The sequence below is a fragment of the Streptomyces sp. NPDC048419 genome, assembly GCF_043200415.1.
In the GTDB taxonomy this organism is placed as follows: Bacteria; Actinomycetota; Actinomycetes; order Streptomycetales; family Streptomycetaceae; genus Streptomyces.
The window spans coordinates 1-113885 of the sequence record NZ_JBICXT010000017.1 but is presented as its reverse complement, the minus strand read 5'-3'; the positions used below and the strand labels follow the sequence as shown (position 1 = coordinate 113885).

Here is a 113885-nt window from a genome sequence, read left to right as displayed (position 1 = left end):
CGGACGGGCCGTCCCGGCCCACTACCGCTTCCGCTACGTCCAGTTGGGCACCCCGGACATGCAGCGCCGCCTGGCCCGCCTCGCCGCCGGCGAGGACGTCGACTTCTTCTGCCTCAACGACGTGGACACGCCTCCGGCGGCCCGAGCGGCGGCCCGGTCCGCCATCCACGGCTTCCTGGAGCGCAAGTTCCCCTTCCCGAGCCGGTTCGAGGGCGTGTCCCGACCGCTCTCCCACACGGTCGCACCCCGCATGACGACGCTTCCGCGACAGGTGACTCTCGAGGAAGTGCGACGCCATGACGGCGGCTTCCAACGCGAAGGCCAGAGCCAATAACGTGGCGGCCTGAGGTGCTCACGGGGGATGATGGTGTACATGGCAATATCGATCGTGGCAGTAGTGGCCATACTGGCTCTGGCGATCACGGCACTGGTACGACGAGAACGCCGCCGGATGCCGCTCCATCCCGACGGACAGCGGATCGAGGCGGCAGCCACCCGAGGCCTTCGCAACGCTCGCCGGCAAGCACATGCGTATCACCATTTCGCCGATACCAACGGGGTCAGCGCGCTCAGGGACCGGGACTCGCGCTCGCAGTGATCGGCGATTCGAGCATGCCCTTTGGTGACCGACGGTAAAAACACAGCTCCCGGGCGGAACAGGCTGGGGCAGGCGTCCGTAAAATTCCTAAGCCGCACTTGTTCGGCATGAAGGGTGCGGTCCACGGCGTTCGCCGTGTCCGCGAGACCGCTGCCCGGCCCGTTGCAGCTCCTCGCCCGACGGTCGGCCGTGGCGCAGAGAAAGGTCAACCCCATGTCCCAGCCTCCCGCCTCCAGCGAACTGACCTCGCAGTATGCCGCCCAGGTGACCGGTGACCTCGAGCGCAACGTCAAGGAGCAAGATCGCGTCGGTGCGGAAATCGCCGATCTGCAAGGGCAGTTGGCCGCGCTGCAACACGACCACAGCGTGCTCCTGAACATGCAGCAGGCCCTCGGTATCACCCCCGCGTCCGCCGAGGCGGCCGCTGCCACCGCCTCCCCGGGCACCAAGACCCGGGCCAAGAAGGCCGGCACCTCTGCCCGCCGCTCCACAGCACGCAAGTCTGCCGCCAAGAAGACCCGCCCCACGGCCGACACATCGACCCGGCCCACGCTGGTCGACCTGGTGCGCGCCCACCTCGCCGAGGAGCGCGAGCCGCGTTCCACCGCCGAGATCGCCGCCGCCCTCGACAAGGCCCATCCCGACCGCACCATCAAGAACACCGTCGTGCGCACCACCGTCGAAGGCCTCGTGGCCAAGGGCCTCGTGCAGCGGACCAAGCAGGGGAGCTCCGTGTACTACACCGCTCCTGACGCGGACCGGTCCGCCGACGCCCAGCCTCAGCCCGGCGCCACCGAATAGCGACCGCACAGCGGCATCCTTGCTCGGCTCCGCCCAGGGCCGTCAGCCGGACAGGCCCGCCCTCATCACCTGCGCGGTCGCCGCCGCGTCGTAGTCCTCCGCCACGCCCGGCACCAGGATGATGTCCCCGGCGATGTGCCGTGAACGCAGCGGCGCGATCTCCTGGTAGGCGGCCGAGTCCCACCAGGCCCGCGCCTCCCCCATCGACGGAAAACCGATCACCACCACGTGCCCGGGCCACGAGCCCTCCTTCACGTCGTGCTGCGCCCCGTGCACCAGGAAGCGGCCGCCGTACGGGGCGAACGTCGCCGTGATGCGCTCGATGTACTCGGCGATCTCCGGATGCGGCGCGGCTTCCCGCAGGTGAGCTATCGCGTAGGCAGACATGACGTCCCTTCCGGCGGTTCCGACTGGTTACGCCGACGATCATCACACCGTACGGGCTCAGGGTCGATGACCCCAGAAGTAATGAACCCCGCGAGCGTGCGTCGCAGGTGTTCTCAACAGACACGGCCACCCGGGAGGATCGGGGCAGTGGCAGCACCGGAGTAGCCCCAGGGATAGGAGGAGTCGGTCCATGCCCGCTCGCCCGCACGGCCCACGGATCGCCATCATCGGGGGCGGCATCGGCGGTCTCGCCGCCGCCGCCTTCCTGCGCCGCGCGGGGCTGAACGCCACCGTCCACGAGCAGGCACCCGCGCTCAGCGAGGTCGGCGCCGGGCTGGTCGTGGCGCCCAATGCCGTACGGCTGCTGCGGCGCCTCGGCGTCATGAAAGCGTTCCTGCGCCGGGCCGTGGCTCTGGAGTGGGGGTGGGAGTTCCGTCGCTGGGCGGACGGCGGCGTGCTGTCGGTGGAGGCACTGACCGATGTGTGCGAGCAGCTCTACGGCGAACGCACCTACGTCATCCACCGGTCCGATCTGCTGGACGCGGTGCGCTCGGCGGTGCCCGGCGCGTGGATTCGGCTGGGCGAGCGGTGCACCTCGGTCGAGGCGGGCCCGGACGACGTGTCGCTGTCCTTCGCGGACGGCAGCCGGACCGAGGCCGACGTCGTCATCGGCGCCGACGGCGTGCACTCCGTGGTCCGGAGCGGGCTGGCCGCCCGTCCGTCCCCGGGGTACTCCGGTGTCTGTGCCTTCCGTACCCTCGTGCCCGCCCACGCCGCACCGGAATTCGCCCTGCGGCCCGCGCAGACGATCTGGCTCGGACCCGGCCGGCACTTCGTGCACTACCCGATCGCCGGCGGCAGCGCGGTCAACGTCGTCGCCTTCGCACCCGCCGGGGACTACACCGAGGAGTCCTGGAGTGCGACGGCCCCGACCGAGGAGTTCCGCGCCGAGTTCGCCGACTGGGACCCGCGGGTGACCGATCTGATCGTGGCGGGCGGAGTGCCGGGACGCTGGGCCCTGCTGGACCGTTCGCCGCTACGGCACTGGAGCCGGGGCAGAGTCACGCTGCTCGGTGACGCCGCGCACCCCATGTTCCCCTTCTTCGCGCAGGGCGCGGCCCAGTCCATCGAGGACGCCGCCGTACTGGCACGCTGCCTCGCCGCGTCCCCGGACGACCCCGAACAGGCCCTGAAACGCTACGAGTCGGCGCGCATCCCGCGCACCACGCGTCTGCAGGAGATCAGTCACGCCCGCAGGGACGCCAACCATCTGCCGGACGGGCCCGAGCAGGAGACACGCGACACGGCGCTCGCCGCGTCCGACCCCCTCGTCACGGCCGGCTGGATCTACGGCCACGACGCCGAAGCCGCGCTCACCACGTGAGCGCCGATCAAGAGACCGGCCGGACCCGCAGGGGCAGCGAAGTCCACGACCGCAGTGTGTTGTTGGGGTGGCAGCGCGGAGTGGTTGTCGACCAGGACGGGCACTCCGAACCGTTTGCGGAGCAGGAGCGGCAGGTCACGGCGGGGTCCGCAGGGTCACCGTCTCGACCGGCCGCCCGCGCCGGCGCTCCCCCGGAGCGGGCGCCGAGGCCACGACCGCGCCGTTGTCGACGCGCGCGCCGACGATGTCGTAGAGCATCGTACGGGACAGCCCGCTGCGCCGGCCCAACTCGGCCCGGCTGAGCGGGCCGTGCTTGCGCAGCAGTCCGAGGACGAGTTCCTCGTGCCCGCGGCGCAGTCGCGCCGGCGGGCCGTCGTGGTGCAGTGCCATGGGGCGCGCAACAGTCGCTGTCCGGATCAGGGGGCTCAGGCGTCCCGGACCGTCCGGAATCCCAGGTTTCCCGTGCTGCTGTCCGGGGTGTTCGAGGTGCGGGCCGCCACGCGGTAGCGGTTGCAGGAGGAGCAGTGGCAGAGGTACGAACCACCGCGCATCACCCGTGACGTGCCTCTGCCGGGGCCCTTCGGGTCCGTGCCCGGACTGCTGCCGTGGTCGGTGCCCCACCAGTCGGCGCACCACTCCCGGGCGTTGCCCGACATGTTGTGCAGGCCGAAGCCGTTGGGCTTGTACGCGTCCACGGGCGCCGTGCCGCGACAGCCGTCCTCCGCTGTGTTCCTGGTGGGGAAGTGCCCCTGCCAGATGCTGCAGCGGTGTTCCCCGCCGGGCGTCAGCTCGTCCCCCCACGGATGCCGCCGCTGGTCGAGCCCCGCTCCGTGCGGCGTACTCCCACTCGGCCTCGGTGGGCAGCCGGGTGCCGGCCCAACGGCAGTACTCCAGCGCGTCGTTCCACGACACCTGGACCACGGGGTGATCGCCGCGGTGGTCCACGCCGCTGCAATCCCGCGAACACGAAGGACCAGGCGAACCGTTCGGCCTCGGTGACGTACCCGGTCCGTTCGACGAAGCGGGCGAAGGTCACCATGCCGTCGGTCGCGCCCGTACGCCCGTCGACGTCGACCGCCTGCCCGCCCGAGTCGGCCCCCGGGCCCCGTGCCGGCGCGCAACAGCCCTTGGGCGCCGCCCGGACTCCGCCGTACGACCCTCCCGCCTCGCACCTGATCCTTCGCAGCCGAGGCTACGACACAGCCAGGCCGAGGCCGACGCGCCGGGTGACCGGTGCGGCCAAGGCGGGCACGGCGGGCGGTCAGGTCCGTGCGCCTCGCGCGCATCGGTCAACGGCTGGGCAGCCGCGGGCAAAGGCAGCGGCAAGGAACAGCCGGATCTTCCGTCTCCCGGCTCCCAAAGGCCAACTGGCAACACGGAGTTCACCTGCATGCCGCCGGGCAGCGCCAGGGTGCCGTCGTTCAGAGCTCGACAGCTCGTCAGGGAGGGCACCATGACCGCACAGTCAGGGACATCGGACGGGTCACAGAAGTCGTCCGAGGGGGTCAGCCGTCGTCACGCGCTGGGCCTCTTCGGCACCGCGGGCGCCGGCGCGGCCGTCACCCCGCTGCTGGGAGCCGGTACGGCGCAGGCCGCCCCGGCGGGGGCCCCGGCGTTCCACCTCACGGCGGACTCGACGGGAGCGCCCCCGGTCCAGGGACTGCACCTGACCTTCGGAGCGGACCCCAGCACCCAGATGACGGTGTCGTGGATCACCGACCGGCCGGTGAGGAGACCTGTCGTGCGCTACGGCACGCTGGAGCACGGCTTCGGCTCCCGCGCCGACGCCCGGACCGTCACGTACGAGGACGGCACCTCCGGCCGGACCGTGTACGTCCACCACGCCTCGCTCAACCGGCTGGCCCCGGGGACCGACTATCTCTATTTCGCCACGCACGAGGGGACGACGCCCGACAGCGGCACGTTCCGCACGGCCCCGCGCGGGCGCAGGCCGTTCACCTTCACCAGCTTCGGCGACCAGTCCGCTCCGCAGGTCACCTGGGCGGCCAACGGCACGGCGGCGCTGGACGCGAACTCCACGCCCGCGACGAAGGACATCGTCACCGGCATCGAGCAGGTCGCCCCGCTGTTCCACCTGCTCAACGGCGACCTGTGCTACGCCAACCTCGACGTCGACCGGGTGCGTACCTGGAACAACTTCTTCACCAACAACACCCGTTCCGCGCGCTTCCGCCCCTGGATGCCGGCGGCCGGCAACCACGAGATCGAGAAGGCCAACGGCCCCATCGGACTCGGCGCCTACCAGACCTACTTCGACCTCCCCTCGACCGAGACGGACGCCGAACTCGCGGGCCTGTGGTACGCCTTCACGGCCGGCTCCGTGCGGGTGATCGTCCTGCAGAACGACGACAACTGCCTCCAGGACGGCGGCGACCTCTACATCAGCGGCTATTCCGGCGGGCGCCAACTCGCCTTCCTGGAGAAGGAACTGAAGGCGGCGCGGGCCTCCCGCGACATCGACTGGGTGGTCGTCGCCATGCATCAGGTCATGATCAGCTCCTCCGACGCCAACGGAGCCGACCTGGGGCTGCGGCAGAAGTACGGCCCGCTGTTCGACAAGTACGGCGTGGACCTGGTGGTCTGCGGCCACGAGCACAACTACGAGCGCTCACTGGCCGTTCGCGGCGTACTCGGCGGGAGCGAGACCCTGACCCCGCGGCCGGTCTCGCAGGGCACCGACGACATCGACACCGGACTGGGCACCGTCCACATGGTCCTCGGCGGTGGTGGTGTCTCCGGGACCACCAACCAGAACTTCTTCAAGGACGGCACCGCCAAGGTGATCACCGCCGTGTCGGCGACCCCCGGCTCCAACGGCAAGCGCACCTCCACCTACACGAAGGAGGAGGCGGTCTGGACGGGTGTCCGCGACACCGAACACCCCTACGGCTTCGCCTCGTTCACCGTCGACCCCGGCCGCCACCCGGGCGACACCACCCGTCTGCACGTGACCTACTACAACGTGAACAAGCCGAACGGCGAGCTGTCGGTGTTCGAGAACTTCACCCTCCACCGCAGGCGCTCGGACGGTCCCGGCAGATGATCGCTCACTCCCGGCGTGCGGCGACGTCTCCGTTGACCGTGGTGAGGGTCATCGCGGGTCCGTGGGAGGCGTCCCGCGTGGGCACGGCCACCGTGGTGCGGCCGTTGACGGTCGTCGCGGTGACCGCGTAGGCGGGGGCGCGGTCCGCCACGGTCACGTCGACCGAGCCGTTGGTGGTCGTCGCGGTGACGTGCGGCGGCGCGTCGGCACACGCGACGACCACGTCCCCGTTCGTGGTGGTCGCGGCCAGCCGGCCTGCCTTGAGGGCCGTCGTGCGCACCGAGCCGTTGCGGGTGGACAGGCGTACTGCGCCGTCGCCGCGACCCGAATCGGTCGCCGACACATCGCCGTTGACGGTCGTGATGTCCAGCGCGGCGGCGATGCCCGCCACGTCGACGCCGGCGTTACGGGCCCGGGCCGTCACATCCATGCCGTCTGGCACCCTGACGGAGGGCATGCGCGGGCATCCGCCGTCCTTCCCCGACCTGTCCGCGCACGTGAGGTCGAGGACCCAGGTGTGGCCGTGGTGGGACCAGTCGGCCTTGACGCCGTCATCCATGGTGACGCGGTGGCCGTCGGTGGGGCGCAGCCGCAGCCCGTTGTCGGTCGTGACGACGAGGCGGCTTCCCGAGGACACGACGGCCGGCCCGCCCGCCGACGCGGACGCCTCGGCTCCCTGTCCGTGGTGATTCCCGCACGCCACGGCTGCGGGGAGCACCGCCAGCACGACGGTCAACGTGAGCATGTGCCTTGCCGGCATCGCCTTCATGCCCGTACGGGTGCCCGGCTCGGCCATCGTCATGACTCCGCTGCGTCATGACTGCCCTGCCTCACGGCTCCTTCGTCTCGCCTTCCAGCGAGACCCGGGTCGCCGCGCCGTAGACGCCCGACGCGTCTTTGAGGATGACGCGGGCGAGCTGGTAGGCGCGGACCGCGTTCTCGACCTGGCGGTCGAAGTCGCCGTCGACGTCCCCGTCGTAGAAGCCGATCTGCCGGAGCCGGAGCTGGAGTTCGGCGACTTCGGGTCCCTTGTCGCCGTAGCGCAGGACGGGAGTCTCACCGCCCGACTCGGTCGCTGCGGACGCGCCCGGCGCCGGGGCGGTGGTGGCGGCCGGGGGCGCGGTCGCGCTCGGGTCGCCGGGGGCGGCCGGGGTGCCGTGCCCGCCGGACGAGGTGGCGCTCGGTGAGGAGGCCGTCGAGCTCACGGACGCGGACGCGGAGGGCGCCGTCGGGGACGGGTCCGCCGACGAAGGGGCATCCTCGGAGGACCGCTGGGCGGGCAGGCCCGCCCGGACACCGCTGGACGCGGAGTCGTCCCGCGCGGGGCTGTCGTACCAGAAGACGCCCCCTACGACTCCCCCGGTCACCAGGACGGCAACGGCGGCTCCACCACCCGCGACCAGCAGTGATCGCGGGCGTCGCCTGCGGGTCGGGGTGTCGAGGGACGGGGAGTGCACGGGGACTTCGAGGGCCGGGCGGCTGTCGGACATCTGCGCCTCGTCCAACGGCTCTGTGCTGTCCGGCTGTTGCGGCTCCTCGGCCGACGTCTCCGCAGGCCCGGAGTCGACGTCGATGGCCACGAACGGCCGTATGCGCACCGGGTCGAAGTCCTCCGCCGCCGCCACCTCGGTCGTACGTGTCTCGCGGCGGGCCTCGGCGGCGCGGCGGGTGCACGAACAGGTCGGGGTTCCGTCCGCTGCCCGGAGTTCGCCGCATTCCGGGCAGCGCGGGCCTGCTAAATCGCTCACACGTTTCCCTCTCCGTACGAGCTCCAGATCTTAGACAGGTTTCGCGCACGAAACCTTCATGATCTGACGGAGAGCGGAATCTGCGCGTCCTGGCAGCACAGCGGGCTGACGGGCCGTTACGGACAGCCGAAGACCGGAGTCCGCAGGCTGCCTTGACTTGCGGCGGCGAGGACGGTCGCCGCCGCGGCGGTGCCGAGTACGGCGCCGGCGATGACGTCGCCGGGATAGTGCACGCCCGTGTGGACGCGTGAGTAGCCGACGGCGCAGGCGAGCAGGCCCAGCGGCACCGTGGCGACCGGGAACGCGGGGCCGACAGCCGCGGCGAAGGCGACGGCCGAGGCCGTGTGGCCCGAGGGGAACGAGGCGGACTCGGGCATGGGCACGTGGCGTCCGGGGAACGGCGAGTCCTCGGCGCGGTGCGGCCGGGGCCGGCGGACGAGGCGTTTGCCGAGCAGGTTGGCGGTGGCCGAGGCGACGCCGATCGCCGCGACGCCGAGGGCGGCGGCACGGCGGGACCGTCCGGGGCGCACGGCCAGCGCCCCGGCGATCAGGAAGGAGATCTTGGAGTGGTCGGCCGCGGCGGACAGCCTGCGCAGCGCGACGTCCAGCGCGGGTGTGCTGGTGACCGTCACGGCCTCGTAGAGCGCCTGGTCGAGGGCGGCGAGGTCACGCATCAGATCTTGCGGTGCCTGGTGTTCCGGCGGGCGGCGGTCAGCCATCGCTCTGCTCCTGGTTCTTCTCGTGCGGACGGGGTGCTCTGCCGAAGGCGAGACGGACGATGCGCCGCCAGTCGACCGACGGGGCGACGTACGGGGCGCCGGGACGGTGCTTGGGCACCCGGACCCGGAGCGCGCCGGGCCGCACGGTGCACACGACCGGCGTGGGCAGCGTGAGTGCCTCGCCGTCCAGGGCCACCGGGATGACCTCCTCGTCGGCCTCGACGACCACGCGGCGGGACGTGAGGGTCGTGATGCCGCTCGCCCTTTCCCCGAGCAGCGCCAGTTCGGCGGCCTGGGCCGGGCCCACGACCCGGACCGAGATCACACCGAGCGTGCCCGTGTCGAGCCGCGGTCTGCGTCCGCCGGTGAGGGGATCGGCCCGCGCGTAAGGGTTGTTGCTGACCAGCACGGCCTGCGGGGAGTCCAGCACCTCGTCGTCGGCGCGGGCCGTCAGGGTGGCGCCGGCCTCGCCCGTCAGCAGGTCGGGCAGCTGGTCGAGGGCCGTGACCGCTTTGGCGTCGCGGTAGTCGGGGCTCTGCACGATGTGCGCGTACGTGCCGAACGAAGCGGTGTTGACGAAGGGCCGGCCCGCCACGTCTCCCAGGTCGACGCGGAGTTCCACGCCGTCCGAGAGGGCGTCCAGGCTCTTCGACGGGTCGTCGCGGTCCAGGCCGAGGTCCATGGCGAAGTGGTTGCGGGTGCCGGCGGACACGACCATGAAGGGCAGCCGGTGCTCGGCCGCCACGGCCGCCACCAGGGCCTGGGTGCCGTCGCCGCCGGCCACGCCGAGCAGGTCGGCGCCCTCGGCGACGGCCTGCCGGGCCAGCGCCACCGGGTCCGGGTTCTTGTCGAGGTCGAGCAGGATCACCCGGGCGCCCAGGGCCTCGGCCCGCTCCACCAACCCGAAGCGGCCGACCTTCCCGCCGCCCGACTTGGGGTTCATGATCACCACGGCGCGGCGGGGTGCCCGGACGCTGCGGTGGTGCATCCCGCGCGGCTTGCGCAGATGGCGCAGCGCGCTCCGCGCGCAGGCCAGCGCGACCGCCCAGCACGCGAGGGCCGCTGCCGCCACCACCCACAGGCCCGAGATCGCGTACAGCACCAGGACGGCCACCGGCGCGGCGATCGCCAGCAGGGCGCCGAGGAGACGGGCGACTCCGCGGTGCGCCAGCGCCCACCAGAGGCCGGCACCGGCCACGGCGAGTCCGGCGAGGCCGAGCAGCAGGATCAGCCACTGGCCGGCTCCGGCCACCACCGAGGCCACGGCTCCGGCGACGCACAGGAGCGCGAGCCGGGCCAGGGCGCGGGCCGACCGCACCGCCGTGCCGGTGGCGTCGGGCTGCGCCTCACTCGTCGTACGGGTTGGGTTCAATGTCGTCGGTCCCCGGTCGCGGCTGGATCGGACAGTTGGTCGCGCGCTCCGCCTGTCCGGAGCGCCGGCCGTGCTGCTCGGCGCTCCGGGCAGGATGTCGCGACCGGCGGGAGTCTCACGCCGCGAATCCGATGTTGGTGACGTACTCGTACTCGCCCCACTGGCTGCCGAGGTCCACCGTGACGTCGTTGACCCAGGCGTCGTCGAGCGCCGCGTCGTCGTCCTCGGCCCAGGCGCGCACGATGCGGTCCCAGTGGCGGACGTTGAGGGTGCGGTACTCGACCACGCGCTGGCGGGGCCGGGGCACCTGGCTCTGGTTGACCGGGTGGAACTCGACGCGGGTGCCGCGGCCTTCGCGGTTGAGGCGGGCGAGCAGATACCGGGCGACGTTGTGGCGGCGCACGGTGCGGTACGCGGTCTCGACACTCTGCAGGTTCTTCCTCGACGGCGTGCGGCGGCCCTCCAGCCATGCCCTGAGGGTGCGGTCGGTGACGGTGAGGCCGGCCTCGCGGGCCGCCTCCCTCGCGTGCTTGGTCCGTGTGAGGTAGTGCAGCCGCGCGAGCAGCCCGCGATGCGTCGTCACCGGGGTGGCGACGAATCCCGCGAGCGCGTCGAGCCGCCGGCCCACGGCCTCATGCCCCTTGATGCCGCGAGCCCCGTACTGCCCGAACTCGAGATTCCTCTCCGGCACCTTCGTCTCCTCGCCCGACGGTGATGGACGGACCTGCACAAGTGTCCAGTTCAACGCAGGCAGATGCTACAGGTGGCGGGCAGGCATCGTGGGCCGGAGCGACGCCGGAAGGCGGTCTCGAAATCCATTCGTCGGCGTCGAGGGCGTAGGAGATGCTGCTCGCGTGATCGAGCGTGACGCCGCGGTGCGCATCGTCGAGGAAGAACTGGACCGCGAGCACCAGAAGTGGGCGGCTGCAGGTGTGGACCGGACGCGCGCCAGGGTCGTACGTGTCGAGGAGCACGAGCTGGTGTGGATCGTCCACTGGCAGTCCGAGGAGTTCGCGCGCACCGGGGACCTCGGCGCCATGCTGGTCGGCACCGGCCCGTATCTGGTCGATCGCGTCGACGGTGGACTGCACGAAATCGGAGGCCTCTCAGCGCGCAGTGGTGAATGGCAGGACGACTATTGCGTTCGTGTCCGTGGGCTCACCGTCCGGACCACGGCGGACGATCTCCACGATGAGATTTGCGAAGTCGCCGCCGTGCACGGCCACTTGGCTGCCGTACGTACACTGCGCCGGCGGCTGCCCGTGTTGGCCCCGACGCATGCGCTCGAGTACGTGAGGGCATTGGTGGAGGGTGAGGCGCCGGCTCACCTCGCGGCGATCGCCGTTGAGCGACTCGTCGAGCCCGTCGACCCCGTGTTCGCCGTTCGGACCATCCGTCAGGGGAAGCCCAGCCGGCCGAACTGAGGCACCAGTACGACTCGATCACGCGCCCGGGAGCAGCAAGAGGTGCACATCTGAGGTCGGTCAAGTGCGTGGTTGCGGTGTCGTCCTGGGTGGGGCCTGTACCGGAGCGGTGACCGGTTCCCGGGGGAGCCGTGTCGCCGCGATCAGGCCGACGAATCCCATCAGGGCCAGGGTGCTCATGGCGGCGGCGTAGGCGCCCTTGGTCAGGCCGGAGACGAGGATGGTGCCGGCGATGGCCGTGCCGAAGGAGGAGCCGAGGTTCGACACGCTGCGGGACAGCCCCGAGATCTCCCCTTGCTGCTCCTCCGGGAAGCTCGACTGCACGACGTTGACCGAGGGGGTCAGCATGACGCCGAGGCCGAGGCCGATCAGGAGCAGTCCGGGGACGAAGGCCCAGGCGGACTTGAACGCGTAGGCCATGACGATCAGGACGACGATCCCGGCGACGCCGGCCACGAAGCCGGACGTGATGAGCAGGCGCTGGGAGCGTCGTTTGGCCATGCGCTCGGCGGCCAGGGACGTGATCAGCAGCCCGAGCGTGGCCGCGGTGAAGATGACCCCGGTCTGGATGGCGTCGTATCCGCGGACGACCTGGAGATAGGTCGCCGCCGTGAAGGACGAGCCCATCAGCATCAGCCACTGGATGTTCTGCGTGACGAGACCGAGGTTGGACGTGCGGTTGCGGAACATGTCGCGCCGCAGCAGCGGATCCCCGCCGGCCGCTTCCTTCGCGCGAATCGAGTGGAAGAACCACGCGAGCACGAGTGCGCCGAGGGCCAGCAGTCCGAGCATGAGCCAGATGTTGTTGTCCGCGGCCAGGATGCCCATGACGACCAGGACGAGACCGACGGCGGACAGAACCGCCCCGAAGACGTCGAAGGAGGCGCCCGGATCGCGCGGCAGCGGATCGCTCATGCGCCGGCTGAGAAAGACGATCACCGCGATGACCAGGGCCTGGAACACGAACGCCGCGCGCCAGCTGATGGCCGAGGTGATCAGGCCGCCGATCAGCGGTCCCGCCGCTGCGCCGACACCGCCGAGCGCCATGATGACGCCGAACGCACGGGCGCGCGACGTCACTTCGGTGTACAGGAGTGTCGCGAGGATGTACACGGGCGGGATGAGCAGGGCCGTGCCGACGCCTTCCAGGATGGAGTTGCCGAGTATCAGCACTCCAAGTCCCGGAGCGGCAGCGCTCAGCAGGGCGCCCACGGCGTAGACGACGAGGCCGGCCAGGAAGCAGCGCTTGCGGCCGTAGCGTTCGGTCAGTTTGCCGCCGGGGATCATCAGTGCCGCCATCACCAGCAGGAACACGGTGATCGCCACCTGCACGCCCTGGACGGTGGTGTCCAGGTCCTTGCTGATGTCGTTGATCATCACGTTCATGTTGGAGCCGGCGAAGCTGCAGATGAACTGGGCGAGGGCCAAGGCGGCCAGCACACGCCTCTTGGCCGCCGTCTGCATCGGCTCGGTTGTCTCAGCCACTGATGTCGCCCCCTGGAGCGCCCTCCGACTCGACAAGTCCTGGCAGGGATCGGTCATCGCCTGCCCTCACCAAGGGTTCGGCAGCGCCCTTGGCACTGCCTCACCCACCGGGGGTGAAGCCTTCACCGCCGGGCGTTGCGAGGTTGGGCACACGTGGACGGCGCGGTGTCGTGGCGCGAAGGTGCCCCGGAGCGCGCAGCGGGAAGGAGAGCTGCTCATGCGACGCTATGCCCCGATCGAGGATCACGGGTTGGTGGGAGACCTGCAGACCGCGGCACTGGTCTCGTCCGAGGGCACGGTCGACTGGCTGTGTACGCCCAGGTTCGACTCGCCCAGTGTGTTCGCCTCGATCCTCGATCACGAGCACGGCGGGTACTTCAGCGTCACGGCCGACAGCCGTCGGCCTCCGGTCCAGCTGTATCTCCAGGACACAGCCGTGCTGGTGACCCGCTTCCTCGCCGACGAGGGGGTCGGCGAAGTGATCGACTTCATGCCGGTGGAGCGTCCCGAGCGCGCTTCGGACACGCACCGCCTGGTCCGGATCTTCCGGGTGGCACGGGGACGGGTGCGCTTCTCGCTCGAGTGCCGCCCCCGCTTCGACTACGGCCGTTGCGCGCACCGCCTCGAGACGCGCGAGGACACCGTCCGCTTCGAGGGCAACGGGTTCCAGGCCGCGCTGCAGAGCGTCGGACCGGTGCGGTGGACCAGGGACGGCGACGACATGCTCGGTGAAGTCACCATCGGGCAGGATGAGTTGGCCGCCGTCGTGCTGACGGTGGGGAGCACGCAGGACCTGCAGCTCGCTCCGGTCGGGCAGCCGGAGATCAGGGCACTGTTCGAGCGGACCCGGGACTTCTGGCACGGCTGGATGCGCCGCAGCACCTACCACGGCCGCTGGCAGGACATGGTGAACCGGTCCGCCATCACCCTGAAGCTGCTCACCTACGCGCCCACCGGAGCACCCGTCGCGGCGGCCACCATGGGGCTGCCCGAGCAGATCGGCGGCGGACGCAACTGGGACTACCGCTACACCTGGGTCCGCGACGGTTCGCTGTCGGTCAGCGCCCTGCTGGGCCTCGGCTACGTGGACGAGGCCGTCGCCTTCCGCCACTGGCTGGGCGACCGGCTGCGGGCGGGCCGCACCGTCAACGGCGAACCCCTGCAGATCATGTACCGGGTGGACGGCGATCCGGAGCTGACGGAGGAGGTTCTGGACCACTTCGAGGGTTACCGCCGGTCGGCGCCGGTACGGGTGGGCAACGGCGCGGCCGGACAGCTCCAGCTCGACATCTACGGAGAGGCGTCGCTCGCGCTGGCCCAGTCCGTGGACGGCGTCGACGACGTGCCGCCGTACGACGGCTGGCAGGCCCTGGCGGGCGTGCTGGACTGGCTGGTGAAGGAGTGGGACCGGCCCGACGAGGGGATCTGGGAGACCCGCGGCGGCCAGAAGGACTTCACCTACAGCCGGCTGATGTGCTGGGCCGCCTTCGACCGGGGTGTCCGGATGGCCCAGCGCTACGCCCGGCCCGGCGACGTCGCGCAGTGGAACACCGCCCGGGACGACATTCTCCAGCAGGTGATGGAGCGGGGCTGGAACAGCAAGCGCCAGGCCTTCGTCCAGCAGTACGAGGACACCACCCTGGACGCCTCCCTGCTGCTCATGCCCGGGGTCGGGTTCATCTCCGCGACTGATCCGCGCTGGCTGTCCACCCTGGACGCGATGGAGCAGGAGCTCGTCTCGGACAGCCTCGTCCACCGCTACGACCCGGCGGCCTCCCCCGACGGCCTGCGCGGCAGCGAGGGCACGTTCTCCCTGTGCAGCTTCCTGTACGTCGACGCGCTCGCGCGCTCGGGGAAGCTCGGACCGGCCCGGTACGCCTTCGACAAAATGTTGACGTACGCGAACCATGCCGGTCTCTTCGCCGAGGAGATCGGCCCGACCGGAGAGCAGCTCGGCAACTTCCCGCAGGCCTTCACGCACCTCGCGCTGATCACCGCCGCCCTCTCCCTCGACCACCACATGGACCGGGCGGGCCGGGTCGGCGCCTAGGGCAGGTGGGCCCATCGGCCCCTTGACAAGGGCCGTTCGGCCTGTCGATGGGACCTTCGGACCACGCATGCCAGGCGCGTTCGCGAGAAGAATGCGACTCTGAGCGAAGGGGAGCGCCGCCCATGGCCTGACCCACAGTGGTGGTGAGCACCGTGACTGATCACGAGGGGCATCCGGTATCGGCCGAGCACCGTGTCGATCCGCTCGGGGATCCGTATCTGCGAACGCGTTTCGCACTGCCGACGAGACCCGCGACGTTCCTGTCCCGGCCGCGCCTGACGAAGCACCTGGGCAAGGCTCTGCGGACCCCGCTGACGATGGTCAACGGCGCGGCCGGCGCCGGGAAGACCCTGCTGGTCGCCGAATGGGCCGCGGAACTGACGCAGCCGCTGGCCTGGCTCACCGTCGAGACGGACGAGGAGCGGCCCGGGATGTTCTGGGCGTACTTCCTCCACGCCCTGAGCGCGTCCGGCAACCCGCTGTCCGAGCAGGTCGGTTGGCCGGCCGACGCGAACCATGTGAACCGCAGGGTGCTCTCGGCGATCGCGGAGGAGCTGGACGGTCGCAGTCCGGCCGTGACCGTCGTGCTCGACGAGTTCGACCGCGTCACCGTGCCGGAGGTCGCCGAACAGCTGGACTTCGTCCTGCAGCACGCCGGGCGGGGGCTGCATCTGGTGCTCGTCACCCGTACCGAGCCGATGCTGTCGCTGCACCGGTACCGGGCCTCCGGCCTCCTCACCGAGATCCGCGGCGCCGAGCTGGCCTTCACGCCCGAGGAGGCCGCCGCGCTGCTGGAGCGGCACGGGCTGCGGCTGCCCGTGGACACCGCGCGCGCCCTCGTGGACCGCACCCGTGGCTGGGCCGCCGGTCTGCGGCTGTGCGCCCTGGCCGCCCAGGAGAGCCCGGACCCGGAGACGTACCTCAAGGAGTTCGAGGCGGGCCGGAGCACAGTCGCCGACTTCCTGCTGGCCGAGGTGCTCAAGCGGCAGACCCCGCAGACCCAGGACCTGCTGCTGCGCGTCAGCGTGCTGGACCGCTTCTGCCCCGACCTGGTGAACGCGCTGACCGGCCGGACGGACGCCGCACGCATCCTGGGCGAGCTGTACCGGGAGAACGCGTTCGTCGAGCAGCTCGGACACTCCTGGTACCGCCTGCACCCGCTGTTCGGGGAGATACTCCGGGCCCATCTGCGGTGGCGCTGCCCCAGCCTGGAACCCGAGTTGCACCGGCGGGCCGCGCGGTGGCTGCGGCAGGCGGGCTCGCTCCCGGAGACGCTCAGCCATGGCGCCGCGGCGGGCGACTGGGACTTCGCCGCCGGTGCCCTCGTCGACGACCTGGCGATCGGGCAGTTCTTCACCGGCCTGCGCTCCGACGACCTGACCGAGCTGTTCTCCCGGATGGGACCCGAGACCACCAGCGCCGCGACCGACCTCGTAAGGGCGGCGTGCGACCTCTCCCAGAGCGACCTCGATCGCGGGATGGCCCATCTGCAGCAGGCCGAGTCGCGGCTGGCCACGGACGTGGTCCATCCGGCGGCCGCGCAGCTGAGCTGTGCGCTGCTGGAGGCGCTGGCCGCCCGTCTGACCGGCTCCCCCGCGCGCGCCGAACGGGCCGCCGAGACGGCCGGCGAGGCGCAGCCGGAGGTGAGCGCACACCTCCTGGACAAACACCCGGAACTCCCCGCCCTGTTGCTGACCCATCTGGGCTCCACGCAGGTGTGGGCAGGACGGTTCGAGGACGCGCGCGCCACCCTGACCAAGGTGACCGGCTCACCCGGCAGGGCCGCCACCGTGCTCGCCCGCGAGGAGTCGATGGGCCACCTCGCGCTGATCGACTACCTCAACGGCTGGACGGGCCAGGCGGAGCACAAGGCCCTGGAGGCGGTGTCCGAGACGGAACGGTTCAGCCTCTCCGGGCCGTCCGGTTCCGGGATCGGGCGGACCGTGCTGGCCGCCGTGGCGGTCGACCGCAACGAACTGGCGCGGGCGCAGGCTCTCCTCGACGAGGCGGCCGAGCTCCCGACCACCCTTCAGGACCCGGTGATGGCCGCCGTACGGGCCATCGTGACGGCCCGGCTCGAGCTGGCCCGGGGCAATCCACGGGCCGCGGTCGAGGCGGCCGACCCGGACCTCAGCGCCGCGGAGGCCTCCCCGTGGGCGGACAGCCACGAGACGCTCGTGACATCGGCCGCCCACCTGGCCGAGGGCCGGTCCGAGACCGCCGCCGAGGTACTGGGCGGCCTGAGCGACGACCAGCCCGCCTGCGCCGTGGAGGCCGCCCGGATCCAGCTCACCGCCGGCCACGCGGATGTGGCGATCGACCTCCTCGACGGCGTGCCCGCCGCGGAGCCCGGACCGGCGGTGACCGTCCGGGCTACGCTGGTCCGGGCCCAGGCCGCGTTCGCCGCCGGGGACACCCCGTCCGCCCGCAGACTGGTCGCGCAGGCCCTCCTCGACGCGCGGCACGACCTGCTGCGGCGCCCCTTCCTGGACGCCGGGCGCTGGATCCGGCCGCTGCTGATCACGTCGCCGCTGAACCAGCTCGCGTCAGGATGGCTCGCGCCCGCCTCGTCGGAGTTCGGTGCGCCGGACTGGCTCGCGACACCTCCGTGGCCGATCGTCGTGGAGGAGCTGAGCGCCCGCGAGCGCGACGTCCTTGAGCGCCTGGCGCAGATGATGTCGACGCAGGAGATCGCCGCGGACCTGTTCGTGTCGGTGAACACGGTGAAGACGCACCTGAAGAGCCTGTACCGGAAGCTCGGGGTGAACCGTCGCAGTGACGCCGTGCACCGTGCGCGGGACATGCGGCTGCTCTGATCGCGGCGGCTTCGCCCGCGACGGGTGAGCCGCCGGTCCGCCGCCTCCGGTGCGATGGGAGTGGCTGACCGCGAGGAGCCCGATGTCCAGAACCGACCCGACCACCGCCCGTACCCGTGCGGCCGAGCGACGGGCCCACGCGGACTACACCGGGGGCGTCTACGGTTCCATGCTGGCCGCCTCGGTGGTGATCGGCGCCGGCGCCCTGGGGTCGTTCCCGCGGCTGCAACTGGTGCTGCTGTTGCTGCTCACCGGATTGGTGTTCTGGATCGGGCACGTGCACGCCCAGCTCTTCGGGGCGCGGCTGGCGCAGCAGCCCCTGGACCGCCACACGGTGCTCCGCGTGTGCCGCGACGAGTGGCCCATCGTCAAGGCCGCTGTGCCGCCGGCCGTCGCGGTGGCGATCAGCCCGCTGCTGGCTCTCGACGTGCAGGGAACCGTCTGGCTGGCGCTCTCCGTCGCGGTGGCGGGGCAGGTGGGGTGGTCCGTCGCCGCGGCCCGGCGTGCCGGCGCCTCCTGGCGCCTCATGACGGCCACCGCCCTGATCAACCTGCTCCTGGGGCTGCTGATCCTCTCCTTCAAGATCATCCTGACGCACTGACTCGGGTCACACGTGCGGGGTGAGGCCAGGTGGGCCGCCCGGGCGGACGATCGCAGAGCGGGGAGCAGACCACTTCCCCGAGCCCCCGGCCCCCGTGGGAGCAGAGCTCATGCGCTACGAGATCCGAGTCGACGGACATATGTCGGAGACGCTGGCCAAGGCCTTCCCGGAGCTCGACCACGTGCTGATGTCCGGCCAGACGGTGCTGTTCGGGCCCGTCGTCGACGAGGCCCACCTGTACGGACTGCTGACGCGCTTCCAGTCGCTGGGCCTGCACGTCCTGGAGATGAGGCAGCTTCCGGAGACGTGAGGCGAGCGTGCTCACATGTCCTGGGCGCTGACCCGGCCTGAACTGGATGCCGTGGCGAGCGCGTCGTAGTCGCGCTCGTTCTGGTCGGCGTAGGACTGCGCGAACTCGGTGAGGGCGCGGTCGAAGCGGTCGCTGCCGCCCAGGTAGGCGGCGATGGCGATCGGGTCGCCGGAGCGGGCGTGGGCCCGGGCCAGGGAGGCGCCGCACAGCTGGGCGAAGAGGTTCAGCAGGTCCGGTCCCATGGTCTCCGGGCGGGCGATGCCCTTCCAGTCGCGCAACTGCCGTACGTAGAAGTCGCGTTCCTTGCCGTCGATGCCCAGCACATGGGTCCAGCCCAGGAAGATGTCGCTGGTGGTCTGGATCAGGCGCTGTCCGGTGACGACACGGCGACCTTGATTGTCGTATCGGTCACCGCCCGTCTGCGCTGACAGCACCGACTCCTGGGCCTCCTTGGCCTGGAGCAGCAGCGGGTCCTCGTCGTCCCTGCCGCGCAGGAGCACGATCCAGCAGCGGGTGCCGACGCTGCCGACGCCCACCACCTTCCGGGCCATGTCGACCACGTGATAGTGGCGCAGCAGATGCCGGCGTTCGGACGACAGGGTGGGCGCGTACCCCTCCAGGACGGTCTGCAGCGACTTCTCCTCCTCCGCGGAACCGGACATCAGATCGCCGAGCGGGGTGATCAGCGGCGGGTCAGGGGTGATCCGCCGGCCCTCGGACGTGACGCGGGTGAGCTTCTCGAACGCCTGCATGCCGGTGCGGGTGCGGGCCTGTGCCGTGGCGCGGGCGGTGCGGCGCCTGGCCTCTTTGTCCATCAACGAGGACATCAGTTCCCGCAGCGAGTCGACGTCGTCCTGGGCGTACCAGATGTCCAGGGTGCGCATGCCGGCGAACTCGCGCATCCGCTCCCGGTAGGCCCGCACGCAGGTCAGTACGGCGGAGTTCTGCTGCTTGACGGAGAAGCCGTTGGCCCGGCCGGCGATCGCGAAGCTGGTCGTCAGGCGCTTGACGTCCCACTCGAACGGCCCGGGCAGGGTCTCGTCGAAGTCGTTGATGTCGAAGACGAGATGCCGTTCCGGAGAGGCGAGGAGCCGGAAGTTCAGCAGGTGGGCGTCTCCGCAAAGTTGCACCCACAACCCGGAGTTGGGGGTGGGCCCGAGGTCCGCGGCCATGATCGACGCGGCGCCGCGGTAGAAGCGGAACGGCGACTCGAGCATGCGGCCGTAGCGGATGGGCACGAGTTCGGGCACCCGGGTCGCCGACTGACGCTCAATCACCCCGATCGGGTCGAACCGGTCCTGGCCGGCCTCGAACCACCCGTGGCACGAACGCGACGCACGGGACCGGGCGTTACGGCCGATCGCCACGCGCTCGGCGGGCGACAGGGCCGCGGTGAAGGAGCTCGGTACGGTCATGGCACAACCTCCTGGTCCGGTGCGGCAGTAGCCTGGAGATCGCTCATCCCGCCTTGCTCCTCGCAACGTCTCCGGGTACAGCCCACCGGCACGGCGCAGCAGGCGGATCACCCGGGACGGGTGACCCCGCGGCCGGTGCCACGCGGGACGCTGGCCTCGTGAGGCCCCCGTCCACGGCCCCGCCGGCGGTCCGGATCCGAACCGCTCGTCCAGCGAGGAGGAGCCATGACCATTCCCCGTGGCCCGGCACCGCGCACCGGGCCGGAGCACAGCCCCGACGGGGTGGCTGCCGGCCGGGCACGCGGCCAGGCCGACGGTGCCGCGAAGGCGCTGGAACAGCTCGGCCGCTCCTGGACCTGGGTTCTGGCCTCCGCGATCATGACGCTGGTGCCGGGTGTCCTGGTGCTGGTCTGGCCGGACGAGACGCTGCATGTACTGGCCGTCCTGATCGGCCTCTACCTGCTGGTGAACGCAGCCTTCCGGTTCGTCGCGGTGTTCGCGGGCGTCGGGCTCGTCGAGCGCATCGTCTCCCTCGCGATGTCCGTCCTGTACGTCCTGGCCGGCGTCCTGTGCCTGCGCAACCCTCTCCAGACCATCGCCGCGGTCTCGCTGATCGTCGGCGTGGTCTGGCTGGTGACCGGGATTCTGACCCTCTACACGGCGATCGCCGCCGAGGACATGCCACACCGTGGCTTCGTGCTGGGGGCCGCCGTGATCGGCATCGTCGCCGGGATCGTCGTCCTGGCCATGCCGACCGAGTCGGCCCGCGCGCTGACCCGGCTGCTCGGACTGTGGCTCGTGCTGCTCGGCATGGCCGAACTGGTGCTCGCCTTGGCCTGGCGGGCCGCGCTGCGCAGGTCGGGTCTCAAGGGCGACACGGGCCCCTCCGTGCCCGACGGCGCGACGTCCCTCGGCGGTTGACCGAGACCGCTACCGGGTGCGGACCGACGAGGGAGACCGGATGAATCCCGCTTCGACCTCTGTCCCGCCGGATTCCGGCGCGAACCCCGAGGCCTCACACGTGATGTCCGCCGCGGAACACGAGGAGTACGTGCGGCTGAGGAGCGCGGCGAAGGTGCGCCACCGGCGGGCCCGCCGCGCGGGCTCCATCGTCCTGGTGGTGCTGACTTTGGTGCTCGCACCGCTCGCGCTCGTCGCGGCCTGGGTGCACGACGAGGTCGCCGACACCGGCCGGTACGTGCAGACCGTCAGGCCGCTGGCCTCGGATCCGGCCGTGCAGAAGGTCCTCATCAACCGACTCACCGACCGGGTCGTGGCCGGCATCGACGTCGCGGCGGTGACGACCGCGATCACCGACACGCTGAAGAAGAACGGCGCTCCGCCGCGCGTGGTGCAGGGGTCCGAGGCCCTCACCGGGCCGCTGCGCTCCACGGTGCACACCGTCGTGCAGCGCAATGTGAGCCGCGTGATCACCAGCGATGCGTTCCAGGAAGCCTGGGTGGGTGCCAACCGGCGGGCGCACGCCGCCGTGGTGAACATGCTCACCGGATCGCGTTCGGGCTCGCTGCAGGCCAACGGCGACACGATTCAGCTCGACGTCGGAACCGTCGTCGACCAGGTGCGCCGGCGCCTCGTCGACGCGGGCTTCCAGAAGGCCTCGGCCATCCCGAACGTCGACCGCACCATCACGCTGTTCAAGACCCAGCAGTTGCACAAGGCGCAGAACGGGATGCGGCTGCTGGACATCGTCGGCACCTGGCTGCCCATCCTGACCCTCGCCTTCGCGGCCCTCACCGTGTGGACCGCTCCGAACCACCGGCTGATGGTGATCGTCGTCGGCATCGGTGTCGCCGTGATGGCGGTACTGCTGCTGGTCGCCCTGGCCGTCGCACGACGGGTCTACCTCGACTCCGTCCCCTCGGCCACGCTGCCCAGCGACGCCGCCGCGGTCATCTTCGACACCTTCATCCGCTTCCTGCGCGCGAGCACCCGCACGCTGCTCGTCGTCTCCCTGCTCGCGGCACTCACCGCCTACCTCTACGGCCCCGGCCGGGCGGCCCGCGGTGTGCGCGGCCTGGCCGGGCGGGGGGCGACGGCCGCCGGACAGGGGCTGCGCCGCATCGGGATGAACACCGGCCTCACCGGACGCTGGCTGTCCGCCCACCAGTCGTGGACCGTCGGCCTGACCATCGGGGCGGGCGCCCTGGTCCTCGTCCTCTGGAACCGGCCGACCGTCGGCGCCGTGGTCCTCGTACTCGTCCTGGTCCTGGTCGCGCTGGCGATCGCCGCCGTGCTCGCGGCCGCGGGTCCCGCCTCCGACGCCGCCGACGAACCGGGGCACGCGGTCACGTGAGCCATGGCCAGGGACGCCGCACCGGCCACCCGCAGGGAGCGCGCGGTCCAGGCGGCGGCGAGCCTGAGGGCCGGCCCGCTGGGCCGGATGCTGCCCCGGCTGGCCGCGCTCAACCTCGTGGAGGGTGCCATGAGGCTGGCCGCGCAGGCGTTCCTGGCGGCGCTCCCCCTGCTGATGACCGTGGCCGCGTTCGCGCCGCCCGGCATGCAGCATCTGCTGGTCGACTCGATCGGTTCGGTCCTGGGCGTGCACGGCGAGACGCTCGACGAAGTGAGACGCACCTACTCCGCCGGCAGCTCGACACGGCATTCCGTCGGTGCCCTGGGCGCGCTGCTGACCCTCGCGTCCGCCACCGCGTTCAGCCGCGCCCTGCAGGCCGTGTGTGAACGCTGCTGGCACCTGCCCCGGGCGCCGATGCGGGCGGCGATCTGGCGCTGACTCATCTGGCTCGTGGTGTGGCTGGCCTTCATGCTCGTCCAGGCTCCCCTGCGGCGGGGCTTCGGCATCGGCCCGGCCACCGGCCTGGCGCTGTCCCTGGCGGGAGCCGTTCTGCTGTGGTGGTGGTCCCAGCATCTGCTGCTGAGCGGCAGGATCGGCTGGTTGAGCCTGCTGCCAGGAGCGGTCCTGGCGGGGGTCGGCACGATCACCCTGAGCTGGGCCGGCCATCTGCTGCTGTCCCACGCCATGCAGCGCAGCCTCGACGAGTTCGGGCCGCTCGGCCCCGTCTTCACGCTCCTGTCCTGGCTGATCAGCATCTTCGTCGTCGCCATCTCGGGCATGGCCCTCGGCGAGGCCGTCGCCACCAGCGCCCGGTACCGGCAGGCCGAGGCCCTTCTCGGCGGCGCGGAGGCCGAGGAGTGACGCTGTCCGGCTACCGCTCACCCGTGCCGGGTGAGGCCGCCCGGGGCTTGCCGTGGGCACGCTGAGAAACGCAGTAGCAGGTCGCCGGGCGCAAGCCCGGGACGGAGGGAGAGACATGAGCACGCCCACGTACCTCGCGTACGACTATCCGATGCTGAGCATCTTCTGGTCCATGCTGGTGTTCTTCCTGTGGATCATGTGGTTCATCCTGCTCTTCCGGATCATCGTCGACATCTTCCGTGACGACACCATGAGCGGCTGGGGCAAGGCAGGCTGGCTGGTCTTCGTCATCGTGCTGCCCTTCCTGGGCGTCTTCGTCTACGTGATCGCACGCGGCAAGAACATGGGCCGCCGGGAGGTTGCGGAGCACCAGGCTCAGCAGCACGCCTTCGACTCCTACGTCCGCGAGACGGCCAAGGGTGCCGGCGCGCCCAGCAGCGCCGACGAGCTCGCCAAGCTGTCCGAGATCCGCGCCCGCGGCGACATCACCGACGAGGAGTTCGCGAGGGCGAAGGACCTGGTTCTGAGCGGTCACGGCAGCGGAACCCGTCCCGGCGCGACCACCACGTCCGGGCGCTGAGCACGCCGGTCCGAACGAAACGAGGTACTGAGGATGACCGCCACACACCCCACACAGCCCACGCACCGGGAATCGGCGAAGCAGGAGTGGGCCTCCGGCCTGGTGACCTTCGGCGCCGTCATGCTGACGATCGCCGGGCTGCTCGCCATCTTCCGCGGCATCATGGCGATCGCCGAGGACGATGTCTTCGTCACCACGCGCAACTACGTCTTCCAGTTCGACCTGACCAGCTGGGGCTGGATCCACCTCGTCCTGGGCGTCATCGCCGTGGGCGTCAGCTTCGGGCTGTTCACGGCGGCCACATGGGCGCGCGTCTCCGGCGTGGCGATCGCGGGGCTGATCGTCATCGCCAACTTCCTTTCGCTGCCGTACTCCCCGGTCTGGTCCGTCGTGATGATCGCCTTCTCGGGCTTCATCATCTGGGCCCTGTGCGTGGTCAAGCGGGACGAGTACTAGTCCTTCCGACGTCCGCGCGCTCAATGGAACGGGGGACGGGGCCCGTCGGGTCCCGTGAGGGGAGGCAGGGGGATGGGAGACCGCCGCGGCGGGGGTACGAGCGGAACGCCGGCGGCGGCCGGGGTGCAGGACCCGCACGGCGTGAGCGTCGCGCGGGTCCGCCTCGTGCCGCTCCTCGCCGCCGGTCTGCGCAGTGTGTCGTTGGCCTTCGTCGGCATGGCCGGCCCCGCACTCGTGGCGGCCGGCCTGTGGTGGGCGTCGTCCCACCTCGCCGCGTTACGCCTCCTCGGCTCGATCCTCGCGGCCAGCGCGCCCCTGACCGTCCTCGGCCTCTACGACGCCTCCGGCCTGCTGGGACCGGCCGTCCTCTGGATGGCCCTGTGGGCGCTGGCCGTAGTGGCGGGGTACACGGCACTGTCCCCCCGCCCGGCGCCGACCGGTCGTCACCCGGTCCGGCACAGCACCGCCGTCAGCGCCTCCCGGAGCAGGCGGGTCGCCTCGGACACGTCCGCGGCGCCGCCGGGCCGTCGCCGGCTCGCGCTGATGATCGCGGCACAGCCGGCCCGCCGCACAGCGTCCGCCGACGCGGCACCGAACCGGCGGGACCGCAACCGGGCCTCGGGGACCGGCAGTTCGCGGCCGTCCGGGAACTTCTCGCCGCCCGGCTCTCCGAACCGCTGTCACTGGAGGACCTCGCCTCGGCCACGGGCTTGAGCGTCAGCCAGTTCGCCCGGCAGTTCAAGGCCCGTACGGGGTCTCCCCCGCACCGGTACCTCGTACGGCTGCGCGTGGATCAGGCGGCCCGCCTGCTGCGCGCGGGGACCATGCCCATCGCCCAGGTGGCGGCCGCCTGCGGCTTCTCGCACCAGGAGCATCTGAGCCGGGTGCTGCGCTCCCACCCCGGTACGCCGCCTGCGGCGCTGCGCCGCGAGGGCTGACCGGGCCGCGGCACGAGCGGGGCGGGCCGAAGCTCGCCGATTCCTTTTGCGGCCCCGGCGGTCTGTATTGACGAAGGCTTCGCGGCCGAGCGCGGACGAGTACGGCCACGCACCGGCGGAAACCGCGGAGCGAGACGACGCACGATGTCGAGGAGACCGTCATGACCAGCGACAACACATGGGGCGACGCCGACCGCGCGGTACGCGCGGTGCTGGACTCGATCTACGCGGCCTGGGCCGACAACGACGCGGACGCCTTCGTGGCGCCCTACGCCGAGACCGCGAGCGCGGTGCTGCCCGGCGCCTACCTGCCCGGCAGGAAGGCGATCAAGGACACGATGGCGACCCTTTTCGCGGGTGAGCTGAAGGGCTCGTCCGCCCGGCACGAGGTGCAGGACATCAGGTTCGTCAGCGCCGACGCGGCCGTGGTGATCAGCAAGGGGGTGGTGCTCCTTGCCGATCAGAGCGCACCCGACCCCGCGAACCGTGCCCTGGAGACCTGGGTGCTGGCCCGGCAGGACGGTGACTGGCGGGTGCAGGCGTTCCACAACTGCCCCGAGCGCGCCGCCGCCGCGGACGAGGAGGCGTGATCATGCCGAGCAGGCAGGCGGAGGCGGTCCGCAGGCACTGGACGGCGGCGCGCCGCGCCATGGTGGAACCGGGCGCCGGGCCGCTGGACGACGAGTCCTGGGGCGATCTGACGGCCGAACCACGCGAGGTCGACTACGCCGAGACCGACGCGGGCGGTGTGCCCGCGATGTGGGCCTCGCCGAAGCGCAGCGCGGACGACCGGGTGCTGCTGTGCATGCACGGGGGTGGATACCTCAGCGGTTCGATCTACACCCACCGCAAGATGTTCGGCCATCTGGCCAAGGCGACCGGGACCAGGGCCCTCGTCTTCGGCTACCGTCTCGCCCCCGCTCACACCCACCCCGCCCAGGTGGACGACGCGACCGCCGTGTACCGGTGGCTGCTGGACCAGGGGATACGCGCCGACCGGATCGCGTTCGCGGGCGACTCCGCCGGTGGCGGCCTGGCGATCACGACCCAACTACGGGCGCGGCAGCGGGGTTTGCCCCTGCCGGCCGCCGCGCTCCTGATCTCCCCGTGGGTGGACCTGGAGGCGAACGGCGAGTCGTACGCCACCAACCGGGACCGGGACCCTTTCTTCCTCCAGGAGTCGGTGCGCCAGTTCGCGGGCATCTTCCTGGGCCCGGGCGGTGACCCGCGCGATCCGCTGGCCGGTCCGATCCACGCGGACCTGTCCGGACTCGGCCCGCTCTACATCCAGGTGGGCGGGGACGAGACGCTGCTCGACGACGCGCGGCGTCTGGACGAGTACGCGCGCAAGGCCGGCGTCGACGTACAACTGGACGTGTTTCCCGGCATGTTGCACACGTTCCAGATGGCCGCGGGCCGGGCGCCGGAGGCGGACGAGGCCGTCCGGCGGATGGCCTCGTGGGTGCGGCCCAAGCTGGGTCTCGAGCCCTTGACCACTTCCGGCACCGACTGAACGGGGCGACCATGACGGGCAGGACGGGCGTGGGGGCCGACGCGGACGAATTCACCCGCCGCACCGAGCCGTTGCGGCGAGAGTTGCTGGCGCACTGTTACCGCATGCTCGGATCGGCGGACGAGGCCGAGGACCTCGTCCAGGAAACCTATCTGCGGGCATGGCGGGGCTACGGCGGCTTCGAGGGCCGGTCGTCGCTGCGGGTCTGGCTGTATCGCATCGCCACCAACGCCTGCCTGACCGCGCTCGACCATCGCGGCCGTCGTGCCCTGCCGTCTGGCCTGGGCGCTCCCACCGCCGACGTCGAGACCCAGCCCGAACCCGCGGGCCCCGACATCGCCTGGGTGCAGCCCATGCCGGACGCGCTGGTCGCCGCGCAGTCGGCGGACCCCGCCACGATCGTCACGAGCCGCGAGAGCCTGCGGCTCGCGCTCATCGCGGGGCTGCAGTATCTGCCCCCGCGGCAGCGGGCCGTGCTCCTGCTGCGTGAGGTGCTCGCCTTCCCGGCCGCCGATGTCGCCGCCATGCTCGGCACCACCATCCCGGCGGTCAAGAGCACGCTGCAGCGGGCCCGCGCCCGCCTCAACGAGGTGGCACCGCAGCGCGAGCGCCTCGTCGAGCCCTCCGACCCCCGGGCCCTGAGCCTGCTCGAGAAGTACGTCGCCGGCTTCCAGAACGCCGACACCGAAGCTCTGGAACAGGCGCTCCGCGCCGACGCGGCGATCGAGATGATCGGCACCCGCACGTGGTTCTCCGGCAAGCGGACCTGCCTGGGCTATCTCACGCGCGTCATCGGCTCTCCCGGAGACTGGCGGATGATCCCGGCCTCCGCGAACGGGCAACCGGCCGCGGCCGCCTACTACCGTGCTCCCGACGGGAGTTACCGAGCATTCGGACTCGGAGTCCTCACCGTGACCGGCACCGGCATCAGCCACATCCACGTCTTCGGGGGCGGACCCGGCCTGCTCGCCGAGTTCGGCCTCCCAGGCGCGTTCACATAGATGAACATGACTCACGTGGGTGTACGTAGCCCACCCCGATGTGCGACGCTCATCCAACTCCGCTCTCCCCACGTCCAGTTGGAGGCACAGCCATGACCCTTTCCCGGCGTACGGTGCTGTCCACGGCAGCCGGTGCCGCGGCCGCCTGTGTGACCGCGGCGCCGGCCGCCGGCGCGGTCGAGGGCGGGACGCCGGCGGCGACGCTGCGCACGCTCGGCGCGGCGGTCGACTACGCCGTCGAGAAGGTCCGTTCCGTGGCGCCGGGGGTGACCGGTTTCCCCGTCGGGACGAAGTTCGAGAAGTGGACGTACTCCCAGAACGGCGACTGGGTCGGCGGGTTCTGGCCGGGGACGCTGTGGATGGCGTACCTGCGCAGCAAGGACGAGGCCTTCCGCACCTGGGCTCTGGCATCCGCACAGAAGCTGGCTCCCCGTCAAAACGACACCAGCACACACGACTTGGGATTCCTGTTCTATCCGTCGTGGGTCACCGCCTGGCGGTTGACGGGCGACGAGGCGTGGCGGACGGGTGCGGTGCGGGCCGCCGACTCCCTCATCCAGCGCTACAACCCGCGCGGGCACTTCATCCGGGCCTGGGGCGCACTGACCGATCAGACGAACGCGGGCCGGGTCATCATGGACACCATCATGAACCTCGATCTGCTGGCGTTCGCGAGCCGGCAGACCGGTGACGCCACGTACCTGGACATCGCGGTCGAGCACGCGAGGACCGCGCAGCAGGTCTTTCCGCGCGCGGACGGGTCCACCCCGCACGTCTACGACTTCGATCCGGGCAGCGGCGCCCCCATCGGCCCCGACACCGTGCAGGGTTACAGCCCCACCTCCTGCTGGTCCCGTGGACAGGCCTGGGGCGTCTACGGGTTCACCACCATGTATCGCAGGACGGGGAACAAGGAGTTCCTGGTCACCGCCGGCAGACTCGCGGACTTCGCGGTGGGTGCGCTCAGCCCGGACCACGTTCCCGTGTGGGACTACCGCGCGCCGCAGCAGCCGTACGACGTCAAGGACGCGTCCGCCGGTGCCGTCATGGCATGCGGGCTGCTCGATCTCGCCGCCGCCACCGGCCGGCAGGCCTATCGTGACGTGGCGCTGCGCATGCTCACGGCGCTGTCGACGACCTGCCTGACGAAGAACTCGGCCCGCGCGGACGCGGTGGTGGCCCGGTGCACCCGCAACCGGCCGGCCGAGGACGGCATCGAGGTCTCCCTCCCGTACGCCGACTACTACCTGATGGAAGGCATTTTGCGGGTGCTCCAGCCGCAGGACGTCGACCGGGCGGTCGATCTGTCGACCGTCTGACCTCCGCCGCGGGGCCAAGGCGCCCCTGCCGGCGGTGTCGCCGGCCAGGGGCTCCTTGACGCCTCGCGCGGCTGCGTCAGCCGTCGTTCTCCGGCGACGGGAGGTAGGCGCCCGGTACGTCGGCGGGCGCGTAGACCTTGCTGTCACCGGGGTACGGCTTGGTCCAGTTGTGCGTCTCGTACCAGGTGAGGCGGTTCATCTGCGCCGGGTTGGCGTAGTCGGGCACGGCGTGGGGGCCGGTGAGCCGCTGGTGCGACTCCCACGTCTTCCACTGCGCCGCGAGATTCTGCTTGTCCGCCGGCACCTTCGCCGCCGTCGGCGCGGGGGACGCCTTGGCGTCCTGCGGTGCCGGGGTGTCCGCGCCACAGGGAGGCAGGGTGCTCAGACCGTCGGTCAGCGAGGTCCGGTTGGCCTGCGCCTTGAACGGCGTGCTGTCCGGCTTCCGGCTGAACGCCCCGTACATCGGGGTCGCCGCGCTGTCCTTCTGGTTCATCGGGTGGATCCCGAGGATCTGCTCGACGGTGCGGATCATCGTGATCTGCGAGTAGTAGTGGTTGTCGACCTTGCCGTGCTGGGACCAGGGGCTGATGATCTGGACCGGGGCACGGTGGCCGTCGACGTGGTCGAGGCCGGCCTGGGAGTCGTCCTCGACCACGAAGATCGCCGAGTCCTTCCAGTACTTGCTGTGCGAGATCTCGTCGACCATCTTGCCGACCGCGAGGTCGTTGTCCGCGACCTCGGCGGCGGGGCTCGGCGGGCCACCGGTGTGGTCGTTGGAGAACCAGAACATGTTCAGGTTCGCCGGACCGTTCTTCTCGAAGTCCTGCTTCCAGATCTGGTACTTGTAGACGTCCGGCACGTCGAGGTCGAACAGCGGGAAGCCGGGCACCGACACCTTGTTGAGCGACGGGATCGCCGAACCCGTCTGGATCGGGTACGCCGTCTTCGCCCCGGTCGAGTCCATGGTCTTGGCGTCGCAGTACAGGTTCTGCCAGGTGGCGCCGGCCGGCTTGCTCTCGACCGACTGGAACTCGCCGTAGTCCTTGACGGACTTGCCGACGGCCTGTGCGCCGGACCAGATGAAGCCGCTCTTCTGGTGGCCGAGGACGTCGTTCTCGGTGTCGTAGCTGCGCGTGTACTCGCCGGCCGACGACTCCGTGTACTCCGGATTGTCGGACTGCATCAGCCAGTTGTGGCCCTCGGCGGAGTTCGTGCCGATGTCGTAGAAGTTGTCGTAGAGCCCGAACTGCTGGGCCAGCGCGTGCTGGTTGGGCGTCACGTTCTCGCCGAACTGGGTGAACGTCGGGTCGCCGTCGCCCTGCGGCATGTCACCGAAGACCTGGTCGTAGGTCCGGTTCTCCTTGACGAGCAGGAAGACGTGCTTGATCGTCGAGGGGTCGCCGAGCCGCACCGGGACCGGCACGGGCTTGGCGTGGCTCTTGCCCTTGGACGTCGTGACCGAGCCGGGCGTCCAGCCGTTCTGCTTGAAGACCTTGGCCGTCTGGGACCTGACGGTGCGGTCGTCCGGCAGCGTGAACTGCGTCAGGCTCGACGTGGTGTCGTGGGTGCCGTGGCCGCCGGTGGTGGAGGGACGGCGGGCGTCGATGCCACGAGTGTTGGAGACGACCACGTTCTTGCCCACGGTGGTGATCTCCGAGGGGAAGTAGTCCGTGGGGAGCAGGCCCACGTAACTGGCGGGCGCCTGCGCGGACTTGTAGCGGTAGACGGCGACCGCGTTCGCGCGGCCGAGCGTCACCAGCAGACGGCCGTCGTCGGTGAGGGTCACGGCGTTGGGCCCGTAGCCGACCGACGCCTCGGGCCAGGGCTGGGTGGAGATGGTCTGGACGACCTTGTCCTTGCGGCTGTCGATGACCGACACGTTGTTGTCGGCGGTGTTGGTGACGAACACCGCGCCGTTCTTCGCGTACACGGCGGTCGGGTGCAGACCGACGTCGATGCTCCCGACGGCGGCGGAAGGGTCGGCCGTGTCGATGACACTGACCGTGCCGGTGGTGCTGGCGCCGGTGTCCGGGTTCGCCACGACCTGGGTGCCGTAGGAGTTGATCGTGGTGTCGCCGGCCTTCGCCGGGCGCCCGCCCTCGTTGCTGACGTACAACTTGCCGCCGACCAGGGCGAGTCCACGGGGCGCGTTGCCGACGGCCCAGCTCTGCTTGATGGTTCCGGTCGCCGCGTCGATGGCGACCACCTTGTTCTGGCCGTTGACCGCGGAGTACACCGTGGAGCCGTCGGCGGAGAAGACGGCGGCACCCACGAGCGCGTGCTTGGAGCCGTCGACCGGGATCGACACGGTGGTCGGGCTCGCGAGGGTGCCGTCCGCGTTGACGGTGAACTTGGTGTAGCCGTCGCTCTGGCCGAGCCACAGCTGCTTGCCGTCGGGCGAGTACGACGGTCCCTCCTGGCCGACCGAGCCGCTCTTGATGCGCAGGTCGTCCGCCGCGTTGGTGCCGACCTTCTGCTTCACCTGCCCGGTCTTCAGATCCATGACGACCAGCGACGCGTCACCGTCGGTCACGGCGGCCGCGAGGTGGGTGCCGTCCGGGCTGACCGAGGACGACATGATCTTGCCGTCGTTGATGACGGTGCGGTTGCCGTACGGCGCGATGTACTGGTCGGCGGAGACGACCTGGCCGTCCGCGGTGACCTGGCCGACCTGCTGGGTGCCGAACTGGTGCGTGGAGGCGACCGCGGTGCCGGTGACGGCGAGGGCGACAGCGATGCCCGACGTCACCAGCAGGGTCCGGCGCCCGACACGTCTGCCGAAAAGGCTGACGTGCTCCTTCTCCTTCATCCGACGCTGCCGTGTTACCTGCATGGATTCATCCCTTCAGGGTGGTGTCGAGCAGTTCGACGTTGCCGTCGAACTGCCAGAGCGGGTTCGGCGCGTCACCGGTGGGGGTTCGCACGAGGAAGTAGCCGTTCACTTCCTTCGGTCCGTCGCCGTCGGCGACGAACCGTCCGTCCGCGGTGAAGTCGAGTTGGTAGATGGCCGATCCGGTGGCCTCGACGCCGGGCAGATGCCAACTGACCACGCAGCGCCAGTCGTTGCCCGGCCCCTCGGCGGCGAGCTGGCCCGCGCCCTTGTTGCACGCCGCCGACGTCCGCAGCTGCGCCTCGGTGACGGCGGGGCGGTTGAGCTGCTCGGTCTGCAGGCGGTAGAGGTGGGCGAAGGCCGTGGCGAGCGCCTTCTGCACCTTGGACTGCTGGATTCCCGACCCCGTGGACGGGGTCACCACGGCGACGACCGCGACCGTGAGGGCGAGCAGTCCGGCCAGCGGCAGGAGTCCGGCGGTGACCGCGCGGCGCCCCGAGCCGTCGTAGGTCAGGTTGGTGAAGTCGCGCCGCAGGAACAGCAGATAGGCCAGCGCGGTCGCCAGTACGGCCCACAGCAGGCTGACGACGATGCCGATCAGAAGCGGGACGAGCTGCATGGGGCTGGTGAACAGGCCGTTCCAGGCGATGAAGGCGTAGCCCGGCAGGGCCAGGCGCACCGCGACGGGCAGCGGCAGCATCTGGGCGAGCTGCATCACGAGCGCCACGAGCGCGGGCAGCAGCAGTCCCATCGGGGAGCGTCCCAGTGCGATCGATCCGAGCAGGCCGATCGCGGCGAGTGCCAGCGTCGGGGCGAGCACGCAGGCCCAGGCGAGGAAGACCTTCGCGGCGACGTCGGACGGTGCCAGCAGATGGCCGTCGAGGCCGACCAGCGGCTGGTTGCCGACCGCCAGGAGCCCGCCCACCACGCTGGAGCAGGCCAGCCCGGCCACGAGCAGCAGGATGACGGTGAGGCTGGCGAGCGACTTCGCCACGAAGATGCGGCGGGGCGAGCGCACCGCCACGAGCAGGTGGCGCCAGGTGCCGAGGCGGTCCTCGGAGGCGAACACGTCGCCGGCGACCACGGAGGTCAGCAGCGGAAGCGCCCAGGTGCCGGCGAATCCGAGCATCACCAGCGGCGCGGCCCAACCGGTGGCGAGCATCCAGCGCCCGAAGAGGGTGTCGGTGGGCAGCGTGCTCTGCTGGCCCACCCCGACGACGAAGACCGCCGGCACGATCCAGCAGGCGAGGACCAGCAGCCGGATCCGCCACTGCGAGACGAGCTTGACCAGCTCGAATCGGTAACCGCGCGACACCGTGACGGGGCCGGCGGCCGCGATCGGGGCGTTGACGGTGGTCGCGGTCATCTGGAGGCCTCCTGCTGCTCGGTGAGGGCGAGGAACGCGGCCTCGAGCGGTGACACGACGGGGGTGAGTTCACGCAACGCGACGCCCGCGTGGACGAGTTGGACGACCAGCTCGTCGAGGGCGGGCACGAGGGCGCGCACCACGAGCGCATCGGCGTCCTGGCGGACCTGGGCCTCGTCGACGACGCGGACCCCGCTCGTGCCGGCGGCCACCTGGCGGGTGGTCTTCGGGTCGGAGGTGACCAACCGGTAGTCGAGCTCACGGTTCTCGGTCGCCAGCTTGCCGGGCGGGCCGGAGAACACGACGCGTCCGGTGGCGAGGATGGTGACGTCCGAGCAGAGCGCCTCGAGGTCGTCCATACGGTGGCTCGAGAGCACCACGCCGGTTCCGTCCGCGGCGAGCCGGTTCAGGACACCGTGCACGTGTTTCTTGCCGGCCGGGTCCAGACCGTTGGACGGCTCGTCGAGGACGAGCAGTCGGGGCTTGGTCAGCAACGCGGCGGCCAGGCCGAGCCGTTGGCGCATCCCGAGGGAGAAGCCACGCGTCTTGTCGTCGGCGACATCGGTGAGCCCGACCTGGTCGAGCGCCTCGTCGACGCCCGACGTCCGCGCGTCGTGGCCGCGCAGTGCGGCGAGCGCGGAGAGGTTCTGCCGGGCGGTGAGCGAGGGGTAGAGCCCGGGCCCGTCCACGAAGCCGGCGACACCGTCGGGAGCGGCGAGCGCCCGCCCGACCGGCGTACCCAGGATCTCCAGCCGGCCGCCGTCGGCGACGGCGAGGCCCAGCAGCAGGCCGAGCAATGTCGTCTTGCCGGCGCCGTTCGGCCCGACAAGTCCATGTATCTGACCGGGCGTCACATCCAGATCGATGCCGTCGAGTGCGACGACCTCACCGAAGCTCTTGGTGATCCCTCGAGCCCTCACCGCGTGGAGTGTGTCCATAGCCCCTTCTTTCGAAATCCGCAGGGACCATAAGGACGGCACACACCCCGGACACAGACGCCCGGCTTAACGCTCAAGGAACGGATCGTCAAAGGGTGGACAAGTCGCGCACGAAACACACGCACGGCGGGTTCGGAAGGCTCATCACAACTGACTTACAGGACAACGCCATTGAGGCACGACAATTGGTGCTCTACGGTGCTTCCCGGCCCGGAACATGACGAAGCCCGGGCACGCGGCCCGGGCCGATGCCGAATCGGCTCAAGGTGCCGACTCGGCTCAACATGCCGACTGCGGACTCGGCTCAAGTGGCGGGCCTTCACACCGCGGCGTTCACGGTCCGCACGGACGGCGCGGTGAAGCAGCCGGAAGCCTCCACGACGACCTCGGCCGACCTGGACAAGTTCGCGCACACCCACTGACCGCGCAGCGCGGACGCACAACGCGGACGCACAGCGCCAATGCGGCTCGCGCCCCGGCTACACCTCGATCTGCGAGCCCATGATGACGGTGCGCTCGCGGGGCAGGCCGAAGTGCTCGGCGGCGTCGGCGGTGATGTAGGAGGTGGCGATGAACAGCCGTTTGCGCCAAGGGGCCATCGTCGGCTCATCGCCACGCTGGAGCTCGATCTTCGACAGGAAGTAGGACGCCTGGTCGAGCTGCAACTGCCCTTCCGTCACGGCGGGATCGAGCATCGCCAGGGTGCCGGGCACGTCCGGCGTCTCCATGTAGCCGATCCGGGCGGTGACGTGGATGATCCCGTCGTCGGCGTAGCCGAGGCTGTCGACGACGACCCGGTCGTCGGCCGTGACGCGGGGCACGGGTTCGGTCTCGATGGACATGATCACGATGTGTTCGTGCCGTACGTGGTTGTGTTCCACGTTGGCCCGCATGGCCAGTGGCGCGGTCTGCTTGCCCCGGTTGAGGAAGACGGCCGTGCCGGGTACGCGGAGCTCCGACAGCTCCCCGGTGCGGAGTTGGTCGACGAACTCGCGCAGGGACCCTTCGTTGCGGATGCGGGACGCGGTGACGATCTCGCGGCCGCGCTGCCAGGTCACCATGATGGTGAACATGGTGAGGCCGATCAGCAGCGGCAGCCACGCGCCGTGGACGAACTTGGTCAGGTTGGCGGCCACGAACAGCAGGTCCGCGAAGAGCAGCACCCCCGCTCCGCTCGCCACCAGCCACAGGGGCTTGCCCCACTTCGCGCGGGCGACGTAGAAGAACAGCAGGGTGGTGATGGTGATGGTGCCGGTGACCGCCATGCCGAAGGCGAACGCGAGCGCCGTGGAGCTGCGGAAGGCGAAGACCAGCGTGAGGACCGAGACCATCAGCAGCCAGTTGATCCAGGGGACGTAGATCTGCCCGATGGTGGTCTCGGAGGTGTGCGCGATGCGCAGCCGCGGCAGGTAGCCGAGCTGGGCGGCCTGGGACGTGACGGAGTACGCGCCGGTGATCACCGCCTGGGCGGCGATCACCGTGGCCGCCGTGGCCAGCAGGATCATCGGCCAGCGCCCCCAGTGCGGCACGAGCAGGAAGAACGGACTGCTGATGTTGCGCGGGTCGTTGAGGATCAGCGCGCCCTGGCCGAGGTAGCTCAGGATGCAGGCGGGAAAGACGAGGAACAGCCAGGCGCGGGTGATGGCGGGCCGCCCGAAGTGGCCCATGTCCGCGTAGAGCGCCTCGGCGCCGGTGACCGCGAGCACGACCGCGGCCAGGGCGAAGAAGCCGGTGCCGAAGTGCCCGAACAGGAAGCCCAGGGCATAGCTCGGCCACAACGCCTTGAGGATGTCAGGGTGGTCGGTGATACCGCCGATGCCGCACGCGCCGATGGCCGTGAACCAGACGATCATGATCGGTCCGAACACCCGCCCCACCGCCGCGGTTCCATGGCGCTGCACCAGGAAGAGGATCACGATGATCACGGCGGTGATGGGCACGACAGCGCCGCCGAGGGACGGCTCGACGACCTTGACGCCCTCGACGGCCGACAGCACCGAGATCGCCGGGGTGATCATGCTGTCGCCGAAGAACAGCGACGCGCCGAAGATGCCCAGCGCGGCCAGCACGACGGCGGTTCGCCGGCTCCGCTGTGAACTCAGCTGCCGCACCAGCGTGATGAGGGCCATGATGCCGCCCTCACCCTCGTTGTCGGCGCGCATCGCCAGCAGCACATAGGTGATGGTGACGATGATCATCACCGACCAGAAGACGAGCGAGACCACGCCGTAGACGTTCTGCGTGCTGACCGGCACGGGGTGCGGGTCGCCCGGGTCGAACACCGTCTGCAGGGTGTAGATCGGGCTGGTCCCGATGTCGCCGAAGACCACGCCCAGGGCGCCGATCACCACCGCGAGACGCACCGTCTGCCGCACACCCGAAGGACGCGCCTTCGGCTCCGGCGTCACCGGCTCCCGTCCGGATGGGGTCTCGCGCTGACCGTCAGCCATGGACATCCTCCTCCTTGCGAACCGCTCCGCCGCAGGCCCGCCGCATCGGGGCGGACACTACCGGGGCGTAGGCGCGATGGACGGTAGGGGGCACCGCTCCGTCGGCAATGGCGCCGGGACGCGTAATTGAACGTGTTCAAATTTGGCGTTAGGCTGAGCCCACTGAAGCTGAGGGGGCTCGATGAAGGTAGTGCTGGCCGGTGGGACCGGACAGGTGGGGACGGTTCTGGACCGCGCGCTGACGGCGGCCGGTCATGAGGTGGCGGTGCTGACCAGGTCCCCGCGGCGGGAGCGTGAGGTCGGCTGGGACGGAGTGACGCTCGGCCCGTGGGCGGGGGCTGTCGACGGCTGCGACGCCGTGATCAACCTCGCCGGAAGCAGCGTCTCCTGCCGCTACACCCCCGAGAACCTGCGGGCCATGATGGATTCCCGGGTGGACTCGGCGCGGATCGTGGGCGAGGCGATCGCCGCCGCCGCACGGCCACCGCGGGTCTGGCTGCAGATGAGCACCGCCACGATCTACGCCCATCGCCACGACACGGCACACGACGAGGCGACCGGCGTCATCGGCGGTTCGGAGGCGGGCGTGCCGGGCTACTGGGCGTACAGCGTGGAGATCGCGAAGAACTGGGAGCAGGCCCAGGCCGACGCGTACACACCGGCAACCCGCAAGGTGGCCCTGCGCTCGGCGATGGTCATGAGCCCGGACCGGGGCGGCGTCTTCGACGTGCTGCTGCGACTTACCCGGCTGGGACTCGGCGGACCGGTCGCCGGCGGAGCGCAGTACGTCTCCTGGATCCACGACGCGGACTTCGTACGCGCGGTTGAGTTCCTGATCGCCAGGGAGGACCTTCAGGGCCCGGTGAACCTCGCCTCGCCCCGGCCTCTCCCCCACCGGCAGTTCATGCGGGCCCTGCGTGCGGCCTCGGGCGTCCCGGTCGGACTGCCGGCGACGCGATGGATGGCGGAGCTCGGGGCGTTCGCGATGCGCTCGGACACGGAACTGCTGCTCAAGAGCCGGCGGGTGGTGCCGGGCCGGCTGAGCGGGGCCGGATTCACCTTCGCCCATTCCCGGTGGGACCAGGCCGCCGCCGACCTCGTCCGACGGTCCAGGGAAGCCGCCGGTGTCCGGCGACCCTTCCAACTCCCGTCCCGCACAACCGACATCACCGCCCGAGTACGATGATCGCGTACTCGGCCTGCCCCTGTTTCACCGGCGCGATGGAGTTGCGATGACGACCGGCCCGGAGCCGTCCCTTCGGATCGACACCAGCAAGGCGCATCCCGCGCGGGTCTACGACTACCTGCTCGGCGGCAAGGACAACTACCCGGTCGACGAGGCCGTGGGCGAGCAGTTGCCGCCCGAGGCGCGGGACGCGGCGCGGCAGAACCGGGAGTTCATGAACCGTGCGGTGGCCTGGCTCGCCGCCCAGGGCGTCGACCAGTTCCTGGACATCGGTACGGGCATTCCCACGGAGCCCAATCTCCACCAGATCGTCCAGGGCGTCGTGCCGACGGCGAAGGTCGTCTACGCCGACAACGACCCGATCGTGCTGCGCCACGCCGAGGCGCTGCTGGTCAGCAACTCCGAGGGAGCCACCGACTACATCGAGGCCGATGTACGCCGGCCGGACGACATCGTCGAACACGCCCGGCACATCCTGGACTTCGGCCGTCCGGTCGCCCTGTCGCTGATCGCGCTGATGCACTTCATCCCCGATGCGCAGGACGCCCACGGCATAGTCCGCGGCCTGGTCGCCACGCTGCCCAAGGGCAGTTACCTGGTGCTGTCGCACGCCTCGTCCGACCTGTTCCCGGAGCTCTCCGCCCAGGTCACCGCCGAGTACGCGAAGGGCGGCATCGAACTGGGCTTCCGCGCTCGCCCGGAAGTCGAGCGCTTCTTCGACGGCCTGGAGCTCGTCCCGCCCGGCCTGGTGACGGCGACGGAGTGGGGCGTACCCGGTCAGATGCCCGAGCCCGAGGACAGCGGAATCTACGCGGGAGTGGCCCGCGTCGTCTGAGCGCTTGCCCGCGCCCTCAGTCGGTCAGGGTGCAGGCGAGAGCCTCGGTGGCGTGCACCAGTTCGGTGTCCTGCTCGGCCAGCAGCCGCGTAAGGGCACCGCGCTGGGCGCGCACCGCGCGGCGGGCCGCGGATTCCCACTCGACGTGGGCGCCATGGCGCCGACGGACCTTCGGGTAGGCAGCGGCCGTGATCTCCCACTGCCGGGCGTCGGCGATGTCCCGCAGCAGTCGGAGGATCTGCACCCGGCAGGTGGTCTTGGGGCGTTGGGCCAGGTCCCACAGGAAGGGGACCGTGACGGCCGTCGCCTGGCCGACCACGAAGCCGTACCGGCAGATGCGGTGCCGCAGCCGGTCCAGGGCGTTCTGAGCGGCGGCCGTGTCGCCGGAGGCGATGGCGGCGAGCAGGAACGGGATGGCCGCGGCCGAGCCCGAGGAGTCCTCGATGTCGTGCCAGGCGACCCGTCCGACATCCTGGAACGCGATGGCCTGCGTCTTGTCCGTCGCCTCTTCCGTCACCCTGTCCGTCACCGGACGATCCCCGCTTCGGACTTCGGTCGTGACTTCATCGTCAGATGCGCGCCTCGGTGGGCAGCAAGGCCCAGACGGTCTTGCCGACGGGATTGCACCGGGTCCAGCCCCAGTGCTGGGACAGCGCCTCGACGATGATCAGGCCGCGGCCACCCTCATCGAGGGATACGCCCGTGTGCCCCGGGCTGGGGAGCGTCTCCCCGCGGTCGGTGACGGCGCACATCAGGTGAGCCGGCCGGCGCTTGAGCCTCAGCAGCACCTCTGAACCGGCTGCCTCACCTGTGCCGCCTGCCGGCCCGTGGACCACCGCGTTGGCGACCAGCTCGGACACGACCGTCAGGGCGTCGTCACAGAGCTGATCCAACTCCCAGTCGGCCAGGACACGTTCGGTGAACTCCCGTGCCTCGCCGCAGGCCGTACGGCCGCCGGCCAAGCGCAGGCCGACGGCTTTGGCTCGGGCGCTCAGGGAGGCCCCGGCCGGCGCGGTGCGACCTGTGAGCGGACTCGGGCCGGACCAGGGTGCTGGTTGCACGGGCAGCGACACGGCATCTCCTGCGGTGGCGTCAGGACGGGGCGCTGACACGGACGTTGGTGCCTTGGTTATTATCCACGTCTACAGCCAGTCCGTGCAATTTCACGAGAAATTGCGCGTGCAGTTCGAGCCAGTCATGCGCAAGGAGACTGCAGTGCCATCAGTTTCGAACGGGGTACGAGCGAGTTCACTGGGCGTCCGCTGGATCAAGAGCCGACGCAGCAACGCCGAGGGCAACTGCGTGGAGGTCGCCGCCCTGGCCGAGGGTGGAGTGGCGATGCGCAACTCCCGTGACCCGCACGGCCCCGCGCTGATCTACACGTCCGCCGAGGTCGCCGCCTTCCTGGCGGCCGCGAAGGAGGGCGAGTTCGACGACCTGCTGTGACACCCTGCCCGAAACCCGCCGCACCGCCTGTACGCACACCCGCCGGGCCGCCCGGACGGAGCACCGCACTCCACTTCGGCCCACGCATGCGCCGGGACGCCAAGAGGTGGAATAATGCGGCCTGTTGCCCCCTGCCCACCGGGAGTCAGGATGCCCTCCGAGTCGCCGCGCGTCTCCCGTCTGGAACCGTATCTGCAGCGCACCGAGCCCGCGCCGACTTTGCTGAAGATGCTGGTCGGGGTGCAGCTGGCGGGTATCCGCGAAGACGCGGGTCTCGCGCAGGAACAGGCCGCGCGCGCCGTCGGGTTCAGCCCGGCGAAGCTCTCCCGCATCGAGGCGGGAAAGGGCCGTCGGCCTCCCACCGAGAACGACATCACGGCACTGCTGGAGTTCTACAAGACGGAGGACTACGAGACCTCCGTCCTGCTGCAACTGCTGCGGCGGGCCGGGGAACCCGGATGGTGGCAGCGCTTCGACAAGCGGCTGATCCCGGAGTGGTTCGACCGGCTGGTCGGGCTCCAGGAAGCGGCCGACTCCATCCGTACGTTCGAGATCCAGTACGTTCCCGGGCTGTTGCAGACTCCCGCCTACACACGCGCCGTGGTGCAGCGCGGCCTGCCCTCGGCGCCGGAACGCGAGGTCGGTCGCCGCGTCGAACTGCGATCCAGGCGGGGACAGTTGCTGCAGCGCGCGGACGCACCGCAGCTCTGGGCGATCGTCGACGAGTCGGTGCTGCTGCGTGTGCTGGGCAGCCGGGAGATCATGCGTGAGCAGCTGGAGCATCTGATCGCGATGGCCCAACTGCCGCATGTGACCGTGCAGGTCGTCCCGCTGGACGTGACCGACGCCTCCGCGCCGGCCATTCCCGTCACGTATCTGCGCTTCGGCGGACTGGACCTGCCCGACATCGTCTACCTGGAGCACATCAGGAGCGCGACGTTCCTGGAGGACCGCGACGACACGGAGCAGTACCGGGTGGCCCTGGACCAGCTGGCTGACGACGCCCTCAGCCCGCGCGACTCCCTGACCCGTCTCCGCGAGACGGCCCGGCAGAGGTACGGAGCCGATTGACCGGCCGGTCCGCTACCGGAGCAGGCCGACTCCGCCGAACTCGATCCACTCCTGGGTGAGCTGACGCGGTGCCACGTCGCTGTCGGGACGCCAGGTCGACACCTCCACCAGGCCCGGATCCAAAATCTCCAGCCCGTCGAAGAGCCGCGCCACGTCCTTCTCCTGGCGCACCCGGCCCCAGTGCCCCTGCGTCGCCTTGTCCATGAAGTCGGTCACGAAGGCCCGCACCTCGGGGTCCTCGCTGACCAGCTGGCACATCAGCAGGCAACTGCCGGGCACGAGCCGCTCGATCACGCGCTCGACGACCGCGGGCGGGCCGTCGGTCTCGCTGTCCGGGATGCAGTGGAACACGGAGTTGAACAGCACGGCCACCGGCTGCGAGAAGTCGATCAGCCGCTGGGTGTCGGGGTGGGAGAAGATCGTTTCGGTCTCGCGCAGGTCGGCCTGGATGACCGCGGTCCGCTCGTTCTGGTCCAGCAGGGCCCGGCCGTGCACCAGCACCATCGGGTCGTTGTCGACGTACACCACACGCGAGTCCGGATCGATCTGCTGGGCCACCTGATGCACGTTGTTCTGCGTGGGCAGACCTGACCCGTGGTCGAGGAACTGCCGTACGCCGTATTCCTGCGTGAGCGTCCCGACCACCCGCTGGAGGAAGCGGCGGTTGTTCAGTGCCAGCGCCCGGGTGCTGGGCACGACCTTGTCCAGTTCCTCGCAGGCGGCCCGGTCGACCGCGTAGTTGTCCTTGCCGCCGAGGTAGTGGTCGTACATGCGCGCGGCCGTGGGGACCGTGGCATCGATCTTGGTGGACAGCCGCTTCCCGGACTCCATCGTCTCCCCCAGCTCCAAGCCACGCCGGGCCAACCGGACCGGCAGACAACACATCCTAGGGAAAAGCCACTTGGACCTGCCACTCCTTCCGCACGACCGGTCGGCCAAGGCTCGGAACGGTTTCTTTCTTCACCTCTTGACGGAACTGGTGCAGACCTTTAGGTTCTGCCACACCCTCCGAGTTCACGCACAAGCACTGCGTTCACACATATGAACACTGAACTCCGAGCCAGGGAACGAGCCCCGGCACGTGCTCACCCCCCACTCCAGAAAGCAGGGCACGTCATGATCCGTTCGAAAGTCCTGACCGGCGTCAGTGTCACGGCCGTCGTCGGCGTCCTCGCGGTGATGAGCACCGGCAACGCCACCGCCGCCGACCCGAGCAAGGCGCCCGGCGGCAACTTCGACCTGTCCGTATGGCAGCTCCAGGAGCCCGTCGGATCGCCCGGCTCTCCCACCACCATTCCCTCCTCCCGCCTTCAGGGCGCGAGCGGATACCAGGACTCGTACTTCTACACGGACCAGCGCGACGGGGCGATGACCTTCTGGGCGCCGGAGAAGGGCGTCACGACGCCCAACTCCAACTACGCCCGCTCCGAGCTGCGGGAGATGAACCGCAGTGGCAGTGCCGCCGACTGGTCGCTCGGCGGGAGCCACAAGCTGAACGCCACGCTGCGGGTCGTGTCGGTGACGAAGAACGTGTGCGTCGGGCAGATACACCTCGGCAGCGGCGGTTCCTCCACCAAGCCCCTGCTGGAGCTCTACTACCACTCCAACGGCGACATCGTCCTCGGCACCGAGAACTCCCCTTCCGGCGGCCAGACTTCGCACACCGTGGGCCACGTCTCCATCGGCAAGACGTGGACGTACACGATCGCCGTCTCCGGCGGCGACACCATCGACCTGACGGTCAACGGCAGCACCACGCACTACCCGATCCCGTCGTCCTTCTTCTCCTACAAGCAGTACTTCAAGGCCGGTTCGTACAACCAGTCGTCCTCCGGCAGCACCACCAACGGTGCACGGGTGGCGTTCTACGGGCTGACCGTCTCCCACGGCGGCTGAACGAGGGCGGCCCGGCCCGGTGTTCTGCTGTCGGCCGAGAAGGTCGCGGCATCCCGGGCGGGACGGCAGGATCGTCGGATGCGGCCGATCTTCGTTCTCGTGCACAGCCCGTCCGTGGGCCCCTCGACCTGGCTTCCCGTGGCCGATCACCTGACGGCCGCGGGGCACCGGGTCCGGGTGCCGTCCCTGCTGCACGTCGGCGCCGGCGCCCCGCCCTTCTGGCCCCGCGTCGCCGACGCCGTACGCGACGATCTCAGGTCCGTCCCGGCGGACAGCCCCGTCGTCTTGGTGGCACACAGCAACGCGGGGTTGTTCATACCTGTGATCCGCGCGGGCCTCGACCACCCGGTCGCCGGCTCGGTCTTCGTGGACGCCGCACTGCCGGCCCGGTCCGGTTCCACGCCCGTCGCCGCACCCGAACTCCTAGAATTTCTGCGCCCGATGGCCGTGCACGGCAGCCTCCCGCGCTGGACCGACTGGTGGGACGAGGCGGACGTCGCCCCCATGTTCCCGGACCCGGCGGTGCGCCGGGCCGTCGTGGAGGAGCAGCCCACCCTGCCGCTGTCCTACTACGAGCAGCACGTCCCGGTCCCCGGCGGATGGGACGACCACCCTTGTTCCTACCTGCTGTTCGGACCTCCGTACGACGACCTCGCCGCCGAGGCGCGCGAGCGCGGCTGGCAGGTCGCGCACCTGCCCGGCGAGCACCTCCACCAGATCGTGGACCCGGCCGGCACCGCCCGGAAGCTCACCGCATTGGTCGAACTCGGCGGCGGCTCCAAAACGTCCTGACCAACGCCTACTTGGCGGGGGCGAATACGCGCTGTGCCGCGATGGCCGCCCCGCCTCGCGCCCACTCCTCGAACGGCAGCGGGCGGACGACGAGATCGCAGTCCACGGCGGCGCCGAAGGCGTGGTCGGTGAAGCTCTGCCGGATGTGGTCGGCGAACAGGTCGTAGGAGGCCACGCCCTCACCGGAGATGATGATCCGCTCCGGGCCGATGAGGTTGGCGACGCAGGCCAGCGCCAGGCCCACGGCGCCTCCGGCGCGGGCGAAGACCGCCCGGACGCCGGGGTCTCCGGCGTGCGCGAGGCGGACTGCCTCGTCCATGCTCAGCTGCGGGTTGCCGCTGGCCTGGCGGGCCTGCTCCGTGATCGCGTGGGTGGAGGCGACCGCCTCGACGCAGCCGGTGTTGCCGCAGGTGCAGATGCGGTCGGCACCGCTCACCGGCAGATGCCCGACCTCGCCCGCCACGCCGTGCGCCCCGGAGACCACACGGCCGCCGACGGACAGGCCCGCGCCGATGCCGGCGCCCACGGTGACCAGGGCGAAGGTCGACAGTCCCGCGCCCGCGCCGAACCACTGCTCGGCCACGGTCAGGGCCCGTACGTCGTTCTCGATGACGGTCGGGGTGCCGGCGGCCGTCTCGACCAGCTGGGCGAGCGGCACGCGACGCCAGTCGAGGAAGGGCGAGTACTGGACCGTGCCCAGCTGGCTGTCCACATCACCGGAAATGGTGACGCCGATGCCGTGCAGCGCACGGTCGCCCTCCACGCCCGCCGCGACCCGCAGGTCGTCCACCAGCCGTGCGATCGCCAGCACCACGGTGCCCACGTCGCGTGAGTCGAGCCGGACCCGACGGGAGGCGAGGGGCTGGGCGGTCAAGTCGGCCAGTACGCCGATGAGTTCCTCGCCGGTGACCTTCACGCCGGCGAACAGGGCGCGCTCCGCGCGCACGGCGATCAGGGTCGCCGGACGGCCGCTCGCCCGCTCCGTGGCGGGCCGGCCGAGCTCGGTGATCCAGCCGTCGGCCATCAGCGGGGTCGCCACCTTGGTCACGGCTCCCGGCGTCAGCCCGGTCCGCCGCCCGATCTCGGCGCGACTCAGCGGGCCGTGCTGGAGCAGGGTCTGGAAGACCAGGGCGGCCGCTGGCGGCTGATCGGCGAGGGTCATGCGGCGACCTTACCTTTCCTTTGGAAACTAAGACAAGGCCGGATACACCCTACCTTCCCCTCTAGAAACCGCAGGTCACTTGGAACTCGACCTCCGCAAGAACGCCTTCGACGGCACAGACATCGGATATTTCTGCCCTGCCGACTATGTTGACGCTGGAAGGAAACCCGGCCTACATTCGCCGCACTCCTCGCCGGGGCGGACGGGACGGTCCCGCGCCGCCGAGGAGCGTGGCCCCCACCCACTCCCCCCTTGGTCACAGCGATCCCCTCGGTGATGTTCCGGGACGACCACCGCCGAGAGGCTCTCCCCGCTCTGCCGCTTCCCCGATCCCACAGGCGGACCACCGCCTGCAGTCGCGCCCTGACGGAGTACATCCATGTCTCGTCCAGCTCGACCCGCACGCCTGAGAACCCTGACGGCTGTCACCGCGCTCGCCGTCGCACTCGCCGTGCCCGCCGCCGCGCGGGCCGCCGCTCCCGCCGACGCCCCTGCGGCCAAGGCGTCGTCCGGCACCACCGCCGCGCCCGTCGTGGCGGCCAAGCCGTACATGGGCTACAGCACCTGGAGCCTCGAATCCACCAACTTCCCCGGCTACGGCGGGGAGAACTGGGTCACCGAGTCCAACATCCTCAAGCAGGCCGACATCCTGGCCTCGAAGCTGAAGTCCCACGGCTACGACTACGTGAACGTGGACGCCGGCTGGAACGTCGACAACGGCAAGAACGTCGGCGACGCCTACGCCCGCCCGACCGCGGACCTCAAGAAGTTCCCGCACGGCATGAAGTACGTCGGCGACCAACTGCACCGCAAGGGGCTCAAGTTCGGCCTCTATCTGGCGGTCGGCCTGTACCAGGACTACTACAACGACGGCAAGACACCGATCCACAATGCCCCCGGCTGCACCACCAGGGACATCGTCTACCCGGACCTGCGCAAGACCAGCGGCTGGGACAACGTCTCCTACCAGCTGAACTTCTCGAGTCCCTGCACCACCGAGTACATCCAGTCCATCGCCGACGAACTCGCCTCCTGGGGTGTGGACTTCCTCAAGATCGACGGTGTCGGACCGGGCTCCAACCAGGGCGACGAGGCGCACAACAACATCCCGGACATCAAGGCGTGGCACACCGCGCTGCGGAACACGGGCCGCCCCATCCAGTTCGTCCTGTCCTGGTCGCTCAGCCACAACCAGGCCGACGTCTGGAAGGCCAACTCGAACGGCTGGCGCGACGACACCGACGTCGAGTGCTACTGCGACACCCTGGTGACCTGGAACAACTCCGTGAAGGGGCGCTGGAACGACGTAGTGCCGTGGATCGACGACGCCGGTCCCGGGCACTGGAACAACCTCGACTCCCTCGACGTCGGCTCCGGCGTCATGGACGGCATCAACAACGTCGAACGGCAGAGCTACATGACGCTGTGGGCCATCGAGTCCGCGCCCCTCTACATCGGTGACGACCTCACCAAGCTGGACTCCTACGGCCTGAAGCTGCTCACCAACGACGAGGTCATCGCGGTCGACCAGGCGGGCAACCCGGCGAAGCCGGTCAGCCAGAAGACCTCCGAGCAGGTCTGGTACGCCCGTAACGCGGACGGCAGTTACACCGTGGCCCTGTTCAACCTCGGCAAGGGCTACGCCGACGTGAGCGCCGACTTCAGCGACCTCGGCATCAGCGGCAAGGCCGCGGTCCGCGACCTGTGGAGCCGCAGGAACCTCGGCTCGGTGGGCGGCCACTTCACCGACAACCTGCCCCCGCACGGCTCGCGCCTGCTCTGGATCACCCCGAGCGGCACCGTCAACCACCCCGGCGTCCCGCTCGCCGTGCACGGCACCAGATCGACCGCCACCAGCGTCTCGCTCGACTGGGACGCGGTGAACTCCGGTACGAAGACCACCGGTTACGACGTCTACGCGAACGGCTCGAAGGCCGCCACCGTCACCGGCACCTCCGCCGCCCTGAGCGGACTCAAGGCCGGAACCGGCTACTCCTTCACCGTCGTCGCCCACGACGCCAGGGGCCGAAAGTCCGCACCCAGCAAGGCACTTGATCTCACGACACCGGCAGCCGGCGGACCGGTCCAATACGAGGCCGAAGCCTCCGGCAACACCCTCGGCGGCAACGCCTCCGTCTCCGACTGCTCCGCGTGCTCGGGCGGCAAGAAGGTCGGCAACCTCGGCGGCGGCGGTTCCGTGACGCTCGACCACGTCACCGCGCCCAAGGACGGCACGTACCTGATGAAGATCGACTACACCGACGGCTCCACCGGCCGCACGATCGTCGTCACCACGGGCGACACGTCCTTCCAGGTACCGCTGCCCGGCAGCAACGACAACAACTGGGGCACGCCGCAGTCGATCACCGTCACCGTGCCGCTGAAGGCCGGCGAGAACAGGATCAGCTTCGGCAACCCCTCGGACTACGCCTCCGACATCGACCGGATCACCCTCTGATCCCCAGTCCGACCCCGACCGACGTTCCACCCGCCTGAACCCGAGGAGAGTGCCGTGGTGGCCACATCACAGGGCAAGCTCATACAGCCGGCCACACCGCCGCCCGCCGCAGTGACCACCACGGCCACCGCCTCTGGCCGCACCCCGCACGTCCGCAAGACCCGTGGCGCCCGCAGGCCGGGCCGCTCCACGCCGACCAGGTCCGCGGCGGCCCGCCGCCGCGACCTGCCGGTCGCCCTGCTGCTCATCCTTCCCGCGGTGGCCGGGTTCACGATCTTCTTCGCCTATCCGACCCTCCGCGGCATCTACCTCAGCTTCACCGACTTCCACGTCCTCTCTCCGCCGAACTGGGTGGGACTGGCCAACTTCCGCGAGATGTTCGGCGACGACGTCTTCTGGCACTCCCTCCTCGTCACCGTCTACTTCGTCGCCCTGGCCGTCTCCTTCGGCACCCTGGTCTCGTTGGTGACTGCCGTGGTGCTGCACCGGGTGACCCGCTCCTCGCTGCTGCGCGGCGTCATCCTGCTGCCGTTTCTCATCTCCAACGTCATCGCCGCCCTGGTCTGGCAGTGGATGCTCGACCCGAGCCTCGGCATCGTCAACAGCGTCCTCAAGGAACTGACCGGCCACACCATCCTCTTCTTCGGCAGCGGCGGTTGGGCGGTCCCCTCGCTGGCGGCCATCAGCGTCTGGAAGTGGATGGGCTACTACGCCCTGCTGATCTTCGCGGGCCTCCAGACCATCCCGCCCACCATCTACGAGGCCGGACGCGTCGACGGCGCCGGCGAGTTCCAGATGTTCCGCCGTCTCACCGTCCCGCTGCTGCGCCCGATCCTGGTCATGGTGGTCGTCCTGACGGTCATCAACTCCTTCCAGGTGTTCGACATCGTGCAGGTCACCACCCGCGGCGGACCGGCCAACGCCTCGAACGTGCTGCAGATGTACATCTACGACAAGGCCTTCCGCCAGTTCGACTTCGGCTACGCCGCCACCCTCTCGCTGGCCCTGTTCGCGCTGCTCATCACGGTCACCTTCACCCAGCTGCGGCTCGCCCGCGCCAACGAATCCGACCTGAGCTGAAGGAGCCCGTGATGGCAGTCGCCCTCGCCCCCGGCCGGACGGCCACTTCGCACCACCGCACCAGCAGGACCTCCCGCCGTATGTCCCCCGGCAGGATCGCGGCCTGGATCTACCTCGGCGCCATCGTCCTGGTCACGCTCTTCCCCTTCTACTGGATCCTGCGCACCGCGCTGTCCAACAACTACAAACTGGCGACCAACCCTTCGTCGCCGCTGCCGGTCGGCTTCACCTGGGGCGCCTTCGAACGCGTCCTGGGCCTCGCCTCCACCGCACAGGCCCAGGCCCAGGGCGGCTCGGGCGCCTCCATCGACATCGCGCTCTACCTGCGCAACTCACTGATCTACGCGACCGTGCAGACGGCGCTGATCGTCCTGTTCTCCGCGGCAGCCGCATACGCCTTCTCCCGACTGCACTGGCGCGGCCGCAACCTGGTCTTCAACATCCTCATCGCCGCGCTGATGGTGCCCACCGTCTTCACGCTGCTGCCCAACTTCGTGCTCGTCAAAGACCTCGGGCTCTCCAACACCTTCGGCGGACTCATCCTGCCCGGCGCCCTGTTCCAGGCCTTCACCCTCTTCTTCCTGCGGCAGTTCATGCTGGGCCTGAGCAACGAGGTCGAAGAGGCCGCCATCATCGACGGCGCGGGCCCGCTGCGGATCTTCTTCCGGATCATCCTGCCGATGTCGTCCGCGCCGATCGCCACCGTGTCGCTGCTGATGTTCGTCAACGCCTGGAACGACTACTTCTGGCCGCTGCTCATCACCAACAGCCAGGACGTGCAGCCGCTCACGCTCGCGCTCGGCGTCTTCAAGCAGTCCTCGCCGCAGGCCGCCCCCGACTGGGCGGGCCTGATGGCCGCCGCCCTCATCGCGGCCCTGCCGATGCTGCTGCTCTTCGTCGCCTTCGGCAGGCGCATCGTCAACTCCATCGGCTTCTCGGGTCTCAAATGACCGGGCGTACACCGCGATCGGACGGCACCACCATGCCCGCCGGCGACCTGGTGCTGAAGTGGCCCGCACCCGCGGCCACTTGGACCGAGGCCGCCCCCGTCGGAAACGGCCGGATGGGCGCGATGGTCTTCGGCGGCCCCCACCGGGCCCGCATCCAGATCAACGACTCCACCGTGTGGACCGGCTCCCCCGGCGGCCCGGCCGCCGCCCTGGCCGCCGTCCGCGCGGCCGGCGCCGGCCCCCGGCGGCTCGAAGAGGTCCGCGCCGCCCTCCGCACCGGCGACCAGGCCCGGGCCGAGGAACTCCTGATGACCTTCGAAGGGCCCTACAGCCAGGAGTACCTCCCCTACGCCGACCTGCATCTGACCGTCGCAGGCGGCGAGAGGGGCACCTACCTCGGCAGGACGCTCAACCTCGACACCGCGGTGGCCGAGGACAGGTTCCACCTCGACGCGAGGACGGTCCACCGCCGGGTGTGGGCCGACGCCGTCACCAGCGCCCTGTGCACGACACTCGACGCGGACGGCGGCACCGTAGACCTGCTGGTCGAGCTGTCGACCCCCCTGCGCGAAGTGCACCGCTCGGCCGCGTCCAACGGCCTCACTCTCGGGATCGAGATCCCGGTGGACGGCGCTCCCGCGCATGAGCCGCAGGTCGCCGAGCCCCTGCGCTACGCCGACGGTCCCATCGACGGCTACGACCCCTTCGCCGCGCTCGCCCTCGCCCTGCACACCGACGGCGAGACGACCGTCGCCCACGGGAACCTCCTCGTCGCCGGTGGCTCCCACGTCCTCATCACGCTCGCCGGCTCCACCGCGGCCGCCCGCCACTGGCACGGAGAGGACGCCACCGACCGCACCACGCACCTGGCTCTCGCGAGCGACACCGCCGCCCAGGCCCTCGCGCAAGGTGCCGAACGCCTGCTCACGAGCCACGAGGCAGACGTACGCGGCCTGCTCGGCGGCACCTCGCTGCGGATCGGCCCACGCCGCTCCGGCACCTACGACGTCGCCCGCGACATCCTCACCGGTCACGACGAACTCCTCACCGCCACCGTGCTGTTCCAGCTCGGCCGCTACCTCCTGGCCACCGCGTCCCGCCCCCACGCCGGCCCCCCGGCCAACCTCCAGGGCATCTGGAACGCCGATCTGCGTCCCGCCTGGTCGTCCAACTACACGATCAACATCAACACGCAGATGAACTACTGGGGCGCGGAAGCCGCCGGTCTCTCCGCCTGTCACGAGCCCGTGTTCGACCTGCTCGACCGGATGTCCGCCCAAGGCACCCGGGTGGCACGGCAGTTGTACGGCGCCCGCGGCTGGGTCGCGCACCACAACACCGACATATGGGGCTGGGCCCTGCCGGTCGGCATGGGCCACGGCAGCCCCTCGTGGGCACTCTGGCCGATGGGCGGCGCCTGGCTCTCCCAACACGCATGGGACCACTACGAGTTCACCCGCGACCCCGGCTTCCTGCGCGAGCGGGCGTGGCCCCTGCTCAGCGGCTGCGCGGAGTTCCTGCTCGACTGGCTGGTCGACGACGGCACGGGCTTCCAGGACACGCTCCCGTCCACCTCTCCCGAGAACCTCTTCCTCGCCGACGGCGCCCACAGGTCCCTGACACGCTCCTCCGCGATGGACACGGCCCTGATCCGAGCCACCTTCGAACGGACCCTCAAGACAGCCGAGTTGCTGGGCCTGGACACTCCCCTGTCCGACGAGATACGCGCCGCCCTGCCCCGCCTGCGCCCGCCGCGGATCTCGGCGGAGGGCCGGCTCCAGGAGTGGGCCGAGGACCTCACCGAGGCCGATCCCCACCACCGTCACCTCTCCCACCTGATCGCCGTGCACCCGCTCGGTGTCATCGATCCCGACACCACGCCCGAACTGGCCGCAGCGGCACGCAAGTCGACGGACCGGCGTGGTCCCGGCGCCATGGGATGGTCCTGGGCCTGGAAGATCGCCCTGCGGGCCCGCCTGCGCGACGCCTCGACGGCTCGTTCGCTGCTGCTGGAGGCGAGCCGCCCGCTCGACGGCGACTCGACGATCGACGCCCCGGCCGACGGTTCCCAGTGGGGCGGACTGCTGCCCAACCTGTTCTCCACCCACCCGCCGTTCCAGATCGACGGCAACTACGGCTTCATGGCCGCCGTCACCGAGATGGTGCTGCAGAGCCACACCGGCACGCTCCACCTGCTGCCCGCCCTGCCCGCGCAGTGGCCCGACGGCCGGGCCACGGATCTGCGCTGCCGCGGCGGCCTGGCGGTCGACTTCAGCTGGGGCGACGGCGTCCCGACCACGGTCGCCGTGCGCCGCCTGGCCGGTGACGCGGGCGAACAGGTCCGCATCCGGCACCACGACCGCGCGACGGAGATACACCTCCCGGTCGGCCACCAGGTCGAACTCGACGCCGACCTGCGGGTGCGAGGGGAGCCGGTGCCGTGCTGACCGAGCAGGACGTGCCCGAGCTGTTCGCCTACCGCAGCGCCTACCGGGAGCCCGCCGACTTCGACGCCTTCTGGAAGGGCACACTCACCGAGGCACGCGCCGAGCGGGAAGCCTCGCTCGAACTGACCGCCGTCGATACCGGCTTGGAGACGGTCGACGTCTTCGACGCCGTCTTCCCCGGCTTCGGCGGCCACCCGGTCAGCGGCTGGCTCCGGATGCCCCGGTATCGCACCGGGCCGCTTCCCGCGATCGTCCAGTTCCACGGCTACGGCAGCGGGCGCGGCGCCCCCGTCGACGACCTGCTGTGGGCCTGCGCCGGATACGCCCACCTGCTGGTGGACGCACGCGGGCAGGGTGGTGCCTGGGCGGGCGGCGGCGCCACACCCGACCCGGTCGGCAGTGGGCCCGCCCACCCCGGCTTCCTCACCCGCGGCATCGAGGACAAGGACTCGTACGTCTACCGGCGGGTGTTCACCGACGCCGTGCGCGCGGTGGAGGCGCTGCGCAGCCGCCGCGACCTCGTGGACCCGGCGCGGCTCGCCGTGGTCGGTCCCAGTCAGGGCGGCGGTATCGCCCTCGCGGTGGCCGGGCTGGTCCCCGACCTGTCGGCCGCCCACGTCCAGGCGCCCTTCCTGTGCGACATCCGTCAGGCCACCCGGCTCACCGACGCCGATCCCTACGGCGAGATCGTCGGCTACCTCGGCGCCCGCCGGGAACGGGTCGCGCAGACCTTCGAGACCCTCAGCTACTTCGACGGGCTCGCCTTCGCCCGCCGCGCCACCGCCCCGGCCTGGTTCTCCGCCGGGCTGCGCGACGAGGTGTGCCCGCCGGTCACCACGATCGCCGCGTACCACGCCTACGCCGGGCCCAGGCAGCTGCGCCTGTGGGAGTTCAACGGCCATGACGCCGGCGGCCCCGAAGACCTGGCCATCGCCCTCGGCGCGTTCCGCGCCCTCCTCAAGACGTCGTCCCGACCGCCGGTGCTGCCGTCCCCCGCACCCTCCGCGTCACCCCGAAAGAAGGACCGATGAAACGCTCCACGGGAGTTCGAAAGACCGTCGCGCTGGGCGCCACGCTCACCCTGGCGGCGGTGCTGTCCGCCTGCTCCAGCGGCTCCTCCGCCGGCGGCTCCAAGACCGTCAACTGGTGGACCTGGGACGACAAGCAGGCCGCCGCGTACAAGGTGTGCGCCACCGACTTCGAGAAGGCCAACCCCGGCGTCACGGTGAAGATCACCCAGTACAACGTCAACGACTACTTCACCAAGCTCACCGCGGGGTTCGTGGCCGGCAACGCGCCCGACGCCTTCCAGAACAGCGTCCAGTTCTTCCAGGCGTACGCCTCCCAGCACCAGTTGATGCCGCTCGACGACTTCATCGCCAAGGACAAGTTCGACCTGTCCCGCTTCTCGGTCGGCGTGGACGCCTGGAAGTTCACCGACGGCAAGCAGTACGCCCTGCCCCTGGACTGGGCGGCGACCGGCCTCTACTACAACCAGGACGCCCTGAAGAAGGCCGGGTACGGCGCGAAGGACGTCGACTCGCTCAACTGGAACCCCGACGACGGCGGCACACTCGGCAAGATGATCGCCCACATGACGATCGACGAGAAGGGCCGCCGCGGCGACGAGAAGGGCTTCGACAAAACCCAGGTGAAGACCTACGGCTACGGAGAGGTCGCGGCCAAGGACTTCATCGGGCAGGTCACCTGGAGCCCGCTGGTCGACACCACGGGCTGGCGGCTCGGAGACAAGGCGACCTGGCCGACGGTGTTCAACTACAGCGACCCGCGGTTCGTGAAGACCATGGACTGGGTGCGCTCCCTGACGGACAAGGGATATGCCCCCAAGATCGGCCAGTTCACCGACAGCGTCAGCGACATCGACCTGCTCTCCTCCGGCAAGGTCGCCATGGAGAGCGCCGGTTCGTGGGAGGCCTCGACCTTCGTGAAGATCCCCGGCCTCAAGGTCGGCATCGCGCCCACTCCCTACGGCCCCGACGGCACGACCCGGGCCGTGCTGAGCAACTCCAACGGCAACAACATCTGGGCCGGCACCAAGAACGCCGACCAGGCCTGGAAGTGGGTCTCGTACATGGGCAGCGAGGCATGCCAGTCCAAGGCCTCGCTGACCGGCACCTTCTTCCCGTCGATCCCGGCCTCGATGGGCGCCTCGGCCAAGGCGCTGGCCGGCAAGGGGGTGGACCTGTCGGTGTTCACGGACATGATGAAGAACAAGGTCCTCTACCCGTCTCCGGTCTACGGCAACGGCGCCGCCCTCCAGGATGCGCTCGAGCCGTTGTTCCAGGCCTACTTCGCCGGCCAGAAGGGCGATTCCGTCTTCCCCGAGATGCAGAGCAAGAGCAAGCAGCTGCTCGCCAAGAAGTGACACGCCCGCCCTACGACACCGCCCCCTGAAAGGCAGGACTCTGCATGCCGGACACCACCGCGCGGATTCACACCCTGCGCGCGGCAGGCACCGCACTGATCGTGGAGCTCACCGAGCCCGTGCCCAGAGTCCTGCACTGGGGGGCCGACCTGGGCGAGTTGCCGCCGGACGCCCTGGCGGCACTCGCCCTCACCGGCGAACCCGCGGTGCTCAACAACTCCATCGACATTCCACGCCGGTTCACGGTCTGGCCCACCGAGGCCGACGGCTGGTCCGGCACGCCGGCCCACGAGGGCCACCTGGCCGGCACCTTCGCCGCACCGAGGTTGACGCTGACCGACAGCTCGTACCGTCCGCGGTCCGAGGGCGGTGAGCTGACCCTCCGGCTCACCGACGAAGGAGCCGGACTCGACGTCACCCTCACCTACCGGCTGGAGCCTTCCGGTGTGCTGGGTGTGCGCACGACGCTCACCCGGCGGTCCGCCGCCGGCCCGGCGCCGTACGACCTGGCGCACGTCACGACGCTGCTGCCGCTGCCCCGACGGGCCGCGGAGGTCCTGGACTTCACCGGCAAGTGGAGCCGGGAGCGGTCCCCTCAACGGCGCCCGCTGGGCTTCGGCAGCCACGTCCGGGAGGTGCGGCGCGGGAAACCCGGTCTGGACTCGCCCTATCAAGTGACCGTCGGCGTGCCCGGTTTCGGCTTCCGCAGCGGGGAGGTCTGGGCGGTGCACGTCGCCTGGAGCGGCGATCAGCGGTATCTGGTCGAGCAGTTGCCGGAGGGCGCGGGCACCCATGCCGCGGTGCTGGGCGGCGGCGAGCTGCTGCGGGCCGGGGAGATCCGGCTCGCGCCCGGCGAGTCGTACACCGCGCCGGTGTGTCACTTCGCCTGGTCCGACCAGGGGCTCGACGGGCTCGCCAACCGTTTCCACAGCCTGCTGCGGTCCCGTGGCACCCATCCGCGCCGTCCGCGCCCGGTGATCCTCAACAGCTGGGAGGCCGTGTACTTCGACCACGATCTGGACCGGCTGCTGCGCCTGGCCGACAAGGCCGCCGAGGTGGGGGTCGAGCGGTTCGTGCTGGACGACGGCTGGTTCCGCGGGCGCCGCTCGGACGACGCCGGGCTGGGCGACTGGACCGTGGACCCCGTGGTGTGGCCCGAGGGGCTGACGCCGCTGGTGGACCATGTGCGGTCGCTGGGCCTGGAGTTCGGGCTGTGGGTCGAGCCGGAGATGGTCAACCTCGACTCGGACCTGGCCCGTGAGCATCCGGACTGGGTGCTCGGCCCGGCCCGCGGGATCGGCCCGCCGGCTCGCCATCAGCACATCCTGGATCTGACCAACACCCAGGCCTGGCGCTACCTGTTGGACTCACTGGACGCCCTGGTGGAGAAGTACGGCGTCGGCTATCTGAAATGGGACCACAACCGGGAGCTCCACGAGACCGTCCACGGCACGGCCGACCGGCCGGTCGCGCACGCGCAGGTACTCGCCCTGTACCGGCTGATGGACGCGCTCAAGGAACGCCACCCCGGGCTCGAGATCGAGAGCTGCGCCGCCGGAGGCGGACGCGTCGACCTGGGCATCCTGGAGCGCACCGACCGGATCTGGGCCTCGGACTGCAACGACCCGGTGGAGCGCCAGGCCATCCAGCGGTGGACCGGGCAGCTGCTGCCGCCCGAGCTGGTGGGCACCCACGTCGGTCCGGGTACCAGCCACACCACCGCCCGCGTCGGGTCGGACTCACTACGGCTGGCCACGGCCCTGTTCGGGCACGCGGGCATCGAACAGGACCTCACCCGCTGCTCCCCCGAGGAACTCGCCCGGATCACCTCGTGGACCGCGCTCCATCGCGAGCTGCGCCCGCTGCTCCACGGGGGGCGAACGGTCCGTGCCGACCTGGCCGACGAGGCGACGCTGCTGCATGGTGTGGTGGCGCACGACGGCTCCGCCGCTCTCTACTGCTGGGCCCGCCTGGCCACCTCGCCCGAGGGTCAGTACGGGCGGGTGCAGCTGCCCGGTCTCGCCCTGGAGGCGACGTATCAGGTGCGTGTGCGCGCGGAGTTGGGCCTGCCGTCCTTCCACCAGACCGACGGGCCCGCCTGGCTGCCGGCGGCGCTCGACGGGCGGCTCACTCTGCCGGGCTCGATCCTGACCATGGCCGGGCTGCCCATGCCGAACCTCAACCCCGGCCAGGCGCTCCTCGTCGAACTGCGCCGTGCCGAGGCCGGATAGCCGGGATGGCGGCTACGCCGATTCGCGCAACCGCAACTCCGCCCTGACCGCCGACTCGTCGCGGCTGAGCGGGCCGCTTCTGGTCAGCAGCCGGGCAGCCTGCTCCACGGTGAGCGCGCCGAGCTCCCGGGTGTCCAGGGCCACCGTGGTCAGCGGCGGTTCGACGAGGGTGCCGAGTTGCAGGCCGTCGAAGCCGATCACGGCGAGGTCTTCGGGGATGCGCCGTCCGAGCTTGCGTGCGGCGCGCAGGGCTCCGATGGCGATGATGTCGTTGAAGGTGAACACGGCGGTGACGTCCGGGTGTTCGGCGAGGAGTGTCCGCAGTGCCCCCTCCCCGCCCTCGATGCTCTGGTCGGCGCGGCTCACCGTGCCGGAGTCCAGTCCGCAGGCGGACATGGCGCCGTCGAACCAGTGGTGGCGGATGCTCGGCTCGGACCGGGTCGCGTGGTCGATCATGCCGATGCGCCGGTGCCCGGAGTCCACCAGGTGCCTGATCGCGTCACGGACTCCCGCCTCGCCGTCGATCCGGATCGCGCTGAACCGCTCGGCGCGGTGCTCCCGGTCGATGAGCACCACGGGGAGCCCCCGGGTCAGCTTGTCGATCTCCTCCTCCGGCAGGGTCAGATATCCCACGACGGCGTCCACCTGCGAGGAGATGACCTCCAGCGTGCCGCGCTCCTCCTCGACGCGGTCTCCGGTGTCGTAGACGACGACGTGCCAGCCCCGCGAGCGCGCGGCCTCCAGCGCGGCGGCGGCGACCTCGGTGAAGAACGGGTTGAGCAGGTCGGGGATCACCAGGCCGACGCTTGTCGTGTCCTGCCGGACGAGCCCCCGGGCGAACCGGCTCGGCCGGTATCCCAGTTCCTGGGCCGCGTCGAGGACGCGCTGCTTGGTGGTGGCGTCGATCTCGCCCTTGTCGTTGAGCGCGCGCGACACGGTCTGCCGGGACACTCCGACGGCCCGCGCCACATCGTCGATCGTCACCCGGCGCGGGCCGGTACCCGACGACGCCATCGTCCACCTCCGTCTGCCGAGTGCGACCCCGATCGGCATGATTCCAGAGCCTTGACACATGTCCGCACATAAGCGCAGACTCCGAATCGCTTGCTCCCGTGAGCGCTCACGTTACCGCTCACGGCGCTTGGTTCCAACCCACCCAGCTACCGCCTCCAGTCGTTCTCTGGGAACGGAAAACATGAGCTACACACTCACCCGCACCCGCCTCGCCGCCATCGTCGCGGCCACCGGTATCGCCGTGCTCTCCGGCTGCTCCTCGTCCGGTCCGTCGGACAAGGCGGCCGCGGCCTCCTGCGACCCCGCGAAGGGCAAGGTCACGCTCCAGTACTGGAACACCGTTCCGGGCATGGACAGGGTCGTCGCCCTCTGGAACAAGAAGAATCCGGACATCCAGGTGGAGACGAAGAACATCTCCAACGACCAGTACGGCATCCTCGGCAACGCCCTCAAGGCGGGCAAGGCACCGGACCTCGCCCAGGTCGGCTACGACGAACTGCCCAACCTGCGCACCCAGAACGCCTTCGTGGACGCCTCGGCCTGCTCGGCCGCCACCGCCGCCAAGTCGAAGTTCGTGCCGTGGACCTGGTCGCAGACCAGCTTCGGCGACACCGGCGTGTTCGCGCTCCCGCAGGACACCGGCCCGATGGCCCTCTTCGTGCGCAGCGACCTCTTCAAGAAGTACGGCATCGCCGTGCCGAAGACCTGGGACGAGTACGCGGCCGCCGCACAGAAGCTGCACAAGGCGGACTCCAAGCTCACGATCACGTTCTTCGACCCGAACAACGCCGAGTGGTTCAACGGTCTCCTCTGGCAGAACAGCGCCAGGATGTACAGCTACTCCGGCGGCAAGTGGCAGGTCAGCGTCGAGTCCGAGCAGAGCAGGCAGGTCGCCGACTACTGGCAGAAGCTGATCTCCGGCAAGCTCGTGCGCACCGACCTCGCCAACGGCTCGACGCAGATGTACGCCGCGTACCAGAAGGACCAGGTCGCCAGTTACGTCGGCGCCGCCTGGGGCTACAGCATGTTCCGCGACAACCTGCCCAAGCAGGCCGGCAAGTGGAGCGTCGTGCCGATGCCGACGTGGGGCACGAACGGCTCCTCCGGCGACTGGGGCGGGTCGACCGTGGCGTTCATGAAGGGCAGCAAGCACCTCTACGAGTCGGTCAAGTTCAACACCTGGCTCAACAGCGACCCCGAGGCCCTGGCGATGGAGAACAAGCTGGGCGGTCTCTACCCGGCCGCGAACGCCGGGCTCCAACTGCCCGCCCTGTCCAAGGGCGTTCCGTACTACGACAACGAGAAGGTCTTCGACGTCTTCGCCGACTCGTCCAGGAAGATCGACACCAGTTTCGCCTGGGGGCCCACCCAGAAGACGGTGAACCTGGCGCTCCAGGACGCGATGGCCAAGGCGGCCGCCGGCGACGGCACGCTCGGCGACGCCCTCGCCAAGGCCCAGGCCACCGCGCTGAAGTCCATGAAGGACCAGGCGATCCCGGCCGCGGCGGGCAAGTGACCATCGCATGACCGACATCGCGACCCGCACGACCCACGCGATCCGCGTGGTGGAGCCGCCCAAGGGCCGTCGCCGTCTGCGCGGCGGCGGCCCCCGGGCGGGCACGATCCTCGCCTTCGTGGCCCCGTTCTTCCTGCCGTTCGTGCTGTTCTACCTGGTGCCGGTCGGCTACGCGCTCTGGCAGAGCTTCCGCGTCGTTCGGCGCACCGGCGGCCAGTACGGCAGCTCGTACACCACGTTCGGCGGCTTCCACCAGTACGCGCAGGTGTTCCAGAACGACGAGTTCTGGTCCAGCATCGGACGCATCGGCCTGTTCGGCATCGTGCAGGTGCCGGTCATGCTGCTCGTCGCCCTGATCATGGCGCTGCTGCTGGACACACCGCTGCTGCGGCTCAAGCCGTTCTTCCGCATCACCGCGTTCATGCCGTACGCCGTGCCCGGTGTCATCGCGGCGATCATGTGGTCGTATCTGTACTCGCCTCAACTCAGCCCGGTCGTCGACCTGTTGAACGGGGTCGGCCTCAAGCCCGACTTCCTCGGCCCGGGCGCCGTGCTGTGGTCGACGGCGAACGTCTCGACCTGGCTGTGGACCGGCTACAACATGCTGATCATGTACTCGGCCCTCCAGTCGATCCCGCAGGAGCTCTACGAGGCCGCACGGATCGACGGCGCGGGCAACTGGACCGTCGCATGGCGGATCAAGGTGCCGATCATCGCCCCGTCGATCGTCCTGACCACGGTCTTCTCGATCATCGGGACGCTCCAGCTCTACGCCGAGCCGGCCGTGCTGCGGCAGATCTCCTCGAACATCTCCAGCACGTTCACGCCCAACATGCTCGCCTACGCGGTCGCTTCGGGGAACAACTATCAGCAGGCGGCGGCGATCTCCGTCGTCATCGCCGTCATCACCTTCGTCCTGAGCTTCGGGTTCATGCGACTGACGTCGAGGAGGGCCGGATTGTGAGCTACCAACCCTCCATCCGCGAAAGCCGCGTCAGCCGTACGGCCGTCATGGCGCTGATGCTCCTGCTGGCCGTCTACTTCATGCTGCCGGTCTACTTCCTGATCGTGGCCGCGACGAAGCCCCAGGGCGACCTCGCCTCCACCAACGGCCTCGCGTTCTCGCACTTCAACCTGCTCGAGAACCTGCGCATCCTGTTCACCCGCAGCGACGGCATCTTCGGCCGGTGGGCGGTCAACACCGTGGTCTACGCGGTGCTGGGCGCGGCCGTGGGCACGCTGATCTCCGCGCTGTGCGGCTACGCCCTCGCCAAGTTCCCGTTCCGCGGGCGGGAGTTCCTGTTCTCCGTCATCCTCGGCGGGGTGTTGGTGCCGACCACCGCGCTCGCGCTGCCGCTGTTCCTGCTGTTCTCGGCGACCGGGATCGTCAACACCTACTTCGCGGTCTTCCTGCCCAGCATCGTCAGCCCGTTCGGCGTCTACCTCGCGCGTATCTTCGCGGGCGCCGCCGTACCGCAGGAGCTGATCGAGTCGGCGCGGCTGGACGGCGCGGGCGAGTTCCGCACGTTCTTCTCGGTGGCGTTCAAGCTGATGACACCGGCGCTGGTGACCATCTTCCTGTTCCAGTTCGTGGCCATCTGGAACAACTTCTTCCTGCCGATGGTGATGCTCCAGAAGGAGTCGCTGTTCCCGATCACGCTCGGGCTCTTCGAATGGAACGGCCAGACGGCCCGCGCCCCGCTGCTCCAGGAGTCCGTGATCACCGGCTCGCTGGTGTCGATCGTGCCGGTGATCGTCGTGTTCATCCTGCTCCAGCGGTTCTGGCGCACGGGACTCGCCGCGGGGTCCCTCAAGTGACGCCCCCACGCACCCGGAAAGTGTCTGCCTCCATGCCCAACTCCGCCGTGTTCGTACCCCACTTCCACTGGGACCGCGAGTGGTACGAGCCGTTCCAGGTCTTCCGGCACCGGCTCGTCACCGCACTCGACACCGTGCTGGAGACGGCCGAGGCGGACCCGGACTTCCGCTTCACCGTCGACGGGCAGATGGCCGCGGTCGAGGACTATCTGGAGATGCGGCCCGAGAACCGCGAGCGCGTCGCCGCCCTGGTCCGCGAGGGCCGGCTCGCCATCGGGCCGTGGCTCATCCTGCTCGACGAGTTCCTCTGCTCCGGCGAGACCATCGTGCGCAATCTGCGGATGGGCTGGGCGGCCGCGGAGCGCCTCGGCGGCGCGATGCCGATCGGCTATCTGCCGGACATGTTCGGCCACGTCGCGCAGATGCCGCAGATCCTGGCCCGCGCGGGCATCGAACACGCGGCGCTGTGGCGCGGTGTACCGGGTTCCGTCGACGGTCACGCCTTCCGCTGGCGTGCTCCCGACGGCTCCGAGGTGCGCACCGAGTTCCTCTTCGACGGCTACGACAACGGCCTCGACGTCCTGCTGGTACCGGATCGGATAGGCAGTGCGCTCGGCGAGTACGACCGCATGACCGCCGAACGGTGGGGCGGCGACCCGGTGCTGGCGATGGCGGGCACCGACCACCACGCGCCGGACCCGCAGTTGGCGGCCTGGCTGCGGCACGCCTCCGGCGAGGAGCGCCCGATCACCGTCGCGACGCTCGACGAGTACGTCCGAGCCCATGTACGGGACGAGGTGCACTCCGTCGTCACCGGCGAGCTGCGCAGCCATGTGCGCGGCAACATCCTCCCGGGTGTGCTGTCCGTACGCCTCGGCCTCAAGCAGCGCATGGCGGTGGCCGAGCGGACCGTCGACCACGCGGAGCGCATGAACGCGCTGTGGTCCCGGCGCGACGACTCGGCGTTCCTCTCCCTCGCCTGGCACAAGATCATCGAGTCGACCGCCCATGATTCCGTGGTCGGCTCCGGCACCGACGAGACCTGCGACCAGGTCGCGGCACGCCTCGACGAAGCCGCGCAGACGGCCCGGGCCGTGCGGGACGCGGCGCTCGCCGAGCCGGCCGCCCTGGTGCCGAGCGACGGTTTTCTGGTCGCCAATCCACTGCCGTCGGCGCGCACGGCGCTGGTCGAGGTGGATGTCGTAGCACCTGCCGAGGGGTCCACGCTGATCGCGACCACCGCCGACGGAGCGTCGCATCCGGCGCAGTTGGTCTCCGCGGCTCCGACCGTGCTCAGCGACGAGCGCCTGGACGCCTCGCAGTTGGAGCGCGTGCTGCGCCGTATCCACCGCCGCGAACTGTTCGGCCGGCAGATCGACCACTACGAACTTACCCCGAACTCCCTGGTGTTCCATCTCGCGGAGGTGCCGACCAGCGGGCCCTTCGATCTGATGGTTCTGCGCGGCGAGGTCGCCGCCGCGGCGTCCGCGCATCCGGGCAGGTGGCGGGTGCGGACGCTGACGGAGGCCCGGGCCACCGCGCTGGTGGCCGTCCCCGTCCCGGCCTCCGGACTGGCCGGTGTGCGGGTCGCGGCGAGCGACACGTCCCCCGCCCCGGCGACGCGGTCCGCCCCTGCCACGGCCGCCTCCGGCGCGCTCTCCAACGGGCTGGTCGAGGTTGCGGTCGCCGCCGACGGCACCTTGGACGTGACCGGCGTCGACGGCACAATCCTGACCGGCGTCGGCCGTCTCGTCGACGGAGGCGACCGCGGCGACAGCTACAACTACGCGCCCCCCGCCCTGGATGCGCCCGTCTCGGAACCGACCAGGGTCACCGTCGAGGTCCTCGAAAGCGGCCCGCTGCGCTCCAGGGTGCGGGTCACGCGCGTCTACGAGTGGCCCGCCGCGCTCTCCTCCGACCGTGACGTGCGCGGCTACCGTACGGTGCCGACGCCGGTCGAGATGCTGGTGGAACTGCGTACGGGCGAACCGTTCGTCCGCATCTCCACGTCGTTCCTCAACCAGTCCGCCGACCACCGGCTGCGCCTGCACGTGCCGCTGCCCGAACCGGTGACGACGTCGGCGTCCGCAGGTCAATTCGCCGTCACCGAGCGGGGGTTGACCGCCGAGGGCGGCTGGGGCGAGTATCCGCTCCCGACCTTCCCCGCGAGTTCCTTCGTCTCGGCGGGAGCGGCCACCGTCCTGCTCGACCACTCCACCGAGTACGAGGTCGTCGACGGCGGCTGCGCACTCGCCCTCACCCTGCTGCGTGCCGTCGGCTCGATCAGCGTCAACATCCACCCCCTGCGGGACGAGCCCGCGGCGAGCGAGATCCCGGCGCCGGGAGCGCAGGAACTCGGCATGCGGATCGAGCACCGCTTCGCCGTCGTGCCCTGCGCGGCCGGCTGGCGCGAGGCCGGCGCGGTGGCCCTGGCCGAGGAGTTCCGCAACGACGTACTCGTGGTCCGCGGAACGGCGCACGTCGACGGCCGGCTTCCCGAGGACACCACCGGCGTGCAGGTCGAGGCCCGGGACGTCCACGTCTCGAGCATCCGTCGCGTCGGCGACGGCGTGGGTGGAGCGGGAACCGAGATCCGGCTGGCGGCCATGAGCGACAGCCCGTCGCACGTCCGCGTGACCGGCGCCTTCACCCAGGCCACCACGGTCGACCTGCTCGGCCGCCCGCTCTCCCCGCCGCCCGGGTCGGAGCCGGTGCGGGACGGGCTCGAATTCACCCTCGCTCCATGGGAGATCCGCACCGTCGTGCTCAGATGAACGTGCCCCGTCGGCCCGCACCTCCCCTACAGACAGCGCCTGTTGCTACGAAGAAAGTTGTGACCCCTTTGCCTTCCGAACTCTCCGCACTTGTTTCGGACACCGCACCAGGGCGTGGCGCACTGCGGCCGGCACGCTCGTGGCTGCACTCCGACGCCCCCTCCCTCTCCCTGAACGGGCCTTGGCGGTTCCGCCTCTCCCCCACGGCCTCGGCGCCGGAGGACTTCGCGGCCGACGGCTACGACGACGACGGCTGGGACAGCATCCCGGTGCCCTCGCACTGGGTGCTCCAGGGCGACGGCGCCTACGGCCGGCCGATCTACACGAACGTCCAGTTCCCGTTCCCGATCGACCCGCCCCACGTCCCGGACGAGAACCCCACCGGCGACTACCGCCGCCCCTTCGACCTCCCCGCCGACTGGTCGGACGCCGACCGTGTCGTGCTGCGGTTCGACGGCGTCGAGTCGCTCTTCCGGGTGTGGGTGAACGGCGTCGAGGTCGGCAGCGCGAGCGGCAGCCGGCTGGCACACGAGTTCGACGTGACGTCCGAGGTGCGCCCCGGCGGCAATGTCGTCGCCGTGCGCGTGCACCAGTGGTCGGCGGCCAGCTACCTCGAGGACCAGGACCAGTGGTGGCTGCCGGGCATCTTCCGCGACGTCACCCTGCTCGCCCGGCCGGCCGCGGGCATCGAGGACGTCTGGCTGCGGACCGGCTACGACGACGGACACGGGCGCATCGACCCGGAGGTCCGCGCCGATCCGGCGGCCTTCCCCGTCACCCTGCGCATCCCCGAACTCGGCGTCGAGCAGGTCTGGGCCTCGGCAAAGGACGTGGCCCCGGTCGACGTCGCCGGCGTCGAGCCCTGGTCGGCCGAGCGGCCCCGCCTGTACGACGCCACCGTGTCCTCGGCCGCGGAGAGCATCGCCCTGCGCGTCGGCTTCCGTACGGTCGAGATCCGCGGCGACCGGTTCCTGGTCAACGGCCGCCGCGTCGTCTTCCACGGGGTGAACCGCCACGAGACCCACCCCGAGCGCGGCCGCGTCTTCGACGAGGAGCACGCCCGCGAGGACCTGGCCCGCATGAAGCGGTTCAACGTCAACGCGATCCGCACCAGCCACTACCCGCCGCACCCCCGGCTGCTCGACCTCGCGGACGAACTCGGCTTCTGGGTCATCCTCGAATGCGACCTGGAGACCCACGGCTTCGGCAAGACCGACTGGGCCGGGAACCCGAGCGACGACCCCACATGGCGCGCTGCCTATCTCGACCGCGTCCGACGCACCGTCGAGCGGGACAAGAACCACCCCAGCATCGTGATCTGGTCGCTGGGCAACGAGGCGGGGACCGGCAGCAATCTCGCCGCCATGTCGGCCTGGGTCCACGCCCGCGACGCCGAACGCCCCGTGCACTACGAGGGCGACTACACCGGTGACTACACCGACGTCTACTCCCGTATGTACCCGTCGGTCCTGGAGACCGAGCAGATCGGCACCGACGGCTCGCGCGCACCGCTGCTGGGCTGCACTCCCGCGCAGGGCGCCCGGCAGCGCACCAAGCCGTTCCTGCTGTGCGAGTACGCCCACGCGATGGGCAACGGGCCGGGCGCGTTCGACCAGTACGAGGCTCTTGTGCACCAACACCCGCGCCTGCACGGCGGGTTCGTCTGGGAGTGGCGCGACCACGGCATCCTCGCCACGGCTCCGGACGGAACGCCGTACTACGCCTACGGCGGCGACTTCGGAGAGGTCGTGCACGACGGCAACTTCGTGATGGACGGCATGGTGCTGAGCGACGACGTGCCGACGCCGAGCCTGCACGAGTTCAAGGCGGTCGTCCAGCCGGTCCACTTCACCTTCGACGGCGACAAGCTCGCCCTCACCAACCTGCGCCACTCGGCCGACACGTCGGACCTGCGCCTCCGCTGGCGCGTCGAGCACGACGGAACGCTCGTGGAATCCGGGGACCTGGACACTCCCGTCGTCGCGGCGGGCGGGTCGGGGTGGGTGCCGCTGCCGCCGGTCACGGTGTCCCCGGACGCCGAGACGTGGCTGACGATCGACGCTGTGCTGGCGGTGGAGACCGCGTGGGCGCCGGAGGGACACGTGGTGGCAACCGCCCAGCTGGACCGCTCGGTTCGGCGCCCGGTCCCCGTTGTCCGGCACCGGGCCGAATGGCAGCCGGCCGCGGGAACGCTGACGCTCGGCGCCGCCGAGTTCGTCGAGGGAACCCTCGTCCGGCTCGCCGGCCGTGCCGTGACCGGACCCCGGCTGGAGCTGTTCCGTGCGCCGACCGACAACGACGAAGGCGCGTCCGACCGGCTCGACGGGAGCGACGACAGCGCCCTCGGAGTGTCCAGTGCCGACCTGTGGCGACGGGACGGTCTCGACCGGCTGACCTCGCGGCGCGTCGCCGTGGAGCACGCTCCGGACGCTCTGCGCACCGTCGACAAGGTCTCCGCGGCGAACTCCGCCCTGTCGGTCATGGTGGAGTCCGTCTGGTCGCTCGACGACGGCGAGCTGGAGCTGCGCGTGGAGATCCAGCCCTCGAACGGCTGGCAGACGGTGTGGCCGCGGATCGGGGTCCGCTTCGATCTGCCCGACGGCACGGCCCCCGTCGACGCCGCCGAGTGGTTCGGCCTGGGCCCGTTCGAGTCCTACCCCGACAGTCTCCACGCGGCACGCACGGGCCGGTTCTCCGCCACCGTCCACGATCTTTCGGTCGACTACGCCCGCCCGCAGGAGACAGGACACCGCTCCGCACTGCGCCGCCTGACACTGAGCAGTGGCGACTCGGAAGTGCTGTCCCTGGTGGCTCTGCCCGACACGCGCGGGCGTCGCCCCGGCTTCACCCTCAGCCGCCACACCCCGCAGCAGATCGCGGCGGCCGGCCACCCCTTCGAGCTCCCCGACTCGACGACGAGTCATCTGTTCATCGACGCGGCCCAGCACGGCCTCGGCTCACGGGCCTGCGGGCCCGACGTGTGGCCCGAGTTCGCGCTGCGCCCCGAGGCACGCACCATCAGGCTTCGGATCACCGCGGCGCGATGAGGACGGGTCGTCTCTCCTCCCGCCTACGTGCGAGGGGAGAGACGCGCCCGCCAGAGGTCCCGTAGCAGCGCGATCTCGGCCATGTGGTGGATGAGTTCGAGGTTGATCCCCCACAGGACGGCGATGTAGGGCTCGTCGGGATTCGAGCCGTACGGGTACTGCGAGAAGCCGACCGTGTCGAGCTGCTCGTCGCTCACGGTCGCCACGCTCTCGCGCCAGCGTTCCACCGTCGCCCAGAACCGTTCGACCGCCAGGGCGGCGCTGGGCGTGAACTCGACCAACTCGTGCGGATCCCGGCGCCGTTCGCCGAAGGTCCACTCATGGTCGCCCGCGAAGTTGGAGTGCAGATGCCCCAGCCGCCACGCGATCGTGGTGACCGGCGACGCGTCGGGTTCGACCGGGCCGGTGTGGGCGAGGACCTGTTCGACCCGCTCGACGCTCACGGTCCAGTCCGCGGCGACCTTCTCGATGGTCATGCCGGCGGCCACCTGCCGGGCCACCTCGGCGTATTCACTCGCCGGGATGTCCGCGGCGCCTTTGTCGAGCACCCACTCCCCCGGCCCGAACGCCCTGGCCGTCGTCGCCTCGCCCCGGCGGCGGATGGACCAGGAACCCGGTGCCGGCTCCCACAGGTACTCTTCGTCGCCGAGGCCTGTGAGCCGCACCTCGGCCATCTCCCTGGCGCAGTCGAACTGGTCCAGCAAAAGGCCGAACCGGTCGGTCCGGACGCCCGTCGTCTCCATGCCCACTCCCCCGTCGCCGGTCATCTGCCGCGCTCCCTCCAGCCGGAGGCTAACCGTTCACGCTCGCGCGCCGCGACGAATTTCCCCGTCCACGGCACGAGTTGGCGCCACCCCGACGCGACCTCCTCAACTCCCTTCCATCAACTCTTACTTCACACCTTGACGTAAGTGGTCCGTACCTTTAGTTTCACCGGGCGACCCCACCCCCGCGCGTGCACTCGTCCGTTCACAAGGTGAATGCGGCCCCGGGTGCACCACCCCCCACGAAAGGCCGTCCCGCCATGGCCAGACCGAGACCTCTCCCCGTATCCGCCGTTCTGACGGTCACCGCTCTCACCCTCTCCACCGGTCTGCTCTCCGCCTCCCCCGCGCAGGCCGCCACCGGCACGATCACCGGCCTGGCCGGCAAGTGCCTCGACGTCGCCGGCGCCAACTCCGCGGACGGCACCGCCGTCCAGCTCTACGACTGCAACGGCACCGCAGCCCAGCAGTGGACCGTCGGCAGCGACGGCACCGTCCGGGCCCTCGGCAAGTGCCTTGACGTGACCGGCAATTCGACCGCCGACGGCGCCCAGCTCCAGCTGTGGAGCTGCTCGGGCGGCGCGAACCAGAAGTGGACGGTCACCGCCGCGCACGACATCGTCAACCCACAGGCCAACAAGTGCATGGACGCCACCGGCAACTCCTCGGCCAACGGCACCCGTGCCCAGATATGGAGCTGCACCGGCGCGGCCAACCAGAAGTGGACCGCGCCCTCCTCCGGCGGCTCCACCCCATCCGCCCCGATGGCCGTGGCGCCGTACCTCTACAACGGCTGGGGCGACCCGCCGAGCCCGACCACCATCACCGACGCCACCGGCGTCAAGTGGTTCACCCTGGCCTTCGTCCTGAGCAACGGATACTGCAACCCGCAGTGGGACGGCAGCCGGCCGCTCACCGGCGGTGTCGACCAGCAGACCGTCAACACCGTGCGCGGCAACGGCGGTGACATCATCCCGTCCTTCGGCGGCTACAGCGGCAACAAGCTCGAGAGCTCCTGCTCCAGCGCGGGCGAACTGGCATCCGCCTACCAGAAGGTCATCAACGCCTACGGGCTCAAGGCCATCGACATCGACATCGAGGCCGACGCCTACAGCAACCCCACCGTCCAGCAGCGCACCGTCGACGCGCTCAAGACCGTCAAGGCCAACAACGCCGGTCTGAAGGTGTACATCACCATCGGCACCGGTCAGAGCGGACCCGACACCAGCCTCATCAACCGGGCCGCATCCTCCGGCCTTTCGGTCGACGCGTGGGCGATCATGCCGTTCGACTTCGGCGGTGCCGGCCAGAACATGGGCAACCTCACCAAGCAGGCCGCCGAGGGCCTGAAGTCCGCCCTGAAGAGCGCCTACGGGTACAGCGACGACCAGGCCTACCGGGACATGGGCATCTCGTCGATGAACGGCATCACCGACAACAACGAGACCGTCACCGTCAACGACTTCCAGACCATCCTCGCCTACGCCCAGCAGCACCACCTGGCCCGACTGACGTTCTGGTCCGCCAACCGCGACCGCCCCTGCACCGGCGGCAGCGCCGACAGCTGCTCCGGCGTCGGCCAGTCCAACTGGGACTACACCCGCGTCTTCTCGCAGTACACGGGCTGAACTCCTGCTGATCCTCCCCCAGTTGCCACCCCCGCCTTCGGCAAGGAGAAACCCATGCCTTCCCTTCCACGCCCCGGCAGATCCGTCGCGGCCGCCGTTGTGGCCGTGACCGCCGCATCGCTGCTCGGCGGCAGCCCCGCGCAGGCCGCGGCCACCGCGCTGCCCACCGGCTTCGCCACCGTCATGAACGCCGCGAGCGGCCGCTGCCTCGACGCCAAGGCGGCCGCCACCGTCAACGGCACCGCCGTGCAGCAGTACTCCTGCAACGGCACCAACGCGCAGCGCTGGAGCTTCACCGCCACGAGCGACGGATACGTCCGGATCAACAACGCGGGCGACACCAACCAGGTCGTGGACGTCGCCGACGTCTCCACCGCCGACAGCGCACAGGTCCACCTGTGGACCTACGGCGGCGGCGCCAACCAGCAGTGGCTGCCGGTCGACGACGGCGGTGGGGCCTACCACTTCGTCAACCGCAACAGCGGCAAGTGCCTGGACGACGCCGGTGCCTCGACGGCCGACAGCGTGCAGTTCGTGCAGTACGCCTGCAACGGCACCGCCGCCCAACGCTTCCAGGTGGTCCCGGTGACCCAGTCGGGCAGCAGCCCCGACCTCGGCCCGAACGTCGCCGTCTTCGACCCCTCGATGTCGTCCTCGACGATCCAGAACAAGCTCGACTCGATCTTCCAGCAGCAGGAGACCAACCAGTTCGGCTCCCAGCGCTACGCCGTGCTCTTCAAGCCCGGCGCCTACAGTGCGGACGTCAACGTCGGTTTCTACACCCAGGTGCTGGGTCTCGGGCTGTCGCCGGACGCGGTGACGGTGAACGGCGCGGTACATGCCGAGGCCGACTGGTTCCAGGGCAACGCCACCCAGAACTTCTGGCGCGGCGCGGAGAACCTGTCGGTCAACCCGGCCGGCGGCGCTGACCGTTGGGCGGTCTCGCAGGCGGCGCCGTACCGTCGCATGCATCTGCGCGGCAACCTCGCGCTGGACGACGGCGGTTGGTCCAGCGGTGGTCTCCTCGCCGACAGCAAGATCGACGGGCAGGTCAACTCCGGCAGCCAGCAGCAGTGGCTGACCCGTAACTCCCAGCTGGGCAGCTGGACCGGCTCCAACTGGAACATGGTGTTCGCCGGCAGCACGGGCGTCCCCGCCACCAGCTTCCCCAAACCGCCCTACACCACGGTCGCCCAGACCCCGGTCACCCGCGAGAAGCCGTTCCTGTACGTCGACGGATCCGGCGCCTACCAGGTCTTCGTGCCGTCCACGCGCTCCAACTCCTCCGGCACCAGCTGGTCGAGCGGCACCTCGGGCACCTCGCTCTCGCTGGACAGCTTCTACGTCGTGAAGCCGGGCGCGACCGCGTCGCAGATCAACTCCGCACTCGCCGCGGGCAAGAACCTCCTGGTCACCCCGGGCGTCTACCACCTCGACCAGACCCTTCAGGTCAATCGGGCCGACACGGTCGTCCTCGGCCTGGGCCTCGCCACGTTCGTCCCCGACAACGGCGTCACCGCGATGAAGGTCGCCGACGTCGACGGCGTGAAGGTGGCGGGCCTGCTGTTCGACGCGGGCACCACCAACTCGCCCTCCCTGCTGGAGGTCGGGCCGAACGGCTCCTCCGCCTCCCACGCGGCCGACCCGACCTCCCTCCACGACGTCTACTTCCGCGTCGGCGGCGCGGGCGTCGGCAAGGCGACCACGAGCCTCATCGTCAACAGCGACGACGTCATCGGCGACCACATGTGGATATGGCGCGCCGACCACGGCAGCGGCGTCGGCTGGACCAGCAACACGGCGGACACCGGAATGATCGTCAACGGTGACGACGTCACCATGTACGGCCTGTTCGTGGAGCACTTCCAGAAGTACCAGACCATCTGGAACGGCAACGGCGGGCGCACGTACTTCTACCAGAACGAGATGCCCTACGACCCGCCGAACCAGGCGGCCTGGATGAACGGCTCCACGCAGGGCTACGCCGCCTACAAGGTCGCGGACTCCGTCACCAGCCATCAGGCGTACGGCCTGGGCAGTTACTGCTACTTCAACGTCAACCCCGGTGTGGTGGCCGCGCACGCCATCGAGGCGCCGAACACCTCGGGCGTCCGCTTCACCGACATGGTGACCGTCTCCCTCGGCGGGACCGGCACGATCAGCCACGTCGTCAACAACACCGGAGGCCCGTCCAACTCCGGCACCAACGTGGCCAACCTGACCAGCTACCCGTAGGAGCCGACGTGCGTAACCCCCTGTCCTCCGCGCGGAAGGCCCGCAGGTCGGCGATCGCCGCAATCCTCGGTGCCATGGCCCTCGTGGTGGCCCTCCCGGCCCAGGCCGACGCCAGTGTGCTGACACTGCTGCCGCAGAACGCCGACGGCCTGGAGCAGACGTTCTCCCCCGCCTACGACTACGACGGCGACGGCTGCTACACCACCGCGGCCATCGGCGCCGACGGCACCATCAACCCGGGCCTGAAGCTGGGCGGCGACGTCAACGGCCACTGCCACGACTACGCCCAGCTCGCCAACGCCAACACCTACTCACGCGAGAAGTGCAACAACGGCTGGTGTGCCGTGATGTACGCCAGCTACTTCGAGAAGGACCAGGCCACGCTGGGTCCCGCCGCCATCGGCCACACGCACGACTGGGAGCACGTGATCGTGTGGATCAACAACAACCAGGTCCAGTACGTGTCGGTGTCGCAGCACAGCGGCTACCAGGTGGCGGCCGCCTCGGCCGTCCGGTTCGACGGCACGCACCCGAAGATCGTCTACCACAAGGACGGTGTCTCGACCCACGACTTCCGCTTCGCCAACTCCAACGACGAGCCTCCGGAGAACGCCACCGGCGGCTGGTTCTACCCGCGCCTGGTGGGCTGGAACGGCTATCCCGCCGGCTACCGCGACAAGCTCCTGAGTGCCGACTTCGGCGCGGCCACCATCAAGATCAAGGACGGGGACTTCGCGTACGGCCTCGCCCACTCCATGCCGTCAGGCATTCCGTTCGACCCCAATGCCTGATGCCGGACGGCAACTACCCGATGTGGCGCAGCAGTTCCGCGACCGCGGGCGGTAGGTCTCCCCTGGGGTGAACGATCCGCATCCGCCAGGTCGGTGCGTGCGCTGCGAAGCGGCGCACCGACAGGTCGGGGAAGCGGGCGGCCAGGGATGCGGGCAGGATGCAGACGCCGAGGCCGTGGCGCACCAGGTCGGTGGCGCCGAGGACGTCGTTCACCTCGAAGGTGGTGGCGCGTTCGACGGCGGCCGAGCGCAGGGCCCGGTCGACCGAGGTGCGGATCGCCCAGCCCAGCGGGAAGTCCACCAGCGGCAGCGCCACCGCCTCGGCCAGGGTCACCGGCCGTTCCGGCAGACGAGGGTCCGCCGGAGCGGCCACCAGGACCATCTCCTCCTGCGCCAGTGCCCTGGTGGCCAGGCCGCGCAGCCGGGCGGAGTCGAGGGCGACGACGGCCAGGTCGACGGTGCCGTCCCGCAGGTCCCGCGGAATGTCGTCGGCGGGTGCCTGCCGCAGTCTCACCGCCACGCCCGGGTGTGCGCGGTGGAAGGCGGCCAGTCCCGGGGCGAGTCCGGCGTAGAGCCCCTGCATCACGCCGATGGTGATCTTCCCGCGCAGTTCCTCCTGGGCGAGGGCGACGGCGGCGCGTGCCTCCTCGGCGGCCTGGAGGGCCGTACGGGCGGACGCCAGGAAGGCACGCCCGGCAGGGGTCGGCGTCACCCGGTGCGTGGTGCGCTGGAAGAGCCGGGCGCCCAGTTCGTGCTCCAGCGCGCGCACCGTGGCGGAGACCGCGGACTGCACCACGTGCAGCCGTCGCGCCGCGGCGGTGAATCCGCCTTCTTCGGCGACCGCGACGACGACCGCCATCTGCCGCAGCTCCATGCGCCCGCCCTCCGCCTGCCCATCTCTCGATGAGATTACCGTCATCTTCGATCATCTCCACCGAAGGGGAAGCAGGCTCGGTGAACACCTGTTGGGACAGATGTGCGGCGGCGCAGCCGTCGCAGTCACTGTCAGGGATCGGAGTGCTCAGATGTCGATGTCCTCGGCCACGCGCCAAGCACCCGGTGACGCCGGCCCCGGGCCGGACACCCACCGCCTCGGCAGCCGCGCCTACGGCGCCGGGTTCTGGACGATCGCGGCGGTGTTCGTGACGGCCATGGCGTTCTCCACAGTGCCGACGCCCCTGTATCCGCTCTACCAGGCGCACGACGGCTTCTCGACGTTCACGGTGACCATCGTGTTCGCGGTCTACGCCGTCGGCGTCCTCGTCAGTCTGCTGCTCGCCGGGCACGTGTCGGACTGGGTCGGCCGCAAGAAGGTGCTGATCGCGGCTCTGGTCCTCGAGCTGGTCGCCGCAGCGCTGTTCCTGGCCGTGCCGTCGCTGCCGGTCCTGCTCGTCGCACGACTGGTCACCGGGCTCGGTGTCGGCATGCTCACCGCGACCGCCACCGCGCATCTGCACGACCTGCACAGCGCGCACCGGCCGGGCGGCTCGCCGCAGCGCTTCGAGCTGGTGTCGACGGCGGCGAACATCGGCGGTCTGGGCCTCGGCCCGCTGGTGGCAGGCCTGCTGGCCCAGTACCTCGGCGCGCCCCTGCGCCTGCCCTACGCCGTCGTCGGCGTCGCGCTCCTGATCGGCGTGGCCGCGGTCGCGCTGACCCCGGAGACGGTGGAGAAGCCCGACGTCAGGCCCGCCTACCGGCCGCAGCGGGTGAGCGCCGACCACGGCGACCGGGCCGGGTACATGGCCGCGGCCGCCGCGGGTTTCGCCTCGCTGGCGGTCTTCGGACTGTTCACCTCGCTGGTCCCGGGCTTCGTCGGCGGCACCCTGCACCATCCGTCCCGGGCGCTCGCCGGGCTGATCGTGTTCGTGGTGTTCGGTGCGGCCGCCGCGGCGCAGGTGCTGACCGGACGGCTCTCCCCGCGGGCCCGTCGCAACGCCGGGCTGCTGGCCCAGGCCGCCGGTGTGGCCGTGCTCGCGGTCGGCGTGCACACCGCGAGCCTCACCGTGTTCGTGCTCTCCGGCGTCGTCGCCGGGGCCGGTGCCGGGATGCTGTTCAAGTCCGCGGTGGGCACCGTCGCCGGCATGGCGGCCCCGGCCCGTCGCGGCGAAGCACTCGCCGGCCTGTTCCTCGTCTCCTACCTCGGCCTTGCCCTTCTGCCCGTGGGCCTCGGGGTCGCCGGCCGGTACACCTCGACGGCCGGGGCGATGACCTGGTTCACGGCGGTGGTCCTCGTACTGCTGGCGGGCGTGGCACTGCTGGGACGGCGGGTCCGTGCGAGCTGAGCCGGGCCGCGTGCCCGCTCCCCAGCGGAGCACCACCGTTCGCCTTCCCGGCACGAACACCCGTGTACCGACGGCATTTACGCCTCGGGCGCCGCCGTTCCGCATGCACAACCCGTCCACCGGACGGGAGGTGGAGGACCCCCAGCACATCGGGCGCACGGGCGGACCGCGGCGCGTGGCGGTGGTCGGCGCCGGACCCGCAGATGCGGAAGCCTTGCGCGTCCTCGCGGAACGCGGCGTCGACTTCCGCGAGCACCCCACCGTCGATGCCGGCTCTGCCGAGCGATCTGAGCACGGGGCCCGCCGGATCAGGATCGGGGCCCCGCAGGATCGGTTCAGGAGTTGAGCGCGTCCGCCATCGTCTGCTGCCAGTAGGTGACCCTCAGCGAACTGTCGTAGTACACGCCCTTGGCCGGCAGCGACGGCACGGCGGACGCGCCGCCGTCGCTGTTCGGGGTGAGGCCCTGGAAGGCGACGACCAGCCGGTGCCCCGTGTCCCCGCCGTCACCGCTGCCGTCGGCCGCCGACAGCAGCGCGCCCGCATAGCCGGACTCGCCGGGCTGGAGGGTCACCACGGCTTGCGGCTGGGAGTCCTTCCACGCGGTGGGCGCCCACTGCATCTCGTCGAAGCGGAGGATCGGGTAGTAGGTCAGGTCGCAGGTCTTCGAGCCGATGTTCCTCACCGTGATCAGCATGTGGTTCAGCGGGCGGGTGACGGGCTGAACGGTGACACGGGTGTTGGAGCCGTTGCACAGGACGCGGCTGTCCGAATTCGACGTGCCCGACGTCTTCTTGGCGTCTCCGGAGGCCGCCTTTCGGTCGGCGGTCTTCCCGCCCGCGGTCTTTTCGCCACCGGCCGTCTGCGGGGAGTCCTGGCCCGCCGCCCCCTGCGTTCCCTTGCCGGACGTCCCGTCCTGCGCCTTGCCGGTGCCGCTCGCCGAGGGCGTGGACGCGACGGTGCCGGAGGTCGTCGCGGCGCCCTCGTCCTTCGTGCCCGTGCCGCTCTGGCATGCCGTCAGGGCGAGCGCGGCGAGAGCGATCGCGGCTGCACTCGCGAACGTACGGGACGTACGGGCGCTGCCGGTGCTGTGGGTCGTACGGAACGCGGGCATGGCTGGATTCCTCTTCTGATGACGGGACCGGGATGGCCGCTCGACCGGTTTCCGGGAGCGGCGTGCTTGGATGGCCTCAGCCTGCTCGGTGATCCGTTCCATGCGCCACAGTCCATGGGGGATCAGGGACACTGGAACGCCGGAACGGGCTCTGAACTGCTGAAACAACCTGTTCCTGGAACGCCGGAACGGGACACGGGGTGGGAGGAACGGTGTCGCAGGACACTGCCGAGGCCGGGTTCGCCGGGCTGCTGCGGGAGTTGAAGGACCGCTCGGGGCTCAGCTACGGGACGCTCTCCAAACGGCTTCACACGAGTACGTCGACGCTGCATCGGTACTGCAACGGCGATGCCGTTCCCACGGATTACGCACCCGTCGAACGGCTGGCCCGCCTCTGCAAGGCGTCGCCCGAGGAACTCGTCGAACTCCACCGGCGCTGGGTGCTCGCGGATGCGAACCGGGGGCGCAAGGGCGGCGTCCCCGATACGCCTGTGGCCGACCTCGAGGTGCCGTCCGGCGACCCTGCGCCGAAGAAGTCCCGCCGCCCCGGCGGGAGGAGGGCTCTGTTCGCCGGGATCGCCGTCGTCGCCGTCGCGGGCGCGGTCGCGCTCACCGCGAACCTGCCGTCGGGAAGTGCCGACGACGGCCGGGACAGCCCCGTCGGCGCTGCCTCCGCGACGGGCGACGGACAGCACGACTCGGCAAACAGCCCGGCGGCCCCGTCGCACACTTCGCCCTCGGCGACCGCCTCACCCCCGGGCCGTGACAAGGGCAGCTCCTCCGGGCCGGGCTCGGCCTCCGCATCCCCGCCCGCGACCGGCGGTGCCGCTCCGACCGGTGTCCCGCTGACGGTCACCACCCAGCCGTACAGCTGGGAGGACCCGTGCAGCCAGCACTACCTGATCGACAAGCCTCCGGCCAAGGTCGCCCCGCCGCCCGTCGCCGAGGACGCGACCGCCTGGGTGGCCGCGGCGGGCGCTGTCTCCGCGGGCGAGCAGTACGTCACGCTCACCGTGCAGGGGTCGGGGAAGGACACCGTGGTCCTCAACAGCCTCGCCGTCCGTACGACCGGCAGGAGCGCGCCCCTCGCCTGGAACGACTACACCATGGGAGTCGGCTGCGGCGGCGGTGTGCAGACCCGCTCGTTCGCCGTCGACCTGGACGCGGCCCGTCCCGCCGCCGTGCCCAAGGCAGGGCAGCGGAACTTCCCGTTCAAGGTGAGCGAGTCCGACCCCGAGGTCTTCTACATCAAGGCCGACGCCTCGGCGTACGACGCGAGTTGGTACCTGGAGCTGAACTGGTCCAGCGGGACGCGCCACGGGACGGTGCGGCGGAACCCCTCGATCAGCTGGGGCCGCTCGGCGTGCGCGACCGTCAGCGCGGGCTTGGTCATCAGGCGGACGTACATCGCGCCGTACAGCGCGACGGCCAGGGCGATGGACGCCGCGTAGAAGACGGTTCCCGCGGTCGTGTCGCCGTACTCGCTGATCAGCTTGGTGGGGAAGGGCAGCGCCGCCACGACCGCGAGGAGGGCGAAGTAGCAGTAGAGCAGCCAGCGGTCGACGGCCGCGATCAGCCGGAACAGTGAGTGCTGGGCCAGCCAGAGCGCGCCGATGACGGCGAAGCTGAGCAGGTAGGCGCCGATCGCGGGCACCGCCTCCCGGACGGCGTGGGCCACTTCCGAGTGGGGCAGATCCTCGGGGACGCTGATGTCGAGGGCGAGCAGCGTGATCGCGATGGCGAACACGGCGTCACCGAAGAAGGCCAGTCGTTCCGGTCCTACGACGACGTCGTGGCGGAAGAGACCGGGGAGGCGGTTGGACATGCGGACGGCACCTGGGATTCCTCGTGGGGGTGAAGGCGCCATGTGTATCACGAAGTGCCGCACCAGCAGTGAACGCGTGGTGGGAGAACGGCACTTGGGCCGTGGCATCGACTGAGAGGGCCGGTCACCCGCTCCGGGTCGTCAGCTCCTTCAGTACGGCCTGCCCCGCGGCACGGTGACCGGCGGCCCGCTCCGGGTCCGTCTCCTCCAGCACGATCGCGATGCCCTCGTGGGCCAGCGCCTCCTCGTAGCGGTTGCCCAGTCTCGGGGCCATCTCCAGTGCCTGGCGGTGCAGGCGCAGCGCCTCTTCGGGAAGTCCGGCAAGGCGGCAGGTCTCGCCGTAGCCGTTGAGGAAGTGGATCTTCCAGTGGTCCTCGAACAACGCGTCCAGCAGCGCGAACGCCTCGCGGTGGCCGGCCAGCGCCTCCTCGTACCGGCCCATCTGCCGCAGTGCGACGCCGAGGCAGTTCAGGCACCACGCCTGGTTGTTGAGATGCCCGTCCTCGCGGGCGACGGCCAGGGCCCGGTGGAGGTGGTCCGCCGCCTCGTCGGGTTCCTCGCGGGCGACGGCCACGCCGAGGGTGATGCGTGCGGTCAGCGCGGGCGGCCATGCGGGGTCGGTGTGCGGGACGGCCAGCACCTCACGGGCCCGCCGCGCCGCCTCCTCACGGTGCCCCAGCTGAAGCATGGCCCACGCCTCGGACGCCGCCGCGCCGGCCGCGCCCGTCGGGCAGTCCGCCTGTTCGTACAGCTTTCCCGCCAGCCGGAAGAGTTCCAGCGGCTCTTCCACGTCTCCCGCGTCCCAGGCCAGATAGCCGCGGCGCATGGTCAACTCGGCCTCCATACGCGCGTCCCCGATCTGCGAAACCCGTAGGCGCGCTGCCTCGTACGCGGCGGCGGCCTCCGCCATCCGGCCCGCGTTGTAGCGCGCGAAGCCCAGGTCGCTGTGCGCCTCGGCCAGTTGGAGCGGATCGCCCAGACGCTCGGCGGCGGCGAGCGACCGCTCGAAGAGGGCGTTGAGATGTGTGGTGCCGCAGCGGCGCGCGAAGTAGGCACGCAGGAACCGCGGCAGCTCGCACACGTGCGCGTCGGCGCCGACGGCGGCCGCCGTCTCGAAGGCGGCGACGAGGTTGCCGTACTCGGTGACGAGCCAGCCGAAGGCCGCGTTCTTGTCGGAGAAATGCGGCAGTTGGGCCGGGGGCGGGACCGCGGCGGCCGCGCGGGAGGGCGACACGAACGGCATCGAGGCGTCGGCGGCGGCCGCGGCGTGCACGTAGTAGTCGAGCACCCGGCGCAGCGCCTGCTCCCGCTCGGTGGCCGGGTCCTGCTCCGCAGCGGTCCGGCGCGCGTGCTGGTGCACCAGGTCGTGCAGCCGGTAGCGGTCGGGTGTGGGCTGCTGGACGAGATGGGCGTCGAGCAGGTCCTCCAGCATCTCCCGGGCGCTGTGCAGCGGTACGTCCGCGAGCGCCGCCACCAGGTACTCGTCGAAGGACTCCCCCGGCACCAGTCCCAGCAGCCGGTACAGCCGGGCCTGGGAGTGGTTCAGCTGCCGGACCGACATGGCGAGGGCCGCACCGAACACGGCGTCGAACTCGCCCGAGCCCTGCGTCATCCGCTCGGCGAGGATGCCCACGGTCCAGCCCGGCCGGTGCCGCAGCCGAGCCGCCGCCAGCCGCAGGGCCAGCGGCAGATGACCGCACAGCCGCAGCACCTCGGCGGCGGCCTGCGGGTCCCGGCCGAGCCTGCCGTCGGGGCCGCCGGGGTCGCCGCTGGCCCGGGCCAGCAGTTCCGCGCCCTCCTGCGCGTCGAGCACGTCGAGCGAGACCGGGGGCACCTCGTCCAGGCCGAGCAGCCGGTTGCGGCTCGTGATCAGCGCGACGGAGTCGCCGGCGCCGGGCAGCAGCGGGCGTACCTGGTCGGCGTCGGCGGCGTTGTCGAGGACCACGACGACCCGTCGGTGGGCCAGCTCCGACCGCCAGCAGGCGGCCAGTTGCTCGATGCCCTCCTGCGGGACCTTCTCGGAAGGGACGTCGAGTGCGCCCAGCAGCATCCGCAGCGCGGAGTCGGGGTCGAGCGGGGGCCGGCCCTCGGTGAAGCCGTGCAGGTCGACGTAGAGCCGGCCGTCCGGGAAGCCGGTGGCGAGCCGGTGAGCGGCGTGCACCGCCAGGCAGGTCTTGCCGACGCCCGCCATGCCGTCGACGGAGACCGCCCCGTGGCTGTCGATCGCGGCGAGCACGGCGGCGAGTTGGGCTGCGCGGCCGGTGAAGTCCGGCGCGTCGCGCGGCAGGTCGTTGCGGGGCACCGGCCGGGACTGGCGGCTGCTCTTCGGAGGCGCGGGCAGGGGGTTGGACGTCCGTTCCCACAGGGGCCGCAGCGGCCGGGGATCGCGCTTGACGCGGCGGCAGAGGGCGACGACCACGGGCCAGGGCGGCACGGTCTGCCCGTTGAGGTAGCGCGAGAGCGACGACGAACTCAGGCCGGCGTCGCGCGCGAGGGCCCGTACGCCCTGCCCGGACAGTTCCTGGAGCAGGCGCAGCCGGGCCGCCAGTTCGTCCTGAGGGTCTGCCTTCGCCGTGCGTTCCTGCCCGTCCATCGTTCCCCCGTCGTCGCCGTCCCGTTCGCACAGAAGTCTTCCGAGCCGAAACGCTCCTGGTCAAGGCTGTTCCAGCTGTCCCACGGTGTCCCATCGTCATGGTTCGCGCGAGCCGGTCCGGCTGTCATGGAGTCACGCCCCGGGGGAACGGGGCACCGACCCAGAAGGAGCGCACCGAGATGCAGTCCCGTATGCAGAACCCCGCCGTCGTCCTGTCCGACGCGATGCAGCCCATCCAGCAGGTCTTCAAGGCCGTGCACGGCGGTGGGGTGGACGAGCAGACGCTGGAGCTGGTGCACCTGCGGGTCAGCCAGATCAACAGCTGCAGCGCCTGTGTCGACGCCGGCGCCAAGACGGCCCGCAAGGCCGGTGTGAGCGACGAGCGCCTGGCCACCGTCGCCGCCTGGAGGGAGGCGCCGTACTTCACCGACGAGGAGCGGGCCGCCCTGGCACTGGCCGAGGCCGCGACGCGGCTGGCCGACCGTCCCGACGCGGTGAGCGACGAGATCTGGGACACGGCCGCCACCTACTTCGACGAGAAGCAACTGGCCGCGATCGTCCTGATGATCGGCGTCACCAACATGTTCAACCGTCTCAACGCCACGACCCGCCAGATCGCCGGCGCCTGGGGCTGACGCCCCCGGGCGCACGGCGCCCCTCCGCACCAAGAAGTAACCGCCCGAACAACAGGAGGAAACGGTCATGGCGCACGCACGGAAGCCCGCGGGGAGCAGTACCACCACCAAGAGGCCCGAGGCCTTCACGGCCGAGGAGCGGGCGGCGATGAAGGAGCGCGCCCAAGAGGTGAGGTCCTCCGCGCGCCGCGCATCGCGGGCCGACAAGGCGGCCGAGGACGAGGCCGCCGTGCTCGCGAAGATCGCCGAGATGCGGGACTCGGACCGGTCCATGGCCGAACGGATCCACGCCGTCGTCAAGGAGAGCGCACCGCACCTCGCACCGAAGCTCTGGTACGGGATGCCCGCGTACGCCAGGAACGGCAAGGTCGTCTGCTTCTTCAAGAGCGCGCAGAAGTTCAACGCGCGGTACGCGACGTTCGGCTTCAACGACACGGCCGACCTCGACGACGGGACGATGTGGCCGACCGCGTACGCCCTCACGGAGCTGACCGCGGCCGACGAGATGCGCATCGCCGCCCTGGTGAGGAAGGCGGCGGGCTGACGCCAGGGCGATCACGGCCGGCGGCACCGGGACAGGTGCCGCCGGCCGCTCGCATTTACTAACAATTGATTGAACAGTCCCAACTGATAAACCTAGGCTTAGTACCTATGAAGGTGAACACCGGCGCAGGCCGCGCCGAGACATGCGACCCGGGCGACACCGCGCAACTCGCGTCCGGCCTGCGGCTCGCGATGGGCCGCGTGACCCGGCGGCTGCGCCAGTCCCACGCCGTGGGGGACGTCTCCCTCTCCGGCGTCTCGGTGCTGGCCCGGCTCAACCACGACGGCCCTGACACGCCGACCTCCCTCGCCGAGATGGAGCGGGTGCGCCCGCAGGCGATGGCGAGCACCCTGACGCTGCTGGAGCAGCGCGGCCTCGTCGGCCGCAGCCCCGACCCGGCGGACGGGCGGCGCAGCATCGTGGCGATCACCGACGAGGGACGCGCCATGCTGGCCGAGCGCCGCTCCGAGTCCGTGCACCGGCTCGCGGCCGTGCTCGAGGAGTTCACCGCGGACGAGCGCGCCGCACTCGCGGACGCCCTTCCGCTGCTGGACCGGCTGGCGGAGCAGCTGTGAGCGGGCCGTCCGTCTTCGGCGCCCTGCGCTCGGCCCGCAGGAAGGACACTCCCGTCGGGCCCGGTTACAAGTGGGTCGCGCTGTCCAACACCACGCTCGGCGTGCTCATAGCCACGATGGACGCCTCCATCGTGATCATCTCGCTGCCCGCGATCTTCCGCGGGATCGGCCTCGACCCGCTCGCCCCGGGCAACATCGGCTATCTGCTCTGGATGATCCTGGGCTATCTGCTGGTCTCGGCCGTGCTGGTCGTCGTCCTCGGGCGGCTCGGCGACATGTTCGGCCGGGTGCGGATCTACAACCTGGGCTTCCTGATCTTCGCGTGCGCCTCCGTCGCCCTGTCCCTGGACCCGTTCCACGCGGGCGCGGGCGCCCTGTGGCTGATCATCTGGCGCATCGTGCAGGCCTTCGGCGGCTCCATGCTCACCGCCAACTCGGCCGCCATCCTCACCGACGCCTTCCCCGCCCGGCAGCGTGGCATGGCGTTGGGCATCAACCAGATCACCGCCCTCGCCGGCCAGTTCCTCGGCCTCCTCGCGGGCGGTCTGCTCGCCGCCGTCGACTGGCGCGCCGTGTTCTGGGTCAGCGTCCCGATCAGCATCACCGGCACGGTCTGGTCCTACCTCAGCCTCCGCGAGACCTCGGCGGGCCGCCCGGGACGAGTCGACTGGCTGGGCAACCTCACCTTCGCCGTCGGCGCGGGCATCCTGCTGGCCGGCATCACCTACGGCATCCAGCCCTACGGCGACAGCGCCACCGGCTGGGGCAACCCATGGGTCCTCACCGGCCTGTTCGGCGGCGCCGGGCTTCTGCTGCTCTTCTGCTACGTCGAGACCCGCGTCGCCGAGCCCATGTTCGACCTGGCGCTGTTCAAGGTGCGCGCCTTCGCCGCGGGCAATCTGGCCGCCCTGCTGACCGCGATCGCACGCGGCGGCCTGCAGTTCATGCTCATCATCTGGCTCCAGGGCATCTGGCTGCCCCTGCACGGCTACGCCTACGAGGACACCCCGCTGTGGGCCGGCGTCTTCATGCTCCCGCTCACCGTCGGCTTCCTGATAGCGGGCCCCATCTCCGGCTTCCTGTCGGACCGGTTCGGCGCGCGCCTGTTCTCCACGGCGGGACTGGTGGTCGTGGCGGTCTCGTTCCTCGGCCTGCTCGCCCTGCCCGTGAACTTCGACTACGGCCTGTTCGCGGCACTGCTGCTGCTCAACGGGCTGGGGCAGGGCATGTTCTCCGCGCCCAACACGTCCTCGATCATGGGCAGTGTGCGGCCCGAGTACCGGGGCGTCGCATCGGGCATGCGCTCCACGTTCCAGAACTCCGGCACCGCCCTGTCCATCGGCGTGTTCTTCTCGCTGATGGTCTCCGGGCTCGCGTCCTCGCTGCCCGGGACGCTGAGCAGCGGACTCCAGGCCCACGGCGTGCCGGCCGGCGCTGCCGAGCATGCCGCCTCGCTCCCGCCGGTGAGCACGCTCTTCGCCACGTTCCTCGGCAACAACCCCATCGAGCACCTGCTGGCGTCCAACGGCACACTCGACCAGGTCGACGCGGCCCAGCGGGCAGTGCTGACCGGCCACACCTTCTTCCCGCAGCTGGTCTCCGGGCCGTTCCACAACGGCCTGACCATCGTGTTCAGCGTCGCCGCGGGCATGGCCCTGATCTCCGCGGTCGCCTCCGCCCTGCGCGGCAGCCACCAGGTCGCGCACGAGGGGCCGCACAAGGACCGGCCGAGCCCGGCCGGCGACGTCCCCGAGAATGAGCAGCCCCGGAACAACGCGGCGTCGTAGAAGCACACGCGGAGTTCAGGCCAGGGGCAGTCGCATGAGCGTCAGGTCGAGCCGGCGGCCGAACTTGGTGCCGACCTCGGGCACCGTGCCGACGTGCTCGAAACCGAAGCGTTCGTGCAGCCGGATCGAGGCCGCGTTCTCGGCCTCGATCCCGGCGATCACGACGTGGTGACCCGCCTCGCGCGCCGAGTCGATGAGCGCGGTCAGCAGCGCGGAGCCGATGCCGAGCCCGTGCCGGCCCTCGCGGACGTAGACCGAGTCCTCCACCGTGTGCCGGTAGCCGTCCAGCGCCCGCCACGGGCCGTAGACCGCGAACCCCGCCACCTCGCCGCCGGCCTCGGCGACGAACGCCGAACCGCGCTCCAGATGGCCGGCGAGCCAGCCGACCGCCTCTTCAGGGGACTGCAGGGTCTGCGTCCACAGCGCCGTCGAGTGCTCGACGGCGTGGTTGCGGATGGCCCGGACGACCTCCACGTCATCGTCGCGTGCCGGACGTACTGTCACCGTCCGGCTTCTCTCGTATATTGGATTCATGTCCAACATAGTAGATCCCCTGGTCGGGCAGATCGCCGCACGGGTCCGCACCGAACGGGAGCGGCGCCGCTGGACCCTGGCCCAGCTCGCCGACGCCTCCGGTGTCTCGCAGGCCATGATCAGCCGGATCGAGCGGGGTGAGAGCAGCCCCACGGCCGTCGTGCTCGGCAAGCTGTCGGCCGCCTTCCAGCTGAGTGTCGCGTCCCTGCTCGCCCTCGCCGAGGGCACACCGGACGAGGCGGGGGACGGCGCGGGCGTACGCCGCCGGACCGAAGCCGCCGAGTGGCGCGACCCCGCCACCGGCTACCGGCGCCGTCAGGTCACCAGCCCCCGGTTCCCCGCCGAGATCGCCGAGATCCTGCTCCCCGCCGGCGCCCGCGTGCCGTACCCGGCCGCCGCCTTCGCCTTCGTACGACAGGTCGTGTGGGTCCTCGACGGCCGTCTCACCTTCCACGACGGCGACACCGTCCATGAACTCGAGGCGGGCGACACCATCGAACTCGGCGATCCCACCGACCGGATCTTCGTCAACAACGCCCAAGCGGAATGCCGTTACGCCGTCATCCTCGCCCGCGGCACACGGCCATGACCCGGTCCCTCCCACGGGGCGGCACCCTCCTCCTCGCCGCGACAGCGGGCACGGCGATAGCGAACAATTACGCCGTGCAGCCCGCTCTCGGCGTCGTCGCCGCCGATCTGCACGTCTCCCCGGCCGTGATCGGGCTCGTGCCGACCGCAGCCCTCGTCGGCTGCACGATCGGCTTCGCGCTCCTGCTCCCGCTCACCGACCACCTCTCCCCCAGCCGCCTGGTCGGAACCCAACTCACCGTCCTGGCCGGGGCGCTCACCGTCGCGGCCGTCGCGCCGGGCGCGGTCGTGCTCCTCGCCGCCTACGTGCTCATCGGCGCGGCCGCGAGCGTCGCGGCCCAGGCCGGCAACATCGCGGGCCGGCACGCTCCGCCCGGTCGCCGCGGGGCCGGCGTGGCCGTCGTGGCCGCCGGCATGTCGGCCGGCATCCTGCTCAGCCGCCTGGTGGGAGGTGCCCTCACCGGCCTGTTCGGGTGGCGGCGGATGCTCCTCGTCTTCGCCGGCCTCGCTCTTGTCGGGGCGTTCGCCGCCGTCATGCTGCTGCCCCGCGGGCGGCCGCACTCCGACCGCGGCTACCGCGCGACGCTCGCATCGCTCCCCCCGCTCCTGCGGGATGTCGCGCCGCTGCGGCGGGCGGTCGCGGCCGGCGGCCTGTGGTACTTCGCCTTCACCCTGATCTGGGTCGCTCTCGCCCTGGCCCTCGCACGGCCGCCCCACTCGCTCACCCCGACCGCCATCGGCCTGTACAGCCTGGCCGGGCTACTCGGCTTCACGGTCCTCCCGCTCACCGGGCGCCTCACCGACCGGTACGCCCCGCACACGGTGATCACGATGTCCGTGCTTGCCGCCGCGGCCGGCGTCGCCCTGCTCGCGACCGGCCTGAACTCGCCGCCGGTCACCGCGGCCGGCCTCGCCCTCTTCGACGCCGGCTGCTTCGCGGCCCAGGCGGCCAACCAGAGCCGCGTCATCGCCCTCGACCCCGACCGCTCCGGCAGCCTCAGCAGCGTCTACCTCGTGCTGTACTTCACGATCGGCGCTGTCGGCACCGCCCTGGCCGCGCCGCTGCTCGACGCCGTCGGCTGGCGCGGCACCGCCTGCGCCGCAATTACCGCACTGCTCCTGGCAGTTGCCGTCACCGGCAGGCCGGACCGTCACGCTGCCACGGAACGCCTATTGCGTCACCCGTGCGACCGGTGATGCGTTCCCGCAGTAACTAATACGCCCTGGAGAGCAGACCGCTCACATTCGTTTCGTCACCACCTTGACAGGTGACGCTTCGGAATGTGATTCTGTCGCTCACCAAGACATCTCGTTCCACCACCGATCAAGCGGAGGTCGGCCATGGAGAACCACGCAACCGTGGACAGTGCCGCGGCTGTGCGTCACGCACGCTTCGGGCAGCTGCCCGAGCGCATTCGTTTCGAGGAGATGGTCGAGGAGAAGCAGGCGTCGGCGCACGATCCGGCGAGGGACGCCTTCAACCCCGAGGCATCGTGGACGTCCTTCTCCTGCCTGGCCGCCGATCTGGGTCTCTGACCTGGCCCGACACTCGGCCTCTGACGTGGGCCGATCGGGCGATCGGCGGGATGCGGGGGTCTCACCCGGTCGGCTCGCCCGGCGCGAAATCGGCCGCCGGGGCAGGCACGGTGACTGCATGAACACTGCAGAGCTCAACCCCAGCTCCCCCCGTCACTCCGAGAAGACCAGCTCCCGCATTCCGCGAATACTCGCGGCGGGCACAGCCGTTGGCCTCGCCTGCGTGGCACTCGCGGGAACCGCAGCACCTGCGATGGCGGCGCCGCCCACCCCGCACCACGCCACGGCCCCGTCCCAGGCCCACGACCGCGCCGTCCACCACGGTCACGGCGGCTGGGACGACGACGGCGACGACTGCGACGGCCTCATCGTCCTGATCTGCCACGGCTGACCGGCGGCAGTCCGGGCCGAGCCTCAACTCCCGGACTCCGCCGCCGACCACTTCGCCGACTCGACGCAGGCACGAGCGGCACCCGAGCTCCGCGGGGGGGGCCGCGGGCGAAGAGAGGGTGGGGGCCGGCCGGGGGCGTGGGGGGGGTTGGGGGGCGGGCCCCGCCCAGCTCCGCCGGGGGGGGGGGGCCGGCCGCCCCGACCCACACCCCCCGCCCCCCCCCGCCCACCCCTCCGCCCACTCCCCGCCGCCAGGCGCGGCCCCCGCGCCCCGGGGCGCCCCCCTCGTCCATGACGAGGTGCGAGCCGCGGAGCTCGTTGGCGTCATGGGGCGGCCATGCACCCGGCTACTGCCGGCCGGCTCTGGCCAGCGCCTGCTCCGCCTGTTCCGCGAGCGCGCCGACGAGATCGGCGGCGGACGGCAGGTCGTGGATGAGGTCGACGCCCTCGCCCGCCCACACCGGAAGCGGCGGCAGATCACCGCGCTCCACGCCCTCGCGATAGTCCTGCCTCGCCCTGGGGTCGGCGGCGAGTTCGGCCTCCCGGTCCCGCCAGCGGTCCAGGAAGGGGTGGCCGAGGGTGCGCGCCGTGTAGCGCTCCGGCCAGCGCGAACCGCGGGCGATGTCCAGCACCCGGTTGCGTTCCGTGTCCTGCCCACGGCCCTCGACGATCGCCTTGGCGGCCTCGGGGTCGACCAGCGCCTCGCGCGTCGCCTGGAAGCGGGTGCCGAGCAGCGCTCCGGCGGCGCCGAGCGCCAGAGCGGCGGCCACACCGCGTCCGTCGGCGATCCCGCCGGCCGCCAGCACCGGCACCGGTGCCGCCAGATCGACCACGACGGGGACGAACGGCAAGGTGGAGCGCCCTTTCCGGGCGCCGTGTCCCCCGCCCTCAGTCCCTTGGGCCACGATCACGTCGGCTCCGAGGTCCACGGCCCGCCTGGCCTCGTCCACATCGGTGACCTGAACGATCAGCGCCGCGTCCGCCGCACGGATGCGCGCGGCGAACGGGCCGGGGTCGCCGAAGGACAGCATCACCGCCTTCGGGCCGTGCTCCAGCGCGCGGTCGACGGTCTCGGCGCCGACCGCCCAGGTCTGGAACCCGATGCCCCAGGGCAGGCCGGCGCTCTCGGTCACGAGCGGCAGCTCGCGGGCGAGCCAGTCCGGGTCTCCGCCGCCCGCGCCCAGGATTCCGAAGCCGCCGCCCCGCGAGACGGCCGCGGTCAGCGCGCCGCCGGCCGATCCGCCCATCGGCGCCAGTGCGATCGGATGCCGTACGCCGAAGAGCTTGGTGAACGCCGTCGTCAAGGCCATGGCGGTCATCATCGCCGCTGGCCCATCACATCGTCCTCGGGTACGCCGGGAATGCCCCGGGCGATCAGCTTGTCACTAAAGGAACAGGGGAATCCGGGGCCTGACGGGCCCCAGCACGTACGAGAACGGAGCAGGCGACGTGAGCGACACCCAGGTCGAAGAGCTCAGAGGGGCGGCACCCGCGCCGTCAGCCGATCTGCTCGACCGAATACGCCGGCATCGCAAGCACACCCTGGAAGTGCTGACCGTCAGCGCCGTCGCCCTGATTCCGTGGACCGTTCTGCTGGCCCTGTCGCTGCCCTCCGGCTACAAGGTCCACCACTGGCGTGTCGCCTGGGTGGGCTTCGACGTCCTGCTCCTGACCGCGATGGCCGCCACCGCGGTCTTCGGCTGGCTGCGGCACCGGGCCGTGATCGTGGCGGGACTCGCGACGGCCGTGCTGCTGATCGGCGATGCCTGGTTCGACGTGTCGCTCGCCTTCGGCACCCCGGAGGTCTGGCTGTCGGCGGCCCTCGCACTGTTCATAGAACTGCCGCTGGCCGGCTATCTCATCCACCGCGTGATGCGGATGATCTCCTTGGCGCAATGGCCGTCGGCCGAGACCAGGACCCACGGCGACCGGACGACCGGGAGCGACGTCTGCTGACGCACTGACCCCCTGCCGCCGGCCCGTTCACTGAGCGCTCGCGTCGAGATACCGCTCCGCCAGCCGCTTCGGGGCCCGAAGAAGCCACGCCTCCACGATCAGCTCCTTGAGCTCGGCGACGTCGATGCGGTCGAGGCGCACCAGCACCGCCGGATAGCCGTCGAAGTGCGGGATCGTGAAGTAGACGCCGGGATCGGAGGCGACCAGCGCCTCCTTCACCCCGACGTCCGCCACCCGTACGCCGAGAATCGGCCCGTCCGGCGCGGAGTCACCGAGCGCCTCGAGGTCGGGGCGCCGCAGCGGCCGTTCCCAGACGAACAGCTTGTCCTTGACCCGCCACTGCGGGAGCTCCCGCGAGAGCCGTTCGCTGCTCTCGGGAAGAGCGAGTGCGAGGTTCCGTACGTCGTCCCAGGTCGCCATCCGGCGACCGTAACGTGTACCGGCGGCGGTGGCGCCATGGTTGGCTGTCCCTCGCACCGCCGCCCATTCCACAGGAGGACGCCGCAGTCATGTACGAGTACAAGGTGGTCACGTTCAGGGAGTCGCTGACCGGTGACGCTCTGGACAGCGACAAGCTGGAGAAGGTCCTCAACAAGCACGCCGAGGACGGCTGGGGTCTCAAGGCGATCACCTCGGCCGACGTGAAGGGCCGCATAGGCCCCGGTTCGGTGGAGGGTCTGCTGCTCACCTTCGAGCGGCCCCGTTCCTGACGTCGCTCCGCCGCACCCGGCAAAGGGTCCGCGCACTGCGCGGACCCTTTGCCGTGTCAGCGATGCCGAAGGCGCCGGCGGTCGGGGTCCCGCCTTCAGGCGTCCCGGTTCACGAGGACGGTACGGAGAGGGTCGCCGTGTCCGTGTCGAGGGCGGCGGTGCGCAGGGCCGCGGCCACGCGGGTCACAGGCTCCGCCGGTGGATGCGGAAGGCGTGCCAGCAGGAGGCGTCGCTGTTCCTGGGGGCCGCCGCGCACCGGCAGGACGCGCACGCCCGGCGGGGCGGCGGGGGCGAGGGAAGGGGGCACGGTCGTCAGGCCGCAACCGGCCGCGACGAGCTGGAGTTTGGCCAGCCAGTCCCGGGCGGTGTGAGCGATCTCGGGCCGTTCGTCCAGGCCGGGCCAGACACCCATCAGCCGGTCCTCGCCGGAGCTGGAGCTGGCGATCCAGCGCTGTCCGCGCAGGTCGGCCACGTCGACGTAGTCACCACGGGCGAGCGGATGGCCGGCGGGCAGGGCGAGACACAGGGCGCGTTCGGTGAGCGTCCGCAGCGCCAGCGGGGGCGACTCGGCGTCCGGCGGGCGGAACGGTGGCACGGAGGCGAGAAGGGCCAGGTCAAGGCTGCCGGCCCGCAGGGCGCGCACCAGAGCGGGGGTGGTGCCCTCCCGGGTGACGACGTCGATGCCTGGGTCCGTGCGGCGCAGGGCGGCGAGGGCCGCGGGCACGAGGACGGCACCGGCGCTCGGGAACCAGCCCAGCCGGACCGTGCCGGACTGCCCGGGCAGCCCGGAGAGTTCGCGTGCGGTCGCGTCGATCTCGTCGAGCACGACCGTCGCACGCCGCATCACGACCCGGCCCGCCGCCGTCAGCCGTACCCCGTCACGCCGCCGCTCCAGCAACTGTGCGCCGGCCACCCGCTCGATGGCGGCGATCTGCCGGGAGACGGCGGACTGGGTGTAGCCCAGGCGATGCCGCTGCCGCGGTGAAGGTTCCCTGCTCCGCCACCGCGCACAGAACGCGCAGCGCGGTCAGTGACACATCTGTGAAGTCCATGACGTTTGCGCATAATACCTGTGCTCAACTTTCGTTGGACTCATGGCCGCGGTGTTCCTAGCGTGGCAGGCATGAATGCTTCGCGCATCGCTCTCGTGACGGGCGCCAACCAAGGTCTGGGCCGGGCTCTGGCCGAGGGGCTGGCCGCCCGTATGGACCCGGACGGCCTCGTCCTGCTCACCGGCCGCGACCAGCGGCGTGTCGCCGGTGCCGCGCGGGAGGTGGCGCAACTGGCCGGCACCCGTGCCCGCGTCGAAGGCAGGGTCCTGGACGTCACCGACACCGACGCGATCGCGCATCTCGCGGCCGAACTGCGGGCGCGGTACGGCGGGGTCGACGTCGTGATCTCCAACGCCGTGGCCCGCGTGCTGCCCGAGGACTCCCAGTCCGCCCGGGCCGACGAGTTCATCGACGTCTCCAACACCGCGACCCACGCGATCCTGCGCTCGTTCGGGCCCGTCCTGCGCCCGGGCGGCCGCCTGCTCGTCGTGGCGAGCAGTCTGGGCACGCTCGGCCACCTCGATCCGCGGCTGCACCATCTGTTCGAGGGGGCGAGCCTCGACCAGGTCGAGTACGCGGTCGAGTCCTGGCGCAGCCGTATCCACAACAGGACGGCGGAGGAGGCGGGTTGGCCGCGCTGGCTGAACGTGCCCTCGAAGGTCGCCCAGGTCGCCGCCGTCCGCGCGGTCGCCGCCGAGCGCCGTGAGCGCGATCTCGCCGACGGCACGCTGCTCGCCTCGGTGTGCCCCGGCATGGTGGACACCGCCACCTCGCGGCCCTGGTTCAGCGACTACAGCCAGGCCCAGTCACCCGCCGAGGCCGCCCGCGCCGTACTGGACCTGGTCTTCGCCGACGGCGTCGATCCCGCTCTGCACGGCGAGTTGGTCCGCTTCGGCAAGGCCGTGCCCTGGCACGACGGCACGCCTCCGGTGGAACAGGACCGGCTGCTCACGCCGTGACGGGACAGCCGGCGACCGGCGGCTAGATCGAGACCGTCACACCGCCCCCGTGCTCCTGCCACGCCTGCTCCCGCAGCTGCGCGGAGAGCACCAGCTCGACCGCCGTACAAGCGAGGGCCTCCGCCGCCGCGAGCATCACGTGGCGGGCGCGACCGGACGTGGAGGCGGTGGCGAACTCCGGGGTGTGGTCGGAGCCGTCCGGGTCCATGATCGCGACGAAGGGGTGGATGGCGGGGACGCGTCCGCTGACGTTGCCTATGTCGGAGGAGCCCAGATACACGCCCGGTGCCGGGGGTGTGAGGCGGATGCCGGTGCGCGCGAGGTGGCGGGCGAACCGGCCGGACAGGACGTCGCTGTCACGGAAGTGCTCGTAGCGCGGGGTGGCGCGGCCGAAGGTGACGGTCGTGCCCGTGGCCCGGGCCACGCCGTGTGCACAGGTCAGCAGCTCTCCGGCAAGCTCCTCCAAGGCGTCGGTCGTCAGGGCGCGCAGGCCGAAGAGCCCTTCCGCGTACTCGGGCACGATGTTCGTCGCCCGGCCGCCCTCGGTGACGATGCCCTGGATGTGCGAGGCCTCCGGAAGGCGGCGGCCCACCACGGCAAGGGTGTTGAACAGCTGGATGAGCGCCGCCAGGGCGTCGATGCCGTCGGTGGGGTTGCCGGTGGGGTGGGCGGCACGGCCGTGGAAGCCGACGCAGTACTGCGTCTGCGCGGTCAGGGGTGCCCAGCGCCAGTTGTGGACGCCGGGGTGGAACATCAGCGCGGCGTCGACGTCGTCGAACACGCCCGCCTCGGCCTCGGCGACCTTGCCACCGCCGCCCTCCTCCGCGGGCGTTCCCACGGCCCAGATGGACCCGGCGCCCTCCCCCAGCACGGCTCGTGCCGCGAGTGCGGCGCCGAGGCCGGCCGCGGCGATCAGATTGTGGCCGCAGGCGTGGCCGAGTCCGGGCAGGGCGTCGTACTCCAGGAGTAGGGCCACCGCGGGCCTCGGCACCGCTCCCGCGCGTGCGGCGAAGGCCGTGGGCATGCCCGCGAGGTCCCGTTCCACGGTGAACCCCTCGCGTTCGAGCTCCCCGGTCAGCAGCCGCACCGCCCGGTGCTCCTCGAAGGCGTACTCGGGATCGCCGTGCAACGCCTGGGCGACCTCCCACAGCCCTTCCGCCCGCAGGGCCACCTCCGCGCCCACGCGCGCCACCGCCTCCTCAACCGCGTCGGCCACACCACCCTCCCGATCCGCCACTTCGGCCTCCCGAGCTGGCATCGTCCTTCTGCCCCGTACGACTGCGTCGCTCTTGCGAGTTCCAACAAGACGCCGTCCCACACCCCCGACGCGCGGCCTGCACCGCGAACGTGGGCGGTCCGAAGAGGCGTTAGTCCGTGGGCGGTGCGGGCACTCGGTTGCGCGTGGCGGATCCGGACCGGGAACCGCCACTTCCTGCCTGGAGGTGGAAAGCATGGGACATGGTGGAAACGTCATCGACGAGCTGATGACCGACCATCGGGAGGTCGCGGAGCTCTTCGGTCGCATCGAGGCGCTGCCGCCCGGCCACAAGGACCGCAAGGTGTACGCCGACCAGGCCACGATCGAGCTGGTACGGCACTCGGTGGCCGAGGAGGAGTACCTGTACCCGGCGGTCCGGGAGCACCTGGCCGACGGCGACGCCATCGCGGACCGGGAGCTCGAGGACCACTCCAAGGCCGAGCAGATCATGAAGGACCTGGAGAGCTGCGAGGCGGGCGACGCGGAGTTCGACCGGCTCATGGGTCAGCTGATGACCGAGATCCGCTCGCACATCGCCGACGAGGAGGGCAACCTCTTCCCCCAACTGCGTGCGGCGTGTACACCGGACGCGCTCGACAAGCTCGGCGACAAGGTCCGCCAGGCCAAGAAGATGGCGCCGACCCGGCCGCACCCGTCCGCTCCGGACAAGCCGCCGGCCAACAAGCTGCTGGCGCCGGGGGCGGGCATGGTCGACCGGATGCGGGACGCGCTCAGCGGACGCGGCAAGCACGACTGACGGCCGCCGCAGGCCGAGTACGACCGAGGCTTGTCTCAGGCGGTGAGCGCCGGTCCCGTGCTGAGCAGGGTCAGGAGCTGGTCCTGGTGCAACGCGGTCACGGCGGCGAGCAGGTCGGGGTGGCGCAGCAGCGCCGCCGCCCGCCGGTCGGTCTCGTCGGGCGCGACCAGGCGCCGGAACGCCACGGGGGCATCGGCCGCATGGCCGCCCTCGGCGACGGCCGCCACCGCGAGGACTGCCAGTTCCGGGTCGGTCAGCAGACAGGCCGCCCAGCTCGCCACGACCTCGTCGACCCAGGTACGCCAGGCGTGCGCGTCCGCGTCCTGGTCGGCGGGGTCGTCGGAGCCCGAGATCCAGTCGAGCCGGGCCGATCCGCCGGGGCCGGCGATACCGACGAGGGCGGCGTCCACCTGCGTGGGATAGCGCAGCCAGGCCGCGACCGTGACGGCCTGGCGGGCCTGCACTTCGCACAGGGTCGAGGCGAGCGCGCCACCGGCGGAGGGATAGGCGCAGGTCAGCCACTGGGTGGTGGCCGCGATGAGCGGCGAGAGGTCTGTGAGCACGCGAGGTCGTCCGTACTGCGTGAGGGAGAACAGCAAACTACGCAAAAACGGTAGCTCCCACCTCCGGCGAGGAACATGCCCTCACCTCGCCCGACGACGTGGCATCGACCACAGACCGCGGGGAACCCGATGAGTCCCTTCACATACGCACACCCACACACGAGGAGAGACTCATGAGTCTCCTGCGACTGGTCGGCCGGCCCATGCTCGCCTCCATGTTCGTCGCCGGCGGCATGAACTCACTGCGCGCCCCCGAACGGGTCGCTCCCGTGGCCGAGCCGGTCGTCCAGCCGGTCACCGAGCGGGTCGGCGCCCTGCCGGACCGCACCGAGCAGGTCGTACGTCTGAACGGAGCCGTGCAGGTGGTGGCGGGCCTGCTGCTGGGCAGCGGGCGGCTGCCACGGCCGGCCGCGCTGGCCATCGCGGCCACGCTCGTGCCGACCACGCTGGCGGGCCACCGCTTCTGGGAGGCGGAGGATCCCGACGAGCGCGCGCAGCAGAAGATCCACTTCCTGAAGAACCTGTCGATGCTCGGCGGCCTGCTGATCGCGGCCGACGACACCGCCGGGTCGCCCTCACTGGCCTGGCGCGGCCGGCATGCCGCCCACGACCTGCGGCGCGAGGCGCATCTGGTGAACCGGTCCATGCGGGCCACGGCACGCCCCGCCGCGGCGGTCGGTGGCCTCAAGGCCAAGATGAGCCACTGATCGACCGGCTACCCAACGCCTCACCCGCCGACGGGAGTGACGAACCGGTCGAGAGCGGTGGTCAGTTCCATCGGCTTCTCGACCGGTAGTTCATGTCCGGCGTCGATGATGCGGACCACCGCGTCCGGGTAGGCCTTCGCCATGCGCAGCATCTGCTGCACCGGCAGCTGGATGTCGTGAAAGCCGTGGATCAGGAGGGTCGGGACGCGGATCTCGCCGACCCGGTCCAGGACGTCGAAGGCGCGCATGGCGCCGTAGAGCGTCATGACGACCTCGCGGGGAGTGTCCTCGGAGGACTTGATGTACGCGCGGACCTCCTCGCGGGGGAAGCCGGGGGCGAAGGCGCGCCGGATGTTTGCGGCGACGAACAGCTTGAAGGGGACGAGTGTCGAGGCCCCCATCAGCAGGCCCCGTCCGCGGCTGTAGGTCATGCGGCTGATGGAGTCGACCAGCACGAGGCGCTCGACCCGCTCGGGATGGTCGAGGGTGATCGTCTGCGCGATCATGCCGCCCATCGAGTGGCCCACGAGCACCGCCCGCCGGACCTCGAGGTCGTCGAGAAGTGCGACGACGTCCTTGGCCAGTTCGGCGACGGTGCGCACCCCGGCGCCGGTGCTGTCGCCGTGACCGCGCAGATCGAGGCGGATCACCCGGCGCTTCTCGGCGAAGTACGTCATCTGGTGGTCCCAGCGGTGCCGGTTCGCCGTCCAGCCGTGGATGAACACCAGGGGAAGGGCGTCGCTGTCGCGAGGGCCTTCGTCGTCGTACGTCAGCTTTGCGCCGTCGACTTCGAGCTGCGGCATCGTGCCTCCTGGATGCATCCGATTACTGGCCGGTAGCGTAGCGGTCGCCGGAGTGCTCGTCACCGTCGTCCGGCGGTGAGTTCATGGCGGCGGGCACGATGCGGGCCCCGCGCGTGACGCACGGGGCCCGGGTTTGAGGACGATCCGGTGTCAGCCACCGTCCAGCCGCGCGCGCAGGAGTTTCTTGCCCAGCTCCGCGCCCTTGCGGCTGTCCGCCTGGGCCTTGCGGAACAGGTCGGCCACCTCGGTGTCCTTCTCGCGCTCCGCGTCCTTGATGTAGGTCTCCAGGCGCAGGGCGTTGCTCAGACACGCCTCCACATACCAGATGAGGTTGTAGTCCTTGTCCTGCGTACCGGTCGCGCCTCCGGTCTCCGAGCTGCCGGTCATTTGTGCCTCCTTCAGCGGTAGTGGTTCCGGGACCGTCCGAGTACCCGTCTCACGCCGCGCATTCGGCCGACGTCGTCGGTTCGCCGGGTATCGGTGGTGGCTGCGCGGCGTGATTTCGCTCAGCCGTGCGAGAAGGGGCGACGACGGTGTGTACTGTGCTCCGAGTGGCGGCCCGAGGGCCGTGGACCCCGTCCTGCCCGGTCTCATCTCTGGGAGATCAGTCGTGACCGTCACCGACCACCTCGACCGGTTCGCCATCGATCCGTTCGGCGCCGACATCCCCGCGGAGAGCGCCGAGTTACGGGCGCTGGGTTCGATCGTGCCCGTCGAACTGCCGGGCGGGATACCGGCCTGGGCGCCGACCCGTCACGACATCCTCAAGGACCTGATCCTGGATCCGCGGGTCAGCAAGGACCCGCGGCTGCACTGGCGGTTGTTCCCCGAAATCGGTCAACGCCCCTCGTGGAGCTGGGTATTGGGCTGGGTGGGCGTGGTCAACATGCTCTCCACCTACGGGGGCGACCACGCGCGGCTGCGCAAACTGGTGGCGCCGAGCTTCACCCACCGGCGCACCGAGTCGATGCGCGTGCGGGTGGAGGCGATCACCGCCGAGCTGCTCGACGCGCTGGAGGCGGCGGGCGCCGACGGGCAGGTGGTCGACGTCAAGGCCGGGCTCGCGCATCCCCTGCCGCTGCGGATGATCTGCGAACTGTTCGGTGTGCCGGACGAGTTGGTGGACGGCACCCGGCGCCTGATCGCCGCCATCATGGACACCTCCGACCCGAGCCCGGAGCACGGCGCGTTCGTGCACCAGCAGATCGGGACCGTGCTGGGCGCCCTGATCGCCCATCGCAGGGCGCATCCGGGCGACGACCTGACCACCGAGCTGATCCGGGTGCGGGACGAGGACGGCGACCGGCTCAGCGACGAGGAACTGCTGTACACCCTGCTGCTGATGATCGGCGCCGGGTTCGAGACGACCGTGAACCTCATCGGCAACGCGATCGTCGCCCTGCTCCGGCATCCCGGGCAGCTGGCCGCCGTACAGGCCGGGAAGACCGCCTGGGACGCGGTCGTCGACGAGACGCTGCGGGTGCACCCGTCGATCGCAGCGCTACCGCTGCGGTTCGCCGTCACCGACATCGCCGTCGGCGACGTCACGATCCCGGCGGGCGACGCCATCATCACGACATACGCCGCCGCGGGGCTGGACCCCGCCCGCTACGGCCCGGACGCGGACGCCTTCGACCCGGCACGCGGCGCGGAGGACCATCTGTCGTTCGGCATCGGTGTGCACCGGTGCGTCGGCGCGCCGCTCGCGCGGATGGAGGCGATGACCGCACTGCCGGCTCTCTTCGAGCGCTTCCCCCGGATGCGACTGGCCGTCGGCGTGGACGAGTTGCGGCAGGTGCCGTCGTTCATCGCGTTCGGCTGGCAGGAGGTGCCCGTGGTGCTACGGGCGTAGAACCGCAAGGGGGCGCGACCGGTCCCCCGTTCCGGTCGTGCCCCCGCGGCCCGTCGAACTTACGTGCCGAGTGGACACGTTGTGAACCGCGTCCATGCCCGCTGCGGCCGTCGGGGGGCTCACCTGTGCACAAGTGAGTCCGGAAGATCCTAGTTCGTCCGGTCGAATGCGGGCCGGTCGAGATCACCGAGGGCCAGATGAGCGAGGACGACCTCGTACAGATCGCTGCCTGAGGCGAGCAACTGGCGCTCCAGGACGGGCTCCGCGCTGCGGACGTGTTCGCGCACCGTCTGCGCGTGGACGCCAAGGAGCTGCGCGGCGCGTTCGGCGTTGCCTCCGGCGGCGATCCAGCTGCGCAGGGAGCGGCGCAGATCGCGGGCGTCGGACTCCAGGCGCCCGAGCAGGTCCCGCGCCCAGGTCCGCAGGGCGGGACCGGCCAGCAGGTCGCTGAGACCGGGGTGGGCCGTCCCGGCGGGGCGGGCGCCGTGTGCCTCCTCGGACAGGCCGACCCGCGTGTTGAGCGCGAGATGGACGACCGCGCGCGCGGTGAGATCGGAGAAGTCCGCGTGCAGCAGGCTCTCCACGCGGTCCATGCGGGCGCGGACGGTGTTGCGGCTGACGCCGAGGACCTTGGCCGCGTTCACCGCCGTGAACTCCAGGCCCAGCCGGGTGGTGGCGAGGAGTTCGGCGCGCGTGTGGTGTGCCAGGGTGTCGAGCGGGCGCAGCACATCGGCCGTCCAGCCCTGCAGCACGGCCGGGTCCATCAGGCGCTCGGGATGGGTGCGTTCGGCGTAGACGGCCTGCTGGTCGGGCCGGAATCGGGCCACGGCGAGCGCGCTGACGGCCTGTCCGTAGGCGGTGGCGGTGCGCACCAGGCTCTGCGGGGCGCTGCCGCCGAGGAAGGTGTCCGGCCGGCGGCCGACCACCAGCCTGAGCTCGGCGGACGCCGCGTCCCGGGGAGCGACGACGATGACGTGGGCGTCCACCGCGGGGCAGCGCACGACCAGCGCCTGCTCGGCCGTCGCGGTCACGCACTCCTCGGCGATACGGTCACGCTCCTCGGCGCTGCCCTCCAGGACGTAGACGCAGGCGGTGTCCGTGTCGAGGAGGCCGGGCCACAGACCCGCGGCCACCCGGCGGGCGGAGACGGTGTCCTCGACCATCAGCAGTTGCAGGATGGCCAGGCGCAGATCGGACGTCGCGCGCCGCAGCCGCCGTCCGGCCGCCGTCGACTCACGTGCCCTGAGCAGGAGTTCGACCACCTGGGCGGTGTGGGTCACGATGTCCGAGGCCCGCCGGTCGAAGGGGGCCGTACGGGAGACGGACAGCACTCCGGCCGAGGCGGGCTGTGGCTGCTGCACTCCGACCAGCCGCAGATGGAGCCCAGCGTCGTCCCAGGCCGCGGAGGCGATGCGGCCGGAGACGATGTCGGCGAGGAGGTCCTCGTCCAGCGGCGTCGGTGTGCCGGCGAGGACGCGGCCGGTGTCGTCCTGCAGACAGGCCGTCCCGTCCACCGCGTCCGAGAGCCAGGTGACGACCCGGCGGATGTCCCGCCCGGTCGGCCGCAGGTGGTCGAGCAGTTCCCGCGCCCACCTCGATCCCTCGGCGCCCGTCACCTGCGCAGGGTGGCCCGCGTCCTTTCGGCCAGCCATCTGGGCCTTCTCCTCGTCCATTGCGTCGACCTCGGCATGTCGGTCGGGGACGTTACCTCACGCATGCCCAGTGGTGACACGAGTACGGCATTCGTACGGCGAGGAGAGCAAGGCCCCGAACCTCTCAGCTGCCAAAGTCGGCGAAGACGCCTCCCGCGGTGAAGACCCGTCCCGCGAAGCGCTCGCCCATGCGCAGGTGGGTCGCGGCGTCCGGGTGGAGCTGGTCGGGCAGCGGCAGTTCGTCGGCGTCGGGTTCGCCGTACAGGTCGCGGCCGTCGAGGTAGTGCAGGTTCGGGTCGTCGGCCGCCCGCTGGGCCACGATCCGCTCCAGCTCGTCCCGGACGACGCCCAGGGTCAGCTTTCCGTCGGCGCGCTCGGCCGGGTCGCCCATCGCGTGGAACTGGAGCCGGCCGTCGCTCAGGGTGCGGAAGTCCAGGGCGGTCGGGCCTGGCGTGTCCTCATGGATGGGGCACAGGATGGGCGAGACGACCAGCAGCGGTGCGGTGGGATGGCCTTCGCGGACGGTGTCGAGGAAGCCGTGGACGGCGGGGGTGAAGGCGCGCAGCCGCATCAGGTCGGTGTTGACGAGGTTGATGCCGATCTTGACGCTGATCAGGTCGGCGGGCGTGTCGCGCAGGGTGCGGGCGGTGAACGGGTCGAGCAGGGCGCTGCCGCCCAGCCCCAGGTTGATCAGTTCCACGCCACCGAGCGAGGCGGCGAGTGCGGGCCAGGTGGAGGTGGGGCCCGCCGCGTCGGAGCCGTGACTGATCGAACTCCCGTGGTGCAGCCACACCTTGCGCCCGCTCGGCGGGGCGGGCTCCACGGGGGCGTCGGTGCGCAGCGCGACCAGCTCGGTCGTCTCGTCGTGCGGGAGCCAGATCTGCACGTCCTTGTCACCGTCGGGCAGGCCGGTGAAGCGCAGGGTGCCCGCGGCGCCGCGAAGGAGGTCGACAGTGCCGGCCGTCATGTCGACGGTCACGACGTCACCGCCCGTGACGCTCCCCCGGCCGGCCGGGCGGCCGTCGACGAGGAGCTCGTACACACCGTCGGGACGGGGCGGTGCGCCGGCGTAGAGGCGCTTGGTGGGCACCGTGTCGAGCTCGACGGCGGTCGCACGGGTGCGGAAGGCCAGCCGTACGCCCGAGGGCTGCGACTCGGCCATGGCCAGCTGCGGATCGGTGCACTGGGCGCGGGCCCAGGGCGGCAGCCGGTGCGGCAGCAGTCCCCGTTCGGTGTGCTCCACGTCGAGGGCGCCGCGCAGCAGCGCGGCGGTGATGGGCGTCGTGATCCATTCGTACTTGGTACGCATGTCCTCCTGCCTCGTCTTCAAGGGAGTGGGGTCGGCGGGTTCAAGGGGTCTGCCGGGCGGGCCAGTTGCGCAGCAGGGCATCGAGGGCGTCCAGGATCCGTCTCCAGCTCTCCTCGGAGTCGGGGGCGCTGTGGCTGAAGCCGCCGCCCGCCTCCAGGCTGACGTAGCCGTGGAAGACGCTGCCCAGCAGCCGTACGGCGTGGGTCTGGTCCGGTTCGGTCAGGTCGTAGCCGCGCAGGATCGCGCGGCTCATCTGCGCGTGCCGGACGCCCGCGCCGGCGGCCGCGGTCTCGGGGTCGAGTCTCATCCGGGCCGCGACCGCTCGGCCGGGGTGTTCCCGGGCGTAGTCGCGGTAGGCGTCGGCGTAGGCGGTCAGGGCGTCCTTGCCGGCCCGGCCCGCCAGAGCGTCGGCGGCGCGGTCGGCCAGCTCGTCCAGGGCGAACAGCGCGATCCTGACTTTGAGGTCCTGGGAGCTCTTCACGTGCGAGTACAGGCTCGCCACCTTGACATCGAAACGCCGGGCGACCTCCGAGACGGTCACCAGCTCGAAGCCGACCTCGTCCGCCAGCTCCGCACCCGCCTGCACGACCCGGTCCGTGGTCAGCCCTGCGCGCACCACAACCTCCCTCTCTGCTTCCACAGGCCATTAAGCTTTTGCCTAAACCCTTTAGGCAACATAGCCTGAGCTTATGGAACCACTGACCGAACGCGAGATCCGCGCCGCCTTCATCAACTGCACCAAGGGCGAGGCCAAGCGCCTGTCCGTCCCGCGTGACCTCGCCGACCAGCCCTGGGACGACCTGGACTACCTCGGCTGGCGCGATCCGCAGGCGCCCGACCGCGCCTACCTCGTCACCACCGGGGACGAGGGCCGCCCGAGGGCCATAGCGCTGCGCGGCTCGTCCGCCACCGTCGGGCAGCAGCGGCGCAGCATGTGCTCGATGTGCCTGACCACCCATTCCGGCGGCGTCTCCCTGATGGTCGCGCCGAAGGCGGGCAGGGCCGGCCAGCAGGGCAACTCGGTGGGCGTGTACATATGCAGCGATCTCGCCTGTTCGCTGTACGTGCGGGGCAAGCGGGACGCGGGCGTCGGTGCGCGGCTGCACGAGACGATCACCCTGGAGGAGAAGATCCGGCGCACCATGGCGAACATCGACGCGTTCGTCGCCAAGGTCGGGACGGCATAAGCTCGGCGGATGGCGAAGTACTTCGACGTGCACCCCGACAACCCCCAGCCTCGTGCCATCTCCCAGATCGCGCAGAGCATCCGTGAGGACGCCCTCATCGCGTACCCCACGGACTCGTGTTACGCACTGGGATGCCGACTCGGCAGCCGCGACGGCATCGAGCGCATCCGGTCCATCCGCCGGCTCGACAACCGGCACCACTTCACCCTTGTGTGCCAGGACTTCGCACAGCTCGGCCAGTTCGTGCACGTCGACAACGACGTGTTCCGTGCGATCAAGGCCTCGACGCCCGGCAGTTACACCTTCATCCTGCCGGCGACGAAGGAGGTGCCGCGGATACTGCAGCACCCGAAGAAGAAGACGGTCGGCGTACGCATCCCCGACCACGTCGTCGCCCAGGCCCTGCTCACCGAGCTCGGCGAGCCGCTGCTGTCCAGCACGCTGCTGCTGCCCGACGAGGAGGAGCCGATGACCCAGGGCTGGGAGATCAAGGACCGCCTCGACCATGTGCTGGACGCGGTGGTGGACTCCGGGGACTGCGGCACCGAGCCGACGACGGTCATCGACTTCTCCGACGGGGAGGCCGAGATCGTACGGCGCGGGGCCGGGGACGTCACGCGCTTCGAATGAGCGGTTCCGGTCGGGGAAGGGGCCACGGCGAGCTGATAAGTGGCACGTGCAACGATGACCGTGTCCGGCCCGTCGGGCCCGCAGAAGTCGCTTCGCCGCACCGTGCGCAGAGAGGTGGTCCCCCATGACCTCCGTTCAGGGAACAGCCGTTGACATCACCACCGCGGACGGCGTCGCCGACGCCTATCTCGCACATCCCGCCGACGGCCTCCCCCACCCCGCCGTACTGCTCTACCAGGACGCCTTCGGACTGCGTCCGCACCTGGAGTCCATGGCCGGCCGGCTGGCCGGGGCCGGTTACACGGTGCTGGTGCCGAACGTCTTCTACCGGCACGGCCGCGCTCCGGTCTTCGACCTGCCGGAGTTCATCGACCCCTCGCAGCGGCCGCAGATCTGGGAGCAGATCGCCCCGGTGATGCAGTCGCTCACCCCCGAGCTCGCCATGCGGGACGCCGGCGCGTATCTCCAGTGGCTGGCCGACTCCCCGCTCGCCGCCGACGGCCCGGTCGCCCTGGCCGGCTACTGCATGGGTGCGCGGCTGGCCCTGTTCACCGCCGGTACCTACCCGGACCGCGTCGCCGCCGCGGCCAACTTCCACGGCGGCCGGCTGGCGACGGACGCGCCGGACAGCCCTCACCTGGTGGCCAAGGACGTCACCGCCGAGCTGTACTTCGGCCACGCCGACCAGGACGGCTCCATGCCGCCCGAGCAGCAGCAGCTCCTGGAGGAGACCCTGACGGCGGCGGGCGTACGGCACCGCTGCGAGGTCTACCCGGGCGCGCACCACGGGTACACGCAGGCGGACACGGCCGCGTACGACAAGGAGGCGGACGAGCGGCACTGGGCGGCTCTCCTCGACCTGTTGCAGCGGACGTTCTGATGCTTCCGCTCTGACGTTTCCCTTCCGGCGCCCGTGGATTGAGTCCCACGGGCGTCTTCGTTTCCCACAGGTTCCACTTATTGACATGGACGCACCCCGATGCCAGGTTGAGAGCGCTCTCAAACGAGGTACGGACCAATTCCCCTCGAGTGACCCCACACACGGAGGTGGAGCGTGCACCACAAAACAACTCGCCGTCTGCTGGCCCCCACAGCCGCAGCCGCAGTGATCGCCGCGGTGATCGCCATCCAGTCGCCGTCGTCCGCCAAGGCGGCGGTGCCCGACACGATCCCCCTGAAGGTGACCAACAACTCCGGCCGCAGCGACGCGGTTTACGTCTACACCATCGGCACACTGCTCTCGACGGGGCAGCAGGGCTGGGCGGACGCGAACGGCACGTTCCATGCGTGGCCGGCCGGCGGGAACCCGCCCACGGACGCGCCGGACGCGTCCATCGCGGGGCCCGGCGCAGGCCAGTCGAAGACGATCCAGATCCCCAAGTTCTCCGGGCGCATCTACTTCTCGTACGGGCAGAAGCTCGTGTTCAAGCTGACCACCGGCGGACTGGTGCAGCCCGCCGTGCAGAACCCGAGCGACCCGAACCACGACACCCTCTTCAACTGGTCCGAGTACACGCTCAACGACTCCGGCCTGTGGCTCAACAGCACGCAGGTCGACATGTTCTCCGCGCCCTACGCGGTGGGCCTGCAGGGATCGGGCGGGAGCACGGCCACCACCGGGCACCTCAAGTCGGGCGGCTACAACGGCGTCCTCAACGCACTGCGCGGCAAGTCCGGTTGGTCCAAGTTGATCGAGACCCGGTCCGACGGGACGGTGCTGCGGGCTCTCGCGCCGGGGCACGGGCTGGAGTCCGGCGCGCTGCCGGCGTCCGTGATGGACGACTACGTCAACCGCGTCTGGCAGAAGTACGCGTCCTCGACCCTGACCGTGACACCGTTCGGCGACCAACCGGACACCAAGTACTACGGCAAGGTCTCCGGTGACGTCATGAACTTCACCGACGGCTCCGGCAAGGTGGTCACCACCTTCCAGAAGCCCGACGCGGACAGCGTCTTCGGCTGCCACAAGCAGCTCGACGCGCCCAACGACCAAGTGCGCGGCCCGATTTCGCGCACCCTGTGCGCCGGCTTCAACCGCACCACGCTGCTGACCAACCCGAGCCAGCCGGATTCGTCCGCCGCGGACTTCTACAAGGACTCGGTGACCAACGAGTACGCCCGGGCGATCCACGACCAGATGGCCGACGGCAAGGCCTACGCCTTCGCCTTCGACGACGTCGGCAACCACGAGTCGCTCGTCCACGACGGCAGCCCGCAGGAGGCGGACCTGACCCTCGACCCGTTCAACTGACGCCGACGGCCTCACCCCGCGCACCGCGGGGTGAGGCCGGTCTGCGAGCGGGTGCGGTCAGCTGGTCGTCAGTGCCGTGTCGTCGACGACGAAGCTGGTCTGCAGGGAGGAGTCCTCGGCACCGCTGAACTTCACGGTGACGGTCGAGCCCGCGTACGAGGAGAGGTCGAAGGACTTCTGGGCGTACCCGGAGGCGGCGTTGACGTTGGAGTACGTCGCCAGGGTCTTGGATCCGGCGGTCACCGTCAGCTTGTCGTAGGCGGTGCTGCCGCTCTCCGACGTGTCGATGTGCAGGTAGAAGGTGAGCGTCGCCTTGCAGCCGGTGGGTACGGTCACCGACTGGGACAGGGTGTCGGTGTGGGTGGTGCCGTAGCCGTCGAGCCAGGCCTTGTACGAACCGCCGTGCGCGGCCTCACCGGTGTCGGTGGTGATGACCCCGCTCGACGCCGTCCAGCCGGTGTTGCCCGACTCGAAGCCCGGGTTGCTCAGCAGCTGGGCCGAGGTGCAGGTGCCGCCGCCCGAGGTGCTGACCGTCCAGGTGAAGGAGGCGGTGCCGGTGGCGCCGGTGCTGTCGGTCACCGTGACGGTGGTGCTGTAGGTGCCGGCCGTGGTCGGCGTACCGGAGATCACGCCGGTGGAGCTGTTGATCGACAGGCCGGTGGGCAGTCCGCTCGCGGCGTACGTCAGTGAGCCGCTGTTGGTGCTGCCGGCCGAGATCTGCAGGCTCGCCGCCGTGCCGACGGTGGAGGACTGGCTGCCCGGGTTGGTGACCGTGACGCCCGACGACGGCGGGGTGATGTGGCTGCCGACGTTGATGCCGGCGAAGGCGTTGCCGACCCCGGCGTACTGCGTGGAGTTGGTCCCGTACAGCGCGGCGGCGGCGTTCAGGGCGGCGGTGCGGGCTCCGGCGTAGTTGGTGCTGGACGTCATGTATGTCGTCAGCGCCTTGTACCAGATCTGCAGGGCCGCGGCCCGCCCGATGCCGGTGACGGCGACGCCGTCGGAGGTCGGGCTGTTGTACGTCACGCCGTTGATGACCTTCGTGCCGCTGCCCTCGGAGAGCAGGTAGAACATGTGGTTCGCCGGGCCCGAGGAGTAGTGCACGTCGAGGTTGCCGACACCGGAGTACCAACTGTCCGCGGACCCGCCGTCCTTGCTCGGCTTGTCCATGTAACGCAGCGGTGAACCGTCGCCGTTGATGTCGATCTTCTCGCCGATGAGGTAGTCACCGACGTCGCTGCTGTTGTTGGCGTAGAACTCCACGCCGGTGCCGAAGATGTCGGAGGTCGCCTCGTTCAACCCGCCCGACTCACCGGTGTAGTCGAGTCCCGCCGTGTTCGAGGTGACGCCGTGGCTCATCTCGTGCCCGGCCACGTCCAGCGAGGTCAGCGCGTGGGTGTTGCCGGAGCCGTCGCCGTACGTCATGCAGAAGCAGCTGTCGTCCCAGAAGGCGTTGACGTAGCCGCTGCTGTAGTGGACGCGGGAGTAGGCCGCGGCACCGTCGTTCTTGATCCCGCTGCGCCCGAAGGTGTTCTTGTAGAAGTCCCAGGTCTCCTGCGCACCGTAGGCGGCATCCGCGCCCGCGGTCTGCGTGTTGGACCCGGAGCCGGTCCCCCAGACGTCGTCGGAGTCCGTCATCAGGGTGCCGGTGCCCGACGTGCCGTTGTTGAGGCTGTACGTCTTGTGGCCGCCGCGCGTGGTGTCGTAGAGCTGGTAGGTCGACCCGGACAACGTCGTGTTCAGCGTGACCGTGCCGCTGTACTGGGTGTTGCCCGTGCCCGTCTTGATGTCCTGGTACCGGCCGAGCTCCTTGCCGGTGACGGCGTCGGTGACGACGTGCAGCCGGCTGGGCGTGCCGTCGTCCTGCAGGCCGCCGATCACGGTCTCCCAGGCGAGCTTCGGGGTGCCGCTGCCCGCCCAGATCACCTTGCGGGCGCTGTCGGCGGTGGGCCGCTCGGCGTCGAGTGCCTTGGCGGTCTTGAGAGCCTTGCTCTGGGCGGCCGACTTGCTGAAGGTCGCGGTGGTGGAGGCGACCTTGATGGTGCGCTTGTTGTTGAAGGTCGTGCTCACCGTGCCCTTGGCCAGGGAGGCGGGCGGAGTGTGCACCACGAGGTCGCCGCCGAGGACGGGCAGGCCGGCGTAGGTGCGCTCGTAACGGGTGTGCACAGTGCCGTCGTTGTCCTTGACGACGTCCTTGACGACCAGCTTCTCCTTGGCGCCGAGACCTATCGTGCGGGCGGTCGCCGAGGTCTTGCCCTGCGCACTCCTGATCAGTGCGCTGTGCTGCGCCGGACTCAGCTTGGCCTCCTGGCCACCGGTGCGCAGGGGGCTGGGGTGGGGAGCGGCAGACTGAGCGCTCGCCGGGACCGACTGGATGCCGACGGCGAGAAGAGCCGCGGTGGAGGCCAGGGCTCCGAGCGCGGTGCGCTTGCGGGGGATGCGTCTCACTCGTTCTCCTACTGCTGCGGCCGCGTGGGGCGGCCATGACAGACCGGGCAGACGGGTGTACTGACCGGGACGAGACGGGCTGTGCGGGACGGGCCGTCACTGCGCGTGATGAGAAGAACGTGGGGGGTGATGCGGCAGTTGAAGGGAGAATGACAGCGTTGACCGGGGCATGTCAGCAGCGTGCGGGCAATCTAGGGTCGCACCGAGGGCAATCTAGGGTTATCCCTCTGTGCGGGGTCCGGCGACGGGCGGTTCAAGTGGGCTTGTGCGCAAGGAAACTGACGGTTCACCTGGTACTTGTCGGCCTGCGCGAGCCGACAAGGCCGGGGCCCGCAGACCGGCCCGGCTACTTTCGCGAACCATCGACGCCGGCGGGCGGCAGGGACAGGGCGGCCAGCGCGTCGGCGAGGGTGGCGTGCAGGCGGATGCCGGCGAGGTGCGCCTGCTCCAGCACCGTACGGACCGATGGCCTCGCGGCGACCACCAGCACCGGCGCGTGGACGAGATGATCCGTGGCCCGCTGGACGGCGCGGCGGGCGGCGGCACTCACCACCTCCACGCCGGCCACGTCGAGCACCAGCCGCAACCCGTGCCGGGCCGCCCCGTCGAGGTGCCGGTCCAGCTCCTGCGCGAGGTGGGCGCAGGTGTCCGCGTTCAGCACACCCGACAGGCAGACCACTGCCACGTGATCGGTGGCCGGCTGCACCGTCAAGGGGATACGGCTCGTCATCGTGCCACGCTCCACGGTCCGGTCGGACGCATGCGTCGTGCGGGGCGCCGGTCTCGTATACGTCATCCGATACGTCGACCGGCGTGGCCGCTGCCTGACCGCATGCACACCCTTTCTCCGGAAGAGTGAGGGAAGCAACCAGGCATCCGGCGTGATCGACGCAATACGGCGGAAGCGGTCCACCCGTCCGGCTGCCTGGGAGTGGCGCGAGGTCAGTTCTGACAGGCACATCCGGAGGCACGCTTGGCCTCGTCGGTGGTGCGGGACGGATCGTCAGACTGCTCGGACGGGGTGCAGCACGCGGTGACGCCGCAGCAGGAGTCGTGCGCCCCCCCGCCGGGGGGGGGGGGGGGGGGGGGGGCCGCGCGGGGGGGGGGGGGGGGCGCGCGGGGGGGGGGGGGGGCGTCCCCGCGGCGCCGGCGGCCGGGGGGTGCGCGGCGCGGGGGGGTGGGTGGGGCGGGGGCCGCCCCCCCACTGCTCGGGCGGCGGCCTTCGCTCCGGCCGTGGGCTTCACCGCGCGGACGATGGCGGAGTGCAGCCCGTCGGCGACGGCGTGGGCCGGTGTGATCTCGATGTCCGTGAAGCCGGCGGCCGCCAGCTGCGCGCGGTACTCGGCGAAGGACAGGGCCCCGGCGATGCAGCCGACGTAGTCGCCGCGTTCGGCCCGCTGCCCGGCGGTGAGGGTGTCGTCGGCGACGACGTCGGAGACACCCATCCGGCCGCCGGGCCTGAGCACACGGAAGGTCTCGGCGAACACGGCCGGCTTGTCCGTGGACAGGTTGATCACGCAGTTGGAGATGACGACGTCGATCGTGTTCGCGGGCAGCGGGACCGCCTCGATGGTGCCCTTGAGGAACTCCACGTTCGTCGCACCCGCCTTCGCCGCGTTGGCCAGGGCCAGGGCGAGCATCTCCTCGGTCATGTCCAGTCCGTACGCCTTGCCCGTCGGGCCCACCCGGCGGGCGGACAGCAGCACATCGATCCCGCCGCCCGAGCCGAGGTCCAGCACCCGCTCGCCCTCGCGCAACTCGGCCACGGCGGTGGGGTTCCCGCAGCCCAGCGAGGCGGCGACGGCCGCCGCGGGCAGCGCCTCGCGTTCGTCCGCGGCGTACAGGGTCGAGCCGAAGTTCTCGTCGACCTCGACCGGCTCGGGCCCGCAGCAGGCGGTGCCGCCCTCGGTGACCTTCACGGCTGCCGCCGCGTACCGCTGCCGGACGGTCTCGCGCAGTTCGGTGGACTGATCGCTCATGACGCACTCCTAGGCCCGCATAGACGTTCCTTGATGCAACCTTGCGCCTTGAATCGAGAGACGTCAATATAGAGGTATGTCGAAACAACAGCTTGCGGTGATCGGCCGGGACGCCGGCTGCTGCCCAGGTCTGACCGCCGCACCACTGGCCGAGGACAGGGCGACTGGGCTGGCCAGGGTGTTCAAGGCGCTGGGCGAAGAAGTTTTCGGGCACGTCGAGGAGCGTGGCCAGTTCGGGCGCTTCGTCGACGTACAGCAGGCCCCGGTCACGGTAGTTGACGCCGAAGGACACCAGTCCGTCCCACAGGTGCTCGTCGAACAGGATGACGGCCGCCCGGAAGGCAGGATCCGCGTCGTCCGGGCTGTCCTTCGTCAGTTCGCTCCACACCTGCTCGCGGGCTAGCCACGCGTCCTTGTCCTGCCAGGCGACACGCAGCCGGGCGGGCGGCACCATGTCGGCCTTCCGCTTCCTCCGCGACGAAGCGCACTTTGACCCGCAGCGGGCGTTGCGTGCCCATCTCGGCTTCTGCGACAGGTCCGTGGTGTGGCGCCACCCGGTACGCCCACCGCTCCCCCACGTCCACAGGCCCTCTCCTGGCCGACTCCGCATCTGAGCTTGTTCCGCTTTGACGGACACCATTGGTGTGGTGGTCAGGCTGCGAGTGCCGTCTCGTATTCGGCGGGACTGCGATAGCCGAGGCTGCTGTGCAGACGGTGCAAGTTGTACCAGCCCTCGATGAAAGTTCTGGCGGCTGATCGCCACGGGGGTCACGACGGTGGAACCGCGGCCCGGGTGTGAAGTTCGTCCGGGCACTCGACCGCCACCGGATGGCCGGATCAATAGGCAGAGTTGGGGCGGCCGGTGACAACGCGGCCATGGAGTCCTTCTTCAGCCTGCTGCAGAAGAACGTCCTCGAACGCCAGACCTGGACCACCCGCGAGGAACTGCGGATCGCGATCGTGACCTGGATCGAGCGGACCTACCACCGGCGCCGCAGACAAGCCGCACTCGGCCGGCTGACTCCTGTCGAATTCGAAACCGTGATGACCACAACGGCCCTCCATGCCGCGTGACCGAACCTGTCACCCAAACCTGCAGCAGACCCTCTCGCGGACGGGGAGTTCGCCACCACAGCTCCTGGTTATGCCGCGGCCCTGGCCTTCATAGCGGCACACGGGCACGTCGTCGCGATCGGAGTGGAGGGCACTGCCTCCTACGGGGCCGGGTTCACACGCGCCGCCCGCACGAAGGGCTTGCCGTCGTAGAGGTCAACCGGCCGGACCGGGCCGAGCGTCGGCGCATCGGCAAGTCCGATCCTGTCGACGCCTACGCGGCCGCACGAGCCGCTCTGTCCGGCCGGGCCTCCGGCGCGCCCAAGGACGACAGCGTCGCCGGCATCCGTGCTCTGCACAACGCCGCCCGGTCCGCCACCAAGGCCCGCACCGCCGCCCTCAACCAGATCGGGCAGATCCTCATCACCGCGCCTGACGCCATCCGCACCAAGTACGCACAGCTCAGCGGCACAGACCACACCGATGCACTGGCCCGGTCGCGGCCGACCGGCGACGCCGTGCACGTCGCCATCCTCACCGCGCTCAAGAGCCTCGCCCGACGCGTCAAGGAACTCACCGCCGAGCACCAGGTGCTGACCCGGGTACTGGACAGCGAGAGCAGCACCCACAACCCTGGACTCCGCGCCGCCTACCGCGTCGGCCCGGACACCGCCGCACAACTGTTGATCACCGCTGGAGGCAACCCGGAAAGGATGCGGCCCGAGGCGTCCTTCGCCGCTTTGTGCGGGGCGTTGCACCCGTCCCAGCCTCCAGCGGCAAAAACCCCACCGGCACCGCCTCTCCAGAGGCGGCGACCGGTCCGTCAACGCGGCCCTCTACCGCATCGCCATCGTCCGGATGGCCAGCGACGCGAAACCCCGCGTGTATGTGGCACGGCAAACTGCCGCCGGCCGGACCAAGAAGGAGATCATCCGGCTGCTGAAACGAGCCATCGCCCGAGAGATCTTCCGCTACCTGACCACCACCGTCGCCGTCCCCGAGATCGCCGACCTACGGCCCCTGCGGCAGTCCAAGAACATCACCCTCACCGCAAAATGATTGACGCAGGGCATATCGTCCTTAGGGCACCACTAGCGCTGGCGGGTTGCCTTCCGTTCCGAGCCCGTCGGACACGGCAACTGGAACAAAGGGCGGTTTTGATGCTACGGCCCAAATAGTGGCGTCGACCTCGTAACGTCCCCGCTTATCTACGAGTATTTGGAAGATACTGATCAAATCATTGTTTGACCGTTCGTGAACTTCGACGCGACGAAATAGGCTCACTCAAATGTCATACCACGCATTTAGGCTGGATATACGGTTGTATATCTTCTTGAGTTCGACAAGGGCTTCTTGCTTGGCAGAATTTATCGACGTATGGAATTGTGCTCCATTCTCTGCAGCATAGGCCGACTTGATTGCATTCGCCGTCTGACTCGAAAGGAATATAATACTCGCATCTTCGGATAGTCTCTTCGCACCTTCTCCCTGCAACTTGATGGCGGGGAGGCGTAGATCATTAATATATCTGTCACACTCCTCAATGAAAGCGAAACTTTCTGTTCTTCTGATCCCTTTGAGATATTTCTTAAACTGTCTGCGGTACACAGTGCTCTGCATCATGTCATCGAACGTCGGCGCCTCCTGGATAGGTATCATTTTCTTCTTGGTGACACTAGAAAAGAGGCTCTTGACTTCGTCTACGGTAAAACCGGGCGGGAGGGATACCTTGATGGCGCCCGGCGTACCCTCTGTCCAACTTCCTCTTTCCTCCATTCTGATTGTCCCTGCGAATTCGAGCGGCCCAATCCCGCCAACGCCAGGATGAATGATCAGAAGCGTTTCGCTAGCGCTGATCCTTTGGAGGTCGAACTTAACGGACTGCCCCACCTGGAGTTCCTTGATTATACCTTTGTTAGACTTCTGGAGTGATTTCCGTTGAGCGCTGGTTATCGCTTCCGGATGAGGGCGCTTCTCTTCGGTCAACGCCGGTATAGCCGGCTTACTCTGGCGCTTCTCTTCGGGCGTGGTCGCGCTGGATGTCGTGGTAGTGGTGGTTGGTACGGTGGTGGTGGTTGGCGCGGTGTTGGTGGTGGTTGGTCCGCTGGCGTACGGCGCGATCGTAGTTTCTCCTTCCGCCATTACTTCCATTGCTGCTTCGTAGGCGAGTGAAAAACGTGGGATGCGAAACAACGCGGTTTGCTCATTCTTGGGTAGGCTGGCGTACACGAAAAGTGCCTTTTCGGAGGCGCCGGGCTCATTAGATTCAATTTGTTGAACGAACAGCCTGGACAATTGCTCATAGAACTCGTCGATTTCCGTGGGCGCATCTCCAAGGCCACCACTTCCCATGCAGACGCCGATATATAGATTCTTCACACCTCGATATCGAGCCAAGATTCCTCTGCAGGTATGGAAAGGTCGACGGCACAAATCTACCTCGGTACAGAGGCTTTCCGTCCCCGCAATCCAGGTCACATCACCTTCTCCCTTCCGTAGCATTGCTACCGCCTGGGAAAATTCAAGACTGCGCGCGGATGCCCAGGTCACCACGTCCAACTCTAGCTCATACTCGGTAGGCGGCCCGAGGGGGATGTTAGGGAGAGTGGCCCCTTCGGGAAAGATTCCTTTGGGCGCAACACTCAGTGGGTTCGCACATACTTCCGTGGCTTGGACGGTCGAAAGCAGCTTTCCTGGTTCAGCATAAGTATAGAGAGTCATGCCCAATGGCACGAATGTGTCCTCGTCCGCGTCGTTCCCATGCCCCATGACTGCAAGCACCGGTTGATCACGCCGACGAAAACTTGTAGGTAGGGGGCCTTTGCTAAGAACCGTGCACTCAAGGCAAGCGAATGTATGTGACGGCATGCTCTCATAGCAGTTGCGGTGGGCTAGATGAACCACGGTGTCGCGCGTGTGATAAAAGACGTAGACATCGTGAGAACCTTCGACCTTCTTTTGGCACACTAGGCAGCTTCCACGGTAGGATTTTTTGAAGGCTTCCGAGCTCTCTTTGGCGCCCTGCAGAACTAGCGATGCCCGCTTTTCTTCGCTCTCGTGTATATTTTTCTTTTCTTCTGGGTTTAGTTCGTCATAGTCATCGTCATGTGGATCGCTCAGAGGGCTACTCCCGTGCCTTTGGAGAACACCACTCCACACGCGGCGTAGCTCACGGAGCGTTTCTGGGTCTTGTACTGCCACGGTCTTAAGTTTCTCGCCGAATTCTTTACGTACGACCTCTTTAATTTTGTCCGACGGGCTTTTAGGGGATGAGGGCTCGGGCGCGGATGCCTCTTCCTGCGCCGCGGGTGGGGGTGCGGCCGTAAGGGGAGTGGTGATCGCATCAGTGGTGGTCGGCTTGGTGGGTGAGGTTTCATCGTCCATCGAGGGGCCAGGAGGCGAAGTGGTCATGTGGATCTCTTCTCGTGCCCTGCCTAGGGGCCTGCTCGAGCTACCTGACCGGGTACCGCGGGCCTCGAAGCCGCACTTGCGGACCGCCCGACATGTCGTACTCATTCATTATGCGCTCTTGGATCGCTGTATGCCGCAGCAGGCTGCGGGCTTCGGCGTAGCCCGGTCAGTGCTAGTGTCCTGCGCCAGTAGTTGATCGTTAGTAGGTGTGTGACTTCTGCTGCTGGTGCGTCAGTTCCCCGTCGGGGCCCGAAGCTGGAACCGTTGCTGCTGTCGGATGACGAGCGGGCGGTGCTGGAAAGATGGACGCGTCGGGCGACATCGGCCCAGGCTCTGGCCCTGCGGGCACGGATCGTGCTGGCCTGCGCGGGACCGGAGATGCCGCCGATCGTCACGGTCGCCCGGGATCTTCGGGTGACGGCGGACACCGTCCGCAAGTGGCGGCGGCGCTTCCTCGCCGAGCGGCTGGACGGCCTGGCCGACGAGCCGAGGCCGGGCCGGCCGCCCACCATCAGCGTCGATCAGGTGGAAGCGGTGGTGGTCACCACGCTGGAACAACTGCCGAGGAACGCCACCCACTGGTCGCGCAAATCGATGGCCGAGCACAGTGGTCTGTCGAAGTCCACGGTCGGCCGGATCTGGCGGCAGTTCCAGCTCAAGCCGCATCTCGCGGACACCTT

At 70.3% G+C, this 113885-nt stretch carries 101 protein-coding genes and 6 pseudogenes (1 of these 107 running past the window's edge); 67 read left to right on the top strand and 40 right to left on the bottom strand.

Going from position 1 to position 113885, the window contains the following annotated elements; translation table 11 throughout:
- Together ACGFYN_RS30890 and ACGFYN_RS30885 are read left to right on the top strand one after the other, a co-directional pair.
- Window positions 1–334 carry the final stretch of a stealth conserved region 3 domain-containing protein gene (locus ACGFYN_RS30890; RefSeq protein ID WP_393869190.1) on the top strand. It extends 1511 nt beyond the left edge of the window, so only the last 334 of its 1845 coding nucleotides appear in the window; its start codon lies beyond the left edge, outside the window; it ends in the stop codon at window positions 332–334.
- Between the two features lie 477 nt (window positions 335–811).
- Complete coding sequence (locus ACGFYN_RS30885; protein WP_393869189.1) at window positions 812–1399, top strand: BlaI/MecI/CopY family transcriptional regulator; 588 nt, start codon at window positions 812–814, stop codon at window positions 1397–1399.
- Window positions 1400–1441: 42 nt separating this feature from the next.
- Here the strand turns inward: ACGFYN_RS30885 and ACGFYN_RS30880 are convergent, their stop codons facing one another.
- Complete coding sequence (locus ACGFYN_RS30880; protein ID WP_393869188.1) at window positions 1442–1786, bottom strand: DUF1330 domain-containing protein; 345 nt, start codon at window positions 1784–1786, stop codon at window positions 1442–1444.
- Window positions 1787–1976: 190 nt separating this feature from the next.
- Here ACGFYN_RS30880 and ACGFYN_RS30875 point away from each other — a divergent pair, with 190 nt between their 5' ends.
- Window positions 1977–3170 (top strand): FAD-dependent monooxygenase, encoded by a 1194-nt coding sequence (locus ACGFYN_RS30875; protein WP_393869187.1) that lies wholly within the window; start codon window positions 1977–1979, stop codon window positions 3168–3170.
- A gap of 150 nt (window positions 3171–3320) precedes the next feature.
- On the opposite strand, the pseudogene ACGFYN_RS30870 reads toward ACGFYN_RS30875, so the two are convergent.
- Together ACGFYN_RS30870 and ACGFYN_RS30865 are read right to left on the bottom strand one after the other, a co-directional pair.
- A pseudogene (locus ACGFYN_RS30870) lies at window positions 3321–3560 on the bottom strand (ROK family transcriptional regulator); the annotation flags it as partial.
- A 35-nt stretch (window positions 3561–3595) separates the two neighbouring features.
- A pseudogene (locus ACGFYN_RS30865) lies at window positions 3596–4347 on the bottom strand (formylglycine-generating enzyme family protein).
- A 276-nt stretch (window positions 4348–4623) separates the two neighbouring features.
- Here ACGFYN_RS30865 and ACGFYN_RS30860 point away from each other — a divergent pair.
- Complete coding sequence (locus tag ACGFYN_RS30860) at window positions 4624–6234, top strand: purple acid phosphatase family protein (protein ID WP_393869186.1); 1611 nt, start codon at window positions 4624–4626, stop codon at window positions 6232–6234.
- Between the two features lie 4 nt (window positions 6235–6238).
- Here the strand turns inward: ACGFYN_RS30860 and ACGFYN_RS30855 are convergent, their stop codons facing one another.
- From ACGFYN_RS30855 to ACGFYN_RS30835, 5 genes are all read right to left on the bottom strand, one after another.
- On the bottom strand, window positions 6239–7036 hold the full coding sequence (locus ACGFYN_RS30855; protein WP_393869185.1) for a DUF4097 family beta strand repeat-containing protein: 798 nt from the start codon (window positions 7034–7036) through the stop codon (window positions 6239–6241).
- Between the two features lie 28 nt (window positions 7037–7064).
- Entirely contained in the window at window positions 7065–7982 is a 918-nt protein-coding gene (locus tag ACGFYN_RS30850; RefSeq protein ID WP_393869184.1) for a peptidoglycan-binding protein, read from the bottom strand.
- Window positions 7983–8098: 116 nt separating this feature from the next.
- Window positions 8099–8701: a phosphatase PAP2 family protein gene (locus ACGFYN_RS30845; protein ID WP_393869183.1), complete on the bottom strand. Its 603-nt coding sequence runs from the start codon at window positions 8699–8701 to the stop codon at window positions 8099–8101.
- Window positions 8694–10073, bottom strand: coding sequence for a diacylglycerol/lipid kinase family protein (locus ACGFYN_RS30840; RefSeq protein ID WP_393869182.1), 1380 nt, complete (start codon window positions 10071–10073; stop codon window positions 8694–8696). Before ACGFYN_RS30840 ends, ACGFYN_RS30845 begins: the two co-directional genes overlap by 8 nt.
- A 115-nt stretch (window positions 10074–10188) precedes the next feature.
- Window positions 10189–10764, bottom strand: coding sequence for a transcriptional regulator (locus ACGFYN_RS30835; RefSeq protein ID WP_393869181.1), 576 nt, complete (start codon window positions 10762–10764; stop codon window positions 10189–10191).
- A gap of 163 nt (window positions 10765–10927) precedes the next feature.
- On the opposite strand from ACGFYN_RS30835, the gene ACGFYN_RS30830 reads away from it, so the two are divergent.
- The gene (locus ACGFYN_RS30830) at window positions 10928–11497 is read left to right on the top strand and encodes a YrhB domain-containing protein (protein ID WP_393869180.1); all 570 of its coding nucleotides are present in this window, start codon (window positions 10928–10930) and stop codon (window positions 11495–11497) included.
- Between the two features lie 60 nt (window positions 11498–11557).
- Here ACGFYN_RS30830 and ACGFYN_RS30825 read toward each other — a convergent pair whose 3' ends face one another.
- Entirely contained in the window at window positions 11558–12961 is a 1404-nt protein-coding gene (locus ACGFYN_RS30825; RefSeq protein WP_393869303.1) for an MFS transporter, read from the bottom strand.
- 238 nt (window positions 12962–13199) lie between these two features.
- On the opposite strand from ACGFYN_RS30825, the gene ACGFYN_RS30820 reads away from it, so the two are divergent.
- The 4 genes from ACGFYN_RS30820 to ACGFYN_RS30805 all read left to right on the top strand — a co-directional run bounded on the left by ACGFYN_RS30820 (window position 13200) and on the right by ACGFYN_RS30805 (window position 18759).
- Window positions 13200–15032, top strand: coding sequence for a glycoside hydrolase family 15 protein (locus tag ACGFYN_RS30820; RefSeq protein ID WP_393869179.1), 1833 nt, complete (start codon window positions 13200–13202; stop codon window positions 15030–15032).
- Window positions 15033–15184: 152 nt separating this feature from the next.
- Window positions 15185–17848: a LuxR C-terminal-related transcriptional regulator gene (locus ACGFYN_RS30815; protein ID WP_393869178.1), complete on the top strand. Its 2664-nt coding sequence runs from the start codon at window positions 15185–15187 to the stop codon at window positions 17846–17848.
- An 82-nt stretch (window positions 17849–17930) separates the two neighbouring features.
- Window positions 17931–18449, top strand: a complete 519-nt coding sequence (locus ACGFYN_RS30810; protein WP_393869177.1) for a hypothetical protein — start codon at window positions 17931–17933, stop codon at window positions 18447–18449.
- A 109-nt stretch (window positions 18450–18558) separates the two neighbouring features.
- Complete coding sequence (locus ACGFYN_RS30805) at window positions 18559–18759, top strand: hypothetical protein (protein ID WP_393869176.1); 201 nt, start codon at window positions 18559–18561, stop codon at window positions 18757–18759.
- Window positions 18760–18770: 11 nt separating this feature from the next.
- On the opposite strand, the gene ACGFYN_RS30800 is transcribed toward ACGFYN_RS30805, so the two are convergent.
- Entirely contained in the window at window positions 18771–20174 is a 1404-nt protein-coding gene (locus tag ACGFYN_RS30800; RefSeq protein WP_393869175.1) for a DUF2252 domain-containing protein, read from the bottom strand.
- A gap of 225 nt (window positions 20175–20399) precedes the next feature.
- Between ACGFYN_RS30800 and ACGFYN_RS30795 the strand changes: the two genes are divergently transcribed.
- The 12 genes from ACGFYN_RS30795 (at window position 20400) to ACGFYN_RS30740 (ending at window position 29156) form a co-directional block, all read left to right on the top strand.
- Window positions 20400–21095, top strand: a complete 696-nt coding sequence (locus ACGFYN_RS30795) for an HdeD family acid-resistance protein (protein ID WP_393869174.1) — start codon at window positions 20400–20402, stop codon at window positions 21093–21095.
- A 40-nt stretch (window positions 21096–21135) separates the two neighbouring features.
- Complete coding sequence (locus ACGFYN_RS30790) at window positions 21136–22488, top strand: hypothetical protein (protein WP_393869173.1); 1353 nt, start codon at window positions 21136–21138, stop codon at window positions 22486–22488.
- A gap of 3 nt (window positions 22489–22491) precedes the next feature.
- Window positions 22492–22926, top strand: a complete 435-nt coding sequence (locus tag ACGFYN_RS30785; protein WP_393869172.1) for a hypothetical protein — start codon at window positions 22492–22494, stop codon at window positions 22924–22926.
- Window positions 22927–22938: 12 nt separating this feature from the next.
- Entirely contained in the window at window positions 22939–23349 is a 411-nt protein-coding gene (locus ACGFYN_RS30780) for a hypothetical protein (protein WP_393869171.1), read from the top strand.
- A gap of 115 nt (window positions 23350–23464) precedes the next feature.
- Entirely contained in the window at window positions 23465–23929 is a 465-nt protein-coding gene (locus ACGFYN_RS30775; protein ID WP_393869170.1) for an SHOCT domain-containing protein, read from the top strand.
- Window positions 23930–23962: 33 nt separating this feature from the next.
- A complete protein-coding gene (locus ACGFYN_RS30770) occupies window positions 23963–24385 on the top strand; it encodes a hypothetical protein (protein ID WP_393869169.1) in 423 nt (140 codons plus the stop codon).
- Window positions 24386–24457: 72 nt separating this feature from the next.
- A complete protein-coding gene (locus tag ACGFYN_RS30765) occupies window positions 24458–25099 on the top strand; it encodes a hypothetical protein (protein ID WP_393869168.1) in 642 nt (213 codons plus the stop codon).
- Window positions 25096–25323, top strand: coding sequence for a helix-turn-helix domain-containing protein (locus ACGFYN_RS30760; protein WP_393869167.1), 228 nt, complete (start codon window positions 25096–25098; stop codon window positions 25321–25323). Before ACGFYN_RS30765 ends, ACGFYN_RS30760 begins: the two co-directional genes overlap by 4 nt.
- Window positions 25324–25484: 161 nt before the next feature.
- The gene (locus ACGFYN_RS30755; protein WP_393869166.1) at window positions 25485–25913 is read left to right on the top strand and encodes an SgcJ/EcaC family oxidoreductase; all 429 of its coding nucleotides are present in this window, start codon (window positions 25485–25487) and stop codon (window positions 25911–25913) included.
- A 2-nt stretch (window positions 25914–25915) separates the two neighbouring features.
- A complete protein-coding gene (locus tag ACGFYN_RS30750) occupies window positions 25916–26836 on the top strand; it encodes an alpha/beta hydrolase (protein ID WP_393869165.1) in 921 nt (306 codons plus the stop codon).
- An 11-nt stretch (window positions 26837–26847) separates the two neighbouring features.
- Complete coding sequence (locus tag ACGFYN_RS30745) at window positions 26848–27837, top strand: sigma-70 family RNA polymerase sigma factor (RefSeq protein WP_393869164.1); 990 nt, start codon at window positions 26848–26850, stop codon at window positions 27835–27837.
- A gap of 92 nt (window positions 27838–27929) precedes the next feature.
- Window positions 27930–29156 carry a glycoside hydrolase family 88 protein gene (locus ACGFYN_RS30740; protein ID WP_393869163.1) on the top strand — a complete coding sequence of 409 codons (1227 nt, stop codon included), beginning with the start codon at window positions 27930–27932 and terminating at the stop codon, window positions 29154–29156.
- A gap of 76 nt (window positions 29157–29232) precedes the next feature.
- Here the strand turns inward: ACGFYN_RS30740 and ACGFYN_RS30735 are convergent, their stop codons facing one another.
- The 3 genes from ACGFYN_RS30735 to ACGFYN_RS30725 are packed head-to-tail and all read right to left on the bottom strand — an operon-like array spanning window position 29233 to window position 34290.
- The gene (locus ACGFYN_RS30735; RefSeq protein WP_393869162.1) at window positions 29233–31989 is read right to left on the bottom strand and encodes a phosphoesterase; all 2757 of its coding nucleotides are present in this window, start codon (window positions 31987–31989) and stop codon (window positions 29233–29235) included.
- Between the two features lie 4 nt (window positions 31990–31993).
- Entirely contained in the window at window positions 31994–33352 is a 1359-nt protein-coding gene (locus tag ACGFYN_RS30730) for an ABC transporter permease (protein WP_393869161.1), read from the bottom strand.
- Window positions 33349–34290: an ABC transporter ATP-binding protein gene (locus ACGFYN_RS30725; RefSeq protein WP_393869160.1), complete on the bottom strand. Its 942-nt coding sequence runs from the start codon at window positions 34288–34290 to the stop codon at window positions 33349–33351. The genes ACGFYN_RS30730 and ACGFYN_RS30725 overlap by 4 nt, the downstream gene beginning before the upstream one ends.
- 284 nt (window positions 34291–34574) lie before the next feature.
- On the opposite strand from ACGFYN_RS30725, the gene ACGFYN_RS30720 reads away from it, so the two are divergent.
- A complete protein-coding gene (locus ACGFYN_RS30720) occupies window positions 34575–34712 on the top strand; it encodes a hypothetical protein (RefSeq protein ID WP_393869159.1) in 138 nt (45 codons plus the stop codon).
- Between the two features lie 57 nt (window positions 34713–34769).
- Here ACGFYN_RS30720 and ACGFYN_RS30715 read toward each other — a convergent pair whose 3' ends face one another.
- Complete coding sequence (locus tag ACGFYN_RS30715; protein WP_393869158.1) at window positions 34770–36740, bottom strand: potassium transporter Kup; 1971 nt, start codon at window positions 36738–36740, stop codon at window positions 34770–34772.
- A gap of 181 nt (window positions 36741–36921) precedes the next feature.
- Between ACGFYN_RS30715 and ACGFYN_RS30710 the strand changes: the two genes are divergently transcribed.
- Window positions 36922–37926, top strand: coding sequence for a TIGR01777 family oxidoreductase (locus tag ACGFYN_RS30710; RefSeq protein ID WP_393869157.1), 1005 nt, complete (start codon window positions 36922–36924; stop codon window positions 37924–37926).
- Window positions 37927–37972: 46 nt separating this feature from the next.
- Window positions 37973–38761 (top strand): SAM-dependent methyltransferase, encoded by a 789-nt coding sequence (locus ACGFYN_RS30705; protein ID WP_393869156.1) that lies wholly within the window; start codon window positions 37973–37975, stop codon window positions 38759–38761.
- Window positions 38762–38777: 16 nt separating this feature from the next.
- On the opposite strand, the gene ACGFYN_RS30700 is transcribed toward ACGFYN_RS30705, so the two are convergent.
- Together ACGFYN_RS30700 and ACGFYN_RS30695 are read right to left on the bottom strand one after the other, a co-directional pair.
- The gene (locus tag ACGFYN_RS30700; protein WP_393869155.1) at window positions 38778–39290 is read right to left on the bottom strand and encodes a hypothetical protein; all 513 of its coding nucleotides are present in this window, start codon (window positions 39288–39290) and stop codon (window positions 38778–38780) included.
- A 40-nt stretch (window positions 39291–39330) separates the two neighbouring features.
- Window positions 39331–39834: an ATP-binding protein gene (locus ACGFYN_RS30695; RefSeq protein ID WP_393869154.1), complete on the bottom strand. Its 504-nt coding sequence runs from the start codon at window positions 39832–39834 to the stop codon at window positions 39331–39333.
- A 142-nt stretch (window positions 39835–39976) separates the two neighbouring features.
- Between ACGFYN_RS30695 and ACGFYN_RS30690 the strand changes: the two genes are divergently transcribed.
- Both ACGFYN_RS30690 and ACGFYN_RS30685 read left to right on the top strand, forming a co-directional pair.
- Window positions 39977–40207, top strand: a complete 231-nt coding sequence (locus ACGFYN_RS30690) for a DUF397 domain-containing protein (protein WP_393869153.1) — start codon at window positions 39977–39979, stop codon at window positions 40205–40207.
- Between the two features lie 150 nt (window positions 40208–40357).
- Window positions 40358–41278 carry a helix-turn-helix domain-containing protein gene (locus ACGFYN_RS30685; RefSeq protein WP_393869152.1) on the top strand — a complete coding sequence of 307 codons (921 nt, stop codon included), beginning with the start codon at window positions 40358–40360 and terminating at the stop codon, window positions 41276–41278.
- A 12-nt stretch (window positions 41279–41290) separates the two neighbouring features.
- On the opposite strand, the gene ACGFYN_RS30680 is transcribed toward ACGFYN_RS30685, so the two are convergent.
- A complete protein-coding gene (locus ACGFYN_RS30680; protein WP_393869151.1) occupies window positions 41291–42109 on the bottom strand; it encodes an SAM-dependent methyltransferase in 819 nt (272 codons plus the stop codon).
- 285 nt (window positions 42110–42394) lie between these two features.
- Between ACGFYN_RS30680 and ACGFYN_RS30675 the strand changes: the two genes are divergently transcribed.
- Both ACGFYN_RS30675 and ACGFYN_RS30670 read left to right on the top strand, forming a co-directional pair.
- Complete coding sequence (locus tag ACGFYN_RS30675; RefSeq protein WP_393869150.1) at window positions 42395–43174, top strand: polysaccharide lyase family 7 protein; 780 nt, start codon at window positions 42395–42397, stop codon at window positions 43172–43174.
- Window positions 43175–43252: 78 nt separating this feature from the next.
- Entirely contained in the window at window positions 43253–43966 is a 714-nt protein-coding gene (locus ACGFYN_RS30670) for an alpha/beta hydrolase (RefSeq protein WP_393869149.1), read from the top strand.
- 7 nt (window positions 43967–43973) lie between these two features.
- Here ACGFYN_RS30670 and ACGFYN_RS30665 read toward each other — a convergent pair whose 3' ends face one another.
- Complete coding sequence (locus ACGFYN_RS30665; protein ID WP_393869148.1) at window positions 43974–45128, bottom strand: ROK family protein; 1155 nt, start codon at window positions 45126–45128, stop codon at window positions 43974–43976.
- Between the two features lie 379 nt (window positions 45129–45507).
- On the opposite strand from ACGFYN_RS30665, the gene ACGFYN_RS30660 reads away from it, so the two are divergent.
- The 7 genes from ACGFYN_RS30660 to ACGFYN_RS30630 are packed head-to-tail and all read left to right on the top strand — an operon-like array spanning window position 45508 to window position 56680.
- A complete protein-coding gene (locus tag ACGFYN_RS30660; RefSeq protein ID WP_393869147.1) occupies window positions 45508–47586 on the top strand; it encodes a fibronectin type III domain-containing protein in 2079 nt (692 codons plus the stop codon).
- A 54-nt stretch (window positions 47587–47640) separates the two neighbouring features.
- On the top strand, window positions 47641–48666 hold the full coding sequence (locus ACGFYN_RS30655; RefSeq protein ID WP_393869146.1) for a carbohydrate ABC transporter permease: 1026 nt from the start codon (window positions 47641–47643) through the stop codon (window positions 48664–48666).
- An 11-nt stretch (window positions 48667–48677) separates the two neighbouring features.
- Window positions 48678–49616 (top strand): carbohydrate ABC transporter permease, encoded by a 939-nt coding sequence (locus tag ACGFYN_RS30650; RefSeq protein WP_393869145.1) that lies wholly within the window; start codon window positions 48678–48680, stop codon window positions 49614–49616.
- A 32-nt stretch (window positions 49617–49648) separates the two neighbouring features.
- Entirely contained in the window at window positions 49649–52063 is a 2415-nt protein-coding gene (locus ACGFYN_RS30645) for a glycoside hydrolase N-terminal domain-containing protein (protein ID WP_393869144.1), read from the top strand.
- Window positions 52057–53094 (top strand): acetylxylan esterase, encoded by a 1038-nt coding sequence (locus ACGFYN_RS30640; RefSeq protein ID WP_393869143.1) that lies wholly within the window; start codon window positions 52057–52059, stop codon window positions 53092–53094. Before ACGFYN_RS30645 ends, ACGFYN_RS30640 begins: the two co-directional genes overlap by 7 nt.
- The gene (locus ACGFYN_RS30635) at window positions 53091–54449 is read left to right on the top strand and encodes an ABC transporter substrate-binding protein (protein WP_393869142.1); all 1359 of its coding nucleotides are present in this window, start codon (window positions 53091–53093) and stop codon (window positions 54447–54449) included. Before ACGFYN_RS30640 ends, ACGFYN_RS30635 begins: the two co-directional genes overlap by 4 nt.
- A gap of 44 nt (window positions 54450–54493) precedes the next feature.
- Window positions 54494–56680 (top strand): alpha-galactosidase, encoded by a 2187-nt coding sequence (locus ACGFYN_RS30630; protein WP_393869141.1) that lies wholly within the window; start codon window positions 54494–54496, stop codon window positions 56678–56680.
- Between the two features lie 12 nt (window positions 56681–56692).
- Here ACGFYN_RS30630 and ACGFYN_RS30625 read toward each other — a convergent pair whose 3' ends face one another.
- Complete coding sequence (locus ACGFYN_RS30625) at window positions 56693–57694, bottom strand: LacI family DNA-binding transcriptional regulator (RefSeq protein WP_393869140.1); 1002 nt, start codon at window positions 57692–57694, stop codon at window positions 56693–56695.
- 181 nt (window positions 57695–57875) lie between these two features.
- Here ACGFYN_RS30625 and ACGFYN_RS30620 point away from each other — a divergent pair, with 181 nt between their 5' ends.
- From ACGFYN_RS30620 to ACGFYN_RS30600, 5 genes are all read left to right on the top strand, one after another.
- Complete coding sequence (locus ACGFYN_RS30620; protein ID WP_393869139.1) at window positions 57876–59210, top strand: ABC transporter substrate-binding protein; 1335 nt, start codon at window positions 57876–57878, stop codon at window positions 59208–59210.
- Window positions 59211–59217: 7 nt separating this feature from the next.
- A complete protein-coding gene (locus tag ACGFYN_RS30615) occupies window positions 59218–60174 on the top strand; it encodes a carbohydrate ABC transporter permease (protein ID WP_393869138.1) in 957 nt (318 codons plus the stop codon).
- 47 nt (window positions 60175–60221) lie between these two features.
- Window positions 60222–61028, top strand: a complete 807-nt coding sequence (locus ACGFYN_RS30610; RefSeq protein WP_393869302.1) for a carbohydrate ABC transporter permease — start codon at window positions 60222–60224, stop codon at window positions 61026–61028.
- Between the two features lie 32 nt (window positions 61029–61060).
- A complete protein-coding gene (locus ACGFYN_RS30605) occupies window positions 61061–63802 on the top strand; it encodes an alpha-mannosidase (protein WP_393869137.1) in 2742 nt (913 codons plus the stop codon).
- 68 nt (window positions 63803–63870) lie between these two features.
- The gene (locus tag ACGFYN_RS30600; RefSeq protein WP_393869301.1) at window positions 63871–66849 is read left to right on the top strand and encodes a glycoside hydrolase family 2 TIM barrel-domain containing protein; all 2979 of its coding nucleotides are present in this window, start codon (window positions 63871–63873) and stop codon (window positions 66847–66849) included.
- 23 nt (window positions 66850–66872) lie between these two features.
- On the opposite strand, the gene ACGFYN_RS30595 is transcribed toward ACGFYN_RS30600, so the two are convergent.
- The gene (locus ACGFYN_RS30595) at window positions 66873–67592 is read right to left on the bottom strand and encodes a DinB family protein (RefSeq protein WP_393869300.1); all 720 of its coding nucleotides are present in this window, start codon (window positions 67590–67592) and stop codon (window positions 66873–66875) included.
- A 281-nt stretch (window positions 67593–67873) separates the two neighbouring features.
- Here ACGFYN_RS30595 and ACGFYN_RS30590 point away from each other — a divergent pair, with 281 nt between their 5' ends.
- The 3 genes from ACGFYN_RS30590 (at window position 67874) to ACGFYN_RS30580 (ending at window position 72267) form a co-directional block, all read left to right on the top strand.
- Window positions 67874–69241 (top strand): RICIN domain-containing protein, encoded by a 1368-nt coding sequence (locus ACGFYN_RS30590; RefSeq protein WP_393869136.1) that lies wholly within the window; start codon window positions 67874–67876, stop codon window positions 69239–69241.
- A gap of 54 nt (window positions 69242–69295) precedes the next feature.
- Window positions 69296–71476, top strand: a complete 2181-nt coding sequence (locus tag ACGFYN_RS30585; protein WP_393869135.1) for an RICIN domain-containing protein — start codon at window positions 69296–69298, stop codon at window positions 71474–71476.
- Between the two features lie 74 nt (window positions 71477–71550).
- Window positions 71551–72267 (top strand): NPP1 family protein, encoded by a 717-nt coding sequence (locus ACGFYN_RS30580; protein ID WP_393869299.1) that lies wholly within the window; start codon window positions 71551–71553, stop codon window positions 72265–72267.
- Between the two features lie 13 nt (window positions 72268–72280).
- Here ACGFYN_RS30580 and ACGFYN_RS30575 read toward each other — a convergent pair whose 3' ends face one another.
- Entirely contained in the window at window positions 72281–73141 is an 861-nt protein-coding gene (locus ACGFYN_RS30575) for a LysR family transcriptional regulator (protein WP_393869134.1), read from the bottom strand.
- A gap of 151 nt (window positions 73142–73292) precedes the next feature.
- Here ACGFYN_RS30575 and ACGFYN_RS30570 point away from each other — a divergent pair, with 151 nt between their 5' ends.
- Window positions 73293–74549 (top strand): MFS transporter, encoded by a 1257-nt coding sequence (locus ACGFYN_RS30570; RefSeq protein ID WP_393869133.1) that lies wholly within the window; start codon window positions 73293–73295, stop codon window positions 74547–74549.
- A gap of 335 nt (window positions 74550–74884) precedes the next feature.
- Here ACGFYN_RS30570 and ACGFYN_RS30565 read toward each other — a convergent pair whose 3' ends face one another.
- On the bottom strand, window positions 74885–75661 hold the full coding sequence (locus ACGFYN_RS30565) for a DUF4232 domain-containing protein (RefSeq protein ID WP_393869132.1): 777 nt from the start codon (window positions 75659–75661) through the stop codon (window positions 74885–74887).
- Window positions 75662–75873: 212 nt separating this feature from the next.
- Between ACGFYN_RS30565 and ACGFYN_RS30560 the strand changes: the two genes are divergently transcribed.
- The gene (locus tag ACGFYN_RS30560) at window positions 75874–77112 is read left to right on the top strand and encodes a helix-turn-helix domain-containing protein (protein WP_393869131.1); all 1239 of its coding nucleotides are present in this window, start codon (window positions 75874–75876) and stop codon (window positions 77110–77112) included.
- Between the two features lie 65 nt (window positions 77113–77177).
- Here the strand turns inward: ACGFYN_RS30560 and ACGFYN_RS30555 are convergent.
- A pseudogene (locus ACGFYN_RS30555) lies at window positions 77178–77486 on the bottom strand (TMEM175 family protein); the annotation flags it as partial.
- 124 nt (window positions 77487–77610) lie between these two features.
- Entirely contained in the window at window positions 77611–80079 is a 2469-nt protein-coding gene (locus tag ACGFYN_RS30550; protein ID WP_393869130.1) for a tetratricopeptide repeat protein, read from the bottom strand.
- A 179-nt stretch (window positions 80080–80258) separates the two neighbouring features.
- On the opposite strand from ACGFYN_RS30550, the gene ACGFYN_RS30545 reads away from it, so the two are divergent.
- From ACGFYN_RS30545 to ACGFYN_RS30530, 4 genes are all read left to right on the top strand, one after another.
- Entirely contained in the window at window positions 80259–80714 is a 456-nt protein-coding gene (locus ACGFYN_RS30545; protein WP_393869129.1) for a carboxymuconolactone decarboxylase family protein, read from the top strand.
- Window positions 80715–80781: 67 nt separating this feature from the next.
- A complete protein-coding gene (locus ACGFYN_RS30540; RefSeq protein WP_393869128.1) occupies window positions 80782–81258 on the top strand; it encodes an iron chaperone in 477 nt (158 codons plus the stop codon).
- A gap of 107 nt (window positions 81259–81365) precedes the next feature.
- Window positions 81366–81833 carry a MarR family winged helix-turn-helix transcriptional regulator gene (locus ACGFYN_RS30535; protein ID WP_393869127.1) on the top strand — a complete coding sequence of 156 codons (468 nt, stop codon included), beginning with the start codon at window positions 81366–81368 and terminating at the stop codon, window positions 81831–81833.
- Entirely contained in the window at window positions 81830–83620 is a 1791-nt protein-coding gene (locus ACGFYN_RS30530; RefSeq protein WP_393869126.1) for an MFS transporter, read from the top strand. The genes ACGFYN_RS30535 and ACGFYN_RS30530 overlap by 4 nt, the downstream gene beginning before the upstream one ends.
- Before the next feature lie 15 nt (window positions 83621–83635).
- Here the strand turns inward: ACGFYN_RS30530 and ACGFYN_RS30525 are convergent, their stop codons facing one another.
- Window positions 83636–84154, bottom strand: a complete 519-nt coding sequence (locus ACGFYN_RS30525; RefSeq protein ID WP_393869125.1) for a GNAT family N-acetyltransferase — start codon at window positions 84152–84154, stop codon at window positions 83636–83638.
- On the opposite strand from ACGFYN_RS30525, the gene ACGFYN_RS30520 reads away from it, so the two are divergent.
- The 4 genes from ACGFYN_RS30520 (at window position 84153) to ACGFYN_RS30505 (ending at window position 86669) form a co-directional block, all read left to right on the top strand.
- Window positions 84153–84743, top strand: coding sequence for a helix-turn-helix domain-containing protein (locus ACGFYN_RS30520; RefSeq protein WP_393869124.1), 591 nt, complete (start codon window positions 84153–84155; stop codon window positions 84741–84743). The genes ACGFYN_RS30525 and ACGFYN_RS30520 overlap by 2 nt on opposite strands.
- Window positions 84740–85939 (top strand): MFS transporter, encoded by a 1200-nt coding sequence (locus tag ACGFYN_RS30515; RefSeq protein ID WP_393869123.1) that lies wholly within the window; start codon window positions 84740–84742, stop codon window positions 85937–85939. Before ACGFYN_RS30520 ends, ACGFYN_RS30515 begins: the two co-directional genes overlap by 4 nt.
- A 144-nt stretch (window positions 85940–86083) precedes the next feature.
- Window positions 86084–86278, top strand: coding sequence for a hypothetical protein (locus ACGFYN_RS30510; protein WP_393869122.1), 195 nt, complete (start codon window positions 86084–86086; stop codon window positions 86276–86278).
- A 118-nt stretch (window positions 86279–86396) separates the two neighbouring features.
- Window positions 86397–86669, top strand: a complete 273-nt coding sequence (locus ACGFYN_RS30505; RefSeq protein ID WP_393869121.1) for a hypothetical protein — start codon at window positions 86397–86399, stop codon at window positions 86667–86669.
- Between the two features lie 346 nt (window positions 86670–87015).
- On the opposite strand, the gene ACGFYN_RS30500 is transcribed toward ACGFYN_RS30505, so the two are convergent.
- Complete coding sequence (locus tag ACGFYN_RS30500) at window positions 87016–87978, bottom strand: NAD(P)H-dependent flavin oxidoreductase (RefSeq protein WP_393869120.1); 963 nt, start codon at window positions 87976–87978, stop codon at window positions 87016–87018.
- A gap of 139 nt (window positions 87979–88117) precedes the next feature.
- On the opposite strand from ACGFYN_RS30500, the gene ACGFYN_RS30495 reads away from it, so the two are divergent.
- Window positions 88118–88624: a hypothetical protein gene (locus ACGFYN_RS30495; RefSeq protein WP_393869119.1), complete on the top strand. Its 507-nt coding sequence runs from the start codon at window positions 88118–88120 to the stop codon at window positions 88622–88624.
- A 27-nt stretch (window positions 88625–88651) separates the two neighbouring features.
- On the opposite strand, the gene ACGFYN_RS30490 is transcribed toward ACGFYN_RS30495, so the two are convergent.
- Complete coding sequence (locus tag ACGFYN_RS30490; protein ID WP_393869118.1) at window positions 88652–89044, bottom strand: MmcQ/YjbR family DNA-binding protein; 393 nt, start codon at window positions 89042–89044, stop codon at window positions 88652–88654.
- A gap of 89 nt (window positions 89045–89133) precedes the next feature.
- Here ACGFYN_RS30490 and ACGFYN_RS30485 point away from each other — a divergent pair, with 89 nt between their 5' ends.
- On the top strand, window positions 89134–89334 hold the full coding sequence (locus ACGFYN_RS30485) for a DUF4177 domain-containing protein (RefSeq protein ID WP_393869117.1): 201 nt from the start codon (window positions 89134–89136) through the stop codon (window positions 89332–89334).
- 109 nt (window positions 89335–89443) lie between these two features.
- Here ACGFYN_RS30485 and ACGFYN_RS30480 read toward each other — a convergent pair.
- Window positions 89444–90386, bottom strand: a pseudogene (locus ACGFYN_RS30480) (LysR family transcriptional regulator).
- A 71-nt stretch (window positions 90387–90457) separates the two neighbouring features.
- Here ACGFYN_RS30480 and ACGFYN_RS30475 point away from each other — a divergent pair.
- Window positions 90458–91345 (top strand): SDR family NAD(P)-dependent oxidoreductase, encoded by an 888-nt coding sequence (locus tag ACGFYN_RS30475; RefSeq protein ID WP_393869116.1) that lies wholly within the window; start codon window positions 90458–90460, stop codon window positions 91343–91345.
- Window positions 91346–91367: 22 nt separating this feature from the next.
- On the opposite strand, the gene ACGFYN_RS30470 is transcribed toward ACGFYN_RS30475, so the two are convergent.
- Window positions 91368–92561, bottom strand: coding sequence for an amidohydrolase (locus ACGFYN_RS30470; RefSeq protein ID WP_393869115.1), 1194 nt, complete (start codon window positions 92559–92561; stop codon window positions 91368–91370).
- A 235-nt stretch (window positions 92562–92796) separates the two neighbouring features.
- Here ACGFYN_RS30470 and ACGFYN_RS30465 point away from each other — a divergent pair, with 235 nt between their 5' ends.
- Complete coding sequence (locus ACGFYN_RS30465) at window positions 92797–93360, top strand: hemerythrin domain-containing protein (RefSeq protein WP_393869114.1); 564 nt, start codon at window positions 92797–92799, stop codon at window positions 93358–93360.
- Window positions 93361–93395: 35 nt separating this feature from the next.
- On the opposite strand, the gene ACGFYN_RS30460 is transcribed toward ACGFYN_RS30465, so the two are convergent.
- Window positions 93396–93923 (bottom strand): hypothetical protein, encoded by a 528-nt coding sequence (locus tag ACGFYN_RS30460; RefSeq protein WP_393869113.1) that lies wholly within the window; start codon window positions 93921–93923, stop codon window positions 93396–93398.
- A 173-nt stretch (window positions 93924–94096) separates the two neighbouring features.
- Here ACGFYN_RS30460 and ACGFYN_RS30455 point away from each other — a divergent pair, with 173 nt between their 5' ends.
- Window positions 94097–94630 carry a DoxX family protein gene (locus ACGFYN_RS30455; RefSeq protein ID WP_393869112.1) on the top strand — a complete coding sequence of 178 codons (534 nt, stop codon included), beginning with the start codon at window positions 94097–94099 and terminating at the stop codon, window positions 94628–94630.
- A gap of 20 nt (window positions 94631–94650) precedes the next feature.
- Here the strand turns inward: ACGFYN_RS30455 and ACGFYN_RS30450 are convergent, their stop codons facing one another.
- Both ACGFYN_RS30450 and ACGFYN_RS30445 read right to left on the bottom strand, forming a co-directional pair.
- Window positions 94651–95433: an alpha/beta fold hydrolase gene (locus tag ACGFYN_RS30450; RefSeq protein ID WP_393869111.1), complete on the bottom strand. Its 783-nt coding sequence runs from the start codon at window positions 95431–95433 to the stop codon at window positions 94651–94653.
- A 150-nt stretch (window positions 95434–95583) separates the two neighbouring features.
- On the bottom strand, window positions 95584–95820 hold the full coding sequence (locus ACGFYN_RS30445) for a hypothetical protein (RefSeq protein WP_393869110.1): 237 nt from the start codon (window positions 95818–95820) through the stop codon (window positions 95584–95586).
- Window positions 95821–96043: 223 nt separating this feature from the next.
- Here ACGFYN_RS30445 and ACGFYN_RS30440 point away from each other — a divergent pair, with 223 nt between their 5' ends.
- Entirely contained in the window at window positions 96044–97285 is a 1242-nt protein-coding gene (locus ACGFYN_RS30440; protein WP_393869109.1) for a cytochrome P450, read from the top strand.
- A 149-nt stretch (window positions 97286–97434) separates the two neighbouring features.
- On the opposite strand, the gene ACGFYN_RS30435 is transcribed toward ACGFYN_RS30440, so the two are convergent.
- From ACGFYN_RS30435 to ACGFYN_RS30425, 3 genes are all read right to left on the bottom strand, one after another.
- On the bottom strand, window positions 97435–98937 hold the full coding sequence (locus ACGFYN_RS30435) for a helix-turn-helix domain-containing protein (protein WP_393869108.1): 1503 nt from the start codon (window positions 98935–98937) through the stop codon (window positions 97435–97437).
- Window positions 98938–99061: 124 nt separating this feature from the next.
- A complete protein-coding gene (locus tag ACGFYN_RS30430) occupies window positions 99062–100246 on the bottom strand; it encodes a GDSL-type esterase/lipase family protein (RefSeq protein WP_393869107.1) in 1185 nt (394 codons plus the stop codon).
- Between the two features lie 40 nt (window positions 100247–100286).
- Entirely contained in the window at window positions 100287–100865 is a 579-nt protein-coding gene (locus tag ACGFYN_RS30425; protein WP_393869106.1) for a TetR/AcrR family transcriptional regulator, read from the bottom strand.
- A gap of 70 nt (window positions 100866–100935) precedes the next feature.
- Between ACGFYN_RS30425 and ACGFYN_RS30420 the strand changes: the two genes are divergently transcribed.
- The 4 genes from ACGFYN_RS30420 (at window position 100936) to ACGFYN_RS30405 (ending at window position 104314) form a co-directional block, all read left to right on the top strand.
- Entirely contained in the window at window positions 100936–101433 is a 498-nt protein-coding gene (locus ACGFYN_RS30420; protein ID WP_393869105.1) for an FBP domain-containing protein, read from the top strand.
- Between the two features lie 9 nt (window positions 101434–101442).
- A complete protein-coding gene (locus ACGFYN_RS30415) occupies window positions 101443–102063 on the top strand; it encodes an L-threonylcarbamoyladenylate synthase (protein WP_393869104.1) in 621 nt (206 codons plus the stop codon).
- 124 nt (window positions 102064–102187) lie between these two features.
- Window positions 102188–102943 carry a dienelactone hydrolase family protein gene (locus tag ACGFYN_RS30410; protein WP_393869103.1) on the top strand — a complete coding sequence of 252 codons (756 nt, stop codon included), beginning with the start codon at window positions 102188–102190 and terminating at the stop codon, window positions 102941–102943.
- A 174-nt stretch (window positions 102944–103117) separates the two neighbouring features.
- Window positions 103118–104314: a glycoside hydrolase family 64 protein gene (locus ACGFYN_RS30405; protein ID WP_393869102.1), complete on the top strand. Its 1197-nt coding sequence runs from the start codon at window positions 103118–103120 to the stop codon at window positions 104312–104314.
- Window positions 104315–104371: 57 nt separating this feature from the next.
- On the opposite strand, the gene ACGFYN_RS30400 is transcribed toward ACGFYN_RS30405, so the two are convergent.
- From ACGFYN_RS30400 to arsM, 3 genes and pseudogenes are all read right to left on the bottom strand, one after another.
- Window positions 104372–106762, bottom strand: coding sequence for a M4 family metallopeptidase (locus ACGFYN_RS30400; protein ID WP_393869101.1), 2391 nt, complete (start codon window positions 106760–106762; stop codon window positions 104372–104374).
- A 346-nt stretch (window positions 106763–107108) separates the two neighbouring features.
- On the bottom strand, window positions 107109–107492 hold the full coding sequence (locus ACGFYN_RS30395) for an STAS domain-containing protein (RefSeq protein WP_393869100.1): 384 nt from the start codon (window positions 107490–107492) through the stop codon (window positions 107109–107111).
- 490 nt (window positions 107493–107982) lie between these two features.
- Window positions 107983–108741 (bottom strand): annotated as a pseudogene (gene arsM / locus ACGFYN_RS30390) (arsenite methyltransferase); the annotation flags it as partial.
- A gap of 76 nt (window positions 108742–108817) precedes the next feature.
- On the opposite strand from arsM, the gene ACGFYN_RS30385 reads away from it, so the two are divergent.
- Complete coding sequence (locus ACGFYN_RS30385) at window positions 108818–109144, top strand: hypothetical protein (protein ID WP_393869099.1); 327 nt, start codon at window positions 108818–108820, stop codon at window positions 109142–109144.
- 353 nt (window positions 109145–109497) lie between these two features.
- Window positions 109498–109815, top strand: a pseudogene (locus ACGFYN_RS30380) (IS3 family transposase); the annotation flags it as partial.
- A gap of 140 nt (window positions 109816–109955) precedes the next feature.
- Here the strand turns inward: ACGFYN_RS30380 and ACGFYN_RS30375 are convergent.
- A complete protein-coding gene (locus ACGFYN_RS30375; protein ID WP_393869098.1) occupies window positions 109956–110423 on the bottom strand; it encodes a hypothetical protein in 468 nt (155 codons plus the stop codon).
- A gap of 229 nt (window positions 110424–110652) precedes the next feature.
- Here ACGFYN_RS30375 and ACGFYN_RS30370 point away from each other — a divergent pair, with 229 nt between their 5' ends.
- On the top strand, window positions 110653–110853 hold the full coding sequence (locus tag ACGFYN_RS30370; protein ID WP_393869097.1) for a hypothetical protein: 201 nt from the start codon (window positions 110653–110655) through the stop codon (window positions 110851–110853).
- 225 nt (window positions 110854–111078) lie between these two features.
- Here ACGFYN_RS30370 and ACGFYN_RS30365 read toward each other — a convergent pair whose 3' ends face one another.
- A complete protein-coding gene (locus ACGFYN_RS30365) occupies window positions 111079–113205 on the bottom strand; it encodes a putative adhesin (protein WP_393869096.1) in 2127 nt (708 codons plus the stop codon).
- A 264-nt stretch (window positions 113206–113469) separates the two neighbouring features.
- On the opposite strand from ACGFYN_RS30365, the gene ACGFYN_RS30360 reads away from it, so the two are divergent.
- Window positions 113470–113885: helix-turn-helix domain-containing protein (locus ACGFYN_RS30360; protein WP_393869095.1), on the top strand; the 416-nt coding region annotated here is incomplete at its 3' end.

Bases quoted from the DNA above. Each gene is read 5' to 3' on its own strand.
- ACGFYN_RS30885 (WP_393869189.1), top strand. From the start codon at position 812: ATGTCCCAGCCTCCCGCCTCCAGCGAACTGACCTCGCAGTATGCCGCC.
- ACGFYN_RS30615 (WP_393869138.1), top strand. From the start codon at position 59,218: ATGACCGACATCGCGACCCGCACGACCCACGCGATCCGCGTGGTGGAG.
- ACGFYN_RS30705 (WP_393869156.1), top strand. From the start codon at position 37,973: ATGACGACCGGCCCGGAGCCGTCCCTTCGGATCGACACCAGCAAGGCG.
- ACGFYN_RS30420 (WP_393869105.1), top strand. From the start codon at position 100,936: ATGGAACCACTGACCGAACGCGAGATCCGCGCCGCCTTCATCAACTGC.
- ACGFYN_RS30365 (WP_393869096.1), bottom strand. From the start codon at position 113,205: ATGACCACTTCGCCTCCTGGCCCCTCGATGGACGATGAAACCTCACCC.
- ACGFYN_RS30520 (WP_393869124.1), top strand. From the start codon at position 84,153: ATGTCCAACATAGTAGATCCCCTGGTCGGGCAGATCGCCGCACGGGTC.
- ACGFYN_RS30525 (WP_393869125.1), bottom strand. From the start codon at position 84,154: ATGAATCCAATATACGAGAGAAGCCGGACGGTGACAGTACGTCCGGCA.
- ACGFYN_RS30660 (WP_393869147.1), top strand. From the start codon at position 45,508: ATGTCTCGTCCAGCTCGACCCGCACGCCTGAGAACCCTGACGGCTGTC.
- ACGFYN_RS30590 (WP_393869136.1), top strand. From the start codon at position 67,874: ATGGCCAGACCGAGACCTCTCCCCGTATCCGCCGTTCTGACGGTCACC.
- ACGFYN_RS30770 (WP_393869169.1), top strand. From the start codon at position 23,963: ATGACCGCCACACACCCCACACAGCCCACGCACCGGGAATCGGCGAAG.
- ACGFYN_RS30545 (WP_393869129.1), top strand. From the start codon at position 80,259: ATGCAGTCCCGTATGCAGAACCCCGCCGTCGTCCTGTCCGACGCGATG.
- ACGFYN_RS30765 (WP_393869168.1), top strand. From the start codon at position 24,458: ATGGGAGACCGCCGCGGCGGGGGTACGAGCGGAACGCCGGCGGCGGCC.
- ACGFYN_RS30710 (WP_393869157.1), top strand. From the start codon at position 36,922: ATGAAGGTAGTGCTGGCCGGTGGGACCGGACAGGTGGGGACGGTTCTG.
- ACGFYN_RS30825 (WP_393869303.1), bottom strand. From the start codon at position 12,961: ATGCAGACGGCGGCCAAGAGGCGTGTGCTGGCCGCCTTGGCCCTCGCC.
- ACGFYN_RS30595 (WP_393869300.1), bottom strand. From the start codon at position 67,592: ATGGAGACGACGGGCGTCCGGACCGACCGGTTCGGCCTTTTGCTGGAC.
- ACGFYN_RS30785 (WP_393869172.1), top strand. From the start codon at position 22,492: ATGGCCAGGGACGCCGCACCGGCCACCCGCAGGGAGCGCGCGGTCCAG.
- ACGFYN_RS30435 (WP_393869108.1), bottom strand. From the start codon at position 98,937: ATGGCTGGCCGAAAGGACGCGGGCCACCCTGCGCAGGTGACGGGCGCC.
- ACGFYN_RS30730 (WP_393869161.1), bottom strand. From the start codon at position 33,352: ATGACCGCGACCACCGTCAACGCCCCGATCGCGGCCGCCGGCCCCGTC.
- ACGFYN_RS30675 (WP_393869150.1), top strand. From the start codon at position 42,395: ATGATCCGTTCGAAAGTCCTGACCGGCGTCAGTGTCACGGCCGTCGTC.
- ACGFYN_RS30575 (WP_393869134.1), bottom strand. From the start codon at position 73,141: ATGGAGCTGCGGCAGATGGCGGTCGTCGTCGCGGTCGCCGAAGAAGGC.
- ACGFYN_RS30565 (WP_393869132.1), bottom strand. From the start codon at position 75,661: ATGCCCGCGTTCCGTACGACCCACAGCACCGGCAGCGCCCGTACGTCC.
- ACGFYN_RS30395 (WP_393869100.1), bottom strand. From the start codon at position 107,492: ATGACGAGCCGTATCCCCTTGACGGTGCAGCCGGCCACCGATCACGTG.
- ACGFYN_RS30630 (WP_393869141.1), top strand. From the start codon at position 54,494: ATGCCGGACACCACCGCGCGGATTCACACCCTGCGCGCGGCAGGCACC.
- ACGFYN_RS30610 (WP_393869302.1), top strand. From the start codon at position 60,222: ATGGCGCTGATGCTCCTGCTGGCCGTCTACTTCATGCTGCCGGTCTAC.
- ACGFYN_RS30415 (WP_393869104.1), top strand. From the start codon at position 101,443: ATGGCGAAGTACTTCGACGTGCACCCCGACAACCCCCAGCCTCGTGCC.
- ACGFYN_RS30475 (WP_393869116.1), top strand. From the start codon at position 90,458: ATGAATGCTTCGCGCATCGCTCTCGTGACGGGCGCCAACCAAGGTCTG.
- ACGFYN_RS30385 (WP_393869099.1), top strand. From the start codon at position 108,818: ATGTCGAAACAACAGCTTGCGGTGATCGGCCGGGACGCCGGCTGCTGC.
- ACGFYN_RS30370 (WP_393869097.1), top strand. From the start codon at position 110,653: ATGGCCAGCGACGCGAAACCCCGCGTGTATGTGGCACGGCAAACTGCC.
- ACGFYN_RS30650 (WP_393869145.1), top strand. From the start codon at position 48,678: ATGGCAGTCGCCCTCGCCCCCGGCCGGACGGCCACTTCGCACCACCGC.
- ACGFYN_RS30465 (WP_393869114.1), top strand. From the start codon at position 92,797: ATGGGACATGGTGGAAACGTCATCGACGAGCTGATGACCGACCATCGG.
- ACGFYN_RS30580 (WP_393869299.1), top strand. From the start codon at position 71,551: ATGGCCCTCGTGGTGGCCCTCCCGGCCCAGGCCGACGCCAGTGTGCTG.
- ACGFYN_RS30490 (WP_393869118.1), bottom strand. From the start codon at position 89,044: ATGGCGACCTGGGACGACGTACGGAACCTCGCACTCGCTCTTCCCGAG.
- ACGFYN_RS30670 (WP_393869149.1), top strand. From the start codon at position 43,253: ATGCGGCCGATCTTCGTTCTCGTGCACAGCCCGTCCGTGGGCCCCTCG.
- ACGFYN_RS30880 (WP_393869188.1), bottom strand. From the start codon at position 1,786: ATGTCTGCCTACGCGATAGCTCACCTGCGGGAAGCCGCGCCGCATCCG.
- ACGFYN_RS30720 (WP_393869159.1), top strand. From the start codon at position 34,575: ATGCCGACTGCGGACTCGGCTCAAGTGGCGGGCCTTCACACCGCGGCG.
- ACGFYN_RS30450 (WP_393869111.1), bottom strand. From the start codon at position 95,433: ATGCCGCAGCTCGAAGTCGACGGCGCAAAGCTGACGTACGACGACGAA.
- ACGFYN_RS30845 (WP_393869183.1), bottom strand. From the start codon at position 8,701: ATGGCTGACCGCCGCCCGCCGGAACACCAGGCACCGCAAGATCTGATG.
- ACGFYN_RS30800 (WP_393869175.1), bottom strand. From the start codon at position 20,174: ATGACCGTACCGAGCTCCTTCACCGCGGCCCTGTCGCCCGCCGAGCGC.
- ACGFYN_RS30515 (WP_393869123.1), top strand. From the start codon at position 84,740: ATGACCCGGTCCCTCCCACGGGGCGGCACCCTCCTCCTCGCCGCGACA.
- ACGFYN_RS30620 (WP_393869139.1), top strand. From the start codon at position 57,876: ATGAGCTACACACTCACCCGCACCCGCCTCGCCGCCATCGTCGCGGCC.
- ACGFYN_RS30810 (WP_393869177.1), top strand. From the start codon at position 17,931: ATGTCCAGAACCGACCCGACCACCGCCCGTACCCGTGCGGCCGAGCGA.
- ACGFYN_RS30740 (WP_393869163.1), top strand. From the start codon at position 27,930: ATGACCCTTTCCCGGCGTACGGTGCTGTCCACGGCAGCCGGTGCCGCG.
- ACGFYN_RS30715 (WP_393869158.1), bottom strand. From the start codon at position 36,740: ATGGCTGACGGTCAGCGCGAGACCCCATCCGGACGGGAGCCGGTGACG.
- ACGFYN_RS30745 (WP_393869164.1), top strand. From the start codon at position 26,848: ATGACGGGCAGGACGGGCGTGGGGGCCGACGCGGACGAATTCACCCGC.
- ACGFYN_RS30570 (WP_393869133.1), top strand. From the start codon at position 73,293: ATGTCGATGTCCTCGGCCACGCGCCAAGCACCCGGTGACGCCGGCCCC.
- ACGFYN_RS30750 (WP_393869165.1), top strand. From the start codon at position 25,916: ATGCCGAGCAGGCAGGCGGAGGCGGTCCGCAGGCACTGGACGGCGGCG.
- ACGFYN_RS30775 (WP_393869170.1), top strand. From the start codon at position 23,465: ATGAGCACGCCCACGTACCTCGCGTACGACTATCCGATGCTGAGCATC.
- ACGFYN_RS30500 (WP_393869120.1), bottom strand. From the start codon at position 87,978: ATGGCCTTGACGACGGCGTTCACCAAGCTCTTCGGCGTACGGCATCCG.
- ACGFYN_RS30445 (WP_393869110.1), bottom strand. From the start codon at position 95,820: ATGACCGGCAGCTCGGAGACCGGAGGCGCGACCGGTACGCAGGACAAG.
- ACGFYN_RS30805 (WP_393869176.1), top strand. From the start codon at position 18,559: ATGCGCTACGAGATCCGAGTCGACGGACATATGTCGGAGACGCTGGCC.
- ACGFYN_RS30550 (WP_393869130.1), bottom strand. From the start codon at position 80,079: ATGGACGGGCAGGAACGCACGGCGAAGGCAGACCCTCAGGACGAACTG.
- ACGFYN_RS30430 (WP_393869107.1), bottom strand. From the start codon at position 100,246: ATGCGTACCAAGTACGAATGGATCACGACGCCCATCACCGCCGCGCTG.
- ACGFYN_RS30680 (WP_393869151.1), bottom strand. From the start codon at position 42,109: ATGGAGTCCGGGAAGCGGCTGTCCACCAAGATCGATGCCACGGTCCCC.
- ACGFYN_RS30875 (WP_393869187.1), top strand. From the start codon at position 1,977: ATGCCCGCTCGCCCGCACGGCCCACGGATCGCCATCATCGGGGGCGGC.
- ACGFYN_RS30645 (WP_393869144.1), top strand. From the start codon at position 49,649: ATGCCCGCCGGCGACCTGGTGCTGAAGTGGCCCGCACCCGCGGCCACT.
- ACGFYN_RS30535 (WP_393869127.1), top strand. From the start codon at position 81,366: ATGAAGGTGAACACCGGCGCAGGCCGCGCCGAGACATGCGACCCGGGC.
- ACGFYN_RS30665 (WP_393869148.1), bottom strand. From the start codon at position 45,128: ATGACCCTCGCCGATCAGCCGCCAGCGGCCGCCCTGGTCTTCCAGACC.
- ACGFYN_RS30735 (WP_393869162.1), bottom strand. From the start codon at position 31,989: ATGCAGGTAACACGGCAGCGTCGGATGAAGGAGAAGGAGCACGTCAGC.
- ACGFYN_RS30410 (WP_393869103.1), top strand. From the start codon at position 102,188: ATGACCTCCGTTCAGGGAACAGCCGTTGACATCACCACCGCGGACGGC.
- ACGFYN_RS30485 (WP_393869117.1), top strand. From the start codon at position 89,134: ATGTACGAGTACAAGGTGGTCACGTTCAGGGAGTCGCTGACCGGTGAC.
- ACGFYN_RS30635 (WP_393869142.1), top strand. From the start codon at position 53,091: ATGAAACGCTCCACGGGAGTTCGAAAGACCGTCGCGCTGGGCGCCACG.
- ACGFYN_RS30795 (WP_393869174.1), top strand. From the start codon at position 20,400: ATGACCATTCCCCGTGGCCCGGCACCGCGCACCGGGCCGGAGCACAGC.
- ACGFYN_RS30855 (WP_393869185.1), bottom strand. From the start codon at position 7,036: ATGACGATGGCCGAGCCGGGCACCCGTACGGGCATGAAGGCGATGCCG.
- ACGFYN_RS30790 (WP_393869173.1), top strand. From the start codon at position 21,136: ATGAATCCCGCTTCGACCTCTGTCCCGCCGGATTCCGGCGCGAACCCC.
- ACGFYN_RS30860 (WP_393869186.1), top strand. From the start codon at position 4,624: ATGACCGCACAGTCAGGGACATCGGACGGGTCACAGAAGTCGTCCGAG.
- ACGFYN_RS30605 (WP_393869137.1), top strand. From the start codon at position 61,061: ATGCCCAACTCCGCCGTGTTCGTACCCCACTTCCACTGGGACCGCGAG.
- ACGFYN_RS30505 (WP_393869121.1), top strand. From the start codon at position 86,397: ATGAACACTGCAGAGCTCAACCCCAGCTCCCCCCGTCACTCCGAGAAG.
- ACGFYN_RS30455 (WP_393869112.1), top strand. From the start codon at position 94,097: ATGAGTCTCCTGCGACTGGTCGGCCGGCCCATGCTCGCCTCCATGTTC.
- ACGFYN_RS30540 (WP_393869128.1), top strand. From the start codon at position 80,782: ATGGCGCACGCACGGAAGCCCGCGGGGAGCAGTACCACCACCAAGAGG.
- ACGFYN_RS30625 (WP_393869140.1), bottom strand. From the start codon at position 57,694: ATGGCGTCGTCGGGTACCGGCCCGCGCCGGGTGACGATCGACGATGTG.
- ACGFYN_RS30585 (WP_393869135.1), top strand. From the start codon at position 69,296: ATGCCTTCCCTTCCACGCCCCGGCAGATCCGTCGCGGCCGCCGTTGTG.
- ACGFYN_RS30510 (WP_393869122.1), top strand. From the start codon at position 86,084: ATGGAGAACCACGCAACCGTGGACAGTGCCGCGGCTGTGCGTCACGCA.
- ACGFYN_RS30725 (WP_393869160.1), bottom strand. From the start codon at position 34,290: ATGGACACACTCCACGCGGTGAGGGCTCGAGGGATCACCAAGAGCTTC.
- ACGFYN_RS30820 (WP_393869179.1), top strand. From the start codon at position 13,200: ATGCGACGCTATGCCCCGATCGAGGATCACGGGTTGGTGGGAGACCTG.
- ACGFYN_RS30755 (WP_393869166.1), top strand. From the start codon at position 25,485: ATGACCAGCGACAACACATGGGGCGACGCCGACCGCGCGGTACGCGCG.
- ACGFYN_RS30685 (WP_393869152.1), top strand. From the start codon at position 40,358: ATGCCCTCCGAGTCGCCGCGCGTCTCCCGTCTGGAACCGTATCTGCAG.